Here is a 115,343-nt window from a genome sequence, read left to right on the forward strand (position 1 = left end):
AGTGCAAAAGTATAAACTTTTTTTTAATTGACAAAATGTTTTGGAAGTTTTTTTTAAAAAGTTTTTCTTAATCCCTTACGGCCTTAATAAAACCAAACTCCTAACCTCTATCGCCTTCTACATCTTCCTTCTCGTTTACTTCTGCGCTCCTACGTTCTTTCGATTTCGGATTGCAAAGATAGGGGTTTTTCCTTGTGCTCCAAATTATATTTGAATTAATTGTTAACGGAAGTGCTAACCTTTTGAAATTGAGTGAGAAAAATTTCAACATTTTCGCCTTCTTTTTTGGAGCCTTTCTGTGGTAGGCAACAAATCGAGATTCTAGGGCGTAAAACGAAATATAGCAAAGCCCGCCAATTTCTATTTTCCCCCGCGTCTCAAAAGAGAAAATTAATTTTGTTTCGGGTAAATGGTAGTAAGAAATTCTGCGAATGATCTTTCTACATTTACTATATCTCCCGATTTAAAATTAAGTCCTCCTTCTGAACTTGCATGATTGGCGCGAACACCTGCAGGCAAAATAAGGAAGTATTGAACCGGCTGCCCCTCCTTATAGGAGAGATTAATTTTGGAACCTAAGAGCCTACCTACGGAAATACTTTGCAAATCACCCGGCACTAATTCCGATTCTATATAAGATTTAGGTGCTAGGACCACGACTTTATTATTGATCTTAATTTTGATAGGCTTGTCTGAGGAGGAAATCAAATAGACCTTATTGTCTCGCACCGGCTTTTTTGCCACTTCATATAGATTCAAATAGTAATGAGATCTATTAAGCTTGTAGGGACTTTGATCGATCGTCTCCAAGGATTTCAGTTCGAAGGCATTTGCTCCGATGCTTTTTGCCTTCTTATAGACCATATCAAAGAGATCCGTTTCGCTCATTGCATACTCTTGAATTTCCAACTCGCCTAAATAGACTTTCTCTTTCTCGGAGGAATCTACCTTATATAGGAACTTATCCGTTCGATCACTAATTTTCTCAGCCTTGCTTAAATTGACTTGCTGAGCAAACCCCAATTGAGCGCCTAAGAATAAACTAAGTAAGAGGAACTTGTTTATCATTCTTTCGTAGTTAATAGTTCAACAGTCTCTTCTAAACTTACGTCCCAATATTTCGCTTCAATGCCATACACTTTCTCAATCTTATCTAGTGCCATGGTGCTCCGTTTTGGTCTGGGAGCTGGAGTGGGATAATTTGAGGTGTCAATTCGATTAAGCTGTATCTCACTTTTCGAGAGCTGCGCAATCTTCGAGGCAAATTCAAACCATGTAGTTTCTGGATAATTCGAAAAATGGAAAATCCCATAGACTTTTTCTCTATGAGAAATAATATCCATGATCGCCTGGGCTAAATCATTAGCATTTGTGGGTTGTCCAAATTGATCGTGTACAATACCTAGTTCTTTCTTTTGTTCAAAAAGATTTAACATGGTGGTTACAAAATTCTTACTAAATTCCGAGTAGAGCCAGGAAGTACGCAGGATTACAGTTCGGGGATTGGCTTCAAGCGCCAGGATTTCTCCCTCGCGTTTGGATGCTCCATAGACTCCGAGTGGACTCGTGAAATTATCTTCTTCGTAGGAGAGGTTAGTATCCCCATCAAAAACATAATCCGTTGAGATGTGAATAAGCTTTACTCCATACTCTTTGCAAGCAAGGGCAAGATTTTCGACTCCTTTAGCATTGATTAAAAAAGCCCTCTCCTCTTCGCTTTCCGCTAAATCTACGGCCGTGTACGCAGCCGCATTAATACAGTAATGAGGTTTAAAATCCTCAAATACTTCCTCGATACTAGAACTGTTTGTAATATCAAGATCACTGGAACTGCAGAACTTGAACTTGTACTCTAGTTCATACTGCGCAGAAAGCTTTTCTAAACATTGACCCAGCTGTCCACGTCCTCCAGCAACCAGTATTTTTTTTCTTTTATTGTGCATGCTTATTTTGTTTTCGTAAGAATTCGGTTCTTGACTGAAAATCCTTTTGGGGTAAATCTACCAAATACTTGTGAAAAAGCTCACTCGTCTCCGGTGGATGAACCTGCGATTTTCGTGTTTTAAGATTAAAGTAAATCACTGTAATCCATAAAACGCTATGAATGGTTTGTCCATCCTCACTCTTCATGAGGATCTCCACTTTTGAGATTCGATCTCGTACCTCTATCGTTTTACTCGAAATCACAACTTTTGAATTGTATTTTACCTCTTTCAAGTAGGCAATCTCATTTTGTATTGCAATCCAGGTACAACCTGTTTGCTTCATATATTGTTCGTAGGTAAAGCCGTAGAATTCTTCCACGTGATCCTCTCGCGCATTAAGCATGTATTCTAAATATTTGACATTATTTAAATGCCCGATGGGGTCACAGTCGGAGAAGCGAACCTTTACACTACTGGAAATCTCGTTTATCATTTGACAAAAATAAAAAAACCACCCTTATAAAGGATGGTTTTGCGTTTTAATAATTAGAAATTATAGTCCTAGCTCTTTTCTAACGAGCGCAGTTGCATCCGCTCCTGCTTTGTAGATTAGACCTGAGTTATTTGCATCAAAGACGAAATCCCATCCGTTGGCTTTGGCTACTTTCGTTACGGCATCGTTGAACTTTTTCTCAATTGGAGCGTATGCGACGTTGGTTTTATCCATTAAATCTTTCTGAGCTGCTTGTTGCAATTGCTCTAGGTTTCCTCTTAATTTGGCGAGCTCCTGGTTACGTTGCTCGTTAATCTGCTGAGTCTGCGTCGGCGCTTCTTTGCTGTATTTCTCAAAAAGATCGTCTGCTGCTTTCGCTTGCTTTTCTAGCTCAGCTCCTTTAGAGTTACGAAGTGCTAGTAATTGATCATCTGCTTTCTTCTTCTCTGGCATTAAATTTAAAACTGCTGCTACATCTAATGAAGCTATCTTCTGAGCTTTTGCTACCCCTACAGACATTACCATCATTACGGCCGCAAATAATACACTTAGTTTTTTCATAATAGGTCGTTAAATTATTTTAATTGTTGTTATTTACTTCTACTGATTTTAGATTGTGCGATTGCCTAAAAGTTAAATTCCCGGCAAATAAGATCGCAAATCTAATAATTTTTACTAATTAATTTTCATTTTTATTAGGATACTTTTTAAGAGTCCTATGCTCTATAAACAAGAACTATGCCTTGCCCCTCCTTTAAATCGTAACGTATTATTACAGAGACTGATTCATTAGGAAGTGAGTCTGCCATCCTGAAGGTTCGCTTGTACCAATAGGAGAATCAAATCCATAGGCGAAGTCAAATCCGATCAAACCAAAGGCACCCATATAAACCCGGATTCCTACCCCAGCAGAGCGCTTAAGCTGGAACGGATTAAAAGTACCCCATGAATTCCATGCGTTCCCTCCTTCCACAAATCCAAGTGCATAGATCTTTGCAGTTTGGTTTAGTGAAATTGGATAACGGAGTTCCGCGGACAATCGGCTGTAAATAGTCGCCCCTCCGTAAGGAGTAATGTCATATGGAGAGGAAGGCGTATATCCGGTCGTCGAAGCGTTTTCATATCCACGAAGTGGAATTAACTCACGTCCATCAAATCTTCCTCCAAAAAGTCCAGTCCCTCCTACGTAAAAACGTTCAAATGGAGGTGGCCCTAATTCTTTATTGTATCCATTCATAAAGCCCATTTCCGCTGTACTACGTAAAACCAGTTTCCCGATGACCGTATTGTAGGTATCTGCTTTCAATTTCACTTTATAAAACTCCATCCACTGGTATTTTTCAACCGGAGACATGCTTGAGTAATCTTTATCGCTTAACAAAGAGTACGGCGGTGTAAACTTCACAGTCGCCTCTATATTGGATCCCGTGGTCGGGAAGATAGGGTCAAAACCAGCAGAATTTCTAGAAAGTCCAATATTGAACGTGAAGTTCTTCGCGTTTCCATAGTATTCGGTCGTTTCCCCGAACTGGAATGGATAATTTTCAAAATTATAAGACTGGAACTGTATTCCTGTGTATAAAGAGAACCAATCGTCTGGCCAGCTAAGTCTTCTATTTAGTCCCGCATTTGCAGAGAAAATACCTAATTTCTGATCCATACCGAAGGAATCAGTATAATTTACTTTCGAGTAATTAACTCCTACAGACAATGCCGTAGGTTTACTTCCAAATAACCAAGGCTCTGTAAAGCTAATTCCATAATTCTGGAAATACTGTCCCGCTTGTGCTTGCACCGAGAAAGTTTGTCCATCCCCTTGCGGTACAGGTTTAAATTCTTTAAATCGGAGGAAGTTTCTAAGGGAGAAGTTATTGAAAGTTAACCCAAGAGTTCCAATAAAGGAGTTCCCTCCATATCCTGCCTGCAACTGAACTTGGGATGAACCTTTCTCAACCACCGTCCAATGCATGTCCACAGAATTATCCTGTGGGTTGGGAGATATGTTTTGACCGAGTTGTTGTGGGTCAAAATACGGAAGACCAGCAAGTGTGAAATAGGTTCTTTTAATCATCGATTTAGAGAACAAATCGCCTGGCTTGGTTTCGAGTGATCTTAAAATTACATGGTCATGGGTGGTCGTGTTACCCGACCATGTTACTCGGTTCCAAGAAGCTTTCTCACCTTCGTTAATACGGATTTCCAAATTAATGGAATCTCCGACAACCGATTTCTCCACCGGTACAACCTGGGAGAATAAATAACCATTATTTAAATAAAGGGACTTGATGTCGGTGTCGTCTTCCGCACCGCCGTCTTCGCCCACTTTCTTATTAAATCCGACCGCATCATAGATGTCGCCGCTTTTGTATCCAAGGAGTTTTTCTAATACCTCTGTGGAATACGTTGTATTGCCTAAGAAAGAAATGTCCCCAATGTAATATTTTTTTCCTTCGTTTAGTTTTACATTGACTTCAATGTCATTTTTCGGGTTTCTCCAAACAGAGTCGGACACGATTTGCGCATCTCTAAACCCTAAGGATTGGTAGTAGTTGATTAGATTTACTTTGTCTTCCTCGTATTTTTCCTTGATGAATTTAGAAGACTTCAGAATACCGCCGATTCCAAATCGTTTTTGCTTGGTTTCTTTAAACCCCTTCTTTCTTAATTTCGCATCGGAAACATTATCGTTACCCTCAAATTCAATGTGGGCAATTTTGATACGACGACCTCTGTCCACCTCGATGGTCCAGTCTACAAGTTCGGGATCGCTTGCATTGACTTTGTCTTGAATCGTCAATTTCGCATCGGCATACCCCTTGCCTACATATTCCAATGGGATTTTTGATTTGATGGAGGAAACCAAATCACTAGTGATTTTGGTGCCGGGTTTCAAATTGTAGTCCTTTACAAATTTTTCTTGCTTAGACTTTGTCACCCCTTTTCCTTCAAACTTAACTTCTCCAAGTTCTTTTAGATCTTCAAGCTTAAATCGAAGAACCACTTGTTCTCCCTCAATATTCTCCACATAGACTTCTACGACAGAGAAAATATTCTGCTCCCAGAGTCTTTTGATTGCGGAACTGATTCGCTGTCCTGGAATTTCTACCTTCTCATTCTTATTGAGTCCTGTAAAACGCAGAATCTGAGCCGGGGAGTATTTTTTTACACCGTCAATCACGATATCCTTCAGGAAATAAACTCCCTGTTGATCTTGCTCGGCTACCGCAGTATTTTGCTCCTGCGAACCGCTGGTGGGCGGTGTTTCTTGGCCATAAAAATAGGCCGAAGCCGCAAACATGATGATGGGTATGAATTTTAATCTCATCTTTATAATCTAAGTCTAATCTATATCTCTTTTATTTCTCGCTTTCTAGCTGTTCGCTGATCTTTCCGTATCTTCTTTCTTTGCATTGGTAATCCAAAATGCATTTAAAGAAGGCTTCTCGATCAAAGTCGGGCCAAAAAATATCTAAAAACTGAAGTTCTGCATAGGCAATTTGCCATAACAGAAAATTACTAATGCGAACCTCGCCACTGGTTCTTATTAAAAGGTCTACTGCAGGAAACGAGCGTGTGTACAAATGGTCTTCAAAAACGGCCTCTGTAATCTCACTAGAATCCAATTCCCCTTGCTTAACCTTTTCACTTATCGCTTGAACGGCGTTTAAAATTTCTTTCTGTGACCCGTAGCTTAAGGCAAGAATAAGATTGCCATTTTTGCTCTCTTTGGTCAATTCCATCATGGTTTCCAATTGGTCTCTCACGAGATCCGGCAATTTCTCAATTTCTCCAATCACATGAAGCCTAAGTCCTTTTGTGTATATGTTTTCCGCTTCTAATAGAAGGGTTTCTGACAAAAGATTCATCAAGCTGTTCACTTCAGACTTCGGACGATTCCAATTTTCAGAAGAAAAGGTGTAGAGAGTGAGGTAGGGAATCCCAATTTCATTGCATGCGTTTATTGCATCACGAACTGCTCGAACCGCACTTTGATGTCCAAAGGTACGCTGCTCACCGCGCTGTTTTGCCCACCTTCCATTGCCATCCATGATAATGGCTACGTGTTTTGGTAGTTTATTCAGATTTAGTTCGTCTTTATAACTCTTCATATTACTTCTACAGGCCTGCAATCTATTGCTTAAATCTTTACCTATCTTGGAAATCCTAATTCTATAAAGGATTTTACTTTCTGGACCAATCTACAAATTACTAGTTTTGCTTTGAAAGGGTCGTTAGAGTCCAATTCCAAATTTGTGCAAATATAAAACAATTTTACATTAACGAAATTCTTAATAGATAGTTAAATTAGACTAAATTCTTATAAAATTGACCTCATTTTGAGGCTTTAAAATCACAAGGGAATTATTTACTTCGAGATAAGGGAGATTTTACACTCCCCATCTTAGGATAGCTTATTCAAAAACCGTACGAGTCGAGGGCTTAGCTCTCCTCGTTTCGCCAGGTCATAATCTTTCTGTGAGCAAGCTAAATTGCTATGCATTTCCGACGCATTTCCAAAATACCAAAGTGAGGAAAACGTATCGCGATGGAACGCATACTCACCTTGCGGTGTAAGCACCCAAAACGTCTCGTAACTGCGATTTTTAGGATGAGAGGACTGGATGTTGATCCCTTCAATTAAATACCAAATCATTTGCGCAGCCAATTGAAGATTTAACTCGCTTTGTGAATCTAGTTCCAAATTGAACAGCCCTACGCTTTTGAGATTCTGAGATAGTCCTACTTCCTTCATCAAGGCGCACACTTCGCGGCGGTTCAGTCCATTCACCTGTGGGTGAATAGAGAACGGCGTACTAAAACTCTCTACCGCATCACAGTTTAAGGTCACTAGATCTGAACTACGCAAATACGGTTCGATCGATTCCATCCCGTTCATCATCTCGGCTAGTCTAACTTCTTGAAAATCCACTTCTTTTAAAAGGCTGACGCTGTCTAGTTGACTTAAATGCCTTTGGTAGCCTAAATGATGATAGTTTTTGATTTCGAAGTGCTTTGATGCGAAAATCCGACTTAGAAAGTTCCTTTCGTTAATGGTATCCTCTTCGTTCTCAAGGGAGATATAGTTTGAAATTTGCGAGTAAGAAATCTGCTTTTGATGAAAATCAAGGGCACTGTAGAGCGAAAAGCTCAAATCAGTACTCCCCCCGATCACAATGGGAATGGTTTTATTATAATGGCATGCGGATAAAACTTCTTGCAAAACATAACTAGTATCCTCGCTTGATTTCCCTGAAATTAAATCCCCAAAATCGTACATGGGCACTTGAAAATCATGCGACGAGAGCTGAAATAACTCTTTTCTTAAAAAATGAAAATCACGGGCATGCGCTTTTCTTCCTGCCCCCCTGTAATCCGAGACGAAGAGCAATGCGATCCCTCCTTGAACGAGTTCATTTTGAAAAAGGCTTCCTAATTGCCACTTTTTGGTTCTAATTTCCCCAGGTGCGACAATAAAATCTTGGTAATTCATAGCATGCAATGATCGAAGTCGAAATTTTAATAAAAACCCTCAGAGCTATGGCTCCGAAGGCTAGGTGTAGTTTTTCTTCTTATTTTGTTTTTGTACCTCCTTTCGCTGCGGAAGGTTTCTTTGCCGCCGTTTTTTTAGGAGCTGCCTTTTTGGCGGCGGGTTTCTTTGCAGCCGGCTTCTTCGCAGCCGCTTTCTTAGCTTTGAATGCACTTGGATCTTGTTCGGTGATCCATTTTTTCACTTGCTCGAGATCGACTTCTTTCAATTCTTCTTGAGAATATTTTTCGCCCTCATCGTTCTTTGGAATCTTGAAGTTTGCTTTTCCGAACTTAATAAATGCGCCCCATCTTCCGTTTTCAATTGCAATCTTCTCTTCTTCCCACTGCTGCACATAACGATTGGCTTCCTTTTCTAGTTTTGCTGCAATTAATTCCTCGATATCGTCTTTTAATAGATTCTCAAAATCATACTTTTTGGGTACATTCACATACAGATCCTTGTACTTTAAGAAGGGTCCAAAACGCCCTTTGCCTTTGGTGACGGGTTCACCTTTGTAAGTGGAAACGGGCGCATCTGCAACTTTTTTCTCCTCTATGAGCTCTGTAGCTCTTTTCTGATCGATACTCAAAGGATCTTCTCCTTTGGGTATACTTATAAAGGTATCTCCCCATTTCACATAAGGGCCGAATCGGCCTACCGCTACACTAACTTCTTTCCCCTCAACCGGTTGAAGTGAGAACGGAAGCTTGAATAGCTCTAAGGCTTCTTCAAGAGTAATGGTGGCTATGTTTTGATTTGCCATCAAACTTGCAAACGTCGGTTTTTCTTCGTCGTCTGATTCACCAATTTGAATCATAGCTCCGTAACGCCCCATTCGCGCGTAAATCGGCTTGCCTGTTTTCGGATCGTCTCCTAATTTTCGTTCGCCTGTGGCGCGTTCTGCGGTTTCCTCTACATTCTCAATTCTGGGATGGAAAAACTGATAGAATTCCCCCATCATCGTTTGCCAAGGTTTTTGTCCGCCGGCAATTTCGTCAAACTCTCTTTCCACTCTCGCGGTAAATCCATAATCCAAAATTTCCGCGAAGTTTTGAGTCAAAAATTCATTGACCACTTCCCCGATATCGGTCGGAATAAATTTATTGCGATCTCCACCGTATTTCTCGACTAGGACTTCCCTAACAATTTCTTTTTCAAGAGTGAGCCTTACGGCTTCTCTTTCCATCGGTTCTATTTCTCTTTTGTCGACGTATTCACGGTTTTGAATCGTCTGAATCGTCGGCGCATAGGTAGAAGGTCGACCAATGCCAAGTTCTTCTAATTTCCGAACCAAAGCCGCTTCCGTATACCGCGCAGAAGGTTTTGTATATTTTTGAGTGGCCGCTATTTGCGTGTAGGAAAGAAGCTCTCCAATGCTTACTCGCGGAAGAATTTTGTCATTCGTGTCTTCGTCCTCATCCTCATTTTTGTTAATTCCATACGCTTTTAGAAAGCCTTCGAATACGATTACTTCGCCTTGTGCTTCAAAATGGGGTGTCACGTCCACAGCCCCAATTTCAATAACTGTTTTCTCAATTTTCGCATTTGACATTTGCGAGGCAAGTGTTCTGCGATAAATTAATTGGTATAATTTATTGAGTTGTGCATCTCCTATGCTTTTAAGAGAAAAGTCCGTAGGGCGAATCGCCTCGTGAGCTTCTTGAGCCGAGGCTGATTTGGTTGTGTAGTTTCTAGGATTAGAATACTCCTCTCCAAATTCGGATATAATTTGAGCTTTCGCTCCATTTATTGCTTCTTTCGATAGATTCACACTGTCCGTTCTCATGTAGGTGATAAATCCTTCTTCGTATAGCCTTTGAGCAAGACGCATCGTCGAGGTCACATTGTACCCTAATCGAGAAGAAGCTTCCTGCTGAAGGGTTGAAGTGGTGAAGGGAGCAGAGGCCGAGCGAGTCCCCGGTTTCTTTTCTACATTAAGTACTTTGAATTCACTTCCTTTTGCTTTCTCTAGAAATTCAGAGGCAAGTTCTTCGTTTTTAAAATCCCCTTTTAGCTTTGCGGGCAATTCAGCTTTTTCTTTGGTTAAGAAATTTGCACTCACCTTATAAGAAGAGGCGGAATTAAATTCCCGCATTTCTTTTTCTCTCTCGACGACTAATCGTACGGCAACGGACTGAACACGTCCTGCAGAGAGTCCAGTTTTGACTTTCTTCCAAAGAACAGGGGACATTTCAAATCCTACAATTCTATCTAACACGCGTCGTGCTTGCTGTGCGTTTACAAGATTTTGATCAATGGATCTTGGGTTTTCTACCGCTTTTAGAATCGCATTTTTTGTAATTTCATGAAAGACAATTCGTCTTGTATTTTCACTTTTTAATTTTAGTTCTTGCGCAAGATGCCACGCAATCGCTTCTCCTTCGCGGTCCTCATCCGAAGCGAGCCAAACAATCTGTGCTTTTTTTACTGCAGCTTTTAATTCGCTTACTATTTTTTTCTTATCTGGGGAAACTTCGTAATCGGGAGTAAAGGTTTCAAGGTCAATACCCATTCCTTTCTTAGGCAGATCTCTAATGTGTCCAAAACTGGATTTCACCTCAAAATCACTACCAAGATACTTTTGAATGGTTTTTGCTTTCGCTGGGGATTCGACAATCACTAAATTCTTTGACATCCTCAATTATTTTTTGCAAAAGTAGAGTTTTTTTTACATTTGTCCGTTTTTCACTAGACAATTGCCCTTCAAGTTCACACTTGAGCCCTCTTATTTCCATAAGAAAGGATGTATTTCCCACTTTATTTTGGAGTAAAATGTCCTAAAACCCCTAAATTCGCAGTACCAATACTGCGAAAATTGAGAAATTTCATCAGAAATACAATTCAAAGCCAGAAAGTCTTCTATCGTTATTTTAGAAAGAAAGGCTTACGGCGCTTTTTCAAGGAAAACATTCTTCAAAGCGAAGGCAGTGCGAAAAACAAAGCGCAATCCATCGCTTTGGGAGTATTCATTGGTTTTTCTCCTTTTTGGGGACTGCATACGGTACTAGCCCTTAGCCTTAGTACACTTTTTAAAAGAAATAAAACCCTTGCTTTCATTTCTTCCCAAATCACAATCCCTCCTGCTATTCCCTTAATCTTGTATTTGTCTATGCTGATCGGGGGTCCTTTCGTGGGGTCCACCAAAAACTTTGATTTGTTTGAACTTAGCATCGAATTAGCCAAGCAACACCTACTTCAATACGTAGTGGGAAGTTTGATTCTCGCCACGCTTATGTCTCTTATCCTTGGGCTGCTTTCCTATTTTCTCATTCTAAAATTTAATCCAAAAACAAACCCTAAAGCTGCCTTCAAAAAACCAAGCCCGTAGCCCTTAAAAATTCACTAAAATTCCTTATATTCGCACACTTAAATTCAATGCAGATAATATTGACAATGAAGAAGTTTAACGAATATAAAAATCTTGATTTAACTTCCATCGCAAGTGGAATTTTAGAATCATGGGACCAGGAGCAAACGTTCAAAAAATCGGTTGAAATTCGTGACGGACAACCCGAATTTGTATTTTACGAAGGTCCTCCCTCCGCCAATGGGTTGCCCGGCATTCACCATGTCATGGCTAGAACCATCAAAGATATTTTCTGCCGCTTTCAAACGCAAAATGGCAAAAAAGTCTTTCGAAAGGCGGGATGGGACACCCATGGACTTCCGATTGAACTTGGTGTAGAAAAAGAACTTGGAATTACCAAAGAAGATATTGGAGTCAAAATCTCAGTAGAAGACTACAACGAGGCTTGTCGAAAAGCGGTGATGCGCTATACGGATGTATGGAATGACTTGACTCAAAAAATCGGCTATTGGGTCGATTTGGAGGATCCTTATATCACGTACACCTCTAAATACATGGAAACCGTTTGGTGGTTACTTAAAAACATATATTCCAAGGACCTACTTTACAAAGGGTACACCATTCAACCCTATTCGCCTAAGGCAGGAACGGGGCTTTCTTCCCATGAGTTAAATCAACCGGGAACCTATAGGGATGTCTCGGACACCACGATTGTGGCTCAGTTCCGAGTCAAACAGTTGAGTGAAAGTCTCTCCCATTTACAAAAAGAGACTCCCATAGACATCCTGGCCTGGACGACCACTCCTTGGACACTCCCTTCGAACACGGCTTTAGCCGTAGGAAAGGAGATCGATTATTTACTGGTAAGAACCTTTAATCAATATACTTTCGAACCCCTGACGGTTATTGTGGCAAAATCTCTACTTGCCAAAAACTTAGGAAAAAAATTCAAGGAATCTTCCTTAGAAGAACTTGAAGCCTACAAGAGCGAGGACAAAATCATCCCGTTCCATATTTCGGCAGAGTTCAAAGGGAAAGACCTACTTGGAACAAGCTATCACCAGCTCATCCCCTGGTTCCGTCCCGAAAATGACCCTGAGGATGCCTTTCGAGTTATTGAAGGTGATTTCGTAACCACGGAAGACGGTACCGGAATCGTGCATATCGCGCCTACCTTTGGTGCGGACGATAGCCGTGTCGCAAAACAAAATGGCATCCCACCGATGCTTATTCGAGATACAAACGACAATTTAGTTCCGCTCGTGGACTTGCAAGGCCGTTTTGTAAAGGGAGTTAAAGTTCCTGAAGTATTTGCAGGCAAATACATTAAGAATGAGTATTACGATGAAAACCAGGCGCCCGAAAAATCTTGGGACGTGGAACTTGCCATTTTACTTAAGACAGAAAACAAAGCGTTCAAAGTAGAAAAATACACCCACAGTTACCCACACTGTTGGAGAACGGATAAACCGGTACTCTACTATCCACTCGATTCTTGGTTTGTAAAAATGACAGCTGTGAAAGAGCGTTTAGTCGAATTAAATACACAAATCAATTGGAAACCCAAGAGTACAGGAGAAGGACGTTTCGCAAACTGGTTAGAAAACGTGAACGATTGGAACCTTTCTCGTTCTCGCTATTGGGGCATTCCGCTTCCTATCTGGAGAACGGAGGATTCCAAAGAAGAAAAAATCATCGGTTCCATTGAGGAACTAAAACAGGAAATCGACAAATCCGTTGCTGCAGGATTCATGAATGAGAATCCGCTGGGTCAATTTGTTTCTGGGGATATGAGTGAAGAAAATTACCTGAAAGTAGATCTTCATAAAAATTACGTGGATCAAATTACGCTTGTTTCAGAAAGTGGAAGCCCTATGAAAAGGGAAAGCGATCTGATTGATGTTTGGTTTGACTCAGGTTCTATGCCGTATGCGCAATTGCACTACCCTTTTGAAAACCGGGAGCTTATCGACGAAAGAAAAGCATTCCCTGCTGATTTTATTGCAGAAGGCGTAGACCAAACGCGAGGTTGGTTCTATACACTTCACGCTATTTCCACCGCAGTCTTTGATAGTGTAGCCTATAAAAACGTTGTATCAAACGGACTCGTACTCGACAAAAACGGTCAAAAAATGTCAAAACGTTTAGGCAATGGAGTAGATCCTTTCAAAACGTTAGAAGATTTTGGTCCCGATGCGACGCGTTGGTACATGATCTCCAATGCAAATCCTTGGGAAAATCTGAAATTCGACCCTCAAGGTATTGAAGAAGTAAGACGTAAGTTCTTTGGAACTCTTTACAATACATACTCCTTCTTTGCTCTCTACGCCAATGTAGACAAATTTCAGTATAGCGAACAAGAAATCACAGACCGTCCAGAGATTGATCGATGGATCTTATCTGAACTTCACCTTCTGATCAAAGACGTGAAGTCCTACTACGAAGATTACGAACCGACCAAAGTGGCGCGTGCAATCAACACGTTTGTCAACGATAACTTAAGCAACTGGTATGTAAGACTTTGCCGTCGTCGTTTCTGGAAAGGTGAGTATTCAAACGATAAAATTTCAGCCTACCAAACCCTTTATACTTGTCTTGAAACAGTAGCTAAATTATCAGCACCCATCTCTCCTTTCTTTATGGACAGACTTTACCGTGACCTCAACAAGGTCACAGGGAAAAATCAGGCGCAGTCTATTCACCTTACGGATTTCCCGGTATACGATTCGAGTTTAGTGGAACAGGATCTAGTGGAAAAGACACATTTGGCCCAAAACATTACCTCAATGGTATTCTCCCTTCGTAAGAAGGAAAACATAAAGGTGCGTCAACCGCTAACCAAGGTGATGATTCCAGTTTTGGATTCGAAAACAAAATCTCAAATCTTAGCAGTTAGCGACCTAATCAAACAGGAAGTAAACGTCAAGGAGCTTGAACTTATAGATCCGAAGGAGGCGGGCGAACTCATTGTCAAACAGATTAAACCTAATTTCAAAACCTTAGGCCCTAAATTAGGAAAGGATATGAAAAAGGTAGGACAAGAAATTCAAGACTTCACCTCTGAGCAGATTCAGACCCTTGAGACCGAAGGAAAAACTTTAGTTTCAGGATACGAAATCAACCTTGAGGATGTGGAAATTTCCACCAAAGACATTCCGGGCTGGACCGTTACTAGTGATGCGAAATTGACAGTCGCTCTAGACTTAACCCTAACAGAGCAGTTGAAGGCCGAAGGTATTGCTAGGGAGTTCATTAACCGCATTCAGAACATCAGGAAGGATAAAAACTTTGATCTTACGGATAGAATTTCTGTAAAATTAAAAGCCGACGGCCCTTTCACGAGCGAGCTTCAGGCGAACTCAGAATATATTTCCGCCGAAGTATTGTCGGATAAAATAGAATTTGTAAATTCACTCTCAATTTTTGAGCAAATTGAAATCGACGAAATTCAATTTCAAGTTGAAGTGGAAAAATTAAAAGGATAATTGCGGGATGTCTTTTGGAAAGAACATCCTATTAACAAAAAAATCAAGCAACCATGGCAGAAGAAAGACAACGCTACAGCGATGCAGATTTGAAAGAATTCAAAGAACTCATTGTCGCAAAAATAAATAAAGCAGAAAAAGACTTAGGACTTATCAACGAGAGCTTTATCAACGATCAGAACAACGGGACGGATGACACCTCTCCTACTTTCAAAGCATTTGAAGAGGGAGCGGAAACCTTAAGCAAGGAGCAGAATGCAATTCTGGCCGGACGTCAAGAAAAATTCATCCGTGATTTAAAGCACGCGCTGATTCGTATTGAAAACAAAACCTACGGGGTATGCCGCGTGACTGGAAAATTAATTCCAAAAGATCGCTTAAGAGCGGTACCGCATGCTACATTGAGTATTGAAGCGAAAAACATGCAGCGCTAAAATTTCATTCTGTAAAAACCTGGACTATTTCCAGGTTTTACAGAAATACGCATTCAAACTCATTATGAAAAAAATCGCACTGATCACTTTGATTATTTTGGTCATTGACCAAGTTTCAAAGTTTTATATCAAAACTAATTTCCAACTTGGAGAAAGCAGTCCTGTTCTAGGGCTCGAATGGTTTCGAATTACCTTTGTAGAAAATCCGGGTATGGCCTATGGTTTTCACTTTGGAGGACTCCTTGGGAAATACTTTCTTGTCATTGTACGTCTCTTTTTAATCGGAGGTATGGTCTATCTCTTTAGTAAGTGGATCAAACAGGGAATGAATTCCAATTACCTACTCATCCCGATGGCAATGATTTTTGCGGGTGCAATCGGAAACTTAATCGACGGAATGTTTTACGGAATGATCTTCGACAGTGGCACGGTATACGACACTAGTATTGAGAGATGGATTGATTACGGTGGCGTCTCTGAAACCGTACCTTTTGGACAGGGATATTCTTCCTTCATGAAAGGGTGTGTCGTGGATATGTTTCACTTTCCCCTTGTCGATTGGCACGTTCCCGAAAGCTGGCCGCTGATTGGAGGAAAACAGATTGAATTTTTTAAATACATTTTCAATGTGGCCGATTCCGCTATTACGCTTGGTGCACTTCTTTTGTTAACCTTCCGTAAAAAAGCATTTCCAAACGGAATGGATTTCTAGGAAATCACTCCCTAAATAACTATTTTTACGATTTAGTCCCTTTGAATAAATAATAAAATGTCAAGAATACTCACTGGAATTCAAGCGACAGGAACCCCCCATTTAGGCAATCTTTTGGGCGCAATTTTTCCTGCCATTGAACTCTCGAAAAACCCACAAAACGACTCTTTCCTTTTCATTGCGAATTTGCACTCCCTAACGTTTATTAAAGACGCGGAAGTTCTTCGCCAAAACACCTACGAAATTGCAGCCGCATGGCTTGCCTGTGGACTTGATCCCAACCGGACTCATTTCTACCGCCAAAGTGATGTACCTCAAGCGACGGAACTCGCTTGGCACCTATCCTGCTTTTTTCCTTACCAAAGACTCACTCTAGCGCATTCGTTCAAAGACAAAGCGGATCGAGTTCAAGATGTCAACGTCGGACTCTTTACCTATCCTGTATTAATGGCGGCTGATATTTTACTCTACGATGCAGAAATTGTTCCGGTAGGAAAAGACCAATTACAGCATTTAGAAATGGCTCGTGATATGGGCGCAAGATTCAACAATCAAATGGGAGAGGTCTTTGTTCTTCCCAAAGCAGAGCTACAAGAAAACACAAAATATGTTCCGGGAACAGACGGACATAAAATGTCAAAATCAAGAGGAAACATCATCAACATCTTCTTACCAGAAAAAGAGCTGAAAAAGCAAATCATGTCCATTGAGACGGACTCCACGCCGCTTGAAGATCCAAAGGATCCAGACACGGATAAAGTCTTTGCGATATACGAATTGATTGCGACAAATGAGCAGAGCGACGATCTCCGTGCAAAATACCTTGCTGGGAATTACGGCTATGGTCACGCGAAGAAAGAACTGTTAAATCTTATCCTTACTTCTTACGAGCAAGAACGAGAAAAGTTTCATTATTACATGAATCACTTAGAAGAATTAGACGAAATTCTTTTGAAAGGAGCTGAAAAAACCAAAGCAGTGGCAAACGAAACCCTGCAAAGAGTTCGAGAAAGTTTAGGCGTATAGCCAAAACTCTAGTATTTAAATCCGTCTTTTTACCCGCAAAAAGGCGGATTTTATTTTTAAAAATTTTAGTGAAATTTTGCCTCTCTACAAAAGGTCCTTGATTTCATGCAAAGAGCGAACAACCTCCACTCCAGGCGCTGTGTACCGGTCTTCAAAAACATCTAAGAAAATGGCACGCATACCAAAATTAAGCGCTCCCTCCACGTCTGCAATCCAATCGTCTCCAATGTAAATAGAATTCTCTACTCTAGCGTCCGTCTTCTCGAAAGCCCATTGGAAAAGTTTTGGGTCTGGCTTTCTAATATCAATTTCATCCGCGCTCGTAATGGTCTTAAAATAAGATTTAATTCCTGAGAGTTCGCATTTGCGAGCCGTCACTTCCTCAAACCCATTCGATAGAATATGCATCGTATACTTCTTTTCGCTTAGGTATTCGAGTAGTTCAAAGGTTCCAGGAACCAGTTCGTTGTACTGCAAAATCTCATCAAGAAAACGACTCTCGAAAAGGGCGGCTAGAGGTGCATTGTCAATTTCAAAAGCACGAAAGGTATCCAAAAACCGATGGCTTCTTAAATAAGCTTTGTCAATGCTTCCATTACGGATCTTAGCCCATAAATCTTCATTTACCGTATAATACTCTTTATAGAATTCGTCAAATTGAAGTCCGTATTTCTGCTGAATATTCTCCTGTTTAAATAGACCCACCAAAGTCAATTCGGCATTCTTTCGATGGTCCCAAAGGGTGTTGTCTAGATCAAAAAAAAGATGGTTAATCATAGGTCCAAATTTACTAAAAATCAATTCGTAACGAAAAGATTGAGGATTCAATCTCTACGATTTACCGTGAATGAATTTATAAAAATAAGCAGATGTACGTTCCCTTGTTTGAAAGTAGAAGAAGCAGGGTACCACTCGAAGTTAGGAAATGAGTTGAAAAGTAGAATTCGTGCTTAATTAAGGAGCTCTCCTATCATTACAAAAGGTAAGTTCAGCGCCACGTTAATATTTAGCCCTTCCAACTTTTTGCCGTCCAGTCCCTTGTCATCAATTGAAAATCCATACCCCGCAGAAAGATCTAGAATCCCAAAAAGCGAAAATCCCACTTTAGGAGCAATGTACTTTGTGGTAAACTCTGCTCCGGCTAGAAAATAGTACGAATGGTAAAAGTCAACTCCCTTTTGAAAATTAAGCAAAACGTCTGTTTGCAACTTAGGCAGAACCTTCACCTCTCCCTCATGAGCTCCGATTAGAGCAGATCCACCCACTCGGTAAAGTACATCGTCGTTACTTAACATAAGGGCTCGTAGTCCTACTTCTCCAAAACTCTGGTTTTGGTATACGTAACCCACATGGGCCATTTTATGAACCGTAAGTTGCGCTGCAATTGGGCTTAGAAGCAACACGAAAAACAATAGGGAAAGCACTCGTTTCATTCGGAAATATATTTAAGCAAATTTAGAAAAAGTTATCTGAAGTCTCTTATGAAATAACAGCCTTCGAAAAGACTCTCGAAGGCTGCAATTAGTATTTTGATAAAAAGACTAGACTAAAGTCCAAATTTTGCTTTGATATCGTCTTGGCGGTCTAATTTTTCCCAAGTAAAGAATTCCAGACCTTCCAGGGTAAGCTCGTTGCTTTTTCCTTTGTTGAAAGTTTTGTTTCCAATATAATGCTCTCTTCCCATGTGGCCATAGGCCGCCGTTTCTTGGTAGATAGGATTTCTTAGTTTTAAGTTTTGCTCAATCGCATAAGGGCGTAAATCAAAAAGTTCAAGAACTTTCGCCGCAATTTCGCTGTCACTTAGTCCCACCTTGCTCGTTCCATTCGTTGTAATGTTTAGACCACATGGCTCTGCAATTCCAATGGCATAAGACACCTGTACTAAAACCTCGTCCGCGACTCCTGCAGCCACTAAATTCTTTGCGATGTGTCGCGTGGCATAGGCCGCGCTTCGGTCCACTTTAGAAGGGTCCTTTCCTGAGAAAGCTCCTCCACCGTGAGCCCCTTTTCCTCCGTAGGTATCTACAATGATTTTTCGACCCGTAAGTCCTGTATCTCCATGAGGTCCTCCAATGACGAATTTTCCGGTAGGATTGATGTGGTATTTAATCTGGTCATTGAATAAATCTTGAACCGCTAGTTTCTGATTTGCTTTCACGCGCGGTATCAAAATATCGATCATGTCTTTTCGAATCTTAGCTAGCATTTCTTGGTCTGCTCCAAATTCATCGTGCTGCGTTGAGACGACGATCGAATCAATTCGAATCGGTTTGTGATCGTCGGAGTATTCAATGGTCACCTGAGATTTTGAATCTGGACGCAAATAAGGGATCACTCCCTCCTTACGAAGGATCGCCAACTCTCTTAAAATGGTGTGTGCCAAATCGAGTGCGAGTGGCATATAATGCGCTGTTTCGTTGGTGGCATACCCAAACATCATTCCCTGGTCTCCTGCACCTTGCGCATTGGCTCTAAGTTCAAAGTCTTCACCCTCAATTACACGATCCACTCCCTGATTAATATCGGGCGATTGATCGTGAATCGCGGAGATTACACCGCAAGAATCACCTGCAAACATATATTCTCCTTTCGTGTATCCAATTTGGTTAATTACGTCTCTTGCGATAGACTGTACATCAAGATAAGTGCTTGATTTTACTTCGCCGGCAAGTACCACTTGACCGGTGGTCACTAAGGTCTCACAGGCCACTTTCGAACTCGGATCGTAGGCTAGAAAATGATCGATCAAGGCGTCTGATATTTGGTCCGCAATTTTATCTGGATGCCCCTCAGAGACAGACTCAGATGTAAATAAATAAGGCATATTAAGTTTCTTATATTAAAGATTATACGTAAGAAAAAGTGCAGAATTGCAAAAGAAACTAAAATAGAAAAATATCTGTTTTAGCATTTTTTTACGAGGTTGCAATCAGTACAAATTTTTCCTCTGCTTTCACTGGGCAAATTTACAGACTATATTCCAACTCTGCAAAAAAACTAACGGGCTTTTCTTTTACTGAGGTCGAATGCCTACGAATTCTTCTGGCGCATTGTTGTAGTTTAATTTTGGCTCCACTGAAGACTTGATCGCTTGGACTAACTCATCTACAATTTTTTGCTTGTACGTGGGCTTGTAATAAATTAAACTAACTTCCCTATACGGAAAAGGCTTTCTGAATCGATGCAACTTCTGCTTTTGTTCACTGGACAATTGTCCTTGAGCTAGCTCGGGTATCACCGTGACACCTCCCACTCGATCCACCATCTGCACTAGAGTATTGATGCTAGAGGCTAAGAAGTCTAAATTCTTTGGCTTAAGTGAGTTCTCCTTCAACTTACATATGTTCTCGAATTGAGTTCGAAGACAGTTTCCTTCTTCTAAAAGCCAAACTTTCTCTACATCAAGTTCCTCTGGAATCACAAAGGAATCTTCCTTTGAATCCAAATCACTTGAATAAACCATTAATTCCTCGTTAAAGAGAAACTCATGATAGAATTCGTTTGCAGCTTCGTAGGGCGTAGAAATAATTCCCGCATCTAACTCACCAGACTTTAATCCTTTAATGATTCCATCCGTGGTCATTTCTTTCACTTTCATTTCAATCTTTTCATGGGTAGAAAGAAAGTCAAAAATTTCTGTAGGCAGAATGTAGGTAGAAACCGTGGGGATAATTCCAAGCGTAATTTTCCCTCCTAACACATTGTTTAATAAATCGGCTTTGCTTCGTAGCTCATTGACTGCATCAATTACTTTCTTGGCTTGCACAATGATTTCAACGCCCACATCGGTCGTACGTATAGGATGGGTGGTTCGGTCAAAAACCTTCACGTCTAACTCGTCTTCGAACTTTTGAATCATCGCGCTTAAGGTAGGTTGCGTTATAAAACACGCCTGTGCGGCTTTTCCGAAATGTCGAAACTTATCTACGGCGATTAGGTACTCTAACTGTTGAATATTCATTGTGGATGTTTTAGCACTTGCAAATATAGTTGTTTTCTATGGAATCACGCCCAATTTAAGCTCGAAAAGAAGCGCTTCGAGCCTCGCCCTCGAGGCTCTTTATTTTCGACATTTATTACGCTATCGCCCTCAATTCATGATGGAATGGAAAGACTCATTTCGCTCATTTACAAGGCAAATTCACACCTCATATGAGAAAAAAATACTAATTTGCATGTTCAAACGAAAATCAGAATTTCCATGAGTACGTACGATACAATAAAACTATCAAAAAACGAGCATTACACACTTTTAACGGTCTCTCGCCCACAAAGTCTAAACGCGCTAAATTCCCAAACTATTGAAGAACTTTCGGCTGCACTGGATGAGCTCGATAAAGATTTGAATTGTCGCGTCGTTATTCTCACAGGCGAAGGCGAGAAAGCTTTTGTCGCCGGAGCGGACATCAAGGAGTTTAGTGATTTCACTACGAAGCAAGCACAAGAACTTGCGCAAAAAGGACAAGACCGTCTATTCAATAAAATTGAAAATCTTTCCAAACCCGTCCTTGCGGCTGTCAATGGTTTTGCGCTTGGCGGAGGATTAGAGCTTGCCATGGCCTGTCATATTCGATACGCATCCACCAATGCAAAACTAGGTCTCCCGGAAGTAACCCTTGGGCTTATTCCTGGATACGGTGGAACGCAAAGACTTCCAAAATTAGTAGGAAAAGGACATGCAAATGAACTTATTTTTTCAGCCAAAATGGTGAGCGCAGAAAAAGCAAAAGAAATTGGACTCGTGAATGAGGTTTTTTCGCAGGAGGAATTGCTTGCGCAGACGATCTTACTTGCACAGACGATCGCGAAAAACTCGCCTCAAGGAATCTCTAGAGCCATTAAAGCGGTAAATTTATCGGACAGCTCAGAGGGATTTGATTATGAAATTGAACAGTTTGGAGTACTCTTTGAACTGAGCGATAAAAAAGAAGGCGTGAGTGCCTTTTTAGAGAAAAGAAAACCTAAATTTTAAACATTCTCAAACCGGAAGCTTTGGATAGAAATGAAACTATGGTAAGTTATAACAAATTTGATCTTGCATACCTTAAAATGGCACAAGAATGGGCGAAACTTTCCTATTGCCAACGTAAAAAAGTGGGTGCATTGGTGGTGAAGGACCGTATGATCATTTCGGACGGTTATAACGGCACACCCTCGGGGTCTGAAAATCAATGCGAAGATTGCGAGGGAAATACACACTGGTATGTGCTGCATGCCGAGGCGAATGCCATCCTTAAACTCGCAAGTTCTACCCAGTCTGCGAAAGGCGCTACGCTTTACATTACCTTATCTCCTTGCAAAGAATGCAGTAAACTAGTCTTGCAGTCGGGCATTTCCCGAGTGGTCTACATGGACGCCTACTCCGACAATCAAGGCATTTCCTTTTTGAAAAGCCACGGGGTCGAAGTTTTACAAATTGAACGAAGCGAAATTATTAAATCTGAGTAAATGAAGTGGGAAGAGAGACTTAACGATTTTGAACATTTTTTAAGATTCGAAAGGCAGTTTTCGGACAATTCAGTCGATGCCTACCTTCGGGATTTAATGAAGCTAAGTGATTTTGCCACGACCGAGCTCCAAGTTACTCCGGATTCGATCACGTATGCTCACCTTCAAGAGTTTTTGTACCATTTATCAAAAGAAAAATTAAGTGAGAGAACCCAGGCTCGCTGGGTGTCCTCCACGAAAGCATTTTTTAAATATTTGTTAGAAGAAGAAATTCGATCAGACAACCCGGCCACCCTCCTCGAGGGACCCAAACTAGGCCTCTATCTCCCCGACACACTTAGCTTTGAAGACGTAGAAAAAATTATGCAGGCCGTGGAACAACAAACTCCACTTGGACAGCGTAATTATTGCATTATTGAAGTTTTGTACGGATGTGGCCTTCGCGTTTCCGAATTAATTGATCTCAAAATTTCAGCCATTAACTTTAAAGAAGGCTATCTAAAAGTGGTGGGAAAAGGAAACAAAGTGCGTTTCGTTCCCTTGGCAGCGTACACCGCTAAACTCATTAAAAATTACATTCATGAGGTGCGCTCTTCGTACAAAATTCATAAAAAATTTGAAGACCATCTCTTCCTTAACAGCAGAGGCTCTTCCATGTCTAGAGTGATTGTATTTATCATCATTAAAGAACTTGCCGAAAAGGCTGGGATTCATAAAAAAATATCCCCTCACACCTTTCGACATTCTTTTGCCACTCACCTGCTTCAAAACGGTGCCGACCTTCGTTTTATTCAAGAAATGCTTGGTCATTCCAGCATTACGACCACAGGAATTTACACCCATCTAAAAACAGACGAATTGCGGCAAGTGATTTTAAATTTCCATCCTAGAAATGCGAAATCATGAAAGGAGGGACTGAGTTTAAATATTGCCCGAATTGTGGAAATAGCAGTCTTACTTGGGACGGAGAGAAACGTTGGAGTTGTACGCAATGTCAATTTACGCTCTATCATAATTGTGCGGCCGCCGTGGCGGTCGTTATTCGCTGCGAAGATGAAATTTTAGTAACCAAAAGAAATTTGGACCCCGGAAAAGGTTTGCTCGATTTACCCGGAGGGTTTGTCGATCCTAACGAAAGTGCTGAACAGGCCTGCTCCCGTGAAGTGCGTGAAGAACTTAAAATCGAACTGGAACTAAATTCTCTAAAAATTCTTAAGTCTAGACCCAACGAGTATCCGTACAAAGGGATACTCTACCACACACTTGATCTTTTCGTAGAGTATCGGGTCAATGAAAAGCCTCCAATTACAATCGATCGGGGCGAAATTCATTCCGTCGAATGGATGAATCTAAATCAATTAGACCTCACTAAGTGGGCCTTTGAATCGCAAAAAAAATTTCTCAGCACGTACAAATAAATCAATTACGGCGTTTGTTCAAGTATCCCTTGGAAATAATCTACAAGTAATTTTCTTTGTCTTGCATCAAGTCTGGCCTTAGGATGCTGAGCCACATACCCTGCAATAGGCATTTTACTCGCTTTTACCACTTCAATTGAGTTTTCGAGTCTGTCCGTTTTGAGATCGTGATTAGCCGTCTCCCAGGTGGAGAAATTAAGGTGAGTCCTCGCTTTGTTCACATTATGCTTGATAGACCAAGAAAGAGGAGCCACGTACGCGACATTCGGATAGCGGGTTTCGTTCGAATGACAATCATAACAAGAAGTACGAAGAACGCTACGAACTTCCTTAGGGGTATTCATAACGTGTACAAAATCTTCCGAAGCCTTTACGGGAGGGTTCGTTCGGTCGACCGGAATAAACTGAATTAGTGCAAAGACAATAAGACCGTAATAAAGAATGTTTAGTAGAGTTTTTTTCATAAGGGTTGTACGCTCTGCTCTAAGGAATCGATAGGGACTTTAAGAGAGTCTGTAGTGGACTTCTCCACTGAGAGGTCCATGAGAGGATCCGCCTGAATGTTCGGGGTCTCAGTCGATCCGGTCGTTAAATCCCAACTTTCTCGGTTCTCCCAAAGTCCTCGAATCTCAATTCGTTTCGGAAATACAAAAACCGGTTCGGCATATTCAAAGTTTGCGAAATCAGCCGCATCCCAAACTCCATTTCCATTTTGATCCACTAAAATTCGCAATTGATACGTGGCGGGTGGTATTTCGGTAAACCGGTGCTCGGAGCCTTCTGCCAAACGTTGAAACTTGACCACTTCGTTTTGATCTAGAAACTGAATCCAGAATTTAGACTGCGGTGCGCCCTGCAATTGAAGGACTAAGGTACCGTAATTTTCTTCCTTGTCTACTTCAAAATTAAATTGGTAGGCCTTCTCATTGGAAATATAATAAGAACTTACACTTTCTTTTGGAAGGGTTAAACTGTATTTTTTTCCGCTCTCAAAGTGGGCATCGATCTTTAATTTTTTCGGATCGATCTCATCGATTAGTGTTTTAAACTCTAGGGTCGTCACGCTGTCCACTTTCAAGGACCAATTCTGCGAATTCACAGTATCAATCGGATAATTTGAGATAATTTCAAAAGGAGAATTCGGTGGAATGACATTTCCTTTCGCATTGGAAAGTGTCATTTCATTTTGTGGATTCAATCGATAGAATAAGGAGGCTTCCCCGGTTTTATCGTCTGCCTGATAGGAAAGCTTAATGTTTTCACTTTGCGTAATTCCAATGTCTTCCTTACGAGCATCGAACCAAACATGGAGCGAATCCGAATAAGGCTTATAGGTGACTTTGTAATCCTTTATCCGATCGTCCAATTGAACAGAAACGGACCTTGGCTCCCCTTCAAAGAAAAGAGTAAATCCACCAATGGATTCTTTTGTCTCTTTGTATCGGATGGGTTTCTTGCTTGGATAAAGGGTAATGGGAAGACCTGAAATGCTTTGCTTCAAGTCAATCGTATCTTTTAGAAAAGCGACCTTTTCTTCTCCTGCGTCAAAGACTGAATTTTGATTCTCATCTTCAAAAGCTAGCAATCGATAGATCCCGGGAGTCAGGTAGTTTAGCTCATAGTATCCGTCTGGATCCGCTTTGGTAATGTAGTATGGCTTAACTCGGTAGTCCATAGAGTCTTTTTCTTGATAAAGACCCACCACGTAATCTGATTTTCGGGTCGGCTGAAGTTCGTCTTCCTCGCGCGTTCTAAGCATCCCATCTTTCACCTCTCCACTGATATAGGTTTCATCCAAATAATCTCCCGTAGAAAATGCATAATTAAAATAGGAAAGTACATTCCCTTCGTTTAGGTCCGCTATAGCGTTTCCAAAATTCAGATTGTAAGTTGTATTTTCTAGCAAAGGTTCTTCCCACTCGATTAGGACGTATTTATTTCCTAACATCGAGGGTAAAATCCTCTTGATCTTAATGGGCGGAGAAATTGTAAGGTTACGTTGCACGTCCTTTAACGTCACGTATTCATCAAAATCAAGCTGAAGTGATTTAAGGGAAGTCGGAACGTTGATTCGGGTGGTGTCAATATTAGACCCCATAAATCGAGGGGCAAGCGAATCCTTCGCTCCTCCTTCGGGGGAGCCTACCCTAGCGCAAGAGGTTAGAATAAGGCTTAAACCTAAAAAGAAAACCAGCTTTTTCATGCAAATACTTTAGGCAAATTTAATCATTTATTGCTCACTTTCAACCGCCTTGTGCGGAGTCCTCATTCGCAGGGGAAATAGGCGCAATATCTTTCTTCAACTTTTCAGCCTCATAAGGGAAATTTTCAAAGAGAGCAGAAAGGGCAAGTGCGGAGTATACGCGCTGTGAAAACTTATTCCCAATAGCTATAATTGTGACCTTGGACTGAAGCAAGTGCCCAAACACAGAATTCGTTCCGTGCCACCAACCGTTGTGGTAAGTAAGCTTGCTGTTTTCATCAAAAATCTTCATTCGAAAGCCAAACCCGTAATTATTCACACCCGGTCTTTCATTACTGTATGGAGAGAATACCGCATCCATTAACTCTTTGCTTAAAAAATTCTCCGCATAAAGTGCTTTGGAAAAATTAAGTAGATCTCGAGGCGTGGTATAAAGATTCTTATCCCCGTAAATTAGATCGAGACGATCGTATGGATGCACACTAGGTCCTCTGGCATAAAAAGACTTGGCCGCCGTTAAGGTATCCTTCTGCTGAAAAATATAAGAATCCTTCATTTCAAGCGGATCGAAAATCATTTCCTTCATGGCCTCAGGAAACTTCGTCTTGGTCACCTTTTCTACGACAAGGGCTAAGAGTGCATAATTGGTATTGCAATACATAAACCCAGTGTCCGGCTTTCTCGCCAAATCCGGTTTGTACTGAATCAATAAATTTAGGATGTCTTGATTGTCCAAATACTCTTTGGCCAATTCTTTGGGCTCCGGCTTAATGCGCTCGATTACGTACTCGTATTTTGGCAGCCCGCTTCGTTGATTCAAAAGCATTTTCACTGTAATTCCCGTGTAAGGAAATTTAGGGAAAATCGTTTTCAAATCTTGGTCCAGGGTTAATTTTTGCGCTTCGATGAGTCTGAGGACGGCCATCGCCGTCACGGACTTACTTACAGAAGCGACATGCAGTGCGGTATGCTTGTCAATCGGTTCCTCGTTATTCGCCTGTGCGTAACCTCGGTAATTCTCATAAAGGATATTATCCCCTTTTGCTACAATAAAACCTCCCCACAGGTTGCCTCTTTCCCAAACTCTTTGATAATACTGATCAAGGGTTTGTTCAATTTCTCCTTGCTGGGGAACCTTGTTGTCTTTGGCATGAAATACGTCGTCTAAATTTACATGGCTAAAGCTCGGTAGTGAATGCGTTGAACTTGATTCTTTGCTTTTTTGATTTTCTTTACAGCTTAGTAGTAATGCAGGCAAAAGAACCCACCACATCATCCTCCTAAAAACTCTCATCTATTCCTCTTTTTCGTCTTTAATCGAGCGCAAGATAAGAGAAATTAAGAAATTATAATAAGACTCAAATCATAAAGAAATGTTAACTAAACTGAGCCAGGATTTTATCCACGATAAATTGCGCTAATTTTTCTTTGCTCTGAACGGTCCATCCTGCAATGTGCGGGGTTAGCAGAACACGCGGAGAACTAGCAAGATACCCTATCGAAGAATCACTTGAATCCAAATTCTCAAACGAGGCTTTTTCCTGCTCCAAAACATCTAGGGCGGCGCAAATTACTTTCCCGGATTCTAGTCCATTAACTAAATCTTTCGTTTTAACCGCTTTCCCTCTCGCCGTGTTGATTAAATAGAAAGGTTTTTGCATGGCTGCGATAAAACCCTCATCAATCATGTGGTGGGTAAGCTCTGTGAAAGGAACATGAAGACTCACGATGTCTGCTCTTTGTTGAAGTTCATTCAAAGAAACCTGCTTTGCGTACTCATCTTCAATTCCAGACTTAAGGTCGTGAAAAATCACCTGCATTCCAAAGCCCGAAAGTCGCCGAGCTGTGGCTTTGCCCATGTTCCCATACCCAATAAGTCCAAAGGTTTTTCCGAGCAGTTCATCGCCTCGGTTTTCTTCACGAAGCCAAATTCCTTTTTCGACCTCAAGGGAGGCTATTTTAAGTCGATGGGCTAATAGAAGCAAGGAGCCAATCACATGTTCCGCGACTGCATCGCGATTCCCTTCTGGAGAATTAATAAGCGTTATGTTTAGTTCCTTTGCTTTCTCCACATCAATATTCTCCATCCCAGCCCCCACTCTTGCAATGAATTTCAGATGAGAGGCGGATGTTAAAAAATGGGCATCCAAAGGAATTCTACTTCGAATAATGAGTCCTTCGTACGCTCCAATTTTGGAAAGGATTTGTTCATAACTAGAACTTGTGTCCTCCTCTATGTCAAACCCTTTTGCGCTTAACTGGCTTTTAATTAAGGGATGGTTGGTGTCAATCTGTAAGACTCGCATACCCTTTAGGATTGACTAAATAATTTTTTAAGCTCTACGGAGTCTTGAGCTTTCATTCGACCCGATAGAATTAAGGAAAGTTCTTTTCTACGAAGAGCCGCATCAAATCGGGAAACCTCTAATTCGGTTTCTGGTTCCATTTGAGGAATCGGCACAGGTTTGTTGAATTCATCCACGGCGACAAACGTGTAAATCCCTTCATTGGTGTGAATTTTCTTTTGAGAAATGGGATCGTCAAGCCAAACATCGACGTATATCTCCATGGAAGTCGAAAACGCTCTTGATACTTTGGATTCAAGCACTACGATTCCTCCTTCTGGAATTGGATGATTGAACGACACGTGATTCACAGAGGCTGTTACCACTCTACGCTCACAATGTCTGCTTGCAGAAATCGAAGCGCATCGATCCATGCGTGATAGCAATTCGCCACCAAATAAGTTTCGAAGGGAATTCGTTTCGTTTGGCAGTACAATGTTAGTCATTACCGTGAACGATGCACTTGCTTTTTTACTTTTAACCATGTAATAATATTAGGGATTAATGCCGGACTTGTTTGTGGATAGAGTACTCTCTAGCGTGGGTCTATTGGCCTTAGGAGTTTCGGTTTGGATTGTATCTTTTTTAGGACTTGGTTTGGAAATTTGAGGAGGGGTTTCAAGGACCGAGTTTTTTCCAAACAAAAATTCTCTATTCGTTAGAGCGAGCACCACCAACCCTGCAGCAGGAATTAGAAGTAACAACAACCATCCATAGGATTTTTGAGTTTTATACGCTGTAGGACTATCTCGATCGGAACTTTTCTTTTCCTTGAGTTTTTTTAAGTCAATTTCTTCTAGACCAAAATTGTCAGGACTGCTAATTTCTAGACGCTGTCCTTTAAAAAGCACCTCGCCACCGTCAGAATAAAAAGTTCCAAGTCCCTCTAGTTTCAATTCTTTAGCCTCGCTCAATTGATTTTTCCAATACAGGGTATGGGTCGAGACTTCTTTTTGCACCTCGGGAAGGGATTGCATGTTCTTCTCGGCTAATTCCTGCGCAAATCCCTTATCCGCCTGCTGATAATCAAATTCCAAGGCAATTTCTTTTGCCGGCGGAAGGATACGCGTCGTTTTTTCCAGAATTTTGGCTTCGGAATTTTTTAAATAAAAGGTTCCGAATCCTTCAAGCGCTACGGAATGATCCGCTTTCAGTTTCTCTAAAATTTGGGTTTCAAGCTTCATATTGCCAGCAAATTTACTATTTTTAACGGACTTCTACCAAGCGTGAGTGAAGAGTCAAACGAAAGAATATCTCCTAGCGAAACTCGTAGCTAAATCCAAATAGGAAATTCGTGCCCGCTTGGGAAAAATAGAAGGGCTCAGAATCATATACATACCCATTGTTTACGTATTTCTGATTGAAAACATTATTCAGTAGCAGTTTAAATTCTACTGCATTTCGAGCTAGCTCCAGTCGGTACCGAGCACTTAAATCGCTTAGAAAATAGGAGCCCGTTCGAAGTGACTCTGTATGCGTATTGTCAAGGTATTGACTTCCGACAAATTGATTTTGGAATTCAAAGGAAAGCGCATCATTGGGTTTGTAGCGAATCGAGAGATTTGCTAGAAACTCAGGTGAAAAGGAAATCGGTGTATTGCCCAGATTGACAACCTCGTTTTCGTCCTCGAGCTTAAAATCAACATTTCGATTGCGGCTAAGGGTTAAATTGGAATTGATTTCCCATTTTTTCGAAAGCTTAGCAAGAGCAGAAACTTCGAGGCCACTGCGAAATGATTTTCCTGAATTTGTCCGAATGAATTCCCCTATGGAGTTGATCTGTCCGCTCAGCACCAGTTGATTCACATAGTGCATATAATAAAGATTTGCAGAAACCAAAAGGGAAGAGCCTAGAGCGTATTCCCATCCTAATTCAAAATCATGCAAGGTTTCTTCTTTGATCTCTGGGTTTGCAAACAAATCGTCCCTGCTGGGTTCGCGGCTTGCTTTCGCATAGGATAGATAGAGTTTCCCACTTGGGATAGGGTAATTAAGTCCCACTTTGGGATTAAAGAAATTCCAGTTTTTCCTCAAATCGGCCCCTTCCTCATCCCCGGGCTGGATTATCTTTGTGTCGTAGACGATGGAGCGCATCTGCAAGTCTCCGAAAACTTCCCATCTACCTACTTTCGCAATGGCCTTTCCAAACCCTGAGACCTCATTTTTCACCGAACGATTTCTATAGTATTCGTTGGAAACGGAATTCGCAACCAAATAATCCTTTGCTTCTCCGAAATGGCGTCCAAAATATTGATTAGCGACAAGCCCGAAGTGCAAATCGATTCCGGATAAATCCCCGTACAAGTTCGAAGCCACCCCATAAAAATCATTATCAAGCCACTTTTTGCGTATAAAATCGGAATAGGCATTGCCGTTCACAGGACTTAGACCATAGGTTTCATAGCTTACGCCTTGTTTGTAATTCTCGTAGTACCCTTTTCCCTTTGTGTAATGCAGGGTGGTTTGCAAGCTCCACGAATCGTTAAACTTCTGGTCCCATAAAAACTGATAGTGATTTTGACGATAATTGTCAGTTTCGTTGTCATAAAACCCTACAATTTCGCTCCAATCGTCGTTGTATATGGCTCCCGATGAATTAAACTTCGGACGGGTTTCCCATGACTCTTTGTCAATTCCATTCCAAGCTTGATAGGTTTGTTCTGCTCCCCCGAAGGCTAGCAATCGCAAGGAAGTTGAACCTCTCTGAAAACGAGCCGAAAGATTGTAAGAGTCTAAATCCGAAAACGCTCGATCAATATACCCGTCCGAATGGATCTTCGTATATCGACCCATAACGGAGAGTTGATCATTCCAAAAAAGACCAGACCCTATTTCTGCTGAATATTTGTAGGTGTTGAAGGACCCATAACTATTGTCCGACCTCACATAAAACTCCTCTGCAGGATCTTTGGAAATCACATTCACGCTAGCTCCAAAAGCGGAAACTCCATTGGTGGAAGTTCCCACCCCTCTCTGAATTACAATAGCCGAGGCGGAACTTGTCAAATCTGGCACGTTCACGAAAAAAGTACCTTGCGATTCGGAATCGTTATAAGGCACCCCATTCATCATGACATTAATAGAGGTTCCACTCACGCCTCGAATCCGAAGCCCTGTGTATCCCACTCCATTCCCTGCATCGGAACTTGAAACCACCGAAATTTGGTTCTTGAGTAGAATCGGCAAATCTTGACCTAAATTCTTTTGGCTTAAGTCTTTCTCTACATTGAGAATTTCTTTCGAGACGGGAAGTCTCCTTGTAAAATGAACATTTTGAATAAGAGATTCTGAAATTGAATCCTCCTTGACATGTTGCCCAAAGGCGAGCGGGCTCATCATTAGCCCTAAAAAAAATAATCCTTTCATTCTTTTAAATTGTTTAAAATTTATAGGAATAAAAGGGGTCGAAAAGTTATACGTGAATACTGCAAAATTGCATTTTAGCAGCTCCCTAAACAGCATTATCTGTTCCAGGTTCATCGGGTATAATCTCAGCCACTCTTTGGTAGCACCCCTTTACTTCTGGCGCAAATATAGCCATTTTAATTTGAGTCAGCCAACAAAAAAGACTCTTCCTAAGTTCATGACTTATGCTAAGCCCCTCTTTCCCCTTGCTAACTTCTTAATTTACAAAGGAAAAAGCATCTCGGTACCGATCGACTCGAAATTGCTTTACTGGAGATTTCATATCCTTGTAGAGCTCCTGAACTTCTCTATATTCTTTACTCTGAACAATCGAGCGCATTGCACTTCCAGAAGGAGAAAACAAAAGAGTGTAACGAACTGGACGACCAAAAGTGTCCATATCCAAAAACTCACGTTTGGCTCTCATCTCGCGGCTAATCTTCTGCTTTAATATCCCCTCATAAAACAATCGAAACGCACTATTCTTCCCGAAACTACTAGTGAAAAAAATTTGATTAATATCGGAGTTTGTAATTTGCTCCAAGAGATCTACGTTAAGTTCGATTTCGCTCATTGCACTGTCCAGGGCAGAATTGTTTAATCTAATACAACTTAAAACTGTGTCACTCATGGAAATTTCTCCTTTCTCCAGAAACGATACTATTTCATTTAAAGAAATCTCTTCTTGGCTTTTGGCCACAAATTGCTTTGGAAAAGCCTCGCGTAGAATACCCCAAATACTGTTCCGATTGCCATAAAAAAAAGGAGTAAGAAAACGATCAAGTCTCAAGGGATGAAAAGTACCTAATATAAGGCGTTTATGCTTTGGATTTATTGGATATTTCTCGAGAAAAAGATGTTGACTTCGACTTTCCATCTCTAATACCTGTTGTTGTAGCGATCTACAAAATAATACTCCTTTCCGTCTTTACTTACCTCAAATAAACGGGCAAGCTTCCAACTGAAATTTCGTTTTATGTCGGCATAACGAAACGGAATAATTATATTTCCTTCAATGTCAATAACTCCAAATCTATTGTCGTACGTGGCAATAATCATCGGGTTTTTCAAATCATCGCCTTCCATAATGTGAAGATACTGAAATTGTGGATAGATTATATACTGCCGATAGTCCATCTCATTTTCAAATTTGCTACGATCAATAACCCCGTAAAACCCACTACGAACATAAGAGTGATATAATTGAGCCTTATATTCATAAGGACATTTCCCAAGGTCCTGCTCTTTAAAACGGTAGACCTTTTTTCCCGATTTGTCAATTCTGTAATCCACGTTCTCCACTGTTCGAACAGAAGCATAAGCATCCGATCCATATTCTCGTACCTTTTCGTTGGGAGAATTTAAAAGCTTACAATCGGTCGTGAAAAAACCAACATTCTTGTATTGAGCCGGTATCACCATTTCGCCACTTTGATTGACATATCCGAATTTTCCCTCTGTCTTGCGAGGAATCAAACCCGGAATCGAATCGTTAATTTTCTCATATTGTGATTTTTGAGACTCGTTCGACGATTTGGGGCTTGTATTTTGTCCACTTATTCCTAGGGATATAAAAACCAAAATAAGGATAAGGTTTCTTACTAATAACTTCATAAAATTAACTACACTAAACGCTTGCCAAAGGTAACACTTCTGTTAGAAAATAGAAAAATAGATTTTTGATATCCAATTTATAACGAATATAAATTGCAATCTAAAGCAAACCCTTAAATTTTTCGTAAATTTGGGCTTTAACTATTATTTTTAAAATCAAAAACATTTTGCAATATGACTTTTGACATTGAAATGATCAAAAAGGTGTACGCGCGTTACCCGCAACGTATTGAAGCTGCGAGAAAAACAGTTGGAAAACCGCTTACCCTATCCGAAAAAATCCTATACTCCCACCTATGGGAAGGCGATACCAGCACGGCATACGAAAGAGGTAATTCTTATGTAGACTTTGCTCCAGATCGCGTGGCAATGCAAGATGCGACCGCGCAAATGGCATTACTCCAATTTATGCAAGCTGGAAAAAGCAAAGTTGCAGTACCTTCTACGGCGCATGCCGATCACCTTATTCAGGCGAAAGTAGGAGCGGAAAAAGACTTACAAGAATCCATCAATAAAAACTCAGAAGTATTTAACTTCTTAAGTTCTGTATGTGATAAATACGGAATTGGATTCTGGAAACCAGGCGCAGGTATTATTCACCAGGTAGTTTTGGAAAATTATGCATTCCCTGGGGGAATGATGATTGGAACCGACTCCCATACTGTGAATGCCGGTGGTCTTGGAATGGTGGCTATTGGTGTAGGAGGCGCAGACGCCGTCGACGTAATGGCAGGAATGCCATGGGAATTAAAAATGCCTAAATTAATTGGGGTTAAATTAACCGGGAAATTAAGTGGTTGGACCGCAGCAAAAGACGTGATTCTTAAAGTGGCTGGTATCCTTACTGTGAAAGGAGGAACAGGATGCATCGTCGAGTATTTCGGTGAAGGAGCTCAGAGCATGTCCGCTACTGGAAAAGGAACGATTTGTAACATGGGTGCTGAAATTGGAGCGACTACTTCTACATTTGGATACGACGATTCTATGCGTCGTTACCTAAGTGCAACAGGAAGGCAGGACGTTGTGGACGCTGCTGACCAAATCCAGGAGCATTTAACCGCTGACCCAGAAGTATATGCGAACCCAGAACAATATTTCGATCAAGTGATCGAAATCAATCTTTCCGAATTAACACCTCATCTAAACGGTCCGTTCACACCGGACTTGGCAACACCAGTCTCTGAATTCAAGGAGAAAGCAGAAGCAAACGGATGGCCATTAGATGTAGAATGGGCTCTTATCGGATCTTGTACGAACTCTTCGTATGAGGATTTATCACGCGCCGCTTCTATTGTAGAAGATGCGGTAGCAAAAGGAGTAAAACCGAAAGCAATCCTAGGAGTGAACCCAGGTTCTGAACAAGTGAAATTCACAGCAGAACGGGATGGATTCCTAGACAGCTTCCGCAAATTTGAAAATGCTAGAATCTTCACGAATGCCTGTGGTCCATGTATTGGGCAGTGGGACCGTGAAGGCGCTGAAAAAGGAGAAAAGAACTCAATTATTCACTCTTTCAACCGTAACTTTGCTAAAAGAGCAGACGGTAACCCAAATACTCATGCCTTTGTAGCCTCTCCAGAAATGGTGGCTGCCATTGCCATATCAGGACGTCTCGATTTCAACCCTCTAAGCGACACCTTAACGAACGAACAAGGTGAGCAAGTGAAGTTAGACGAACCGAAAGGAATTGAACTTCCTTCAAAAGGGTTCGATGTTGGAGATAACGGATACCAAGCTCCGTCTCATGATGGGTCTTCCGTTCAAGTGAATGTAGACCCAGAGTCTGACAGACTGCAACTTTTGGTTCCATTCACTCCATGGGATGGTAAAAACATTGAAGGAGCTAAAGTTCTTATCAAAGCGTACGGTAAATGTACCACAGACCACATTTCCATGGCAGGACCTTGGCTTAAGTATAGAGGTCACCTTGATAACATTTCGAACAACATGTTAATTGGAGCTGTAAATGCTTACAACATGGAAACGAACAAAGTGAAAAACCAACTTGACGGTTCTTATGATGAAGTACCTAATGTGGCAAGAGCTTACAAAGCCGCTGGAATTCCTACCTTAGTGGTTGGAGACGAAAACTACGGTGAAGGATCTTCCCGTGAGCACGCAGCCATGGAACCTCGTCACCTAGGAGTTAGAGCCGTGCTTGTAAAATCATTTGCTCGTATTCACGAAACGAATCTTAAAAAGCAAGGAATGCTCGGAATCACTTTCAACAACAAGGAAGATTACGATAAAATTCAAGAAAACGACACCGTGAACTTTGTAGATTTACAAGAATTTGCGGCAGGCAAACCCCTTACCCTTGAATTCCTTCATGAGGACGGAAGCAAGGATATCGTGGTTGCAAACCATACGTATAATGAACAACAAATCGGTTGGTTCAAAGCAGGTTCTGCTTTAAACTTGATCGCAGAAGAAGCAAGCAAAGGATAACATTCAAAGCTTAAGCGTATAGAAAAATGCCACGAGGAAATTCCTCGTGGCATTTTCTTTATTAACTCTTTAATATTCTCAGCTTATCGTTCGATGCAGGCTTGCCAAATGGGATCACCTTTTGGAACTTCCGCTGTGATCGTAACCTGTTCTTTTGTGACAGGATGGACAAATTCCAATTGACGTGCATGCAAATGAATTCCACCGTCAGGGTTCGATCTTGGAGACCCGTACTTTAAGTCCCCTTTTATAGGCACTCCAATTTTTGACAATTGCGCACGAATTTGGTGGTGGCGTCCCGTTTTCAAGTCTACTTCCAATAGCATATAATTGGCAAGTAGAGTATGGACACGATACGAGAGAATAGCTTCTTTTGCCCCAGGGGCTTCTCTAGGAAAAACAATAGCCTTGTTGTTCTTTTCGTTCTTTTTGAGATAGTGAATAAGCTCGCCTGAATCTTCAATCCCTGCCTTAGGCACCACAGCCCAATAGGTTTTGCGAATCTCTCGGTTCTTCACCATCTGAGTTAGCCTTGAGAGAGCTTTGGAAGTCTTGGCGTAAATCACTAATCCTGAGGTAGGACGATCGATACGATGCACCAAGCCTAAAAACACATTTCCAGGCTTATGATCGCGAACTTTGATAAAATTTTTGATAAGTTCAATAAGGGAATCGTCCTGAGTCTTGTCTCCTTGAACCAACTGACCTACATGCTTATTGATCACAAGCAAATGATTGTCCTCATACGCAATTTGGTCGGGACTAATTTGCGCTGCACTATTTTGCACCTTAACGTTTTGGGACTCTTGGTCGATTAAATAAGGAAATTAAAACTCCTGCAAACAATCCGATGGTTTTAAGAGCTGCCAAACGACTTTCGATTGGGAAAAAAATGCCAATCACACACAATGCCGCTGCAATATACATCGGAATCACAAATTTTGGATTGGTTAAAATCGGAGCCATGAGAACAAAACTAATTCCGATCAGCACATAAAAGAGCTTTTGGTATAAAAACTCATTGACTTCAGGACTGAAAAAATTGAACCATCCTGTCAGCAGACATAAAAGTGCACCTACCGATACGATAGCTTGCAGTTTGTTTAATTGACTTACATTATTCATTAATAACTTTCTTTTTCGTTAGGGAAATCAGCTGTTTTCACATCGCTGACAAATTGGGAAACAGCTCCCGATATTTGAGTGTACAGATCTAGGTAACGTCGCAAGAATTTAGGAGAAAACCCTTGGTTCATACCCACCATATCCTGGTAAACAAGCACTTGACCGTCGCAATCTGGACCGGCTCCAATCCCTATCGTGGGAATGGAAATACTCTCACTGACCTTTTTTGCAAGGTCAGCGGGAATTTTTTCTAAAACAAGAGCAAAACAACCTAGTTCTTCTACTAGTTTTGCATCCCTTAGTAGCTTTTCCGCTTCTTCATCTTCTTTTGCACGAACTTTATAGGTTCCAAATTGGTAAATAGACTGAGGGGTCAATCCTAAATGGGCCATCACAGGAATTCCTGCATTCACAATCTTACGAATAGATTTTTCGATTTCTACACCTCCTTCAATTTTAACTGCGTGAGCTCCACCCTCTTTCATCATTCGAACGGCTGACTCTAGGGCCTTCTCTGGGTTACTTTGGTAGCTTCCAAAAGGCAAATCTGCCACAATAAGTGCTCTATCCACACCTCGCACCACGCATTGCGTATGGTAAATCATTTGATCGAGTGTAATGGGCAATGTGGTTTCATGACCTGCCATCACGTTGGCTGCCGAGTCTCCCACCAAGATAGAATCCACACCTCCTGCATCCACCATTTTGGCAGTCGTAAAATCGTATGCGGTAAGCATCGTTATTTTTTCCTTGTCGAACTTCATTTTTCGCAAGGACTCTGTGGTTACTTTTTTAATTTCAGAATGAACCGACATAGACTTCTTTGGTTTTTGTATTTAGAAAAACAGAACCGATAAGCTTATGAATTATGCTTATCCTAATTTAGGGCCTGTTATTTACTCATCCTATAGGTTCACATGCCCTAGTTTAATGAGCTTATCATGATTTAGTATTTTAATATTTCTCCCCTCTGTTTCAATCAATTGATCGCTTTTAAATTCAGAAATGAGACGTATTGCACTTTCTGTGGCTGTGCCAATTAAATTCGCAACTTCCTCGCGGGTGAGAGCAATTTTGATAAATCCTTCAGGATCAGTTCCAAGTTTCTGTTCCAGCAGTAGAAGCACTTCCGCCAGACGTTCCCTAACTGTCTTTTGGGCAAGATACGTTACTGTATTAGAAGACTCGCCTAGTTCGTATGCAAACTTTTGAAGCATTGCAAAAGACAGCTTTGAATCTACTTTTAGCATATGAAGAAATACATCGCCTGGTACAAATACAGCAGTTACTTCTGACATAGCCTCTGCTTTCGCTTGAAAATTCTCTTCAATTAATAGAGATCTATATCCGATCAAATCTCCCTCTTTAATAAAGCGAAGGATCTGATCCTTCCCATACACCCCAGACTTAGAGAGCTTCACAGTACCTACTTTGATAAAATAAACACCGTGAGCGTTTTGATCTTCTTCAAATAGCAATTGTCCCTTATGGATGTGGATTTCTTTCTTTGCCTCCATATACTTTTTGAAGTCTTCATCAGAGAGTACTTCGCGAAAGGACTCTTCCTTAAAAACGTTCAAAAAATTCCGATCTATAAGCTCTAGTTTCTCAATCGACATACCAATGACATTTATCAGCAAAAATAGGTAAATTTACCACCAAGGGCAATTATTTTTATCATAATTTTGCAGGTCTAGGCAAAATGAAAGTGGAATATTGTTATCATTGTGGCGACGGAATTAAAAAGGAGCGGATAGCTTTCGATGAGAAGGTGTTTTGCTGTCATGGATGCCAGTCCGTTTATGAAATTTTAAGTTTCAATCAATTAGGAAATTTCTATGAGCTGAACAAAAGTTCTGGAATCCGTCCTGAAGACAATCTAGACCAATATAACTACTTAGACACACCTGAAATCTTTGATCGTGTGGTGGATTTCTCAGACGATAAGACCACGATAGTCACTTTCAAAATTCCTGTCATTCACTGTTCTTCTTGCATTTGGCTCCTGGAGAGCTTATCGAGTTTGAATCCTGGGATCTCGTACTCACAAGTGCATTTCACCAGAAAGACTTTGCAAATCTATTTCGATCCTGAAAAATTACCCCTAAGTGAACTTGCTAAATTTTTAGCCAATTTAGGCTACAAGCCTGTCATCAACTTAGAAACAGCAGATCGCATTGTTGAAAAATCCGACAAATCCCTTCTAATCAAATTAGCCATTGCGGGCTTTGCATTTGGCAACGGGATGCTTTTTAGTTTCCCAGAGTACGTAGAAATCGTTCTCGGTACCACAGACTATTGGATGCAGCAGTACAAGAATCTCTTTCGATTCATCATGTTCCTTCTTGCTACTCCGGTCGTGTTTTACTCGGCTTCTGATTATTTTAAATCTGCTTATTACGGACTGAAAAACAAGATCATCAACATTGATGTACCGATTGTACTCGGAATCCTAGTTCTTTATGGTCGAAGCATTTACGAGACCCTTACTGACTATGGCCCCGGATACTTCGACACCTTGTGTGGACTTTTATTTTTCATGTTACTCGGGAAAATATTTCAAAAGCGTACATACAGTTCCCTTTCTTACGATCGGGACTATAAATCCTTTTACCCCATTGCCGTGACCCGATTAGATTCGCAGGGCCAGCAAGAAAGCATTTTACTGTCGGAACTCTCCATTGGGGACCGAATCATGGTTCGAAACCAAGAAATCATCCCTGTAGATGCCATTCTAATTCGTGGGGAGGGACACATTGACAATAGTTTCATTACCGGAGAAAGCAACGCAGTCCCAAAGGAGGCAGGCGACCGCATCTATGCCGGAGGAAAGCAAGTGGGCGCCGTGCTGGAACTGGAAGTGATCAAGAATGTGGACCAAAGTTATCTAACTCAACTTTGGAACAAAGAAGCCTTTAAGAAAAAAGAAACTGGACTCGACAACCTTACCAACACCATAAGCAAGTACTTCACCATCGTAATCTTAGGGATCACCGTACTTGCCGGTATCTACTGGTCTCAGGTCGATATGGAAAAGATGTTCCAAGTGGTTTCTGCCATCTTGATTGTAGCATGTCCATGTGCTCTGGCTCTGTCTGCACCTTTTACCCTTGGGCATATCATGCGGATTTTGGGGAGAAACAAGTTCTATGTCAAAGACACACTGACGATTGAAAAACTAGCCAAAATTCAAACGCTGGTATTTGACAAAACAGGAACCATCACCCACAACGACGAATCTCAAATCCTTTACGAAGGCAGTCCAATCACCTCCTGGGATGTACAGAATCTCAAGTCTCTACTGAAAAACTCAAACCATCCTTTGTCTAAAACTCTTTACACTTTTCTAGAAGAGCCTGATTTGTATTTTCCGATCGAGAACTTTATCGACCAACCCGGAAAAGGCTATAGTGCAGTGGTAAGAGGCCACCACTATAAAATTGGTTCCGCATCATACAACTCTCAGAAGTCGACGAACCTAGAAACGGCGGTACACATCAGCAAAGACAATGAGTATTTAGGGAAATTTATATTTAAGAACGAGTATCGATCAGGACTAACTCTACTTTTCCAACATTTAGAGTCCTTCAACTTGCATGTGCTTAGTGGAGATAACGAATCTGAGAAAAACAAACTGAAGCAAACCATTCCCACTGCGATGGGAATGGCTTTTAATCAAGATCCAGAAAGCAAGTTAAATTACATCAAAGATTTGCAAGAGGAAGGTCAAAATGTCGCTATGATTGGGGATGGACTGAATGATGCCGGTGCTTTAAAACAAAGTGACATTGGAATTGCAGTGGCAGACGACACGAACTCTTTCACTCCTTCGTCCGATGTAATTATGGCGGGAGAAAAGATTCCAACCCTTCATCATTTTTTAAGTCTTTCCAAAGATGCAATGAGGATTGTGAAGTTCACCTTTGCGATCAGCTTACTTTACAATGTGATAGGGGTCACGATTGCAATTTTAGGATACATGTCTCCTTTGGTTGCCGCTATTTTAATGCCAATAAGCTCCATAACCGTCGTGGCATTCACCTCCCTAGCCACTTGGATGCGTAGCTTAAAATATTTTAAGATATAGGATTGTAGGAAAGGCTGCTATTTAGAAGGGTTTTAAATTAACAAAATTTAACACGAAATGACTTTTATCATTATTTTTCCATAAATTTGACGATCCTAAAAAATTAAATTTGCCTAAGAAATGGATATACTATATTTGATGATCATTTGCAGTGTATCTTTGGCAGTGGTTTTTTTGATAATCTTCATTATTAATGCCCGTCGAGGCCAGTTTGAAGACGACGAATCACCTGCAGTAAGGATACTCTTTGAAGATGAAATAAAGCCGGAGAAAAAAATAAAAACTCCAGAGGAAAATACAGAAACAACCGACGAAAAAAGTAATTAATTATATGGAAACACAAAAGTTTAGTTATGACAACAGCATTGTCCGCGCATTCCTATACGCCACCATCGGATTTGGTGTCTTAGGGTTCTTGTTTGGTCTTACTGCTGCCTTAATGCTATTCTATCCCGAGCTCCCTGAATTTTTCTTAGGGACCGACGACCCAACCATAAAAAGTCTCGCCGCGGGAAACATTGAAGGCTTAATCAATTCTAACGGTGCATTCGGGTTCGGAAGAATCAGAATGATTCACACCTCCTTAGTGATCTTTGCATTTGTATGTAACGGTGTGTTTGCAGGAGCGTACTACTCAATTCAAAGACTACTTAAGGCAAGAATGTACAGCGATTTTATTTCGTGGGCTCATTTTTGGACTTGGCAACTGATGATCGTGGCTGCAATAATCACTTTCTTTATGGGGATTAATACTTCGAAAGAATACGCAGAGCACGAATGGCCAATCGATATCTTAATCACCATCTCTTGGGTTTTGTTTGGACTCAACATGTTTGGAACGATTGCAAGAAGAAGAGTACGTCACTTATACGTAGCAATTTGGTTCTATTTAGGAACTTGGGTTGCTGTGGCTATGCTTCATATCTTCAACAATCTTGAAGTACCACTTACCATGTGGAAATCGTATTCTGCTTACGCAGGAGTAAAAGATGCCCTAGTACAATGGTGGTATGGACATAATGCGGTGGCCTTTATCTTAACAACCCCGGTTTTAGGACTTATGTACTACTTCCTTCCGAAGGCAGCGAACCGTCCCGTGTTTTCTTACAAACTGTCGATCATTCACTTTTGGTCACTCATTTTCGTTTACATTTGGGCAGGACCTCACCACCTTCAATACACTGCACTTCCAGCATGGGCGCAAGCACTTGCGACCGGATTCTCTATTATGCTTATCGCACCGTCTTGGGGAGGGATGCTTAATGGTCTCTTAACGTTAAGAGGTGCATGGGACAAAGTAAGGGAAGAACCTATCTTGAAATTCTTTGTTGTGGCCGTAACTTGTTACGGGATGGCTACTTTTGAAGGCCCAATTCTAGCCACAAAAACTTTAAATAAAATCGGTCACTTTACAGACTGGGTTATCGGACACGTTCACTTAGGAGCACTAGGCTGGAACGGGTTTATGACCTTCGGTATGATCTATTACGTAATTCCAATCCTTTGGAGAACGAAACTTTGGTCTACCAAACTTGCCAACTGGCACTTTTGGCTTGGAACCTTAGGGATTATTTTCTATGCTGTTCCTCTTTACATTGCAGGATTCACCCAAGGACTAATGTGGAAACAATTTAATCCAGACGGTACTCTACTTTGGAAAAACTGGTTGGATACGGTAACAGCAATCATCCCTTACTATATCATGCGATTTGTGGGAGGATCTCTCTACATTTCAGGGGCCATCCTAATGGTAGTGAACGTAATTGCTACTGTAAGAAAAGGTTCATTCCAAAAGAACGTACCTGCAGAAGCTCCGGCACTTGCTCGCATTGGAAAAGAAAGAAAACAAGGAGAAGGTGCTCACCTTTGGTTAGAAAGAATGCCGGTTTACCTTACAATCTTATCCTTTGTTGCAGTCGCTATTGGAGGAGCCGTACAGATCATCCCTACGTTAACTGTGAAAGAAAACGTACCTACAATTTCGGCTGTAAAACCATACACCCCACTTGAACTCGAAGGTCGAGATCTCTATATCCGTGAAGGATGTAACGCTTGTCACTCACAAATGATTAGACCGTTCCGAGACGAAGTCGTACGATTCAACGGAAAGAATGGTCAATACTCAAAAGCAGGAGAATTTGTCTACGACAGACCTTTCCTTTGGGGATCAAAACGTACAGGACCGGATTTACACCGTCAAGGAGGAAAGAACCCAAGTTCTTGGCACTACAAACACATGTACAACCCAAGATCTACTTCGGCAGGATCCATTATGCCTCGTTATCCATGGTTAATCGCGAACGATTTAGATCGCTCTCAAACCATCAACAAGTTAAACCTAATGAAAGACGTGTTTGATGTTCCGTACACAAGCGCTCAAATCGACACTGCTGATGCTTGGGTAGATAATCAAGCGAAGCACATCGTCTCTCAGATCTTAAGCGAAGCTCCGGATTTGAAACAGGCATATGCGTCTAGACCTGAAGGAGAACTTGAGAAAAAAGAAATCGTGGCTCTGATTGCTTACCTACAACGTTTGGGTACAGACATTAAAACCACGCAAGTACAAACAGCAAGTAATAACTAATTTAATCTAAGTATTAAAAAGTCATGATCCCACAAAACTTAAAAGACATCGTCTCTAGTGAACAGTATACAGGGTTTTACCAAACTCTTGCGCTACTGCTATTTTTGATGTTTTTTGTTGGATTGATTATGTATGTCTTCAGTCGTTCAAAGAAATACTACGATGAACAGGCACATGCGCCACTAGAAGACGATGACCAACCCTTTGATTTAAAAAATTAACCGTCATGAAACAAAGAACTCCCGCTATTATTAATATAGTCGTAATCCTTGCGATCACCTTTGTACTCTATTACATGTTTGTACAGAGTACTGCATTCCTCTCTTCACCCTACTATTGGGGGACGCTAGTGATCAGTATCATCTTGGCACTCATCCACTCTGCTCTAGGAGACTTAATTGAGAACAACACGTTTAAAGAATTATCTCCTGAAGCAAAAGCTCAATATCTTGAAACTAAGAAAACTCCTTACTTCAAGAGTCTTTGGAAAGCGGCCTTTGCAAAGCAATCTGCGAAGGAAGAAAAAGACATTCTTATCGACCACGGATTCGATGGAATTATGGAGCTAGACAACCAGCTACCAAGATGGTGGTTAGGCTTATTCTATTTTGGAGTGGTTTATTGTGTGGTGTACATGCTTGCTTTCTTCTTCACTGATTTTGCAGATCCAATTAAAGAATACGACGACGAATACAAGGCTCAAATTGCCTCGGTTGAAGAATACCTTAAAACAGCCCCTCAGGCTACAATCGAAAGTGCTGTATACAATGCAGATTATGTAGCAGAAGGAGAAGAGATCTTCAAAACAAGTTGCGTATCTTGCCATATGGATGGAGGCCGTGGTGGAATTGGACCCAACTTAACGGACAACCACTGGATCAACCAACCGGAGCAAACATTATTTAAAAACGTATTCCACGTAGTATGGAACGGTTCTCCAAACAACCCAACCATGGTTCCTTTTGGAGCAAACGGACAGTTATCAGGGAATGACATTGAAAAAGTAGCATCTTACATTTATCACATTAACCAAGAACAAAAGCCAATAACCGTCGCCGAAGGTGGTGCAGCTCCACAAGGAGACGAGGCGAACTGGCAAAAATAATTCAATTTGAATTCTTACAAAGAACATAGTTTACTACACCACCTTGTAGTAAGCTATGTTCTTTTTTAAATATATAGATTATGGCAATCCCAGAAGAAGATTATAGCTATCGTGGTGGACAGGGTCAAGTACTGGATCCAGAAACATTCCGTGACTCAGTCAACACGATGGACCAAACCGGAAAAAGAAAATGGGTTTTCCCACGTAAGCCTAAAGGAAGATACACTAATTATCGACTTTTAGTAAGTATCCTTTTGCTTGCGATCTTCTTTATCCTCCCTTTTTTAACGATCAATGGAAACCCAGTCCTTTTACTAAACATTTTAGATCGTGAGTTCTATATTTTAGGACAACCTTTTTATCCCCAGGACTTCTTTATTCTAGCGATAGGAGCCATTGCCTCTATTGTGTTTATCATTTTATTTACGGTTGTATTTGGTCGAATCTTTTGCGGATGGATTTGTCCACAGACCATCTTTATGGAAATGATATTTCGCAAAATTGAATACGCAATCGAAGGAGACCGAAACAAACAGATAAGACTAGAAAATCAACCTTGGAACGCAGAGAAAATTTGGAAGAAAGGACTAAAATGGACCATATTCCTTATTATCTCACTTATTGTCACCCATATAATGTATATGTACATCGTGGGTTACCAGAGGGTTTATGATATCATGCTAGAAGGACCGATGGTTTACCCGACGAACTTCATCGTCATGATTCTATTCGCCCTTGCTTTCTTCTTTGTGTTTGCATGGCTTAGAGAACAAGTTTGTACGCTCGTGTGTCCATACGGTCGTTTGCAAGGAGTCCTTATTGACAAGCAAACTATCAACGTTTACTACGACTTTAAAAGAGGAGAAAATCGTTCCAAATGGCGTAATGGCGAAGATCGAAAAGCAGAAGGCAAAGGAGACTGTATAGATTGTAACCAATGTGTGGTCGTTTGTCCTACCGGGATAGACATCCGTAACGGACAGCAATTAGAATGTGTGAACTGTACAGCTTGTATCGATGCCTGTGATGAGGTCATGGTAAAAGTAGGTCTTCCGAAAGGACTTATCCGTTATGCAACAGAAGATGAAATTGAACAGGAAAGACCGTTTGTATTCACTGGGAAGATGAAAGCTTACTCCCTTGTCCTGGTTCTTCTCTTTGGATTCCTAGGATTCTTATTAAACAACCGTGGAACCATGGAGGCCAAATTTATCAAACCGGCCGGATCTACATTCTTCCTTCGCGATGGGAAAATAACAAATATCTACAACTACACCTTCCTAAATAAATCCAATAAGGACCAAGTGGTTACTATTAAAGTGGTGGAACCAAAAGAAGGAACCATTACCTTTAGTAACACAGGCAAAATTAAATTAAAGAAAAATGAAATTTCGAAAGGAACTGTGAATGTAAGTTTCCCAGAAAAGAACATTAACCTGTCGAAACAAAATGTAACCATCGGGGTTTACAACGAACAGGGGGAACTTTTAGATTCGTTTGAAACCTATTTTGAAGGACCGTTTAAATTACAATTTTAAAAGACAACTATGCTAAAGAATTTTACATGGGGACATGGCGTTGTGGTCGCATTAGGAGCCTTTATGATCTTCATCTTATCGCTCGTCTTTATATATGGGCGTGGATGGCAAAATGCAGAAATGGTATCACGCGATTATTACGAGGATGAACTCCGCTACCAGGAAGTTATTGACGCGAAAAACAAAGCAGATTTGCTAACTGAGAAACCGATTTACAACCAAAATAGTCAAGGCATTACTCTCGAATTCCCAGCAAGTATATCCGTGGATCAAAATAGTGTCAATTTTCACTTATTTCGAACCGACGATGCGAACCTAGATGTAGAAAAAGATCTTCAATTTCAAAGTGGAAGAAAAATTCACATTCCGAAACAAATTCTTTTTCCAGGCTCTTACACCTTAAAAATTGCGTGGAAATCGAAAACGGTTCCGTATCAAGTGGATTACGATGTTCTATGGAAATAGCTCTAATTTTGACAGCCTTAGGCCTTGGCTTTGCTTCGGGATTTCACTGCATAGGTATGTGCGGTCCGATTGCTTTGTCCATGGGGCTCACCAAAAATGAAGCGATTCGATTTCAATTGCAGAACTTCACGTATAATTTTGGACGGGTAGTTACCTATAGTATTTTAGGAGCCTTCTTAGGTCTGATTGGACAAGGATTTCAAGTGGCAGGATTCCAAAAGTATTTAACCATCGCAGTGGGGGTACTTCTTATTTGCATGGCTCTATTTTCCTTTGGAGGAAACGATTTCGTTAGTAAGATTTCTTTCCTAAATAAGCCCCTATTAAAAGTGAAAATGGCCCTAGGCAAACTTTTACAACGTTCGGATTACAAATCTAGATTTACGACGGGATTACTAAATGGACTGCTTCCATGTGGAATGGTTTATATGGCACTTACCGCTTCTTTGGCCGCAGGAGGTGTATGGCAAGGGGCAACCTTTATGTTTCTCTTTGGCCTTGGAACCTTTCCCTTTATGTTTGCGGTGGTCTTTGCAGGAGGAATCATGACTCAGGCTTTTCGCCTTAGAGTTTTAAAATTAGTTCCTATCCTCATGCTTGTCATGGGCTCTCTATTTATCATCAGAGCATTAGAATTAGGCATACCCTATCTTTCGCCTCCATCTAGCGCGCTCCAAGTAGAGCATAATGGCTCCTTACAACACCAGCATGGAGATCATTCGACTTGTCATTAAATAGTGTACATAAAAGTCAAAAGCCAGATTCTTTCGAATCTGGCTTTGCTTTTTTAATCGATAGGCCTTTTGCCAAGTCCACTTACTTTATGAATTCAAAGCGAGTATATTTTGCAATCTTCTCTGGAATTCGAATTCCCTCGGCCGTTTGGTTGTTTTCAAGCAAGGCCGCCATAATTCTAGGTAAGGCCATCGCAGAACCATTTAACGTATGCACGAGTTGCGCTTTAGAATCCCCTGATTTGTAACGGCATTTAAGACGATTGGCTTGGAAGGTTTCAAAATTCGAAACCGAACTCACCTCTAACCATTTCTCCTGAGCAGCACTCCAAACCTCAAAATCGTAAGTCATTGCCGCTGTAAAGCCCATATCTCCCCCACAAAGACGAAGAATACGGTATGGTAGCTCTAAATCTTCTAAAATCGATTTTACATGCTCTACCATTCCTTCTAACGCCTCATAAGACTTTTCAGGATGCTCAATTCTAACTAATTCTACTTTTTCGAACTGATGAAGGCGATTCAGTCCCCGTACATGAGATCCGTAACTACCCGCTTCTCTACGATAGCATTGAGAGAACGCCGTATTTAGGATAGGCAATTGCTTTTCCTCTACGATCACATCGCGATATAGGTTGGTAACAGAAACTTCCGCTGTAGGAATCAGGTATAAATCATCAGCTCCGATATAATACATTTGTCCTTCCTTATCGGGAAGTTGTCCAGTTCCATATCCGGAGGCCTCATTCACAACATGAGGTGGGTTCACTTCTAAGTATCCTGCATCTACATTCTTATCTAAAAAATATTGAACCAGAGCGCGTTGAAGCCTTGCTCCTTGCCCAAAATAGACCGGAAACCCAGCGCCTGCCACCTTAACTCCTAATTCAAAATCAATAAGGTTGTACTTCTTTGCTAATTCCCAATGAGGAAGTGCTTCTTTAGGCATCGACTGCTCCTCTGCACTTTGAAAGATTACTTCATTCTCTTCTGGAGTTAGACCTGCCTTTACTTTCTCGTAGGGAATGTTTGGAATCAAATACAATCCTTCTAGAAGGTCTTTCTCAACAGACTCTAAATCTTTTTTAAGCTCTTGACTTTTTTCTTTAAAAGCTGTAGTTTTTTGTTTAGCTTCTTGGATTCCCTCCTTATTCCCTTCTTTTACAAACTGCGCGATCTCATTTGAAATTCGTCTGCTTTGCGCGAGATTCTCATCTAGCTCAAATTGAACAGCTCTACGTTTATCGTCCAAGTTCACCACCGTTTCCACAAGATCCAACTGCTTAAATCCTCTTTTTTTAAGTCCCTCTAGTACGAGCGCTTTATTCTCTTTGATAAAACTAATCTGTAGCATCCTTTTATTGTGATAATATTATTAAATCCATTCTAGTTTGTGATTGTGAGCTCTCTTTTAATCACAAGTTCATTCTGTTTATTCACGTCTCTTGTAAAGACAAGATCCTGATTGAGCCAAACCTGCTCTAAAGAAAAGAGTCTGGGTGTCAATCTATAATCGAAACGAAGCGTATCTTGGTCTATTTCAGAATCGAGCTCATTTTGAAAGCGAATCCCCAACGTTGAATAATAAGACTGAGCCTCGGCATCTTCCGACTCTAGTGTGCGTACGGCCCCTGAAATGTATTCATAATAATACCCTTTCAGACTGTCCTTCTTCTTCATTACGCTAACGGGTACATTCGCCGTACTGGCATCCAAGTCCACTAAATTTACACTGAATAAAGAAGTTTCTTCTTCCTTGTCAAGCAAATCATTTCCCGCCTCGTCTTGTACATAAATTCGAAGCACTTGGTCTATCGCTTGTACATCGTCTTCTCCTTGACGGCAAGAAGCCACTAGAAGTATGAAAACGAGAAGAAAAAGGTGTTTTTTGACGTTCATTAAGCAAAAATAGCATTATTTTAAGTGCTATGAAAATATCTAGTGGATTAACTTGATTCGCAAATGTGCACTTTTCCATCCATCAGGACCAAAAAAAGTCCTCATAATAAATAAGGACTAATTTTTAGAATCAAGACGTTCGCCTTTAACCCTATTATTCTCGTAAGTACTCTCTATTCGACGTAGATTCCTGCCCAGCTTCTTCTAAGGGGAAGCAAAAAATCCGATAAAAAACTAATGTAACTAGATTTTGAAAAGTCAAACACTTCAATTTCGTGCGAAATACTTCCATCCTTCAGGCCGGATCTAAATTCGCCTAATTTCAGGGTCTTAATTTCTCCGTTGTCGACATAAGAGGCTTTCATTCGATCAAAAAAACCAAGGGAAAACTCCTGATCCAATTCCCGAATTGCCTCTCCTAAAGTATCAATCGAACATCCCGAGGCCATTTCTTTCTCCTCATCTACAGCAATGACAAGAAACTGATTTTTTTCGATTTTAAATGACGCCGATAGTGGTTTTCCGTGGGCAGCCCAAGTTCCTAAAAAATCATATAACTTTTCCGTAATCCGTTTGCTTTCTTTTGGTAAGAAAGGTCTAGAAGCAGGATATATAAGTACTCGATAATCATTTGTTTCAATGACTTCAGATTCCTCTATTCTCATTTCTTTAATCTCTTTAATTTATGCAAAGTTAGTGAAAAACAAACTATTGCCTTCTTTACAAGTCTTCCGCCTCCGCTAAAAGCTCAGCAATATCTTTGACCTCTACAGTACTATTAAGATGCTTCACACCGTCGCTCATCATGGTCATGCAGAACGGACATCCTGTGGCAATCACATCCGGCTTTTCTTCCAATGCTTCCTCTGTTCTCTCTACATTGATGTCTTTCTTCCCGGCTTCAGGCTCTTTAAACATCTGTCCTCCTCCAGCGCCACAGCAAAGGCCGCTCTGCTTGCATCGCTTCATTTCCACTAGTTCTGCATCGAGTTTAGAGAGGAGATCTCGTGGAGCTTCATATTCTCCATTGGCTCTCCCTAAATAGCAAGGATCGTGAAAGGTAATTTTCTTTCCTTCGAATCGCCCCCCTTCAATTTTAAGCCTTCCCTCATTCATTAAATTCTTTAAAAATTGAGTGTGGTGCATCACTTCGTAATGTCCTCCCAAGCTTGGATACTCATTCTTAATCGTATTAAAACAGTGGGGGCAAGCGGTCACAATCTTTTTGACTTCGTAGGCATTCAAAACCTCGATGTTGGTCATGGCCATCATCTGGAATACGAATTCATTACCTGCTCTTTTCGCAGGATCTCCTGTACAACTTTCCTCTTGCCCTAAAACGGCAAATTCTACATTGATCTTATTTAGTATTTTGCAAAACGCACGCGTTATCTTCTTAGCTCGGTCATCAAAACTTCCTGCACAACCTACCCAGAAGAGCACCTCTGGCGCTTTTCCCTCGGCCGCGTATTCGGCCATGGTCTTTATTTTAAAATCCATACTCAGTTTTTGTTTTTGTTACATAAAGCTCACGCTTTACAAAGGCAGCACTCGGTTTATTGCGCCCAGTTTAAGCGGTCTGCTTGATTGTACTGCCAAGGCGCACCGTTGTTCTCGATATTGGCCATCATCAAATTCCATTCCTGTGGAGCGGAAGATTCCTCCATGATCATAAATCGTCTTAAATCAATAATAATGGACAAAGGATCGATGAGAACAGGACAGGCTTGTACACAAGCATTGCACGTAGTACATGCTCGCAATTCTTCTCGAGTGATATAATCGTCTAATAGTTTTTTACCGTCCGCTACAAATGTGCCATTCTTCTCCACATTTTTACCGACCTCTTCCAGCCTATCTCTTGTATCCATCATGATCTTTCTCGGAGAAAGTTTCTTGCCCGTTAAATTGGCAGGACACACGTCTGTGCATCGTCCACATTCTGTACATGTATACGCATTGAGCAGCTGCACCTGATTGAGTTCTAACACATCGCTAGCGCCAAACTTTTCTTCCGCTGCCTCTGCACTAGGCTCTTGAGCTGCATAGGGATCTGCATTGGGATCCATCATTAATTTAATCTCGCGTGTCACGGCAGGCAAATTGTTGAGTTCTCCCACCGGCTCGAGCTTAGCAAACCAAGTGTTTGGAAAGGCAAACAAAATATGCAAATGCTTAGAGTAATAAAGATAGTTCATAAAGAATAGCACTCCTACGAAATGGAACCACCACGCTCCACGTTCTGCAAAATGAAGAGCTTCACTGGAGAGTCCTAAAGAACTAAACAGGGGGCTTAGCGTCATTTCACTAATAGGGAAATACCCTAGAATTTGTTCTCCGCTCAGTTCTCGGATACGAAGATCTGCACCGTTCATGGTAAAAAAGGCCAGCATGAGCGCAAACTCAATGACAAGAATCCAATTTGCATCGCTTTTGGGCCATCCAAACAATTCTTTCATGGTGAGGCGGCGAACGCCATAGAAATTTCTACGAATAAAAAAGACGACTACGGCAATCAAAACAAGCAAGGCAAGGACCTCTAAAACTGCAGTAAATACTCCGTAGAGAGAAAGGCCAAGTACAGTGGCTAAAAATCGGTGCGTGCCAAAAAGACCGTCTACAATAATTTCAATAAGCTCTAGATTGATAATCACGAATCCCACATAAACAAGGATATGAAGGATTCCAGCCACAGGACGCGCACCCATCTTGCTTTGCCCTAAAGCGACCCTGGCCATTAATGCCCATCTCTCTTTTGGGCGATCCGAGCGATCCACCTTTTTGCCGAGTTTAATATTTCTCACTAGTTTTTGAAGACTTCGAACAAAAAGTCCAATCCCTAAAACAAGTAAGATTCCAAATAGAATATTATCAAGATACGACATCATAGGCGTGGGGTTTAGTTGCTGTTTTTACCAAATACGGAAAAATTCACATATCGTTTCGGATTTGCTTTCATGTCTTCCACCAAAGCATTCAGGTTTTCCGCTGTTTTATTCAAATTTTGATAAAGTTCCTCATCTTTTGTCAATTTACCAAGAGAACCTTCACCATTTTGTATTCCAGTAATAACATTATTTAACTGCGAGGTCGTTTTGTTAAGCGCATCGACGGTACTGTTGAGCTTATCCGTGTCGATTTGCTCTGCAATATTCCCATAATGATCGATCGCATCGCGAGCACTCAAGGTCGCTAGATTTGCATTGTCTAAAATCTTTTGGATTCTTGGATCGTTGTTGGTAAGCAATTGATTCGCTTGCGCAGAAGTCCTTTCAAAAGCCGCTACCGTACGATTCAAATTAATAAGAAGAGCTTTAATTTCTGCCTGGTTTTCCGCGCCAGTCATTAAATTGGCATTTATCATTAGAGAATCCACTCTTTTTAAGACGGTTTGCAATTGATCTTTCACGGGCCCTACTTGAGAGGAAATACTGTTCATCATAGAGTCTTTATATCCTCCACTTAAAGTATCGCCTGTCTTCGCCTCTTCTCCTCCGTACTCCAGATTCACTCGAACTTGCTTTCCAGACATTAGTCCAGGTTCAAAGATCTCGAGTGTGGAGTTTTTTGAAAATTTAAATTGATCGTCCACAATTACTTTCAAGACAAAATGAAGTTTTCCATCTTTTCCAGTCACTGGAACAATTTCATCCACCTGTCCAACTTTAAGTCCATTAATAGAGACATGCGAGGAAGGTTCAAGCCCTTCCACGTTATCGTATTTCGCATAGAAAACGTTATCAGACACGAAAAGACTTTTGCCTTTCATAAACTGAAATAATACTACAAATCCTATGATTGCTAAAGCAGCAATTAAGCCTGCTTTTAATTCTTTAGAAAATTTCACAAGTTCAAATTTTGAGTGACAAATATAGGATATTTTAAATTAAAAAAACTCGATTTATTGCGGATTGAAAAGCCAAAAAAGCGGCATTACTTGCCGCTTTTTCTATGATCTACAAAAGGATTTGTTATTTGCCTGTTTTATCCCAAACCTCAATTCTATAATCGTCAATGTCTGCATTGTCTACTAAACTCTTCATGAAGAGTTGACCGAACATCTGCGCATTTTGACCTGCAATAGCCTCGGCGATTTGTTTCTCGTCTCCTGGTTGTTTGTTAATGGTTTCCGATTTTTTCACCACTAGGTAGACACCGCTGATTCCTTCTACTGGTTGTGACAATTTGCCTTTTTGAACGCCGAATGCAGCTCCTGCAACTCTAGGCTCCATTGCCATTCCCACGACAGGGTTCAAAAGGTTCACGCTAGCAGAAGCTTTGGTTGCTCCAAATAATTTGGCCGCTTGATCAAGACCTGTGACGTTACCAGATTTGATTTTGTCCATAATTTGCTTCGCAGCCAATTGGTTTTTCACGATCGGTTCAATCTGATCTCTTACCGTTTCAGGATCTGCTAGACCTTGGTCTTGTTTCCCGTTATAATAAGCCACAATACGATCTCCCGTTCCCTCCACAACAAAATACTCAGTTTCTCCTTTCTCTCTTTTCTTGTTAAATGCCCAAGAGATCACTTCCTCATCTTTGTCCGTACCTAATCCTTGAACATGTCCGTCAAAACGTTTCACCATTTTAGGATTCGTAAATTCAAACTTAGATTTCTTTGCTAGGTTAGCAAAATCGTTGAAAGATTTCCCTTGAACTTGTTGAATAAAGCGTCTTGCGTCTCTATCCACTGCGTTTTCCGTTTCTTCAGAAGGCTTAATTGTTTTCACAAGGTTAGCAACCTTGTAGCCCATCGCCCCTGTTTTCTTATCTTGAATATTTATAATATGATAGCCAAATTGCGTTTCGACAACGCCTGTTGCACCTTTTGCATGACTGCCTAAATACGCTTGGAATTCAGGAACAAATGGAGTGTTCGGTGTAGTCCATCCTAAACTTCCCCCTTGCGCAGCAGAACCTGGGTCGTCGGATAAATTCACAAACTCAGCAAATTTGCCTGGGTTTGCTTGTACAATCGCACCAATCGAATCCGCTAGTTTCTTTGCCTCTTCTTTGGTTCTTTTGACTCCTTGCGCCGCTGGACTCGCACTGTGTGCGATTAGAATGTGACGAGACAAGGTAGAATCTGAAGTTTTCTTATCTAGTAATTTTGAAACCACATAAAGGTTTTGCTCTTTGTACGGTCCAAAGGTTTGACCAATGGCTGCACTTGCAACTTTATCCGAAATACTTGGTGGTAATTGCTCTTTAGAGAAATAGGTAGGATTGAACGGCAAGTCTGAATTCAGCATAACGAACATAGAGTCCTGCGTTGTATTAATGAAGTTTTCAGTTCCGCCCGAAGCGTCCGTTCCTTTGTTAAGTAACTTTTCAATTTCATCTTTCACTTTCGTGTCGTCCTGAAGTGTAGGTTTCGCTGGGAAATACACGACTCCAATGTTGCGACTTGCTTCAGATTTGTAAGTATTAGGTCTCTCTTTGATGTAGTTTGCTAAATCTTGGGTGCTAACTTTAATTGGATTTTTTTGAAGATACGTTGCGTAATCGATCTGAACATAGTCAATGTCTGCCACTTTATCTCTTTGAGAAATCATCTCACCGACTTCTTTTTTGCTCGCTGTGATTCCGGAAGATACATTCGCAAACAACTGTCTAGCCATCATACGGTATTCAACTCCGCGTCTGATTTTTAGCCACTGGTTGTGTTCTTGAATTTGTCCTGCCGCTTCGAGTCCTTCATAATACTGCTTAACTTCTTGTAATTTGAAGTTCCCCTTTTCGTCAAAGTAGTCAGGGACTTGTGCGAACATAGGGTCGTATTTCAGTTGGCTCCAGAAGTAATCGTCATTCAACTCCAGCCCCAGCTTGTCAAATTGCTGCTTGATCAATTTGGATTGAACCAACATTTGCCACGCTTGCTCTTCGAGTCCTGTGCTAGGCTGCCCTTGTTGTTGCGCCTGCTGCTGAAGTAGTAAAAGTTGGTCATTGTATTCGTCTCTAGTGATTTTGTCGCCATTGACTTGTCCTAATATATTAGGATTCTTGCCGAACACTTGATCGATACTATCTGGAGTCACTAAGAACGCAAAAAGCGCAAGTGCAATTACCCCAATCATTAACCAAGATCTTTTTCTAATTTCTCCTAAAACTGCCATTCTATATAAACTTTTTAATCAGTGTGCGAAAATACACATTTTTAACCTATTAGAAAAAAAATATTTCCACTTTGTTTTTGCGCGAAATACCGAGAATTTAGAAAAATTGGAAAATATGTCTACAATCCGCCTAGACATACTAATGGCATAAGAATTGAGCAGTCCTTCTTTAAAACCTATGCACGAGCGGTTTTCTGACAAACCTTGGTTTCCCCGCTACGGCACAATGCAATAACAATGACAATTTGTCATTTACAATAATATTATGATCGAATTTGAAGACATGAATTTAGAAGGACTATTGGAGGATGATTTTACTGTTTTCGCACAGGACTTAAGTATGATCGATTTCGAGGATAAAACTCAACTAGACACCCAGAAACTATACCCTATTCTTCCTGTCAGAAACCTCGTGATGTTTCCCCAGGTGATCATCCCGATTACAGCAGGACGAGAACAAAGCAAGAAACTCCTAGAAGACGCTCAAAAAAACGGGACCATTATTGGGATTATTAGTCAAAAAAATAGCAATTTAGAGAATCCTGAAACTTCTGATTTGTATCAAATTGGAACCCTTGCTAAAATCGTCAAGATTATCACTTTGCCCGAAGGAAATATTACGGCGATCACCAAAGGGATGCTTCGCTTTAAAATAAAAAATTACGTTCAACAGACGCCCTACATGACAGCGAACATTGAACAGCTGAATGAGTCGTCCAGTAGAGATAGTCATAAGTACGAAGCACTTCTAGACAACATTAAAGCCCTTGCACTCAAAATCATTCAGCTCGATCCGAACATTCCGAATGCAGCCAACTTTGCAATTAACAATTTAACGAAACATGAAGAGCTATTGAATTTCATTTGTACAAATGGTAACTTCAGTGTGCAAAACAAACAGGGCCTTCTCGAGGAAAAAAGTTTGATGAAACGAGCAAAGCGTTGCTATTCATATATGCATGAAGAATTTCGAAAATTGGAACTTCGAAATCAAATCCATCAAAAAACCTCCAAAGACCTCGACAAGCAACAAAGAGAATACTATTTAAACCAGCAGATACGCACCATTCAAGAAGAACTGGGTGGCGGCGCAGAAAGCGATGCAGAGGAATTACGTGAAAAAGCAAGCAAACTATCTTGGGACTCAAAAGTGGAGGAACATTTTGAAAAAGAACTTAATCGCTTGTCCCGTCAACATCCCAATTCGCCAGACTACAATGTACAGCGCAACTATTTAGACTTTTTCACCGATCTACCATGGAATACGTTTTCAAAAGATTCGGTTGAAATAAAAAAAGCGCAACGAATTTTAGACCGGGATCATTTTGGTCTTGAAGACATCAAAAAAAGAATCCTTGAGCACATGGCAGTTCTCAAATTAAAGGACAATATGAAGTCGCCAATCCTTTGTCTTACAGGTCCTCCAGGAGTGGGAAAAACCTCTTTAGGAAGATCCATCGCGAATGCGCTCGGAAGAAACTATGTACGTGTCTCACTTGGGGGTTTACATGACGAAAGTGAAATTCGGGGACACCGTAAGACCTACATTGGTGCAATGGCGGGGAGAATCTTACAATCAATCAAAAAATCAGGTACCTCTAATCCTGTGGTCGTCCTTGACGAAATTGATAAGATAGGACAAGGCGTGCAAGGCGATCCAAGTTCTGCCTTGTTAGAGGTTTTAGATCCAGAGCAAAACCATAGTTTCTATGACAATTACTTAGAATATGGATACGACCTTTCAAAAGTGATGTTTATCGCCACTTCCAATACGCTTTCCACTATACAATCTCCTTTGTTAGACCGGATGGAAATCATTGAAATCACGGGATATACAACCGAAGAAAAGATAGAAATCGCCAAAAGACACCTTATCCAAAAGCAACAAGAAAATTCAGGACTGGATTCCAAGGCCTTTAGACTAGGGAACAGGGAGCTTAAGCATATAATTGACAGTCACACCTCTGAATCGGGAGTAAGAACATTAGAGAAAAGAATTGCTTCCATTGCACGCTGGGTTGCCTTGCAAATTGCCATGGAAAATGAATATGAGCCTAAATTAACCTTGAAGCAAATTGATCAAATCCTGGGTGTACCTAGGGAGAAAACGGCTTCTGAAATCTCTGGAGTTCCTGGAGTTGTCACGGGGCTAGCTTGGACCAGTGTCGGGGGAGATATTCTCTTTATTGAAAGTCTTTTAAGTGCCGGGAAAGGAAATTTGACCATGACGGGAAATTTAGGAAATGTAATGAAAGAATCGGCGACCATAGCTTTGGAATACATTAAAGCAAAGCATTTGGAATTAGGCCTAAAAGACGAAGATGTCAGTTCGTTTAACATACACGTGCACGTTCCTGAAGGAGCTACTCCAAAAGACGGACCCTCCGCTGGGATCGCGATGTTAACCTCAATGGTCTCGAGTTTCAAAAACAAGAAAGTGAAACCTCACATGGCCATGACCGGAGAGATCACACTGAGAGGAAAAGTACTCCCTGTGGGTGGAATCAAGGAGAAACTTCTTGCCGCGAACCGCGCTGGAATTCGGGAAGTCATACTTTGCGAGGCCAACCGAAAAGACGTGGATGAAATCAAAAAAGACTACCTCAAAAATCTTAAAATCCATTACGTGACGAAAATGAGCGAGGTGATCGATATTGCCATTATCTAGAGGAAAAAGTCTTATAATTTTGCCAGTACGAGAAGCCCTTGGAGAAACTTTGTTTTGCTGTGAGGACCTCACGCACTGGCAATTTAGTTTAGGGCGCAGAACCTTGGGCTTTGCCTCCCTTAGAATGATGACAAAAGAAAGGGGGTGATTTTACAATATCACCTTCGTAAAATCTAGGCAAAAGGTGATAATTTGCGTAATTTTACCACCTCAAATACAATTCAACTAACAAAGTACCATATGCTTTCAAAAATAAACCCTTCTCAAACCCAAGCATGGAAGGACCTACAAGCCCATTTTTCAGATCAAAACTTTGATTTACGCACCTTGTTTGCCTTAGACAGTACTCGTTTCGAGACATTCTCTGTTGCAAGCGATCATTTCCTCTTTGATTACTCGAAGAATTTAATTGACCAAAAAACCAAAGATTTACTTCTACAATTAGCGAATGAATGCGACTTAGAAAAGTCCATTCAAGCAATGTTTTCAGGAGAAAAAATCAACGAGACTGAGAACCGAGCCGTTCTTCATACCGCCCTTCGAGATTTTTCTTCGGATCCTATTTTGGTGGACGAGCAGAACATAAAACCGCAAATCCAAAAGGTTCTAGACCAAATGAAATCGTTTTCTGAAAATGTAATTTCAGGGAACCATAAAGGGTATACCCATCAACCCATTACGGACGTTGTAAATATCGGCATCGGAGGATCCGATTTAGGGCCTGTCATGGTGGTATCGGCACTAAAACACTACAAAACGAGATTAAATATCCATTTTGTTTCGAACGTGGATGGCAATCACATTGCGGAAGTACTAAAACCTTTAGACCCAGAAACGACCTTGTTTATTGTCGCTTCAAAAACCTTTACGACGCAAGAAACCATGACCAATGCAGAGTCTGCAAAACAATGGCTACTAGAAAGTGGTGCGACCACAAGTGATGTTGCGAAGCATTTTGTCGCTTTATCGACCAATACAAAAGCGGTTCAAGAATTTGGAATCTCTGCAGATTCAATCTTTGAATTCTGGGATTGGGTTGGAGGTCGTTATTCTCTTTGGAGCGCCATTGGACTGAGCATTGTACTTGCTGTAGGGTATGAAAATTTTGAATCTCTTTTAAAAGGGGCCAACAAAACTGACACTCACTTCAAAACGGCACCTTTAGATCAGAATGTCCCTGTTCTGATGGGGCTACTAGGAATTTGGTATCGCAATTTTTACGACGCATCATCGTATGCGATTCTTCCTTATTCCCAATATTTAGATCGCTTTGCAGCCTACTTACAACAAGGCGACATGGAAAGCAATGGAAAAAGTGTGGATCGAAATGGCAATTTTGTCGACTATGAAACGGGGCCCATTATTTGGGGCGAACCCGGCACCAATGGACAACACGCCTTTTATCAATTAATCCATCAAGGCACGGAACTTATCCCTTCAGATTTCATTGGCTATGTGGAGTCTTTAAACTCAGTTTCCGATCATCAACCTAAATTGATGGCAAATTACTTTGCACAGACCCAAGCTTTGGCTTTTGGTAAGACAAAAGAGGAAGTGGAAACCGAACTTCGACAAAGCGGCCAAGAGGAAAAACAAATTGAAAGCCTCGCAAATTTCAAAGTATTTAAAGGAAACATTCCCACCAACTCACTTTTGTTCAAGGAACTAACCCCTTTCACTCTAGGCGAACTAATTGCATTGTATGAACATAAAATCTTCGTACAAGGGGTGATTTGGAATGTGTTTAGCTTTGACCAGTTTGGCGTTGAACTTGGGAAAGTTCTTGCCAAAGGAATTCTTCCTGAACTACAGAGCAAGGAGAAGACCACTAGACTTGACAGTTCCACGAACGGATTACTTAATTACTACAAAGCAAACAATCAATAAAACATCTTTTTGCAAAAATCAGAATTATGGCTCAAATACTAGACGGACTCAAAGTTTCGAAAGACATCAAAAGCGAAATCAAAGTAGAGGTAGATAAAATTTTAGCTCAGGAGCTCCGTGCTCCGCATTTAGCAGCAATCCTTGTGGGCGAGAATGGCGCAAGCAAAGCATATGTAAATAGCAAAGTGAAAGACTGTAAAGAGGTAGGGTTCGAGTCCACTTTAATTCGCCTCTCGGACACAGTGACTGAGTCCGAACTACTTGCAGAAATTGAAAAGCTAAACCAAGATCCTGCGATCGATGGGTTTATCGTACAACTTCCTTTGCCAAAAGGAATTGATCAAGAACTTATCATTAATGCGATTGATCCCACAAAAGATGTAGACGGCTTTCATCCGGAAAACTTTGGTAGAATGGCCCTAGAAATGGAGGCATTCTTACCCGCAACCCCCTACGGGATCATGACTTTACTAGAGCGTTACAATGTAAGTACAAAAGGAAAAAATTGTGTGGTCATTGGAAGAAGTCGAATTGTTGGTCGTCCCATGAGCATTCTATTAAGCAGCAAAGGGGATCCTGGCGATGCAACCGTGACGGTTGTACATAGCCATACCCAAAACATAGAAGAATACACTCGCAAAGCAGACCTTATTGTGGTTGCCCTTGGCGCTCCGAAATACTTGAAAAAAGATATGGTGAAGGAAGGGGTTGTGATTATTGATGTCGGAATCACGCGCGTGGAAGATACAGGAGAACGTGGATTTCATTTAGAAGGAGACGTAGATTACGAAGGATGCAAAGAAAAGGCGAGCTGGATTACACCGGTTCCAGGAGGCGTTGGGCCCATGACTCGAGCTATGCTGATGAAAAACACTTTGCTAGCCTACAAACGTAGAGGCTAAGAACTAGATAAATAATATAGTGGAAATGGGTTTCCATATTTCAATACAAAATGATAGACGATCAGGAACAATTACTAAAAGAGGGTAAAATGCTCCCTGTCATGGAGCATTTTTACACCATCCAAGGAGAGGGTGCCCATACAGGAAAGGCGGCTTACTTTATCCGTCTTGGAGGATGTGACGTAGGGTGCCATTGGTGCGACGTGAAAGAAAGCTGGGACCCGAAAATCCATCCCTTGCTCGACGTAGAACAGGTGGCAGAAACGGCGGCAAACCACTGCAAAACAATCGTTTTAACAGGTGGAGAGCCCCTTATGTGGAATCTTGATCTTTTAACGGCAAAATTAAAAGAGCGAGGATGTACCGTTCATATTGAAACCTCTGGGGCCTATCCCCTAAGTGGGACGATCGATTGGATTACGCTTTCACCGAAAAAAACAGGTCTTCCCTTAGAGGAAATTTATCAAAAGGCAAGCGAACTAAAGATGATCGTTTTTAATCAAAATGATTTCAAGTTTGCCCAAAGCCAGGCTGAAAAAGTATCCGATATTTGCCGACTTTATTTGCAAAGCGAATGGGGAAAACGCGAGGAAATGTATCCAAAAATAACGGACTTTATTTTGGAAAACCCACAGTGGCAAGCCTCGGTCCAGACCCATAAATATTTAAATATTCCCTAGATAAGACATGCACAAGGTTCTACTCTGTTGTAGAGCATAATTAAAATATTAATATTACTTTCGCAGTATGACTAAAAAGTTTTTAACCGCATTTGGCGAGTATTTCATGCTTATGGGAAAAAGCATTCGCCGCCCCCAAAAAGCTGCCGTCTTTTGGAGGCTTTTGATGCGAGAAATACATGACCTAGGTGTGAACTCCTTTGGTCTTGTGGTATTTACCTCCATATTTGTCGGCGCGGTCGTTGCGATACAAATGTTTAATAACTTCAACGCCTCGTCCTTTCCAATTCCCGCAAGCTTTGTGGGGTATGCTACAAAAGCGGTTCTCGTATTGGAATTCTCCCCAACGATTATTGCCCTAGTACTTGCCGGAAAGGTCGGATCCTACATTGCCTCGAGTATTGGAACCATGAGAGTCTCAGAACAAATTGATGCCCTTGATATTATGGGGGTTAATTCCGCGAACTTTCTCATTCTTCCTAAAATAATTGCTTGCGTTTTGTTTAACCCATTGCTTATTGCATTAAGTATCACCGTGGGTATCTTTGGAGGATATCTAGCAGGTGAATTCACAAACAACTGGACTTCAGCAGAATATATCTCAGGAATCCAAATGTATATGCCCACTCTCTTTTATTATTATGCCTTCACCAAAACTATAGTGTTTGCATTTATTATAGCCACAGTGCCTGCCTATTTTGGATACAATGTAAAAGGAGGTTCCTTGGAAGTGGGTCGTGCAAGTACGCAGGCGGTAGTTTGGACTATGGTCTTTATTATCATCTCGGAGCTTATATTAACCCAAATGATCTTAAGCTAATGATAGAGGTTAAAAACTTAAAGAAACGCTTTGACGGTACGGAGGTACTTAAAGGTATCACGACTACTTTTGATACAGGAAAGGTCAATTTAATCATAGGGCAAAGTGGTTCAGGTAAAACCGTCTTTTTAAAGTCGCTACTCAATGTTCATGAACCTACGAGCGGAACGATCTTATTCGATGGGAGAGACATTATGAAAATGGGGCGAGACGAAAAACAAACCCTACGCTCTGAAATTGGAACTCTGTTTCAGGGAAGCGCTCTGTTTGACTCCTTAACGGTGGAGCAAAACATTACCTTTCCACTCGATATGTTTACAAACTTAACCTTCCGCGAGAAAAAAAGAAGAGCTTTTCAGGTCATGGGACTCGTGCGTCTAGACAACGCACAGCGAAAATATCCTGCAGAAATTTCCGGAGGGATGCAAAAAAGGGTGGCCATTGCACGGGCTATTGTCAACAATCCAAAGTACTTATTTTGCGACGAGCCCAATTCAGGGCTAGACCCTTATACTTCGAATGTTATCGATGATTTGATTCTTGAAATCACGAAGGAATACAATACGACAACCATCATAAATACGCACGATATGAATTCCGTAATGACTATTGGCGAGAAAATTGTATACCTAAGGGAAGGAATTTTGGAATGGGAGGGTGATAAAAACAATGTGATCACTGCAGGGAATAAAAACCTAATTGATTTTGTTTACTCCTCTGAACTCTTTAAGGAATTAAGAGAATACTTTTTGAGTACCAACAAAACCTCAATCGAAAATCAAATAACGAAACCTGAACAACAATGAAGAAATTAGTCAGTGCCGCTTTAATCGGTCTATCCGTGACGCTTTCTGCTCAAGTCTCTCTTGCAGCTAAAGCCAATTTATTATTTCCAACGGGCAAGCCAACGTGGGAAAACATTTCAAACTCTGCCACCGACGCATACAATTCGAGTGGTAAGAATAACACAGGATTCAATGTAGGACTGTCTGCAAAAATTGATTTGCCTACGGCTCTGTTTATTATGCCTGAGCTTTATTACACCACGTTCAAAAATGAATTCACCGATCCAACTACCAATACCACCATTGAAGCTAAAAGCAATCGTGTGGATTTGCCGGTTCTTGTAGGGTTAAATGTACTAGGAGATCAACTAGGTGTATTCGCAGGTCCTGTAGCAAGTTACAACCTTAGCACAGACAACCAATACAATGATTTTAAAGAAAATGCAGAATCAAACTTTACCGTAGGGTATCAATTTGGAGCGCAAGTGAAAGTGAGTAAACTACTGATTAATGCAAAATACGAAGGTGCATTCAACGAAGATCAGCGTGAGTTCATTAACAACAACGTTGCGGGTGAAAGCTACACAGTCCGTTATGACAACCGTCCAAGCTTATTTATGGTAGGACTTGGTTACGCATTCTAAGAAGCAAAGAACCTCTATTTAAATCCCCTGAATTAATAGTAATTCGGGGGATTTATATTTTCATTCGGAGTTTCTTTTTGCTCCACTACTTTTTGCTGCAATTCTTTTTCTTTTGCAAGCTCTTGTGCTTTGCGTTCGAGTTCTAATTTCTCTTTCTGCAGTTGTTTAAATTCGCGGCGTTTCTGTTCTTGTTTTAGCGCCGTTCCTTTGCTCACATAGCCCACCATTCCACCGAAAATCAGTCCGAGCCCAATCCCAGCCATAATTCCCATAATATGGGAAAGTTTGATTTGTTCCACCGCAAAATCAGTGGTTAGATAAAATAAAAATGTGGCGATTACTAAAAGTATGACACCGACGAGACTTAGACTTTTCATAGTATATAAATTAAAACCTCTTCAAATTTAGTAAAATTTTGAAGAGGTTTAGGTTTCTAATTAGATGGATTTAAATTTTACCACCTGCATTCTTATAATATTCGAGGGCTTTTGGTAAATGTGCCGCGATTTGCGATTTTCTATTCTCCGGACTCGGGTGAGTAGAGAGGAATTCTGGAGGTCTGTTGCCACTTGTGGTCATCGACTCCATACGGTTCCAGAAAGGTGTAGCTCCTCTTGGGTCGTATCCTGCCATTGACATAAGGTAAAGTCCCATTTCATCCGCTTCCAATTCTTGTTTTCTCCCGTACTTAAGTAAGGCTACTTGACCTCCTACGGAGTAAATAGAGCCCAAAACTTGCCCAAGTTGTCCGTTAGAAATGGTACCACCAAGAATCTGTCCGCCATACTGCGCTATCATGGCTTGAGATATTCTCTCATTGCCGTGACCCGCCAAAGCGTGGGATATTTCATGGCCTAATACCACCGCTAAACCGGTTTCATTCTGCGTAATGGGTAAAATCCCACTGTAAACGGCCACTTTTCCTCCGGGCATACACCATGCGTTTGCAGATGCATCTTGAATCAAATTATACTCCCAATTAAAAGACGTTAAATCTTGCGAACGCCCAATGGAATTATAATAGTTCTTGGCTGCATTTTGGAGCCGAAGACCTACATTCTTCACTTGGTTAGCCGCTGTAGTTCCTTTGACTACCTTGGATTTTGACAAAACTTCCTGGTATTGTTGAACCGCCATACTGGCAATTTCTGCGTCACTCACTAATTGTACGGACTGACGTCCCGTGAGGGGGTTCGTAGTACAGGCAATCATCAAAAGAGATGCAGCGCCCACTGTAAATACTTGTATTAATTTCATAGTTTTAAGTGTTATTAAATATCGTGGTTACAATATTTGTTCCAATTGTGAAAAATAATGTACCTTTAGTAGCCTTTGAGCATGAATTTTGTAAGAAACCTATAAAATATTGAAAAATGAAAAAATACATACTCCTATCGGTTGTCTTCGCATTGGCAATCCTCCAATCTTGTAGCTCTCAAGATTACCTTGATAAAACAACACTTGATAATTTGCTAAACTCTAAAGAATTCACCTTTATGGCAAAAAGAGCGGTGCCTTCTACTAATGACATTTCAAGGGTAATGAGTGGATCCGTGCAGGGGAGCTCTCGATTATTAGACCTTGATTATGGGTATACAGTGGAAGTGACTAAAGAAAAGATTACCTCGACTCTTCCTTATTTTGGACGCATGTACACGCCTACAACCGATCCTGACAAACAAAGCTATCGATTTACTTCCGAGAAATTCAACTACCAAGAATCTGTTGGAAAACGCAATGTGAATGTAATTACTCTTCGCCCACAGGATGTGACTCATGTTCAAAGAATGGTCTTGCAAGTGTATCCAAACGGCCGTGCCTACCTAACCATTGAAGCAAACGATCGTCAACTTATTTCGTACGATGGGTACTTAATGAAAAACGAAACTAAGAATTAGATTTAAAGAGTAAGTTCACAAAACTTTTTGCTTCGGAACTGGGTGTAGACTTAAGTTCGGATGCGTTTTGTTTGTGCCGCGCGTAATTTTCAGATAAATAGGCATCCGCTTCTGTACGTTCTAGAAGGTAGTGTTTCACCCAATAGAAAAACCTTTTTTCTGCCTGCTCTTGCCTGCATTGAACAAAGCGATCCGATTGTTTCTTTTGATCAATGAACTTTTCAATTGAACTAAACACTTTATCAAGTCCTTGTTTTTCAAGCGCTGACCCTAAAAGAACTGGGACCTTCCAATTGGGCTCTTTTTCCGGCATAAAATAAAGTGCACGCAAGAGTTCCTGTTTGGTCTGTTTGGCGAGGGCTAAATTTTCGTTTTCCACTTTGTTGATAAAAATGAGATCGACCATTTCCATAATGCCTCGTTTGATCCCCTGCAGTTCATCTCCACCTCCGGTAATTTTCAAAAACAAAAAGACATCGCTAAGTTCAGAAACCATCACCTCGCTTTGTCCCACGCCCACAGTTTCAATCAATATATAGTCGTATCCAGCTGCTTCACATAAAAGCATTGTTTCAAAAGTAGTGTTTGCTACGCCGCCCAAAAATCCAGAGCTAGGAGAAGGACGGATAAAGGCCATGGCGGATTTGCTTAACTCCTCCATCCTGGTTTTATCTCCTAATATAGATCCTTTGTTAAGTGTGGAACTTGGGTCGATCGCAAGGACTGCCACTTTCTTGCCTTTTTCTATCGCCAGAAGCCCAAAACTTTCGATGAAGGTGGATTTCCCAACGCCTGGAACCCCCGTAACGCCTACTCGAATGGCATTCCCAGTGTACGGCATGATTTCCCTTAACAGGTCTTCGGCCTTCGCTCGATGCTCTGGCTTCTTGCTCTCCACCAAAGTGATAGCCTTGGCCAAAATTCTTTTGTCTCCCTCTCGAATACCCTTTAAATACTCCTGTACCGATATCTCGTTCATCTTTTCTTCCTTATTAAGTTTTCATTTGAATGCCTAGTCCTGGCGATCTCTCTAATTGCAATTCACCTTGATAAACCTTACTCCCAACCGCATCATCATTTGCGATTAATTCGGCCCCATCAAGATCCGCATAATCACAAAGGGGCGCCAAGGCAATCCCTGCGGAAATTCCTACTGAGGACTCTGTCATGCACCCAATCATCACCCGAAACCCGTACTCTTTTGCTTTTTTGACCACCTCAAGCGCCGGGGTTAGACCACCGCATTTCATAAGCTTAAGATTTAAGGATGGATAATGGGGCTGCAAATCCGCCAATTGATCCATCGATTGAAAATCTTCATCGCCCATCCAGTTCACTTTTGAATTGCGTGATAAAACCTTATAATCGCCCACTTTTAAGGGCTGCTCTACATATACTAGTTTTTCAACGTTCAAACTTGCCTCTAGCCGCTTGCAATCCTCAGGTCCAAAACTAGTGTTTGCATCAATGGCAATCTTTTTTCCTGCCTCTAACAGAGCTACCAATTGTAAGGGATTCCATTCCACAAACTTTACTTTAAAGAAACTCCACTCTGAGCTCTTAATCTTTTGCACCTGCTCCCACGAACTTCCTCCACTAAGGGTTAAAGAGGAAATGGGGAGGGGACCTACAATCGAATTTAGTTCACCAAAAGATTTGCCCTCTAATTTTCCATACAAATCCCAATAGGCACAATCCAGAGCGCTACGTAAAAAGGAATTTTGAGCCCACTTCTTTAAAAGCAAATAAAACTCCTGCGGAGTCACCATAGAGACTTGTTTTACTAAACGTCTGATTCGACTCAATTCTTTTTCAAAATCAGAGAGGACGATGCCGTAATAAGTAATTTCGACACATTCCCCAAATCCCACGACGTCCTGCTCCGAAAGTTCCACAAGAAGTGCATTCCGATAGTCAAATTGCCCATACGCAATATGAAAAGGCTCTTTTAAAATTAATTTTCTAACTTTCCATCGTAATTCCATCTGATCTTTGGTTACTCATGTAAATTATTTAAATTTAACCAAAAATAACAACTAACAAAATTCTTTATGAAAAAAATGATCTTCGGTACCCTCACTTTAGGGCTAGTTCTCGCCTCTTGTACCCAGAGCGGCATGGCTGGAAGCAAACTTAAAAAAGAGCAGCAAATTGCAGAAGGCAAAACGATCTTTGAAAACTCTTGTCACAAATGCCACGCACTGCCAGAACCAAAATCTTTTACGGATGAACAGTGGGTAGGGCTCGTGAATGCGATGGCACCGAAAGCCAAACTAAGCGACGAGCAGGGGAAACTTGTATATGAGTATGTTTCTAACACGAACTAGAAAAAAATAAAAAAGCGGACTTTCCTTAGAAGCAAAGTCCGCTTTTTTTGTTTTTGATCCCCTATCCTTTTAAATACCCTTCCAGAATCTGACAAGCCGACTGTGGAAGACTTGTACCGGGTCCAAAAATATAATCGGCCCCGTTTTCATACAAATAATCATAATCTTGTTTGGGGATTACCCCCCCAACTACGATTTTTATATCGGTGGCTCCCAGTTTTTTAAGTTCTTCTACGACTTTAGGCACGAGGGTTTTATGCCCTGCCGCAAGTGAGGAGATACCCAATACATGGACATCATTCTCGACGGCTTGAAGAGCTACTTCCATTGGGGTCTGAAACAAAGGCGCGACATCAACATCAAAGCCCATGTCGGCAAATGCAGTCGCTACTACTTTTGCGCCCCGATCGTGACCGTCTTGTCCCATTTTCGCAACCATAATACGGGGACGACGTCCAAAGTTATTCTCAAAGGTTTCGCATAAAGCGAGGGCTTTCGCGAAATATTCATTCTTAGTTGCACTCATCGCATACACTCCTTGAATCGTTCTAATGTTCGCTTTGTAACGACCGAAACTTTTTTCCATCGCATCACTCATTTCACCTAAGGTCACTCGCCTTCTGGCGGCTTCAATACAAAGTTCTAATAAATTTCCATTTCCGTTACTAGCAGTCTGTTCAATTTCTTGAAGGATCTCACTTACCTTTTGTGCATCGCGACTTCTTTTAAGACTCTCTAGTCTTTCAATTTGCTCTTTACGGACCTGTGAATTGTCGATATCAAGAATATCGAATCGGGGTTGTTCAAGTTCAGATTTGAAGGAATTGACTCCAATAATAAACTCCTCTCCGGAATCAATTTTGGCCTGTTTGCGGGCAGCGGCTTCCTCGATTCTCATCTTTGGAATTCCTTGTTCAATTGCTTTAGTCATCCCACCTTGCGATTCTACTTCTTCAATATACTTCATCCCTTCTGTAATCATCTGCTTGGTCAAAGCCTCGACTAGGTCACTACCCGCACAGGGATCCACCACGTCACAAATACCGCTCTCCTGTTGGAGAATAATTTGTGTATTTCTTGCAATTTTTGCAGAATAATCTGTGGGCAGTGCAATGGCTTCATCCAAAGCATTGGTATGCAAGGATTGCGTACCTCCTAAAGCTGCCGACAGGGCTTCAATAGCAGTTCTTGTTACATTATTAAAGGGTTCTTGCTCCGTAAGGCTCCAACCGGAAGTTTGAGAATGGGTACGAAGTGCAAGACTTTTAGGGTTTTTAGGTTCAAAGGGCTTGAGAAGCTCCGCCCATAAATAGCGGGCCGCTCGCATCTTAGCAATTTCCATAAAATGATTCATTCCTACGGCCCAGAAAAAGGAGAGACGAGGCGCGAAGGAATCGATTGACATCCCTGCTTTAATCCCTGTACGTACATACTCAAGTCCATCTGCAAGTGTGTAAGCCATTTCTAAAACAGGCGTAGCACCTGCTTCCTGCATATGGTAGCCTGAAATGGAAATCGAATTAAACTTGGGAATGTTTTGAGCGGTATACTCAAAAATATCCGCAATGATTTTCATGGACGGCTTGGGTGGATAGATATAGGTGTTCCTCACCATGAATTCCTTCAATATATCGTTCTGAATGGTCCCTGAGAGCTTCTCTTGACTCACGCCCTGCTCCTCGGCAGCCACGATATAGAAGGCCAAGATTGGCAGCACTGCTCCATTCATTGTCATAGAAACAGAAATCTCATCCAGTGGAATCTTATCAAAAAGAACTTTCATATCTTCCACCGAATCAATGGCTACCCCGGCTTTACCGACATCTCCTTCGACCCTAGGATGGTCTGAATCGTATCCTCGGTGGGTGGCTAAATCAAAGGCGACCGAAAGCCCCTTTTGCCCAGCTGCGAGGTTCTTTAAATAAAATGCATTGGACTCCTTCGCTGTGGAAAAACCGGCATATTGACGAATGGTCCACGGCTTTTGTACATACATAGTGGGATAGGGCCCTCGAAGGTAAGGAGCCACTCCTGCACTTACACTAGAGGTAAGAGAGGCATCCGTGTCCGCCTCTGTGTAATGAGATTTTAATTCCAATCCGTCCTTTTCAAAAAGAAAGGGAGTCTTTGGAAATGTAAGTATCTTAAATTCAGGATTTTGATTTTGAATTTTCCGGCGCATAACGGTAATTGAATTGAAAAAGTAAAGTTACAAATTTTTACGAGGTTTTTCGAGTGGCTCCAAAAGGTCTAGGAAAGGGAGATTTCAAGAGTGTATGAACAAAAAAACATGCCTTGGATAAGACATGCTTTTTTCTAATTTCTAAATTTATCACTTGTCGGAAACCGACTCTTTGACGTCCTTTGCTCCTTTTTCCACTGCAGAGGCTGCATCTGCGGTTACTTTCTTCGCTTCTCTTCTGAGATCTTTAGATCCTTCTTTAAGGGCATCTCCTACTTCGTTCAATTTCAGTTTAGCTTTCTCAGCTGCCTCTTGGGATTTCACTTTCAAGTTTTCTGCACTTGAATCTACTTTGAGCTTATCGATTCCGACGTGTTCAATTGTGGTGGTATCCCCGTCTTGTTGAATCACCGTTGTTTTTTCTTTTACGCAGGCGCCTAAAGTGAATAGACTTCCCATTAGACCTAGTAGAACCAATTTTTTCATCGTTTATGTGTTTTTTAATTAGGTAACAAATAACAAACCAAACTTCTAATACTCGTCCTCAGCTCCTTTCATCTTCTCGGCATTTTCCGCCATGATGACCGCATCAATCATTTCTTGAATATCCCCATTCATATAAGCGTCCAGGTTGTAAATGGATTTGTTAACTCGGTGGTCGGTGACTCTACCTTGAGGATAATTATAGGTTTTAATCTTTGCAGATCTATCTCCGGTCGAAACCATGGATTTACGCTGAGCAGCAACATCGCCTTGTACCTTTTGAAGTTCAATATCGTAAAGTTTTGCTCTTAGCATTTCCATTGCGAGTTCCCGGTTGGCTAACTGAGAACGAGCTTGTTGGCAAACGACCACAAGACCCGAGGGTTTATGGGTTAACTGCACCTTGGTTTCCACCTTGTTCACATTTTGCCCTCCTGCCCCTCCGGAACGTGAAGTTTGCATCTCGATATCGGCAGGATTAATCTCTACGTCTACTTCTTCTGCTTCTGGCAAAACGGCCACCGTAATTGCTGAGGTATGCACTCTCCCTTGAGATTCCGTCTCAGGGACACGCTGTACACGGTGAACACCGGATTCAAATTTCATAATACCGTAAATACCATCTCCCTCCACTTTCATGATGAGTTCCTTGTACCCTTTCGCAGCTTCATTAGAGTCGGTAATTTCATGCTTCCACCCTTTGGTTTTGAAGTACATTGCGTACATTCTATAAATATCTTCGACAAAAATAGCGGCTTCGTCTCCTCCCGTTCCTGCACGAAGTTCCACAATGACATTTTTATCGTCCGTAGGATCTTTAGGAATCAGAAGGACCTTTAATGCCTCTTCGAATTCTGGCAACTTATCTTGGGCTTCTAATTTCTCCATTTTGGCCAAATCCACAAATTCCTTGTCGCTGCCGTCCGCAATGATTTCATCTGATTCCTTGATGGTATCAAGCGCGGATTTATATTCATCGTATACCTTCACGATCTTACCAAGATCGCTATACTCCTTATTTAGCTGAGAATAGCGTTTTTGATCCATGATCACATCGGGTTGGATGATAAGGTCGGCGACCTCATTGTAGCGTTGCTTGATTGCTTCAAGCTTAGGAATTAGGGATTTTGACATGGATAACTTTTTGTGCCTGCAAAGATAAAGAAAACTTGCAAAACCATAGAGGGAGCTTTAAGAAACTCTTTCTAAAACTATCAATCCACTCGAATGAGTGGATTGATAGGAATTTATTCTAAGATTTAATTTCCGGTTCGCTAGGTTCAACAATTCTCTTCTCATAGAGATTGATAAACATTTTCGAAATACGCATTAATACCGCCTGTATGTCCCTACTCTGTAAAAACACGTTCGTTTGAAGCACTCCTTCTTTTGTGGAAGGCTTGGTTCTGTTAATGTTGGCGATCTGATAATCCAATTTTTCATTGATATAAGCTCTCACCTTATCTCTCTCCGCTCGGATGTCATGAATATTCTCATCGGCCGTTTGCTCTAGAGAAACTAAAATGATATTGAAGAATTCACCCATTCTAGAGTCAAGTTTCTTTAAGTCTTTCAAAAACTCTAAATCACTAACCACATGCAGATTCTTCACAAAATAGAGGGCCTCATTGCTTAAGGACCTAGTAGATTGAGCAAGGTCTTGAATGAAATCACTGCTTAGAACAATGGCTTGCGCCGTTTGCTTGTCATTAATACTTAACGACTTAATGTATTTTATACTTTTGACTCTTACTTGATGTCCGTGCTTCTCTAAATCGACTAGGGATTTGTTCGCACTTTCTAATTTCGCAATATTCCCTTCGATAAGCCCATCTAAGATAAGGTTGTAGTTGATTGCAATTTCAGAAACTGTCGAACTTACAATAGATTGGTACTTCTGAACTGTATTTAAGTCACTATCTCCTAAAACCTTAAGTCGATCCTCGTTTCTCTTCTTCTCCTTCACTTTCCTACTGAAACGAATATTGGATACCACAATAAAGGCAAAAACAACCCCCATAAGCGCATAGGTTCCCTCTCTACCCCCTTTGTACATAATTAAGGCAAATACAGCAGAAACGCTAAAAGCAATTAAGGCCGTAATAAACCAACCTCCAATCACGGAAAGTACACCTGCTACTCTATATACTGCGCTGTCTCTTCCCCATGCATTGTCTGCAAGGGAGCTTCCCATTGCGACCATAAAGGTAACATAGGTAGTGGACAAAGGGAGTTTCTCCGAAGTAGCCCAAGCAATGATACTAGAGGCAATTACCAAATTCACAGCCGCCCGAACTAAGTCGAACGAAGGAGCATCTTGCGATTCAGCTGCTTCAATTAATTTCTTTTCTTGTATCGTGTTTCGATAGCGTCTAGTAATCGACTGGGGAATAATAACGCCAAAGATCTTCCCAAACGTCAGCGATGAGTTCACAATGCTACGTGAGATTAAATTCGCTTTAAATCGCTCGTCTCCTTCGTCTTGTCGACCGAGATTTACTTCCGTTTCCGTCACGTTCTTTGCCTTTGCACTGAACCAAATAGTAAGACCCATGATGACCCCTGCTATTAACAACATATAATTAGGTACAATCACATCGTTGCCTGCCAAATAATCCATGAAATACTCATTTGCAGGAACTCCCGAACTAGCCCAATCTTGAAACGCTAAAAGTCCTGAAATCGGAACTCCAATAAAGTTGACTAAGTCGTTTCCAGCAAAAGCCATCGCAAGAGCGAAGGTTCCTAAAAGGACCACAACTTTTAGCGGGTTCACTTTATAGAATCGCTGCAAGAGGTAAAGTACAACCAAAGCTAACACAAACATACTCACCAAAATAGCACTGGTATTCGCTTGAATTAAAAGGGTGGTCTCCTGGTTTAATAGAGTAGTTCCTTTTAATCCTTTAATAAGGAGGAAATAGACGATCGAAGTGATTCCAATTGAGGAAAATAACACTCCGTAGGTGGCTAATTTTTTGTCAAAATTAAAGGTGAACAAAATTCTAACCAGGTACTGAATCAGAGCCCCGGCTGTAAACGCAATCAAAACCGAGAGAAATATACCGGAGATGATGTTATTTGTACTTTCAAAATTAATGTATTTCCATATCTCACTTATGGTCTCATTCTTCGACATTGAAAGTAAAAACCCAGCCATAAGCGAGGCACCTAAGAGTTCGAAAATAATAGAGACGGTGGTAGAGGTCGGCAAACCAAGACTGTTAAAGACATCTAATAGAATAATATCCGTGAGCATCACGGCTAAAAATACGATTAGAAGGACGTCAAAAGTAAAGTACTGCGGATAGAAAATTCCCTTTCGAGCAATTTCCATAATTCCACTTGAAAAAACGGAGCCAATAACTACACCCGCAATTGCGATTAAGATAATGGTCCGAAAAGAGGCTACTTTAGACCCGATGGCGGAATTTAAAAAATTCACCGCATCGTTACTTACGCCCACTACTAAATCAATAACGGCAAGTACCAGTAGAGCTCCTACCACAAAAATGAAATAATCCATGAAAATAGTTTGGTGCAAATTTACGATTATACTCAAGGGTACTCATCATATGTTAACGAAACTTAACATTGAAGTTTAGACCCAAAAAAAACCGACCCATTGGATCGGTTTGTATATATAGTTTTGCTTTGAAAATGCAATTCACTCAGCTATAGAGCAAATTACACCATCATCCACTAGTGATGACCTTCGTGCAAAAAGGGACCTCGCCCTTTTGGATTGCTATAGATAACTTCTGCTCCTTGTTCTGGCAAAGTTTTACGTCTTATTTCTTCTGGATCAAAAGGCTTCGTTTTACCAAAGTACTCCATTAGCCCTTCCGTTAACCACAACGGAATCACCAGTCCGAAGAACATTAGGATACACCAGAATCCAATTAGCATCATGATTATAAAAAACACGAACCAAATAAATTGGTAAAATGGCCACAATTCTAATACTGTTAACATTTCTTTAGATTTTGAGCAAAAATAGTATTTTTAATTCTATTACTAAAATTCTAACCCCTCTTTTTAATTGTTTATTCTGATTCTAAACTTCTCAGCGGGTTAAAGACTGAAAAAAATCGTTCCCTTTGTCATCCGTAATGATAAAGGCTGGGAAATCTTTAACTTCGATTTTCCGTACCGCTTCCATACCGAGTTCAGGAAAATCAAGAACTTCAACCGATTTTATGTTTTCTTTGGCTAGAATGGCCGCGGGTCCTCCAATTGACCCCAAATAAAATCCTCCGTACTTACCGCAAGCATTTGTAACACTGTCACTGCGATTTCCTTTTGCAAGCATCACCATACTTCCTCCATGAGACTGGAATTCATCTACGTAAACATCCATTCTACCTGCCGTTGTGGGTCCAAAACTACCGGAAGGAAGTCCTTCTGGAGTTTTTGCCGGACCTGCGTAGTAAACCGGATGGTTCTTAAAATACTCCGGCATCGCTTCTCCGCGATCGAGCATTTCTTTAATTTTTGCATGTGCGATGTCACGGGCCACAATAAGTGTTCCACTTAATTTAAGGCGGGTCTTGACTGGATACTTTGACAATTCAGCTCGGATCTCTTCCATTGGCTGATTCAAATCAATCTCCACGGCTTTTTCAAGATGGGGAGCGGTTTGCGGAAGGAAGCGTTTTGGATCCGCCTCTAGTTGTTCTAAAAAAAGTCCATCCTTCGTTATTTTCGCTTTGATGTTTCGGTCTGCAGAGCAGGAAACCCCCATTCCCACTGGACAAGAGGCTGCATGTCTAGGAAGTCGAATTACTCTGACGTCATGGGTTAAGTATTTCCCTCCAAACTGAGCACCAATTGCGGATTTTTGACAAATCTCTTGAATCTTCTTTTCCCATTCAATATCTCGAAACGCCTGACCTCCCTCATTTCCCTCTGTAGGCAAATGATCAAAATACCCAGCACTTGCTTTTTTCACGGCTGCCAAATTTGCTTCTGCGGAAGTTCCTCCAATCACAAAAGCCAAATGATAAGGGGGACACGCTGCTGTCCCTAAATCCATAATCGCTTTGGAAACGAACTCCTCTAATGATTTTTCGTTCAGAAGTGATTTTGTCTTTTGGTATAAAAAAGTTTTGTTTGCAGACCCTCCTCCTTTTGCCAGAAACAAAAATTCATACTTCGCACCTTGGGTTGCATAAATATCAATTTGAGCGGGGAGATTCGATCCTGAATTCTTCTCGTCAAACATGTTAATAGGCACAATTTGGGAATAACGAAGGTTACGACTTTGGTACGTGTTGAAAATTCCTTTGGAAATCCACTCGGCATCCACACTGCCCGTGTACACATCCTCTCCTTTTTTAGCCATGCAAATCGCGGTTCCGGTATCTTGGCATGAAGGAAGTGCTCCTTCTATGGCCACAGCCGCATTCTGAAGTAAGTTGTAGGCAACAAACCGATCGTTATCCGTTGCTTCTGGGTCTTCAATAATATTCCTCAACTTTTGCAGGTGAGAACTACGAAGCATAAAGGAAACATCGGCAAGTGCGTTTTCCGCCAAAATTTCGAGCCCCTTTGGGTCCACGACCAAAATCTCGCGATCCCCCACTTTTTGAGTGGAAACATAGTTAGAGGTTAGTTTTTTGTAAGGAGTATCGTCTTTTAGAATCGGATACGGTTCTTGGTATTGAAAATCCATTGGTTTTAATTTTGAGCCGTAAAAATAAGCAAATTAATAGAGTCTAGAAAATTAGAATCCGCCTTCGTAAGCTTTACTAGGAGATGTATTTTTCGATCAAAGAACTTTCCCTTTTGAGCCTAATCCACAGAAAATTCGTAACTTTAAAATTATCAAATCATACTTTAATTAATACAATATACAATGAACTACCGTACGGAACATGATACGATGGGCACGGTTCAAGTGCCTGCAGACCGGTATTGGGGCGCTCAAACGGAGCGCTCAAGAACCAATTTTAAAATTGGGCCTAGCGCTTCCATGCCCAAAGAAATTATCGAGGCCTTTGCCATATTGAAAAAAGCAGCAGCCTTTACCAATGCAGATTTGGGAGTCTTATCGGCTGAAAAAAGAGACCTAATCAGCAACGTTTGTGAGGAAATCCTGGAGCAAAAATTGTGGGATGAATTTCCACTAGTCATTTGGCAGACAGGATCTGGGACACAGAGCAACATGAATGTGAACGAAGTCATTTCCAATCGAGCACACGTTCTCAATGGAGGGACACTTGGAGAAACCTCTATAGTACACCCAAACGACGATGTAAACAAGTCACAAAGTTCAAACGACACCTTTCCCACCGCGATGCACATTGCAGCCTATAAAATAGTAGTGGAATCGACCCTGCCCGCCGTGGAAAAACTTAAAAGCACACTCGAATCAAAAGCCAAAGAATTTAATTCAATTGTCAAAATTGGCCGAACCCACCTAATGGATGCTACGCCCCTTACTTTGGGGCAGGAGTTTTCAGGGTACGCTGCACAACTCGGCTATGCGATCAAAGCCATCAAGCACACCCTTGCGCACCTTAAAGAAATTGCCTTAGGAGGAACCGCAGTGGGAACCGGACTCAACACACCCAAAGGATACAGCGAAAAAGTAGCGCAGTATATTGCAGAGTTCACGGGACAGCCCTTTGTTAGTGCACCTAACAAATTTGAAGCCCTTGCCGCCCACGATGCGATCGTAGAAAGCCATGGAGCTCTAAAACAACTTGCAGTGTCTCTTTTCAAAATCGGCCAAGACATTCGGATGCTTGCCTCTGGCCCCCGTTCCGGGATCGGCGAGCTTTTCATTCCGGAGAATGAACCCGGATCTTCCATTATGCCTGGGAAGGTCAACCCGACACAAAACGAAGCACTCACGATGGTTTGCGCTCAAGTATTAGGCAATGACACGACTATCTCATTTTCAGGAACTCAAGGAAATTATGAGCTCAACGTATTTAAACCGGTTATGGCTTATAATTTCTTGCAATCCGCAAGACTTCTGGCGGATGCGTGCCTTTCGTTTAACGAACATTGCGCCGTAGGCATTGAGGCAAACAAGGAAAGAATTGATCAACTTTTACACAATTCCCTTATGCTCGTGACGGCTCTAAACACGCACATCGGATATGAAAATGCAGCGAAAATCGCCAAAACCGCCCATAAAAATGGAACTACACTAAAACAAGAAGCGATCAATTTAGGCTTAGTAAGTGCAGAAGATTTTGATAAGTGGGTTCGCCCACAAGATATGGTGTAAGAAGCCACACTTGCTTAAGATCCATTAAAAAATCCCTCAGAAGAGGGATTTTTTAGTATTAGGTTATAGGCTTTGGGCCTGCGTCTCCATTTCGCCGACCGTAAAAAAGCTTTCAAGCTCTTTTAAAGTCTCCGGGCTGGTTTTGATGTCCCGCACTAGTTCTCCTTTGTTGAGTAAGACAATCCGATTGCTCACTTCGGTCGTATGGGCCAAATCGTGACTTGAAATAAGAAAAGTCACATTCGAATTCGTAGACCAATTCCGAATTAAATTTTTAAGTTTAATCTGAGTGGAAGGATCCAAATTCGCAAAAGGTTCGTCAAGCACTATTACCTCAGGATTTCCGATCAATGCACCAATGACTCCGACCTTCTTTTGGTTCCCTTTCGAGAGATCCCTGACGTATTTCTTTGCATTTAGAATTTCACCATTAAAGAAATCTGTAAACTGAACAAGAAACTCATCGACTTGAGCCTTCGACTGCCCTCTCAATTCTCCTAAAAAGTAAAAATATTCCTCAGGTGTCAAATACCCAATTAGAAACGTATCGTCGATAAAGGCAGAAACTTTCGTTTTCCAACTCTCCGTCTCGTTGACCTTCGATCCGTCCACTGAAATAGATCCAGTGGTGGGTTCAATTAAATCAAGCAAAAGACTGAATAGAGTGGTTTTTCCTGCACCGTTATTCCCCACGAGTCCAAAACTCTCTCCTTTCGGAATTTCAAGACTCTCAATATTAAGGACTTTTCTATCTCCGTAAACTTTCGAAATATTCTGTATTGAAATCATAGTATTTTTTCTTTTTATTAGCCAAATAGTTTTTGGAATTACCCTACTTTTTTAAAGGCTTCTAGTGTGGTGTATTTTTCTTTTTTATAAACCTTTACAATCATATCAAAAATCCAGTCTCGAAGTAAAAACCCAATGAGACCGAGTCCTGCTAAAGCCGCGACGGCCAAATATTGGTTGAAAAAGTGATTCATTAGCGCGTAAACCGCCATCGGTAAAATCATCTGAGGCACGATCAAAAGGAAGGTCTTCAAATTGAAAGTATTTCCCCCTCCAAACGACTTGCCGCTTGAATTAAGATCGAGTGGTTTTTTATTGTACGCTCCAGCAAGTAGCGTCACGTGACAATTGACTCCTAAATTATAGAGTCCCGCTCCAAAAATAATGAGCCACAAATCAAATCCGAAAAACAAATAGAAGAAGGAGAGCACTAAAGAAACAAGAGTTCCCGTCACTAAGAGCGCCCACTTGCCTTTTAAATACTGCTTGTAAGGAACATTTAGCGTCATCATTAAAGGATAGTAGGAACTATCCCAAGAAGGAACCCGCTGTCCAAACATAAACATAAAGCCTCCGGTCACAAAAATGGCCGCAAAGAGTTTCATGAAATCCGTTTCGTAGGCCGAGTTAAAAAACAAAAGGCCATAAAACAAAAAGGCCACTCCCATTAACGCTGCGGAACGCGCAGCTTTGCTCCTTTTCAAAAGCTTTACATCGTTATTAATAAAGGTTCCTGTGACGCCAAAACGATTGAGGAACTGAATGTTTTCCGATTTTCCTTCGGACACTTTGAGCTCTAAACCTTGGTCTAAATAAAACGTCTTTTTAATGGTTTGATAGGCCAAATAGGCCGCGCCTAGTGCAAGCATTACCGGAATCACACAAAGCCAGGGTTGCAAATACAAACTATGAAAAACAGTTTGAGAAATCGCGAGTACAGAAAAGACTTGAAAGTACTCTAATGCCCCTAAAATGGCTGCAATGACTACTGTGATTATTAAGATACTCGTTTTACCATTGAGTAATATATTCAAAAAATTACTTAAGTAGAACATGAAAAGAATGCCGAGGGTAAAGCCGAGGGTTCCTATAACCGAATACCCTCCTTCAAAAATGAGTAGTCCTGCGAAGGGAAGTAAAAAAAGTAAGTACCCCCAATTGAAAAAATGAGTAAAGGTTTTAAAGATCGTATAACGAACCAAAAACGTTTTGCTTAAATTTTGAGTGAGAAAGGGCTTCATGTTCTGTGTGGGCATCTGCTGCATAAAGTAGCGTATCGCTAGATCGAGCACCCAGTAAAAGAAGAAAAACTGGCAAAATAAAACCAGTGGATCCACCTGCATTTCTTGAGTAGCATAATAATACAGAATAAAAGGCGTACTCAAATAAACCAGACCAAAATATACCATCCCAAAGCCCATTAGAATCTTCATAGCCAGATTCGTTGCGAACTGCGGATTTCTTAAAAAATTAAGAATTTCTAATCGAAGGAGTCGTATATACATAAAAGACGAGCATTTATTTCATAAGTAGAAAAATCGCCCCTTTTGTTACATCTCACTTCATAAGTTCTTTCGCCTGCGCAAGGGCCGCATCGGTAATTTTAGAACCCGATAGGAGCTGGGCAACTTCGGATAATTTTTGAGAGTCATCTAATTTTAAGATCGTAGAGGTCGTTTTGCCCTCAATCTCGCTTTTGACAACTTTATAGTGGTCTTGACCCTTGGCGGCTACTTGTGCTAAATGGGTGATGAGAATAAGTTGCAAATCACTTGACATCTCTTTCATTAAGATCCCCATGTCTTCCGCTACTTTTCCAGAAACACCTGTATCAATTTCGTCGAGGATTAAGGTAGGAAGCTCTCTCGATTGGGCCATAATTTTCTTTATGGCCAGCATGACTCGTGAGCGTTCTCCCCCAGAGATGGCCAGATGGATAGGCTTTAAATCAAATCCCGAATTTGCTTGAAAAAGAAGTTGAATGTGATCCTTCCCAAAGGAGCCAAAAGATTCTGCTTCCGAAATATTGAATTCCATCCTCGCTTTTTCAAGCCCAAGCTTGCTTAAGGTCTGGGAGATTTGCTTCGAAAATGCATCCGTATATTTCAATCGTTGAACACTGAGCTTTTTTGCAAGAGTCGATAACTCCTGCTGAGACTTTGAAAGCTCTGTTTTGGTGGTTTCAATAAAAGATTCGAGTTCATGAAATCCCGTTTGCTCTCCGGACAATTTATCCCGCACCTCTCGCAATCCCTCTAAGGAATCCACCCCGTGTTTCACAAAAAGTGCGTTAATCTTATCCACCTGTATTTGCAAAGCAGCGAGAAGTTCAGGGCTTGACTCTAGATCTTCTGCCTTATTTTGAAGTTCAAAAAGAATATCTTTCAATTCTACGAAATTACTTTCGAGACGCTCTCTAAGAGCTGTAAACTCATGAGATAGGTCCGCTACTTTGGAGAGCTTCGCTCTCGCATCGAGCATGGAATCAAGGACCCCTAACTCTTCGGCATCAAACCTTGAAAAGAACGATTGTAAGTTCTCAACGATGATTCCCACATTTTGTTGGGTTTGCAATTTGGTTTGCACCTCAGCCCAATCCAGTTCATCTAGTGGTAAATCTTCCAATTCTGTGAGCAAATAAGTGCGATAATCCGCACTTTGAGTAAGCTCCTTATATTGACTCTCTAGTCTATTAAGCTCTTTCTCAAGCGTTTTCGCTCCCTCGTATTTGCTTTGGTAACTTTCTAGCGTCCCACTGTTTCCGGCAAGACCATCAATGAGATTAAATTGAAATTCTTGTGTGAATAAAGAAGCGGTCTCAAACTGAGAATGAATATCAATGAGTTGACTTGAAAGCATTTTCAAAACATCGAGCGTCACAGCGCGATCGTTTACGAAAGCTCGTGATTTGCTTGCACTAAGAAGTTCCCTTCTAACGATCGTATGTGAATCAAAATCCAAATCGTTGGCTTCAAAAAAGGGTTTTAGCTGAGAGGAAATTTCGAATTCTGCTTCTACAATGCTTTTCTTATCAGCATTCATCGAAGATTTAAGATCCGCACGCTCACCCAAAATAAGACGCAAAGCACCGAGCAAAATGGACTTCCCAGCCCCTGTTTCTCCAGTGATCACTTGCAATCCATTTCCCAAGGTGAGTTCTAGGGAATCAATCAGCGCGAAATTTTGAATTGAAATTCTCTTTAGCATAGGACAAAAATAAGAATATTGTAAGACTTTACCGCCAGCTCCTTTCAAATTAATCCCCTAAAAGCGAAATTCTACTCCGCTTCTAGAATAGTTACTAATTCGTAAAAATATGAATCTAGAAAACTAGGACGAAAGCTGGCTTTGGATAAAGTCCAATATATCTTTCGACACGTGCTCTTTGGACTTGAGATCGAACTCTCGTTCGAGGTCCTTCGTTAGAATGCGAATCTTGTTCGTATCGCTTTTAAACCCTGCACCTTCATCTCGCAAAGAATTTAAAACGATCATATCCAGATTCTTACGTTCAAGTTTCCCTTTTGCGTTTTGCCTCTCATTTTGAGTTTCAAGGGCAAACCCTACCAGAAACTGTGATTTCTTTTTTTGCCCCATTTCGAAAAGAATGTCCGGATTCTTAACCAGTTCAATACTCATCGAATCTTCGGACTTTTTAATTTTCTCTAAGGCTACTTCCTTGGGAGCATAGTCTGCAACAGCGGCACTAGCTATGGCTATGTCAACAGAATCATAAACTTGGAACACAGCATCTCGCATTTCACGAGCAGACGTAACTCGAACTACTTTTATATGGGGATGCTCCAGCACAAGTGCACTAGGTCCTGAAATTAAAAAAACCTCTGCGCCTCGCCGCGCAGCCTCCTTTGCAAGGGAGAAGCCCATTTTTCCACTGGAGTGGTTGCCAATAAAGCGAACGGGATCAATCGCCTCATAGGTGGGTCCTGCTGTAATAAGTATCTTTTTTCCGAAAAGCTCCTTCTTCGATTGGAAGGAGGATAGATACGTTTCAATTTGCACTAGGATTTCCTCAGGCTCCTCTAGACGACCTTGTCCCACCAACCCACTTGCAAGTTCCCCAAACTTCGCCGGAATGACGATATGTCCATAGTCCTGTGCTAAGTCTAAATTTTGAGCGGTTGAAGGATGCACATACATATCCAAATCCATTGCAGGTGCGATAAAAACGGGACACTTGGCAGACATATAGATGGCCAAAGCCAGGTTGTCACAAGCACCATGAACCATTTTCGAAAGTGTATTTGCGGTGCAGGGTGCAACTAAGAGCAGGTCAGCCCAAAGGGCGAGTTCCACGTGATTATTCCAAACTCCTTGCGCAGTATAAAACTCACTAAGCACCTCATTCTTCGACAAGGTCGATAAGGTAAGTTCAGAAACGAAGTTTTTGGCAGCAGGGGTCAAAACGACCTTTACCTCGCACCCATTTTTCACGAAGCTACGTACAAGTTCATTCATTTTGTAGGCGGCAATTCCGCCCGAAATGATCAAAAGTATTTTTTTATCTGCTAAAGGCATATAAGTCCAGTTAGAAAAACGAAGTTAGTGATTTTGCAGCAATAGAACTTCTCAAAAGAGCATCAACTTAAAACAATTAGAGTCACACCCATTTATAGGATGTGACTCTAATTAATTTTTACTGCCGTACGAGTAAGACCTTAGTCCGTTTTTCTCGAATAAATTTCATCGTCTAACCATTCCGCAATCGCGATGGAAGTAGGCTTTGGTAATTTTTCGTAATGTTTTGAGATTTCAATTTGCTCTCTGTTTTCAAATACTTCTTCTAGAGTCGTATTATGAACCGCAAACTCATCGAGTTTACCGTGCAATTCAGAACGGATTTCAGCATTGACCTGCTCCGCTCTTTTTCCCATAATGACAATCGCTTCGTAAATGGAATGGGTTCCTTTTTCGATTTTGTCTCTATCGTAGGTTACAGTTGTTAATTCTGCGTTGGTATCTTTTACACTCATTTTCAGTGAATTAATTTAGTTGAAGTCTGCAAAGATAGTTAATTACTTTGGATTTTAAAAGTCGCATCCGGCTCCGGTGTCGGATTTTCAAGAGTTTGCTTTTCTTTCGCATCTTTTCTGCGCAAAACTTTCGCATCGTCCTTCAAGTCCTCTTTCTTTTCTTTTTCTGCGTCACGTCGCTCTATCTCAAGTTCCATCTCGCGTTGTTTCTCTAGCAATCTTGCCTGATCTGCTTCAACCAAAACTTTCGTTTTTTGGAATCGTACACTTTCTTCTTGAAGCTTTTCACGTAGATTTAAAGCCACTTTCAGCTGTGACGAATCAGGTAGTTCCTTCTCTACGAATCTCGTATAGGCTAGGGCACTTTCTAAACGCTCTTCTTTTTTATCAAACACTGAATTCATAGCAAGTTCATATTTCGAACGAAGAATGTACTCATAGATAGTACTGCGAAGTTTGGTACTAGGGAAATCGGCAAGAACATTTTCGAACGAAACGTCCGCCGCTTTGTATTCCGCTATTTTGAAATAATGCCTTGCATTTTCATAAGCCTTATATTCTAATTTATAAGTCAACTCATCTATCAGTTCATTGATGTTCTTACTTCTTTCTGAATCTGGATAACGATTTAAAAAATTCTGCAGTTCATTTATCGCTGAGTCCGTATTCGCTTGGTCTAGATTATAGTCTAAAGAACCATTGTAATAACAGAGTGCAGACATATAGGCTGCTTCTTCCGCTTTTGCATCTTCAGGGAAGGTAACCGAGTAATTTTTGAAGTGATGGGCTGCAATTCTGTACTGCTTGTCGTAGTAATTTGCGTAGGCCGTATTAAAAATCACGGTTTTGGCATCGTCTGTACCGGCCACTAGATTGGGTAACCTTTCGTACAATGCAATTGCTTGCGTCCACTTTTTATTGGCGAAATAATCGTTCGCTGTTTTTAAAATCAGAGCTTTGTCCGCACTTTTTAGTGCAACATCGTACTGCTTGTTGCAAGCAGTCATTAAAAACACCAATAGTAGGAGGGTGAATGTTTTTTTCATAAATTAATTAAAATCGTGTTTTGACGACACCTTTTACAATCTGCAAAAATAGGATTTTTTTGCCAAAAGATTTCATTTTAAGAGACTTTAACTATCGTTGGGATTCGCCCTGGTAACCTAAAAGAGAAAATATCATTTGATAATTACTCATTTTCACTTTTTCTTCTGCATTCGACAGAAAATCTTCACTTTTTCCACTGAGATAGGATTGAAAAAATGAGCGATTTCGGATTGCAAAAACGGCGGAGCCTATAATATGCGTTAGAATGTCTTCTGGCTTCGGAGCAAAATGGAAAACACCTGAAGCAATGCCTTTTTGAATCACGAAATCGATTTTTTGTGTGGCCGTATTGTAGAATTCAATTAGCTCGTCCTTGACGAGCTCTGTATGCCTAATCTCTTGTTTTACAAAAGCATGGAAATAATTATACTTAAACATCTGGCTTATAATGAACCTGATGATCTCTTTCATTTGCATCTCAGGCTTTCCATCCTTAATGGTCTGTGCAAATTCTGCAAAATTTTCTCGAGTACGAAGCACACGGTACTGATACAAATAGGCGAGCATTTTCTCCTTCGATCCAAAATAGTAGGAAATCATCGCTACGTTAATTTTCGCTTTGGAAGATATGTCCCGAACGGAAGTACCATCGAACCCTTTTTTCGCTATGAGTTCTTCCGCCACTTCTAAAATGTTGATCTGTTTTGCCGTGAACTTTTTCTTCATAAGAATGCTTTAAGTAAAATTAACATTTTTTTAAGTTCTACCAAAAGAATAGGGCATGAATACCCACATAATCCTCGCATTGAAAACCAAATAGGAAATTTTCATGCAACTTGTCCCTTAAAAAAGAAAACTTCTAAATCTATTATATTTAAATTTGCAAGTGTAAGAACCGCAAGTCAAGGAAGTAATAAAAAGTGTCACTATTTCCATATTAATATTTAGTTGCAACCATGGAATTTTTTGATTTCCACCACCACAAAGAACAAGAAGTTGGTATTCTAAACTTGATCGCTTTTCAAAAGCCGGTCCAAAGACCATTTTCCGTGGGAATGCATCCCAAAACTTTACAATCGGATTATACCGAGGAATTTCAATGGATAGAGAAAATGGGGGTTGACCCCAACTGCTGGGCAATTGGGGAAGCCGGTTTAGACGGCTTATGCTCGACGCCCGAAGACCTTCAGCACAAGGCATTTGAAGCTCAAATTCAACTCAGTAACACTCTAAAAAAACCTATGATCATCCACTGTGTACGTCGATTTTCGATGCTGTTGCATTTTCATAAAAGAGCAACCACACCGTGGATCATCCATGGTTTTAATAAAAAGGAAACTCTTGCTAAAGAACTGTTAGATAAAGGGTTTTATCTTTCATTTGGAAATGCACTGCTGCACAATGTATCTTTGCAAACTCTCTTTTCTAAAATCCCCCGAGATCGTTTCTTTTTGGAATCCGATAATAGTCTTTCCGACATAGAGGAAATATACCAAAGAGCGTCCTCTTTACGGAATGTAGAGGTAGAAGAGTTGAAAAAAGAGATAGAGGATAATTTAAAATCAATTAGAGCGCATGGATAAATCGTGGCTAGAACGCACCGAATTACTAATTAAAGAGGAAGGGATTCTAAAACTTAGAAATGCAAAATTGCTGGTTGTAGGACTGGGTGGAGTCGGTTCGTTTGCTGCGGAATTTCTAGCCCGCGCAGGTGTAGGCCACCTAACTCTAGTGGACGGCGATACGGTGGATATAACCAATATTAATCGACAACTTCCTGCACTTCACTCCAGCATTGGACAAAGCAAAGCGAAACTTGTAGCCGATCGTATGATCGACATCAATCCTTCGATTCAATTAGAGGTGATCCCCCAATTTTTAAATCCCGAAGATATGGCTCGAGTCTTAGATTCGACTCCCTTTGATTATGTACTAGATTGCATTGATAGTGTTTCTCCGAAGGTCGAATTGATAAAGCAAGCTCGCAGGCGCAAGATTAAAATCATCTCGTGTATGGGCGCTGGCGGCAAAATGGATGCTAGTCAAATCCAAGTCAAGGACATCAGCAAAACCTACAATTGTTACCTCGCAAAGCAGATTCGAAAGCGAATTAAAAAAGAAGCAAATCTTGACAAGGGATTTAAATGTGTTTTCTCTTCTGAGCTTCAAGACGAAGAAAGTCTTAAATTGACAGACGGAACCCATTTTAAGCGATCCTTTTATGGAACCATAAGCTTCATTCCGGCAGCATTCGGACTTCGTGCTGCAGCCGAAGTGATAAATTACGTAGTCAACAAATCTTAAGACCACCTCATGAAAAGTTTTTCGTACGGTTCGAATTTAAAATTAAAGCAAAAGAAAGATTTGGCACTGGTCTTTGAAAAAGGCAAGTGGAAATCTTCTGGGAATCTTCGAGTGGCTTTTGTGAATGACCCTTTGAGCCAAGAACCTAAAATTGGTGTATCCGTTTCCAAGCGCTATTTTAAAAAGGCGGTCCATCGCAACCGAATCAAAAGGCTACTTCGAGAAGCGTATCGTCATCACAAAGAAGAATTCCATTTGCGGTTCGGTGCCAATTGCTTCGTCATGATTTTTTGGACCTCTACAAGTTTACCTACTCATTATAAAGAAGTCAAGGCTGAACTTGAAAAACTTTGCGCTGCCAAATAAAATCAATTTTTGATTCAGATTATTTTTGTAATTTCACTTCTATAACCCACTAAATTTCAAGTGATGTTAGAGAATATTCCGTACGCGCCCTATCTAATCGGCAGCTTCATAGGTATTGGATTGGCCGCAGCCACTGGATTTCGGGTCTTTTTGCCCTTATTTTTGGTGAGCTTAGGTTCTTATCTAGGGTGGATCCCTGTCAATGACTCCTTTGAATGGCTTTCTGGACTACCAACACTCATTGCGACAGGCATTGCCATGGCAGTCGAAATTTTCGCCTATTACATTCCGTTTGTGGATCATTTGCTCGACACCCTCTCAATTCCCCTTGCCACGCTTGCAGGTTCGGTTCTTTTTGCAAGTCAATTTGCAGATTTAGGCACCTTCCCCTTATGGGCACTTGCATTAATTGCGGGTGGAGGCACTGCGGCTACCATAAGTTCCGGCTTTGCAGGAACTCGGGCCGCATCTACAGCCACGACTGCAGGACTGGGAAATTCCGTTGTCGCCACGACAGAGACTGCTGGAGCAGGGGTAATGACCTTTTTAGCGCTTGCTGCGCCCATAATTGCAGCCCTCTTAGCCATTGCTCTAGTGGTTGTGGTTTTAGTGGTCGGAAAAAAAATATGGTCAAAATTAAAAAGGAAAACATCGGGCAAGCCCCTTACGACGGTAGAAGTGGAATCCGTTGATACCAAGCATTTGGATTAAGGCCAAAATGGATATTGAACGAGAATTATTTTTGGAAAAACATTTTGACGGCTACCACGAACATAAGCACTGCGAATAACTTCCGCAGGGTATCTTGCGATAAGGATACCGCCATCTTACTTCCGAAAAAGCTACCTAAAACAAAGCCCGCGCACAGCAGCAACGCCGTTTTAACATCCACATTCCCAGCTTTGTAATAATTCATGACTCCGAAAAAACCAACAGGAATCATTAATAGAGCGAGGGTAGTCCCCTGCGCTTTATGCTGTGTAAATCCAAAAAGAATTACCAGGACAGGCACCATCACTATTCCTCCACCAATACCAACCAGTCCGCTCAAGTAGCCCGCAATGAGACCTAGGATAATTAATCCAATTACAACGCTCACATCCATTTTCATCTTATTTCCCTGTTCTTGATTTTATCTCTTCAATCTTTTCCCCATATTCGCTATGCTTTTCTGGGTGCTTTTCTTGCAATACCTCGTACCCTCTAATTGCCTTACTGTAGAGTCGCTGCTCTACGTATAACCCAACCAAGGTTTCTGTCATTAAGTGAGAAATATCGTCTGGTTTTTCTTTTATAACGAAGCTGGATTCCTCTTTTAATTTTGAAATTTTTGGTTGATTCTCAATAAAGGTATCGATCGCCTTGTTTCGTACTTGGTCAATTGTGAGCAAAGTAGATTTTTCAGCCGGCTCCTGCGAGCGGTCAATTTTAAGCCAGCTTTGCCACGTATTTATAAACTCTGGAATATTGCTATTTTGCAAAGACTCCTGTGTAGGTTTTTCCTTGGGTGTAGAGACGTCCATTTTTGGCTCCACCACCGCTTCAATTTCTACTGTAGGTTCTTCAACGATAACGTCGTGTTTTTGATTCGCAGTCTCCTTCTCTATATTACTTGGTTTCTCTGCCGACTTTAACGGACCTACGCTTGTTGGCAAAAACATAGGCTTCCACCCTTGAGAATGGGAAACCACAGGTGAATCCGAAGCTTTGACTTGAGACCCTTGCGTAGGAGATGAATCTTTTGCTTGTTCTTTTTCCGATTCTTTTTCGTTTGAAAATTCAAACTGCGAAACTTGAGAGAAGTTGATTTCAATTGATTCACTTGGCGACTCCTCTTGGGGCTCAGACTCTTTCGCCTCTTTTTTCTTCGCTTTGATTTTTGCTTCTACTTCTGCAATTAATCTTTGCATCTCATCTTGATGACGATCGCTAGATTGTTTGGGCGCAAATGTACTTGGACTCTCTTTTGCGACTATGGAAACCTCTGGCAGGAAAGAGTCCACTCCTTGAAACGACAGATTTGCTACGTTATTCTCCCCTTCACTAGGAGCCTCTCCAATTTCTTTCTCAACCTCTTTTTCAATCTCCAAAGCGGAAACGTCCTGTTCATTTTGGCTCTTCTCAATTTCTATCTCTGTGGAATCGGAAGTGGGAAGCTCTACAGCCACTACAGGGCTAAGTTTTCCCGATTCCTGGGTTTGCTCCCAATCAATTTTAGGGGCCTTTTCCGAAAGGAAATTCTCTTCTCCTTCAAAGAGAATTCGGTTTCTCTCGCCATTGATGTGGACCACAGGCAATGTACGTTTTTCTTTAGGTAAAACGGTTTCAAAAGTGGAAGTGGCGAGCTGCTGATTTTCGACCACCGGCTCTTGTTCCTGCATTTCTTTTTTTGCCTCGGAAGGAGCGGCTTGGTTATTTATAAAATGGTAAAGAATCTTTTTATCTGTGGTATAAGCCGCGGTTGTATGCAGCACGGAGGGATATTGCTCCGCTTTGTACATATGCGTCCCCAAAAGATAAAGCGCTCTTAAACTTTGCACATAAGGATACTTTGCTATCTCTTTTGATACTAGTTTTAAATCCTGCTCCTTAATCTGCGGTGGACTTTTTAAAAGTTCAATTACCCTTGCGTTTATCATTACCAGTCTGCTATAATATCGTTGAAAATTTTATTAATGATCCGTTCGTTAACCACCTTCACTTGAGAGGCTTCTATTGCATTAATGTCAAGATCACTGCTAAACACCGATTCATCGGAATAGGTTCGGTCAAATCCTTTCTCAGGTTCGATGCTATTCTCGTAATGAATCCGAACGGTGATGGTCAGTTTATTCTGTGCTGCTTGAATCTGTCCTCCTGCTTGCGTACCGATCGGCGTGGAAATCGTGGTTGGCGAAATAGAGTAGTCGATAATTTCCCCTTCAATTAACAGGTGTGGATTTTGAGTCGTCCCTTTCAGAGTGGTTCTTTGTAGGAATCGATTGTTGATATCGATAGTGAACTGCTGAGCTAGAGTTGGATTCATAAGTGCGGCGCTGTTTATAAAATCCTTGATTTGAATCGTCTTCACATCTTCATGCAAAGTGTTTCCTTTAAAATTATACACGGTGCAGCTATACAAAATCATAGTCAATACGATCCCAAACAGAGCGAAACGATTTGCTTTCGGCCGCGCGAAGCGCAGTCCCAAATTTAAGAAGGAGGTGCGATGCCCTATATTCATTGTATTAGTCTTCTAAGTTGTATTGTTTAATTTTTCGGTAGAGCGTCCTCTGGGAGATTCCTAGCTCTTCTGCCGCTTTGTTTCGTCTTCCTTTGTGCTTTTCTAACGCCTTGACAATAAGATCTTTCTCGTTGTTTTGTAAAGACAAAGATACAGGTTTCGATTCTTCAATTTCGACATCTTCCACATCTTCATATTCCGGCTCGACAGGTCCTGCCATTAGGTTAGAAGACGAGGGCGTGTTTCTATTTTCGAAATACAATAGGGAATTTGAATTTCCCGTTTCGGGCGTATATATTCGGTTAATGAGATCTTGCTCTTGGTTGCTGAAATTTGTGTTTTCTTTGCTTTTAATTAGTTCAGAAGTAAGGGCTTTTAAATCATTTAAATCGCTTCGCATGTCAAAAAGAATTTTGTACATAATCTCACGTTCGTTATGAAAATCCGATCCCGAATTTGTACTCAGTTCACTCTTTTGAACAACCGCCGGTAGGTGATTGGACTGAGGCAAATATTCTGCAAGACGAACCGAATCGATCTCTCTTTTTTGCTCTACCACCGTCATTTGCTCTACTAAGTTCCGAAGTTGCCTTACGTTTCCAGGGAAAGTATTGCTCTCTAAAAATGAAATCGCATCTGCCGTAAGCTCGATCTCGGGCATTCTGTATTTTTCCGCAAAATCCACTGCAAATTTCCGGAATAACAAATGCACGTCTCCCTTCCGATCGCGAAGCGGCGGAATGTCAATCTGCACGGTGTTAAGTCTGTAATACAAATCTTCCCGAAATCGTCCGTCTGTGATTGCTTTCATCATATTGACGTTTGTGGCTGCCACAATTCGAACGTTGGTTTGTTGCACTTGAGACGAACCCACCTTCATAAATTCTCCACTTTCTAGAACGCGAAGAAGTCTTACCTGCGTTTGAAGCGGAAGCTCCCCCACTTCATCCAAAAAGATTGTTCCTCCGTCTGCAACCTCAAAATAGCCCTTTCGGGTGGTTGTCGCTCCTGTAAATGCACCCTTCTCATGACCAAAAAGCTCAGAGTCAATCGTGCCTTCTGGAATCGCTCCACAGTTTACAACAATGTAGGGCTGGTGTTTTCTTCGGCTTTCAGAATGAATAATCTTAGGGATAAATTCTTTCCCCACTCCACTTTCCCCTATGACAAGCACGGTAATGTCGGTGGGTGCGACCTGAATCGCCTTTTCCAAAGCCCGGTTTAGAGTCGGGAAGTTCCCTATGATTCCGTATCTATTTTTGATAGCTTGTAAATCGCTCATAGATTGCTACTGCTTTTAATTCGCAAGCTGCGCTTGCTCTTGTTTTCCTAACAACGTGCCTTGTGTATTTCCATACACATAAACCATAACTAAATCTCCTACCTTTTGACCGAGTTGTTTATCAAAGACACAAACGGCATTTTGCGTGTTGCGACCTCGCCACTGGTTTTCGTCTTTTTTCGAGGTGCCTTCAATTAGAATCTCATGGAAACGTCCTACGTATCCTTCCATTCTTTTCCTAGACAGCTCCCCTTGAAGTTTAATGATTTCGGCAAGTCTTTGCTGCTTCACATCGGCTGGAATATCGTCCTCAAGTTTTTTGTGGGCGGGAGTTCCTGGCCGTTCTGAATAGGCGAACATATACCCGTGATCGTATTCCACCTCTCTCATTAAAGAAAGAGTTTGCTCGTGATCTTCCTGCGTTTCTCCACAAAAACCAGTCATCATATCTTGCGAAAATGCAATCTCCGGAACCAGTTCCTTTGCTTTGCGAATGAGTTCCAAATACTCCTCTCGAGTGTGTTGGCGATTCATAGCTTTTAATATGGCATTGCTACCGCTTTGAACGGGTAGATGCACATATTTGCAAATATTATCGTATTTCGCAATCATCTTGAAAACTTCAATATCCATATCTTGAGGATTTGAGGTGGCAAAACGAATTCGCATTCCAGGTACTCTCTGCGCCACAAGTTCTAACAAGTGAGCAAAATCAACCGCAGTCGCTTTTTGCATGTCTGTGGCTTTCTTGAAATCTTTCTTAGGACCTCCTCCGTACCACAAGTAGCTATCCACGTTCTGACCTAACAGGGTTACTTCTTTGTATCCGTTTGCGTAAAGATCTTCACATTCTTTTAAAATGGAATGAGGATCTCTACTGCGTTCTCTCCCTCTTGTGAAAGGAACCACACAGAAGGTGCACATGTTATCACAGCCTCGAGTAATGGTTACAAAAGCGGTAACTCCGTTTCCACCCAATCGAACAGGAGAGATATCTGCATACGTTTCTTCCTTCGAAAGAATTACATTAATGGCATCGCTACCTCCTTCCGTTTCCCTCAGCAGGTTGGGTAAATCTCGGTATGCGTCTGGACCGACTACGAGATCGACCAAATTCTCTTCTTCGAGAAATTTTGTTTTAAGACGTTCCGCCATACAACCTAACACCCCCACGGTTAAACTAGGGTTCAATTTTTTCTGACGCTTAAATTGGGAGAGTCGCATTCTCACGGTTTGCTCTGCTTTTTCTCGTATAGAGCAGGTATTTAATAAAATTAAATCGGCCTCCTCTGAGTTGAGCGTGGTATTGTAGCCTTCATCTCTTAGAATAGAGGCGACAATTTCACTGTCGGAGAAGTTCATCTGACAACCATAACTCTCCAGAAAAAGCTTTTTGGTATTGCCCGATTTTTCCGCTATGGCGTAGGCTTCGCCTTGTTTTGTTTCGTCTATGTATTTTTCCTGCACAGGTTCTATAATTTAGATCTTAGCTTTATCCTCTTTCCAAGAAAGACTTGAATAAAACTAAAAGTTTGCAGGCAAAGATAGTAATTTTCTGCCAAAATGGCAGGTATAGCGAAGTGGATTTAGACCCCCAATAAAACCCTCATTAAAACGAAATGTAATCGTCTCACGACTAAACGAAATGGCTAATTTCCATTTTTAGCCTGAAATTATATTCAACTAATGAATTGGTGTAGGTAAAACATCATTCTAATTTCGTTATTTAATAACATCAATATCGCATTGGTAGCACGATTCGCGATGTTGATGATTATTCATATACGTACTTGCTATAGTATATATTTATCAATTTTAAGACACTTGCTCTGCATATCTAATATATATTCCGTAGATTTACCTTGCGTATTATCAATTTATCGGTACGCATTTAAAAACGAACCGTGAACTCCTAAGTATAAACTCAACTTAGACCCCTTAATACATGAGAACAATTTTGCTTTTTAGTGCCCTTATGGTCTCTATTTTATCCATCGCGCAGTCCAGTCCAGAGACCAGACCTGAGAGAAAGACTCTAGCGTTTGGTGTTGTTTCGTAGGTAAGGTTTATTTCTTCTATAAGATGGGTTGCGGAGTATTTTTTTATTGAGCTGATTAGGTCTACGTCATTGGACTTCGGCGTATAGGAGAACACAAGAGAGTTTTGATGGGTATCTGAGATTTTTTTAATCTGCTTGCCACCATAAACGGTTTGTTCCAACTGAGAAATGAGTCCTATAGCGGGCAAAACCAAATACGGTGTTGGTGAGCAAGTCTCGAGGCAAAATGTTCCTGTGGAACTTTGTGGGGTTCCCCATTTTGTTTGGGGTACTCCTCCGGGGGTGTAGGCTAGGCTTTGAGATTGAGAAAGTGTAGAAAGGTAGGTTTTGTCTTCATATTCAATTACGACTTCATTCAAGTTTGAGTCTATAATCCTTGTCAAATACCACGCCGTGGTATTAATTCTTACTTCCCCATGCATACCCGCATTGGTAATCCTATTTTTGGTGTTCTCCTTGGCAAAGAATTCATAAACAACACCTGTGGGAGAGGTGATTTTAAAACCCTCTTCAATTTTGTAGGCGGACTTATCCAATATCAAGCAGTACAAATATCATTTTAAAAACTAATGCCATGAGTTTAAAACGTACTTTCTTTTTGCTGTGGTTTTCATGTGGGGCTCTTTCTGCGCAGTCCTTAACACCTACGGAGAATTACATTTACGAGCGTCAGTATCTAGAACCTGTCACGGTGGAGACGCCCAATGCTAGGCAGCTGCAGAGCGTCACGTACTTCGATGGACTCGGCAGAGAAAAGCAGATAATTTCTATAAAAGCTTCCCCCCTGGGGAGGGATATCGTGACCCCTGTGGTGTACGATCCCTTTGGAAGGCAGGTTCGGGATTATTTAGGGCTCCCCCAATCGTCTACCACTAGTGGCGCGTATTATCCAACCGTACCTGAGTCTGTGGCCGCTGCGCTCTATGGCGATGAGCCTTTATACGCTGAGAAGAGACTCGAGAACTCTCCTCTAAACCGAGTACTAGAACAGGCAGCGCCCGGTGCCTCTTGGTCCCTTGCCTCAGGAAACACCCTTGAGTACGACTATGAGGCCGCACTTTTGAGCGATCAAGTAAAACGCTTTAGTACCGTGACCACCTGGAATGCAGGAGCGACCAGCACAGTACTTAAAATAGTAAGTACTAGTAGTGAGCAGCCCACTACGTTTTATAAAGACGCAGCGCTTTATAAAGACAAACAAGTGGATGAGGATGGAAACCTACGCTATGTATTCAGAGATGGCTTGGGGCAAACCCCTTTGGAGAGAAAAGTAATCGGAACAAATAACGAAGATACCTACTATGTGTATAACGAATATGATCAATTAGCCTTTGTTCTTCCTCCCCTTGCCTCTGAATCGATAAAAGGTCTTGCCGCCTCTAGCGTAGTTTATCAGTCTCTTTTGGATGAGCTTGCTTTTCAATACCGCTACGATGGCAAAGGCCGATTGGTGGAGAAGAAACTTCCTGGTAAGGGCTGGGAGTATCAGGTGTATGACCAGGCAGACCGACTTACCCTCTACCAGGATGCCAATTTGAGACTTACCGGCCACTGGCAGTTTACCAAATACGATATTTTCTCGCGCGTAGTCTACGCGGGAATAGTCTTAGGGGCGAGTCGCTCCCTGGAGCAGACTGAGCTATCCACAAGAGCTTCCAACCATGAATCCAGAGCCGCAGCGGCCTTTACCCAAAACAGTATGGACGTCTATTACACGAACGCGGCCTATCCCCTTTTGGTATCAGGCTCAAAGCTTCAGCTTGTGCAGTATTACGATACCTATCCTACGGGGAGTCCCTCTCAGCCTAGCACCATTATAAACAGTACCCAGCCTACCTTACCCCAGGTGCCTACTTCCTATACGGTAAATGGATACACTTCGATTCGAAGTACCCAGAGCCTTTTAACAGCCACCTATTTAAATACCGCCACGGAGATAAATGACTCTAGTTCCGAATGGAGTAAGGATTACTTTTACTACGATCGTTTGGCTCGGCCCATAGCCACCCACCACTATACTCCCTTAGGTGGTTACACCAAGACCGAGCATCTTTTGAGTTTCTCAGGACTTCCCCTAGAGATCCTCACGCGTCACAAACGAACAGCAAGCGATGCAGAGACCTCCCTCAAGGAGCGCAAGCTCTACGACTCCTCCAATCGCCTCACCCACCATTACCATAAGGTAGACTCGCGAGCAGAGGAGCTTCTAAGTCACTTCACTTACGATGAGGCGCAGAGGCTCTCGAGTAAAAAGGTGGGAGGCACTCTAAGTGCTCCCTTGCAGGAGGTAAACTACAGCTACAACATTCGGGGTTGGCTCACTGAGGTAAACAACCCCCAGAATCTAGGATCCGACTTGTTTGGTTTTACACTTCGGTATCAAAACCCCGTAGCGGGCACAGGGTCTTTGGCGAAGTACAACGGCAATATATCCCAGATGGATTGGAACTCTAAGAGTGCTAGTCCCCTTCTGAGGCGCTACAGCTACCGCTACGATACTGGCGATAGGCTTTTGGGGAGTTATTACTCCAAACCCGGCTCCTCAGATCTAGCCTCAGGGGCTTACGATGAGCATCTCACCTACGATTTAAATGGGAATATTAAATCTCTTACCCGCTATGGAGAGAGGGATCAGTCGCCTGCCCAGAAGATCGATCAGCTGAGTTATACCTACTCGGGAAATGCCCTCGTTAAGGTGGTCGATCAAAGTGGAAGTCCTCTAGGCTATCCTTTGGGAGGGGCTACGATCTCTTACGATGCCAATGGCAATATGACAAGTCATATCGACAAAGGCATCACTCAAATTAAATACAACCCTTTAAACCTTCCCACGAAAATCGTGGGGGACACCCTCACGACTTACACCTACTTAGCCGATGGCACCAAACTAAGAAAGACCTATGGAACTAAGACCACTGAGTACCAGGGCGCGTTTCAATATGAGGGTTCTGCCACCGCTCCCCTCTCGCAGTTTAGTAAGACCGCAGAGGGGTATTACGATTTTGTAAAAAACGCGTATATTTACCAGTACGTGGATCACTTAGGAAACATTCGGGTGAGCTACTATAAAAACAGCGCAGGCGTTCTTACCCTTCTAGAAGAAAACAATTACTATCCCTTTGGGCTAAAGCACAAAGGATACAACTCGACCTCAAGTGCTACGCCCAGCTATCACTACAAGTACAATGGCAAAGAACTGCAAGAAACAGGAATGTATGATTATGGAGCGAGATTCTATATGCCGGATATTGGACGTTGGGGTGTGGTGGATCCACTGGCGGAGAAGATGACAAGACATAGTCCTTATAATTATGCTTTTAATAATCCAATTCGTTTTATTGATCCTGATGGACGACAAGGAACAGACTGGGTTCACAATAGGCAGACCAATCAGGTTTATTGGAACAGCAGTGCAGTAAGCCAGGCAACAGCCGGAGCAAACGAAACCTATTTAGGGAAAAGCGGAACTTATTCAGGAGCAGACGGTTCTTATGTGAAGCTGGCTCCGAATGCCACATTTACCAACACATCTTTTAACCCGTCAAATATTGGATTGGGAATAAACCTCGACCCGTTAATTCAAGGTGGAGATAATGCTGCGCAAATGAGCGCTTTAGCTTTCGGAAACTCCAACGACCCAAATGCAGCAACGATAGGACCGATTCCCGATTCTCGTGGGAAAACTGATATTCAAATGCTGGTTGCAGAACACCCAATGGTTCAGGAAGCAGCATTGCTGGCTTTTACCGGAGGAACCGGAAACGCAATAAGAAGCGCATTTACAAGAGGTGCAGCAATGACAGCCGCAGAAGCTGAAGGAACCTATTCTGTATATCAAGGTTTTGATGCAGCGGGTAATTTGAGATATGCGGGAATTACAAGCCGTGACCCAGCTTTACGATTTGCGGAACACGCAGCAGCAGGCGGAGAAAAAGGTTCTTTATTTTTTAGAACAGTAAATGGCGCAACAGGAATGTATAAATCAGGAGCTCGTGTAATGGAGCAAAATCTCATTAATCAATGGGGATTACAGAGAAACGGAGGACAATTACTAAATAAAATAAATTCTATCTCTCCGGCAAAATGGGGAAATTATAGTGGAATCATTCCAAAATCAGCATATTAAATAATGGCAAAAAGAGTAATAACAAAAATAGGAGATATTTTTTCTGTAGAATTAGATAACGGAAACAAAAAATATTTTCAATATATCGCAAACGATTTAACGCAACTCAATAGCGATGTAATAAGAGCTTTTAAAAAAGAATATCCTATAAACGAACCTTCTAATTATGAAGAAATACTATCTGGAGAAATAGATTTTCACGCCCATACTATGATTAACGTGGGAGTAAAACAGAATCTTTATGTACAAGAAGGAAAAAGTATTGTCTATCCAAGTATTGATGATGTTGTTTTTAGAGATACAAACGATGCAGGACACGGACCAGAAAAACCACAGGTTTTTATTTCTGAAAATTGGTTTATTTGGAAAATAAATGATAAAGCTTTTAAAACTGTAGGAAAACTAAATGGAGAAAATCGCAATGCGGAAATTGGAATTGTAATACCACCTTTTGCAATAGTAGAGCGGATAAAGACGGGGAAATATAATTTTGTTTATCCTGATTTTGAATAGAAATAAGAACCGCCACTCAATTGAGTGGCGGTTTTGTTATATCAAACTAATTTTAGAAGCTTTAATAAAGTGGTCAACGGTTGTGAGCAAACATTCTTTTTCCTTTTCGGGAAGAACTGAGTTGTTCTCCACTCCGCTGAAGCTACGTTCCGCACAAACCAACCGCATTTTTGCCTATAATTTGAGATTATGTAAAATGCTTTCCTTTGTTCCGTTTTTTTAAAAAACTCCACAGCAACCGCTGTTAGCCAACGCTTCCCCGAATCTTTCCAGCTCCGAAAAATACCTTTTTTGCCAACGCTTCACCACCCGAATCAAGGAAAAATGCGCCAACGCTTTTTACGTCTCCGAAACAAAGTTTTGTCTGTAAAACAACGAAAATATTGAAATATGGATAAAGCCAAAGCTGAAATCCCACCGCTATTTTACCCACATTTTAACATTTTACAACAACAGCGACAGCGAGAAAACGGAAGTTTATTTTTTTCAATTGAAAATAAAAAATGTGGCGGAAAAAATCTACAGAAATTTATTTTTTCAACTGAAAAAGAAACATTACTTTTGAAAAAGCGAGCAAGCGTAGAAGTTAGCAGTGTAAAGCCTCGCACGAGAAAAACCTTGAGTAGGCAAATCTCAAAAAGTTGAGCGGGATTGTACAACTACAAGTACAATGGCAAGGAACTTCAAGAAACAGGGATGTATGACTACGGAGCGAGATACTATATGCCGGATATTGGGAGATGGGGAGTGGTGGATCCGTTGGCGGAAGATGCACCAGCTTGGTCTCCATACAATGCAATGTGGAATAATCCTATAAGATTTGTTGACCCAGACGGAAGATGGGCTGTTGAACATATAGACGTTGAGAAAAACAAAGACGGAACTTATACGGTTGTGGGTGGTCAAGCCAACGCAGACAAGAATATTTATGTAGTAGATAAGCAAGGAAACCAAACAGGAGAAGTTGTAGGGCAAATGCTTACAGAATATTCTTTCCATTATGATGACGGTAGCGCTGTTACAGGTGCAAATATCAATCTAAATGACCAGTCAGGACAGAATTTCTTTAATAACGAAATCAAAAACGTTGGATTGTTTGATTATATGGGTAACGCTCAAGGTGGCGAACCTCTTGACTTTAAAACTAATAATATACCCAAAGGACTAACATTAGAACAAGAAAGTCAATATCATTATCGAGGAATGTCGTTTGAAGGTAAAATAGCATCGGCAAGGGATATTGGTAATTATTCAGCAGGTTATGTGGCTGGAAAGCACGGTCAAGGTTGGATAGCTTCTAGAATAGCTTTTGATGCACTTGAAACTAAACAAAATTATAAAACTTGGAATGTATTTAAGTGGAGAAGTTGGAAAACAGAAGGACAACCAACTCAACAAGCGGAGCGAGCTGGTCATAATGCAGGCTATCCGATTTATAAACAACGACAGTTTGAAAAACAATGGCAAAAAGCAACTAATCCGTGGCCAATAGGACCGAAATACTAAGAGTTATGAAAAAGATATTTGTAATATTAGGATTTGTGTTTCTCTTTCTCTTAGTAATGAATAGTTGTAAATCTGATGGCGTGAGATCTTTTTATTGTCTTTCTGGAGACAAGTGTGTTACTGTTTTGAAATCTGACAATGAAAATATATACATCATATATGGTATGTATAAAAATAGAGAAAAGCCATCTGATAACTATATTAAGATGTCAAACAACAGATACAGTAATATACATATGATATTGTCAAAAGATGGTAAGCTTCTTATTGATATTGACAAAAATGCGACAATTGTTAAACAATCTTCTAATGACTTAATAGAACTTTATAAAGAAAATAAAGTTTTGAATGATAGTTTGTATACTTATTTTGATGGCAAATATAATAGGTATAAAAAAGAAGTTGACTTTATAAGTATCAATATTCAAGAAAACTATGCTACAGATAAGAATGGTAAAAAGCTAAAATAAAACACGACAGTTCAAAGTATAAAAAAAACGCCAGGCTTCCAGCTTGGCGTTTTTGTTTTATGAAGTATCAGATAAGTGGTAAAAGTACCTTATAAGTTGTATGGTTAAATTTTTATTAAATAAAATTTACAATGCAGCTACATTTTGTTGAAGAAGTCTTTAAATTTCTTTTTAGTAAGCATTGTTTCAATCAATCCGAAAATAATAGATTTATCTTTTTCGTCAAGTTCGGCAATTAGTCGCACCTGTTCGTTTGCGGTTTTATCTTCGAGGGTTATCTCGGTAGGTACTTCATTATCCATATGTACAATTTGGTCAATGGTAATGCCGTAAAATTTAGCCAGCTTATCCAACAACTCAACGGAAGCTTCACGCTGTCCGTTTTCTATCTTGCTGTAATGCCAAATCCCTAAACCTACTTCGGTGGCTACTTCTTTTTGAAGTAGCCACTCAATGAGTGGCTTTGGTGTTTTTTTAAGCTTTACGGATAAAATCAAGAATTTTTTCTTTGTCTTCCTTGTGAAGTGAATCCAATTTAATAGAATTTTGATATTTGTAATTATAAGGATTAAAATCCTTATCGCCTTTTTTGAGTTCCTTGTAAATAAACTTTCCGGAACCATCACCTTTGGCCATTACAACATGGCATTCACTAACTTTGACAAGTCTAGTTTCTTTTTAAAACACTTCAATTTGATTGGTCAGCAAATCTTCGAATACTTCTCTCTTGCGAATCAAAACAGGCTTTCCTTCATACACCATAACCTCAGCCGGTTTCAGTCTGGAATTAAAATTGGAACTCATTTCAAAGCCGTAAGCGCCTGCATTTCTAAAAACAACAATGTCCGTTTCTCGTACTTCATTGATTTTGCGGTCCCAAGCAAATGTATCCGTTTCGCAAATATTCCCCACCACTGTATAAATCCTTTCAGGTCCTGAAGGATTCGACAAATTCTCTATTTCATGATAGGAATCGTAAAACATAGGTCTTATGAGATGATTGAATCCGGAATTTACACCCACAAAAACCGTTGCTGTCGTTTGCTTGATTACGCTAGCGCTCACGAGAAAATGTCCGGATCCACTCACTAAGTACTTTCCGGGTTCAAACCAAAGTTCGAAGGATTTCCCTCTTGTTTTATGGAAAGAAGCCATCGCTTCTTCTACGCTTTTCCCTAGAGCCTTTACATCGGTTTCCATATCTGATTCCTGGTAGGGCACTTTAAAACCACTCCCCATATCGAAGTACTTTAAATTCGGAAATCGATCGGCAAGTTCAAACATAATGTCGAGTTGTTGCAAAAACACAGCAGGGTCTTTGATTTCGCTTCCCGTGTGCATATGCAATCCTTCAACTAAAATTTTAGTAGATTCGACAATTCTTTCTATATGACGTATTTGGTGGATAGAAATCCCAAATTTGGAATCAATATGCCCCGTGGAAATCTTATAATTACCGCCCGCAAAAATATGCGGATTGATACGGACAAATATCGGGTAACTCCCTCCGTACTTGTTCCCAAATTGCTCTAGGATAGATATGTTATCAATATTAATATGGACGTTTAGAGCCATCGCCTCTTCAATTTCTTTCAGATCGACACAATTGGGCGTAAAAAGAATGCGGTCAGAGGAAAAACCTGCCTTTACTCCAAGTTTCACTTCATTAATAGAAACACAGTCTAAATTCGCTCCTAAACTCTCAATGTATTTAAGAATATTTATATTGCTTAACGCCTTCGCAGCATAAAAGAATTTAGTCTTGCTTGAAAAAGAAGTCCGAAGTTTTTCGAACTGGATTTTAATCTGCTCTAGATCGTATACATAAAGTGGAGTCGAGAATTCTTCTGCGATCGCCAAAAGCGCTTGGTTTGTCATAACTAATAAGATTAAGAAGGCAGGTTCGCTAGAGCCTGCCTTAAGTCAAAAAGACGAATAATGGGGTCAAAATTAGGCGATAGGGTCGAGAAATACAACAAATTGCCTCTATATTATCACTTAGGAAGAGGCTCTAGTCGAATTTCTCGTTTGAGCAGTGACAATTTCATTTCGTTTTGAAGATCTGCGGAACATTCTTTGACAGGAATCCTGCGTTTTTCTAACTTCTCATGAGACTTAAGTACAGTATGAAACTCGTAAAATCCATAAAATTTAATTTTGCCCTGCTCAACGATATAGAATGTGTATTCTTGAGAATTGCGACCGGCTGAAGTCCATATCCCGTCCTTCTCTTTTAAATCGAGGACGTTCTTAAGTTCTTCTTTCGACTTAAACTCGGGATTGCTTCGAATGTAACTTAAGGCTTTAAGGCCTTGGGTAAAGGACTTGAACTTCAATAGGGGGACGCCGGAAGAACTTGTTGCAATTCTTTCCACTTCTAGCGATCCAGACTTTTCATAGAGTCCGTAGGTAAGCGATTCCTTTTTCTTAATCCCTCTGCTTTGCATCATTAGTTTGGCTAAAAGTGCACTTGCGGTAAGTTCATAATGAATATGAGTGGTCTCCTGCTGCAGAGACTGGTAGCGTTTCGCTTTTGAATTGAACACGATTTTGGCGAACTTATTGAGATCTTCCACATAGTCCGAGAATAAAATTGCTCCCGACTCGTTCTGAAAATAAATAAGCCCCTTTTCACTCGGAACATCTTGAGTTAATTGCTTGATCTTGTTTACATACGTTTTTGCATTCGCCTCCTCGAACTGCTGCTGAATAATTTGAAGCTCTGTGTCTTTAGAAATCAAAAGCTTAAACAAATCAAGCGTGGCCCTTGCATCTCCTGCTGCGCGGTGCGCATCCGTCAGGGGAATCCCTAAGGACTTCACTAGTTTGCCTAAGGAATAACTCTCAGCCTCGGGAATTAGCTTTTTGGCAAGTGGAATTGTATCTAATGTATTGATCTTGTAATCATACCCTAGACGTTTAAATTCTTGACGTAGCATTCGATAATCGAAATCAATATTATGCCCCACGAGGGTCGTACCTTCCGTGATTTCCACAACACGACGTGCAAGTTCATGGAATTTGGGGGCTGTTTTCACCATTTTTGATGTGATGCCTGTTAAGCGCTGTACAAAAGGAGTGATCTCCTTAGGTGAATTCACGAGCGAACTGAATTGATCTACAATTCGATGTCCATCGTATTTGTATATGGCGATATCGATGATGCATTCTTTCCTAAATTCTCCGCCGTTACCTTCTATGTCTATAATTGAATACATTGCACTCTACTTATGCCCTAAGGCAATACCTTGATTGTTTTTAATTATCTTTTCCTTCCTCCTAGCCCAAGCATGCCCAAAACAAACTTAGCTCCTTCCCGAGCTAAGGTAGTGGTAAAGGTTCGCCCCGCTCTACTTTTCATTACACTCTCCAAAACACCAGGTTCTGGTTTTGGACTTCGCGTGGTTTTTCTTACCTCTGGCTCCGCCGCTTCCACCGCTTTTTCCATTCGCTTGGTGAGAAGTTCGGAAGCCGATTCTTTGTTTAAGGTTTGCTCGTATTTTCTTACGAGCGAAGAATTTGAAGTGAGCTCGGTCACTTCACTTTCATTTAGTACATCCATTCGGGATTCCGGTGAGATCAAATAAGTATGCACAAGAGGAGTTGGGATTCCCTTTTCATCCAGTGCCGTCACAAATGCCTCTCCAATTCCAAGATTTTGTATCAGTTGTCCCGCATCGTAAAATTCCGTGATGGGATAATTTTCAACCGCTTTGTTAATCTCCTTCCTGTCTTTTGCCGTAAAGCCCCGAAGTGCGTGCTGAATTTTCATCCCTAATTGAGACAAAACTTCTTGAGGCACATCGCCCGGAATTTGAGTAATAAAATAAATTCCGACTCCTTTTGAGCGAATTAGCTTTACCATGGATTCAATCTGCGAAAGTAAGGCTTTTGACGCTTCTTTGAAAATAAGGTGCGCTTCATCTATAAATAAAACCAGTTTCGGTTTTCCAGAATCTCCCTCTTCAGGGAATGTCATGTAGATTTCAGCAAACAGAGAAAGCATAAAGGTGGAAAACAGCATGGGTCTGCTTTGAATGTCCGCCACTCGTAAAATATTTACAACCCCCTTCCCGTCTCGGGTTTGGAGAAGATCCTGAACATCAAAACTCGGCTCGCCAAACAATTCGCCTGCTCCTTGCTGCTCTAGAGCCACAATGCTTCTTAAAATGGCCCCTAGCGAGGCAGAGGATATCGAACCGTAATCGGCAGATACTTCCACTTTGCCCTCAGGTGTGCTTGTCACGTATTGCAATACTTTCTTTAAATCGTCTAAATCGATAAGGGGCAGACCCTTGTCGTCACAATACTTAAAAACGATAGACATAATGGAAGTCTGTGTATCGTTTAGATCTAATATTTTGGAAAGAAGTAAGGGCCCAAATTCGGTCACGGTCGCTCTAAGTTTCACTCCTTTCTCACCCGATATACTTAAAAGCTCCACAGGAAAGGACTGGGCATTCCACTCTAAGAGTGTTTTTCCGTACCGGTCGTTAATAATATCGTTCCTCTCTCCACTTTGCGCAATTCCGGAAAAATCTCCTTTAATATCCAATACTAAACTCGGAACTCCTAAATGCGATAATTGCTCTGCGAACACTTGGACCGTTTTGGTCTTCCCTGTCCCTGTTGCTCCTGCGATTAAACCGTGTCGGTTGATAGTCTTTAAGGGTAAGCTAACGCTTACCTCGGGAACCACTTGGGTATCCAGCATTCCTTTTCCCAAAATAATATGCTCGTTCTTGGGGCTATACCGCTTTTGAAGCTCCTCTATGAATTTAGTTCGATCTGCCATAATTCACTGATGTTTCTTTGTTTTGGTTAAATTTAGGATATTTTGCGAAAAGAATAGAACGCTGAGCCAAAAAAATAATGGAATGAGACTTCTATTTCCTCTTCTACGTGACAAATATCACTTCATTTGCCCTATAATCTCCGCGGTTCCACCGATTCAAAGATTTACCTTTGTAGAACAAAATGAAATGGGTATCCTTACACATATTGTCCCTACTAATCTTTGCAGCAAGCTTTCAAAACTCCCTGCTGCTCGTCGATTATCAGGTCAACCGAAGCTTTTACGAGCTTCACTGTATGAATCAGGACCGTCCGGAACTGGAGTGCCATGGGAAATGTGAACTCACAAAAGCAAGTGAGAATTCAAACTCCCTTTTTAGGCTCGTTCAAATCGGATTTGAATTTCACATACTTCCCTCCGAAAGCACAATTGATTTAAGCCCTCCTAGTAAATTTCGACAAACCCTCCAAAAGATTGGGTATTCTCCTTCTCTATTTAGCAATCCACTCCTTAGCGTACGCACAGCGCCTCCACAATTTTGATTTTTTAACCGATTTTTTTCATGCTACTTCCCATTTTGGGACTTAGCCCGTTTTCTCATTTAAAAATTCAAAATCATGAAGTCAATACCTCATTCAAATCGCTTCTTCGTAGCGTTTTGCATCTATTTCATTACGAGCAACACTCTTCTATTAGCTCAAAATACAATAGACCTAGACACCACCAAAATCCATTCTATTGAACGCGTTACCCTCCGCAAAACTCAAAATAGAGACTCCAAAATAAAAGATCTTACACTTCGAGACACGGATCGACTCACCCATGACGCCGGTCGATTTTTAACTCAATTGCCCGAAATTAGCGGCATTCGCAAAGCGGGTCAGTACGGGATGGATCCCGTTTTGCGTGGATTCAAATACGAACAGCTCAACATTGTAATCGATGGTGGGCTAAGCGCTTTAAACGCTTGCCCAAGCCGAATGGACCCTCCAAGCAGCCAAATAAACATGAACATGGTTCAAGAAGCGCAAATCTACAAAGGCCCTTATCATTTTCGGTACGGCCCTGCTCTTGGGGGTAGCATCAATTTTGTGACCCTAGCCCCTTCCTTTAAGGATTCTATTGTCCTAAGAGGGCGACTTTCATCGGGATATGAATCGAATGGAAGCTTATTTAAGAGTGAGGCCACTGTGTCCTTGCAATCAAAAAAACTGGTCTCAAATCTCTTTGCGGGTTATCAAACAGCTGATTCTTACCAAGATGGCAACGGGACAGAAGTTCCCTCTAGTTTCACTAGATACAATGTGGGATCCAAATCCACCCTTCGTTGGAATGAGCATCAGCAAACCACCCTTCAACTGACCACAAACCAAGCGAGAAATGTAGAATTCGCAGCCCTTAGCATGGATTTGCTCTACGACAAAACATGGATGGCACAACTTGAACACAAAATTCATTTTGACCAGAAATTACTAAAAGTTCTTGATTTCTCAGGGTACGGAAGCTGGGTAGACCATTCCATGGGAACCTATGATTACTCTATGGTATCCAAAGTCTTCTCAAAAACCTACGGAGCTCGAACGGAAGCTACTTTTCAAACTGAGAGCAGCAAGTTCTTCACGGGTCTGGATTTCAAATCCCAGAGTGCTGAAAACAAAGAAATGACAATGCCCATGATGGGTCACTCCATGCAGAGGGAGGGTACAAGTTGGCAAGATTCCACTTTAGATCAATTGGGCTGGTTTAATGAGTTTCAGACCCGGTGGGAGAATTCAAAACTGACCCTTTCCTATCGAATGGATTATGACCACGGACAGGCAAAAGAGCTCTCAGAACTTTTCATCGCTCTTTATGGGAATGGAAAATCAGACAATTTAAACCATAGTTTTAGTGTGGGCTATACAAGAGCACTAAGTACAGCCCTCTCCCTTGCCCTATGGAGCGGGAGAGCTGAGCGTAGCGCAAGTCTATCCGAACGCTACATTAATCGTTTCCCTCAAGGCCTAGACAATTATGAAATGCTCGGGAACCCAAAATTAAAACCTGAAAGTAATTTTCAAACGGATCTCATTCTTTCCTATCAAAATAAGGCATTTTCAATTCAAGCCTCAGGGTTTTACGCTTATCTAACAGACTTCATATCAGGTAAGATCAATGTAGACGTTCCTAAATCCTCCATGGGAAGTCCCGGTGTGAGACAGTATGTGAATTTAGACCGAGCGTTTAAAGCCGGTTTCGAATTGGCGGCCAAATACCATATTAACAGCCATTTCCATAGCTCCTTTGGTCTTGCCTATACCTATGCTGAGAATCTTGTCACAAAAATTCCCCTTGCCGAAATTTCACCTCTCGATTTACGTCTCAACCTGACGGCAAATTTCCATCCTTTGGAACTAGGAGCTAATCTTAGACATACGGGAGCGCAAAATCGAATTGACCCCTCTTTCTCTGAACTAAAAACACCGAGTTTCACCTTGCTCGACTTGGATCTTAAATATTCACTTTTCAAATCCACTTCGATCTTTGCAAGTGTGAGCAATGTGTTTAATGTAGCTTATGCAGAGCATTTAAGCAGAACACTTTCTTCCGATTCAAACCAAAGAATTCTAGCTCCCGGCCGTTCCCTAGGTGTTGGATTTACCACAAATTTTTAATAACCAGATAGACTCGTGCTGAAAAGGGGTTGACCCTCAAAACCAACCCTTTTTTAAGATAAATTCCCTAGATTTGTTATTACATCAATTTAATCGCTATGACACGGACTGAACTAATAGAAGCTTTAATTGAAAAGCAAAAAACCATTATAGATAATTTAGAAAGTTCGGTAGAACGATACCAAACCGCTTCTGATATTGACGAACAAGAAACAAGAGAGCCCGAAGACTTCTCACGACAAACCGAAGCGAAGGATATGCAACTTCGGTTTGAAAAGCTGCTTCGTGAAGCAAAATTAACAGTGGATTTTTTGCTGGAGCAAAAGAATCAGTCACATGAACGATTAGAGAAAGGTGCGCTTGTAAAGACAAGTGGAGATTGGTATTTTCTTGGCGTATCCATTCCTAGCACAGAAATTAACAAAACCGTGATTGTATCGGTCTCGGACCAAGCCCCTGTCTACCGAGAATTTACTTCCAAAAAAATCGGAGATCGCCTAGAGGTTGGTCAGCAGTCCCTTGAAATTCTTGAAATTCTTTAAAAAATATACATAGTTCATTTCCTTAAAGACAAATGGGAAAAAAAATAAATTGTATTACCTTTGAAATCGATCAAAAAAACCAAGTACTAGATGCATATTTTAGGATATTTTTTTGCAATCGTCATCGGTCTCGTCATGGGATTAATTGGGGGCGGTGGCAGTATTTTAAGCGTTCCCGTCTTCGCATACCTCTTTGAAATAGACGCAATTACAGCGACAACGCTTTCCTTATTTGTGGTAGGGGTTACAAGTTCAGTTGGCTCTGTTAGTTTTGTTCGACAAGGACACGTGCAGTTTTCGACTGCATTGCAATTTGGGCTCCCCTCCGTCCTTGGAATCCTCTTTTCAAGAAGAGTGGTTCTTCCCCATCTGCCCCCGTACATTATCAACCGTTGGGGAATCACCATTACCAATGAGATGTTTATTTTGCTCTTATTTGCGATACTAATGCTTATCTCAGCGATTAAAATGATTCAAAAAAAGGAAAGGCCTAGAGGTAGGAAGTTCCAAGAGTCGAACTATACACTTCTTGCTTCGCAAGGACTGCTCGTGGGAATCATCACGGGTTTTATTGGCGCGGGAGGAGGATTTCTAATTGTTCCGGCTCTGGTTATGCTCGTTGGGGTTTCAATGAAACAGGCAGTAGGTACTTCGTTATTTATTATTTCTGTGAACTCACTTATTGGATTCGTGTCCTCATTAGACAAGGTGCATATCGATTGGCCTTTTCTTTTAATCTTCACAGGACTCTCTATCGTAGGGATCTTGGTCGGGGTTGCCTTTGCAAAAAACATAGAATCCAAAAAACTAAAACCGCTTTTTGGATGGGTTGTTCTTTCCATGGGGATCTTCATTATAGTAAAAGAACTTATCCTAAAATAAAACAAGCATGGAAACCACTTTCCACTAAAGAACTCACGTGGAAAAGAAGTGAAAGATCCTTGAAGGCTGAAATTCTTATAGACATAGGAACGAGAAACAAAAGACAAAGTACAGTGATTGATTTCATCAATTGCAACAATGAACCACTTCGTGGGAGGATTTAAAATAATTAGTCGAAATTTGCAATGTATAGCAAAACGACACACAATTTACAGAAGATGAAAATTGAACAAATTTACACAGGATGCCTAGCTCAAGGTGCTTATTATATTGTCTCTGAAGGAGAAGCTGTCATTATTGATCCACTTAGGGAGACCCACCCCTATCTTGAACGCTTGTCCCAAGATGGAGTTGAGTTAAAGTACATTCTCGAAACGCATTTCCATGCAGATTTCGTCTCCGGTCACGTAGATTTAAGTGAAAAAACAGGAGCTCCGATTGTGTACGGTCCCACGGCAGATCCTACTTTTGATGCTACGATTGCAAAGGATGGTGAGATCTTAGAAATTGGGAAAGTGAAAATCAAGGTGCTTCATACACCCGGACACACCATGGAGAGTACCACTTATCTTTTGTTTGACGAAGACCAAAATCCCCATGCTATATTCTCAGGAGACACTCTTTTTCTAGGAGATGTTGGAAGGCCTGATTTGGCTCAAAAAGCAGCAAACCTATCCCAGGAAGAGCTTGCAGGATTGCTTTACGACAGCCTTCAAAACAAAATCATTCCACTTCCCGATGAACTGCTTGTTTATCCGGCACATGGTGCAGGTTCTGCGTGTGGCAAAAACATGCAAAAAGAAACCGTGGATACCCTTGGGAACCAAAAAAGAACCAATTACGCGCTAAACCAGCCAAACAAAGAAGCTTTTGTAGAGGCGGTCCTTGATGGACTCTCAGCACCTCCTCAATATTTTGGGATGAATGTCGCACTCAACAAAGGGGGCTATGCCAGCTTTGATCAGGTGTTAAACAATAGTCTTAGAGCTTTAGAACCGAGTGAATTTGAAAGTGCAGCGGAGCAAAGCGGTGCTCTTATATTAGACACCAGACCGGCCGCAGAGTTTCATAAAGGATTCATCCCGAACTCCATCAATATTGGACTTAAAGGAGATTTTGCACCCTGGGTTGGTGCAATGATAGTGGATGTAAAACAACCCCTACTGCTTGTAACTGAAGATGGGATGGAGCAAGAGGCCATTACAAGACTAGCAAGAGTCGGCTTTGACAATGTAATTGGATATTTAAATAACGGATTCCCTACCTGGAAAGCGAGTGGGAAAGAATCAGATTCCATTGAACGAGTCACTGCACAAAGTTTTGCAAACGAATCAAAACAGGAAGTTAAAATTATTGACGTCCGAAAACCAGAAGAGTTTGAGGCCCAGCATATTGAAGGAGCTATTAATGCGCCATTAGATCAGATTTCTAAATGGGCTAGCAAAATGGATTTAAACCAACCCTTCTTCATTCATTGCGCTGGCGGATACCGTAGCATGATTGCAGGTAGCATCCTCAATTCGAGAGGAATCCGAAATTATAAAGAAATCGAAGGAGGATTTAATTCCATTAAACAACTAGAGGGAATCTCGCTTAAATAACTGCGAAGTACGAGGTTGCCAATTTTACATATTGTAAAAACACAATTAGAAACCCTTTTGTTATGTCACAAAAATTCAAAGAACTTATCGATTCGGAACGTCCCGTGCTCATCGACTTTTTTGCGACCTGGTGCGGTCCTTGCAAAGTACAGTCTTCCGTCTTAACAGAAGTAAAGGATAGAATTGGAGAGCTAGCTAGAATTGTAAAAATCGACGTAGATCAATTTCCAAGCATTGCCGCCGAATACGGAGTTCGGGGTGTTCCCACTTTAGCGATTTTCAAAAATGCAGAACTGCTTTACAAACAAAGTGGAGTTCACGATGTAAATACCCTTGAATCTTTACTTAAAAAACATTCCACGCAGTCCTAGTCCTCAATGGAAAAGTGGTCCCGATCCCCTAGAAATTTGTAATGCTCCCGGTATTTCTGCAAACGTTGTAAATCAATATTGCCCGTAATACCTTCCTTCGTTTCTTCTGCGATCGACTTACCGTCAGCAAAATAAAGATAAGAACTGGGTACATAGTTCAAATCATTTCCATCCATTCCCGTTCGATTCACTCCCAAAACATAGCACTGATTTTCGATTGCGCGAGCTTTGAGTAAACTTTGCCAATGATCGACTCTCTTTTCTGGCCAATTGGCTACGTATAAGATCGCATCATAATCTTCCTTATAACGGGAAAATACAGGAAAACGAAGATCGTAACACACCTGCAATAAAAAGCGAATTCCTTTATAAACTACAATTGTACGCTCCTTCCCAGGGGTATAGATTTTGTCTTCTCCCGAAAAGGAAAAAAGATGGCGTTTGTCATAGTACGCATAGTTCCCCTCAGGATTTACGAAATACATTCGATTCAAATAACTATTCGATTCCTCAATAGCCACACTGCCGCAAACTGCTGCATTCTTTACGCGGGCGAGTTTTCTCATCCATTCTAAGCTCGAGCGGTCTCTATCCGCGATTTGCTTAGGTGACATAGAAAAACCAGTGGAAAACATTTCAGGAAGCACAATTAAATCCACCTCGACGTTCTCTACCAGAGATTCTATGTTTTTAAAATTATATGCCGGATCATGCCACTTTATATCTAAGCTAAGACCAAATAAATGCATTGATTTCATATAGAACTTTTTTTAAATTTATAATAATTTACATATCCGAACCAAATAATTTATTTTTGGCTCCATATTTGAATTCGCTTACTTGAACAATTAAAATTAAAAAAATTATGAAAAAGCTTATTTTAGTATGCTCAATGCTGTTTATAGGTAGCACAGTCTCTGCTCAAGCATGGAATGGAAAAGGAGATCAGAAAGTGCAAGTCGGTCTAAACGGATGGGGCTACGGAACCGGAATCACAGGTAGTTATGACTACGGTTTAGGAGGTATTGTTTCTCTTGGTGCAGGTGCAAACGTGTATTTCGATGGGTACAAAGACAATAACGAAGACAATAACCTATTTGTATTCGGTCGTGTAGGATTCCACTTACAAGAGCCATTAAACTTACCAGAACAATGGGACGTTTATCCAGGCGTTAACATTGGGGTTCTAGGGAAAGACTTTGGTCTAGGCGCACACTTAGGTGTTCGTTACTTCTTCAACCAAAACGTAGGTATCTACGGAGAATTTGGTAACAACGGTAGTTTAGGGGTTTCTTTCAACTTCTAATCCATTCAAAAATAAAGATACAAGGTTCTCTTCTAAAGGGAACCTTTTTGTTTTGGCAGACCTTTGATAATTACTACCTTTGCCCCACTTATTATTTAAATACATTTAATGACTATAGCTCAATTATTTCAGTTTTTCCTAAGTATTTCAATACTTGTGGTTCTCCACGAATTAGGACATTTCCTGCCGGCTAAATATTTTAAAACTCGCGTCGAGAAATTTTACCTCTTTTTTGACCCTTGGTTTTCCCTAGTAAAAAAGAAAATTGGCGGTACCGAATACGGGATCGGATGGTTGCCTTTAGGAGGATACGTGAAAATTGCAGGAATGGTGGACGAGAGTATGGACACCGAACAACTTAAAAAACCGGCAGAGCCATGGGAATTCAGAAGTAAACCGGCATGGCAACGCCTTATCATTATGCTTGGAGGGGTTACCGTTAACTTTTTTCTTGCTTGGCTAATTTACTCTTCCCTTTCTTACTTCAAAGGAGAAAGTTTCCACGACAATACGAAATTTGAAAATGGAATTTCAGTGACCACCGAAGGAAAGAAAATGGGTCTGATGACTGGCGATAAAATCCTGGCTATTGATGGGAAACCTGCAGAGCGATTTGAAACGACCATGGTCAACATGCTTTTCGCAGATGAGGTTACTGTCCTTCGCGAGGGCCAAGAAGTCACTTTTCCAGTAAACGAACATGGCGTAGCGGATGTTTTGAAAGCAAACGAGGCCAAAGCTTATTTTTCTCAACGGTTCCCAACCGTTATAGACAGCATCACACCGAATGGGGGTGCTCAGAAATCAGAATTAAGAAAAGGGGATAAAATTGTAGCCATTGACGGGATGCCGACTCCCTTCTTTGATCAAGTCACAGAAGTATTATCCACAAAACAAAATCAAGACATTACATTAAGTGTTGTTCGAAACAATGAAACCCTTAATACGACTGCAAGAGTGGACAAAGAAGGGAAATTAGGATTCTCAACCGACCTAGCCCCTTTCATAGCTGCTTTGGATCGAACAAACGTAAAGAAAACGTACGGCTTTTTTGAAGCGATCCCAAGAGGTCTGGAACGTACTATCGACGTGCTTGTGATGCAAATCAAACAATTCAAAATTGTCTTCAACAGCACCACACAAGGATATAAAAAAGTTTCTGGACCTATCGGAATTATTAAGCAGATGCCAGAATCCATTAATTGGGAGTTCTTTTGGAGCTTTACCGCGATGTTTTCGGTGTGGTTAGCGTTTTTAAACTTAATCCCAATCCCAGGACTTGACGGAGGTCACGTCGTATTTACTTTATGGGAAATCATTACAGGAAAACCCGTGCCACAGAAAGTTTTAGAGAACGCACAAATGATCGGGGTGATCTTCCTCCTTGGCCTGATGGTGCTTATCTTCGGGAACGATATATTTAAATGGATAACTGGAAAATTTTAATTTTTTTTCCAAAAATAGTTGTGCAAAATTAAAAAACCTATTATATTTGCAGACGCTTAGAAACAGTAAAGCATTCCTCCTTAGCTCAGTTGGTTAGAGCATCTGACTGTTAATCAGAGGGTCCTTGGTTCGAGCCCAAGAGGAGGAGCAAAAACACCTACAACACGTAGGTGTTTTTTTGTGTATTCTTGTCACCTAGCATACGTTTTGGACTTCAAAAAGGTTTCCTCAAAATGTTAAGCAGTCACAAAATCGACTAGAACTTGACTCTTTTTTTATAAATTTGAGAGTTGACATTTACCAATGAACAAATCGCCAGCAAAGTTTAAACCTTTAATTCAATATTCGCTCATTGCCTGTTTGGTACTCATTCAAGGAATCATTTTGATGTTCTTCTATAATGAATACTTCAATTCAAGGAAACTAGAGACGATACGAAAGCAATTGGTAGAAACCCGAGGTCTCACCCAGCTCATGCAGAGCTCACGATCCGAACTGATCGTGACGCAATACAATTTGCAAAAATACATTAGTGGAAACGAGAAGAAGTACTTAGATTCTTACTTCACTTCCCTTCGTAAACTCACCCAGAACATCGATAGCATTAACACACACCCCGACCTCAAGTCTACACTTAGAGGACGACTCAAAACTCAAAATAAACAAACTGCAGAGCTTTCCGACCTGGAACGATTAATTGAAACGGTCTACCAAGATTCAAAGTCGCCCGAGAAGAAAAGTGAACCCATCACGATTGAAAACTATAACATTGAGGAACCTAAACAAACTTTTAACGTCGAATTTCATCGTTCGACTCCCGACACAAGTGCGACCAAAAAGAAGCTTCTTCCTCGCTTAAAAGATGCAATCACCGGCAACGTAGAGGTTAAGCGAGATACTGTATACATCGAAACGTTCTCAGAAAGCACACTTGATACCACCAAAATTAAGAAAGATTTTGACAGTGCCGTCACGGCGGTAAACAATCATTATCTTAGAGAGATCAAGAAATACGAGAGCCGAATTGAAACCACTAGTTCAAAATCAAGCCAGTTGTATGAAAACTACGACCATCTCATTATTCTAAGCAATGACTTGATGG

General features: G+C 41.1%; 107 protein-coding genes and 1 tRNA gene (1 of these 108 running past the window's edge). 47 read left to right on the forward strand and 61 right to left on the reverse strand.

The features are described from left to right. Positions 1-390: 390 nt before the first annotated feature. From ACX3PU_RS00005 to topA, 8 genes are all read right to left on the reverse strand, one after another. The gene (locus ACX3PU_RS00005) at positions 391-1,068 is read right to left on the reverse strand and encodes a hypothetical protein (protein ID WP_459082525.1); all 678 of its coding nucleotides are present in this window, start codon (positions 1,066-1,068) and stop codon (positions 391-393) included. Next, positions 1,065-1,943 carry a dTDP-4-dehydrorhamnose reductase gene (gene rfbD, locus ACX3PU_RS00010; RefSeq protein ID WP_459082527.1) on the reverse strand — a complete coding sequence of 293 codons (879 nt, stop codon included), beginning with the start codon at positions 1,941-1,943 and terminating at the stop codon, positions 1,065-1,067. Before rfbD ends, ACX3PU_RS00005 begins: the two co-directional genes overlap by 4 nt. After that, positions 1,933-2,418, reverse strand: coding sequence for an acyl-CoA thioesterase (locus ACX3PU_RS00015; protein ID WP_459082529.1), 486 nt, complete (start codon positions 2,416-2,418; stop codon positions 1,933-1,935). Before ACX3PU_RS00015 ends, rfbD begins: the two co-directional genes overlap by 11 nt. A gap of 60 nt (positions 2,419-2,478) precedes the next feature. Beyond that, positions 2,479-2,979, reverse strand: a complete 501-nt coding sequence (locus tag ACX3PU_RS00020; protein ID WP_459082531.1) for an OmpH/Skp family outer membrane protein — start codon at positions 2,977-2,979, stop codon at positions 2,479-2,481. A gap of 211 nt (positions 2,980-3,190) precedes the next feature. Further along, positions 3,191-5,743 (reverse strand): BamA/OMP85 family outer membrane protein, encoded by a 2,553-nt coding sequence (locus ACX3PU_RS00025; protein ID WP_459082533.1) that lies wholly within the window; start codon positions 5,741-5,743, stop codon positions 3,191-3,193. A gap of 31 nt (positions 5,744-5,774) precedes the next feature. Further along, on the reverse strand, positions 5,775-6,527 hold the full coding sequence (gene uppS / locus ACX3PU_RS00030; RefSeq protein ID WP_459082536.1) for a polyprenyl diphosphate synthase: 753 nt from the start codon (positions 6,525-6,527) through the stop codon (positions 5,775-5,777). A 293-nt stretch (positions 6,528-6,820) separates the two neighbouring features. Continuing rightward, positions 6,821-7,909: an arginase family protein gene (locus ACX3PU_RS00035; RefSeq protein WP_459082539.1), complete on the reverse strand. Its 1,089-nt coding sequence runs from the start codon at positions 7,907-7,909 to the stop codon at positions 6,821-6,823. Between the two features lie 79 nt (positions 7,910-7,988). Continuing rightward, entirely contained in the window at positions 7,989-10,583 is a 2,595-nt protein-coding gene (gene topA, locus ACX3PU_RS00040; RefSeq protein WP_459082541.1) for a type I DNA topoisomerase, read from the reverse strand. 180 nt (positions 10,584-10,763) lie between these two features. On the opposite strand from topA, the gene ACX3PU_RS00045 reads away from it, so the two are divergent. The 5 genes from ACX3PU_RS00045 to trpS all read left to right on the forward strand — a co-directional run bounded on the left by ACX3PU_RS00045 (position 10,764) and on the right by trpS (position 16,912). Then, positions 10,764-11,276 carry a DUF2062 domain-containing protein gene (locus ACX3PU_RS00045; RefSeq protein WP_459082543.1) on the forward strand — a complete coding sequence of 171 codons (513 nt, stop codon included), beginning with the start codon at positions 10,764-10,766 and terminating at the stop codon, positions 11,274-11,276. 65 nt (positions 11,277-11,341) lie between these two features. Continuing rightward, positions 11,342-14,740 carry an isoleucine--tRNA ligase gene (gene ileS / locus ACX3PU_RS00050; RefSeq protein ID WP_459082545.1) on the forward strand — a complete coding sequence of 1,133 codons (3,399 nt, stop codon included), beginning with the start codon at positions 11,342-11,344 and terminating at the stop codon, positions 14,738-14,740. A 53-nt stretch (positions 14,741-14,793) separates the two neighbouring features. Continuing rightward, positions 14,794-15,174: a TraR/DksA family transcriptional regulator gene (locus tag ACX3PU_RS00055; protein WP_459082547.1), complete on the forward strand. Its 381-nt coding sequence runs from the start codon at positions 14,794-14,796 to the stop codon at positions 15,172-15,174. Positions 15,175-15,238: 64 nt separating this feature from the next. Further along, positions 15,239-15,886, forward strand: a complete 648-nt coding sequence (locus ACX3PU_RS00060; RefSeq protein WP_459082549.1) for a lipoprotein signal peptidase — start codon at positions 15,239-15,241, stop codon at positions 15,884-15,886. Positions 15,887-15,943: 57 nt separating this feature from the next. After that, positions 15,944-16,912, forward strand: coding sequence for a tryptophan--tRNA ligase (trpS, locus tag ACX3PU_RS00065; RefSeq protein WP_459082551.1), 969 nt, complete (start codon positions 15,944-15,946; stop codon positions 16,910-16,912). Between the two features lie 84 nt (positions 16,913-16,996). Here trpS and ACX3PU_RS00070 read toward each other — a convergent pair whose 3' ends face one another. From ACX3PU_RS00070 to ACX3PU_RS00085, 4 genes are all read right to left on the reverse strand, one after another. Next, positions 16,997-17,689, reverse strand: coding sequence for a YjjG family noncanonical pyrimidine nucleotidase (locus ACX3PU_RS00070; protein ID WP_459082553.1), 693 nt, complete (start codon positions 17,687-17,689; stop codon positions 16,997-16,999). Positions 17,690-17,862: 173 nt separating this feature from the next. After that, positions 17,863-18,345 carry a hypothetical protein gene (locus ACX3PU_RS00075; RefSeq protein WP_459082555.1) on the reverse strand — a complete coding sequence of 161 codons (483 nt, stop codon included), beginning with the start codon at positions 18,343-18,345 and terminating at the stop codon, positions 17,863-17,865. A gap of 113 nt (positions 18,346-18,458) precedes the next feature. Continuing rightward, on the reverse strand, positions 18,459-19,736 hold the full coding sequence (gene metK / locus ACX3PU_RS00080; RefSeq protein ID WP_459082557.1) for a methionine adenosyltransferase: 1,278 nt from the start codon (positions 19,734-19,736) through the stop codon (positions 18,459-18,461). Positions 19,737-19,925: 189 nt separating this feature from the next. Next, complete coding sequence (locus ACX3PU_RS00085) at positions 19,926-20,873, reverse strand: hydrogen peroxide-inducible genes activator (protein WP_459082559.1); 948 nt, start codon at positions 20,871-20,873, stop codon at positions 19,926-19,928. Positions 20,874-21,113: 240 nt separating this feature from the next. Between ACX3PU_RS00085 and ACX3PU_RS00090 the strand changes: the two genes are divergently transcribed. The 4 genes from ACX3PU_RS00090 to ACX3PU_RS00105 are packed head-to-tail and all read left to right on the forward strand — an operon-like array spanning position 21,114 to position 23,778. After that, positions 21,114-21,884, forward strand: coding sequence for an enoyl-CoA hydratase-related protein (locus tag ACX3PU_RS00090; protein ID WP_459082561.1), 771 nt, complete (start codon positions 21,114-21,116; stop codon positions 21,882-21,884). 38 nt (positions 21,885-21,922) lie between these two features. Then, positions 21,923-22,360, forward strand: a complete 438-nt coding sequence (locus tag ACX3PU_RS00095) for a deoxycytidylate deaminase (protein ID WP_459082563.1) — start codon at positions 21,923-21,925, stop codon at positions 22,358-22,360. After that, on the forward strand, positions 22,361-23,266 hold the full coding sequence (xerD, locus tag ACX3PU_RS00100; protein WP_459082565.1) for a site-specific tyrosine recombinase XerD: 906 nt from the start codon (positions 22,361-22,363) through the stop codon (positions 23,264-23,266). After that, positions 23,263-23,778, forward strand: a complete 516-nt coding sequence (locus ACX3PU_RS00105; RefSeq protein WP_459082567.1) for an NUDIX hydrolase — start codon at positions 23,263-23,265, stop codon at positions 23,776-23,778. Before xerD ends, ACX3PU_RS00105 begins: the two co-directional genes overlap by 4 nt. Positions 23,779-23,783: 5 nt before the next feature. Here ACX3PU_RS00105 and ACX3PU_RS00110 read toward each other — a convergent pair whose 3' ends face one another. The 9 genes from ACX3PU_RS00110 to ACX3PU_RS00150 all read right to left on the reverse strand — a co-directional run bounded on the left by ACX3PU_RS00110 (position 23,784) and on the right by ACX3PU_RS00150 (position 33,345). After that, positions 23,784-24,242, reverse strand: a complete 459-nt coding sequence (locus ACX3PU_RS00110) for a heme-binding domain-containing protein (RefSeq protein ID WP_459082569.1) — start codon at positions 24,240-24,242, stop codon at positions 23,784-23,786. Continuing rightward, complete coding sequence (locus tag ACX3PU_RS00115; RefSeq protein ID WP_459082571.1) at positions 24,239-25,981, reverse strand: Ig-like domain-containing domain; 1,743 nt, start codon at positions 25,979-25,981, stop codon at positions 24,239-24,241. The genes ACX3PU_RS00110 and ACX3PU_RS00115 overlap by 4 nt, the downstream gene beginning before the upstream one ends. A 40-nt stretch (positions 25,982-26,021) precedes the next feature. Further along, positions 26,022-27,275 carry a serine hydrolase domain-containing protein gene (locus ACX3PU_RS00120; RefSeq protein WP_459082573.1) on the reverse strand — a complete coding sequence of 418 codons (1,254 nt, stop codon included), beginning with the start codon at positions 27,273-27,275 and terminating at the stop codon, positions 26,022-26,024. An 82-nt stretch (positions 27,276-27,357) separates the two neighbouring features. Then, positions 27,358-28,287 (reverse strand): NAD(P)-dependent oxidoreductase, encoded by a 930-nt coding sequence (locus tag ACX3PU_RS00125; protein WP_459082575.1) that lies wholly within the window; start codon positions 28,285-28,287, stop codon positions 27,358-27,360. Positions 28,288-28,292: 5 nt separating this feature from the next. Next, complete coding sequence (locus ACX3PU_RS00130; protein WP_459082577.1) at positions 28,293-28,811, reverse strand: acyl-CoA thioesterase; 519 nt, start codon at positions 28,809-28,811, stop codon at positions 28,293-28,295. Positions 28,812-28,820: 9 nt separating this feature from the next. Beyond that, the gene (locus ACX3PU_RS00135) at positions 28,821-29,510 is read right to left on the reverse strand and encodes a hypothetical protein (protein ID WP_459082579.1); all 690 of its coding nucleotides are present in this window, start codon (positions 29,508-29,510) and stop codon (positions 28,821-28,823) included. Positions 29,511-29,583: 73 nt separating this feature from the next. Then, positions 29,584-31,692 (reverse strand): TonB-dependent receptor, encoded by a 2,109-nt coding sequence (locus tag ACX3PU_RS00140; RefSeq protein WP_459082581.1) that lies wholly within the window; start codon positions 31,690-31,692, stop codon positions 29,584-29,586. Positions 31,693-31,948: 256 nt separating this feature from the next. Then, the gene (locus ACX3PU_RS00145) at positions 31,949-32,608 is read right to left on the reverse strand and encodes a uracil-DNA glycosylase family protein (protein WP_459082583.1); all 660 of its coding nucleotides are present in this window, start codon (positions 32,606-32,608) and stop codon (positions 31,949-31,951) included. A gap of 2 nt (positions 32,609-32,610) precedes the next feature. Next, positions 32,611-33,345 carry a WG repeat-containing protein gene (locus ACX3PU_RS00150; RefSeq protein ID WP_459082585.1) on the reverse strand — a complete coding sequence of 245 codons (735 nt, stop codon included), beginning with the start codon at positions 33,343-33,345 and terminating at the stop codon, positions 32,611-32,613. 174 nt (positions 33,346-33,519) lie between these two features. On the opposite strand from ACX3PU_RS00150, the gene ACX3PU_RS00155 reads away from it, so the two are divergent. Beyond that, positions 33,520-35,793 (forward strand): aconitate hydratase, encoded by a 2,274-nt coding sequence (locus ACX3PU_RS00155; RefSeq protein ID WP_459082587.1) that lies wholly within the window; start codon positions 33,520-33,522, stop codon positions 35,791-35,793. Positions 35,794-35,876: 83 nt separating this feature from the next. Here ACX3PU_RS00155 and ACX3PU_RS00160 read toward each other — a convergent pair whose 3' ends face one another. The 4 genes from ACX3PU_RS00160 to ACX3PU_RS00175 all read right to left on the reverse strand — a co-directional run bounded on the left by ACX3PU_RS00160 (position 35,877) and on the right by ACX3PU_RS00175 (position 38,537). Beyond that, positions 35,877-36,560, reverse strand: a complete 684-nt coding sequence (locus ACX3PU_RS00160; RefSeq protein WP_459083480.1) for an RluA family pseudouridine synthase — start codon at positions 36,558-36,560, stop codon at positions 35,877-35,879. Between the two features lie 22 nt (positions 36,561-36,582). Continuing rightward, the gene (locus ACX3PU_RS00165) at positions 36,583-36,918 is read right to left on the reverse strand and encodes a hypothetical protein (RefSeq protein ID WP_459082589.1); all 336 of its coding nucleotides are present in this window, start codon (positions 36,916-36,918) and stop codon (positions 36,583-36,585) included. Beyond that, a complete protein-coding gene (gene panB / locus ACX3PU_RS00170; protein WP_459082591.1) occupies positions 36,918-37,733 on the reverse strand; it encodes a 3-methyl-2-oxobutanoate hydroxymethyltransferase in 816 nt (271 codons plus the stop codon). The genes ACX3PU_RS00165 and panB overlap by 1 nt, the downstream gene beginning before the upstream one ends. Before the next feature lie 90 nt (positions 37,734-37,823). Further along, entirely contained in the window at positions 37,824-38,537 is a 714-nt protein-coding gene (locus tag ACX3PU_RS00175) for a Crp/Fnr family transcriptional regulator (RefSeq protein WP_459082593.1), read from the reverse strand. Positions 38,538-38,620: 83 nt separating this feature from the next. Here ACX3PU_RS00175 and ACX3PU_RS00180 point away from each other — a divergent pair, with 83 nt between their 5' ends. From ACX3PU_RS00180 to ACX3PU_RS00215, 8 genes are all read left to right on the forward strand, one after another. Then, positions 38,621-41,005, forward strand: coding sequence for a heavy metal translocating P-type ATPase (locus tag ACX3PU_RS00180; protein ID WP_459082595.1), 2,385 nt, complete (start codon positions 38,621-38,623; stop codon positions 41,003-41,005). A gap of 120 nt (positions 41,006-41,125) precedes the next feature. Next, on the forward strand, positions 41,126-41,332 hold the full coding sequence (ccoS, locus tag ACX3PU_RS00185) for a cbb3-type cytochrome oxidase assembly protein CcoS (protein ID WP_459082597.1): 207 nt from the start codon (positions 41,126-41,128) through the stop codon (positions 41,330-41,332). 4 nt (positions 41,333-41,336) lie between these two features. Further along, a complete protein-coding gene (gene ccoN / locus ACX3PU_RS00190) occupies positions 41,337-43,592 on the forward strand; it encodes a cytochrome-c oxidase, cbb3-type subunit I (protein ID WP_459082599.1) in 2,256 nt (751 codons plus the stop codon). A 23-nt stretch (positions 43,593-43,615) separates the two neighbouring features. Continuing rightward, entirely contained in the window at positions 43,616-43,813 is a 198-nt protein-coding gene (locus tag ACX3PU_RS00195; RefSeq protein ID WP_459082601.1) for a CcoQ/FixQ family Cbb3-type cytochrome c oxidase assembly chaperone, read from the forward strand. A 5-nt stretch (positions 43,814-43,818) separates the two neighbouring features. Continuing rightward, positions 43,819-44,697 (forward strand): c-type cytochrome, encoded by an 879-nt coding sequence (locus tag ACX3PU_RS00200; protein ID WP_459082603.1) that lies wholly within the window; start codon positions 43,819-43,821, stop codon positions 44,695-44,697. A gap of 80 nt (positions 44,698-44,777) precedes the next feature. After that, positions 44,778-46,235 carry a cytochrome c oxidase accessory protein CcoG gene (ccoG, locus tag ACX3PU_RS00205; protein ID WP_459082605.1) on the forward strand — a complete coding sequence of 486 codons (1,458 nt, stop codon included), beginning with the start codon at positions 44,778-44,780 and terminating at the stop codon, positions 46,233-46,235. A gap of 9 nt (positions 46,236-46,244) precedes the next feature. Next, positions 46,245-46,700 (forward strand): FixH family protein, encoded by a 456-nt coding sequence (locus tag ACX3PU_RS00210; protein ID WP_459082607.1) that lies wholly within the window; start codon positions 46,245-46,247, stop codon positions 46,698-46,700. Further along, positions 46,691-47,434, forward strand: coding sequence for a sulfite exporter TauE/SafE family protein (locus ACX3PU_RS00215; RefSeq protein ID WP_459082609.1), 744 nt, complete (start codon positions 46,691-46,693; stop codon positions 47,432-47,434). The genes ACX3PU_RS00210 and ACX3PU_RS00215 overlap by 10 nt, the downstream gene beginning before the upstream one ends. An 82-nt stretch (positions 47,435-47,516) precedes the next feature. Here the strand turns inward: ACX3PU_RS00215 and serS are convergent, their stop codons facing one another. From serS to ACX3PU_RS00250, 7 genes are all read right to left on the reverse strand, one after another. Then, positions 47,517-48,788, reverse strand: coding sequence for a serine--tRNA ligase (gene serS, locus ACX3PU_RS00220; protein WP_459082611.1), 1,272 nt, complete (start codon positions 48,786-48,788; stop codon positions 47,517-47,519). A gap of 32 nt (positions 48,789-48,820) precedes the next feature. After that, a complete protein-coding gene (locus ACX3PU_RS00225) occupies positions 48,821-49,333 on the reverse strand; it encodes a hypothetical protein (RefSeq protein WP_459082613.1) in 513 nt (170 codons plus the stop codon). Between the two features lie 173 nt (positions 49,334-49,506). After that, complete coding sequence (locus ACX3PU_RS00230) at positions 49,507-49,998, reverse strand: hypothetical protein (protein WP_459082615.1); 492 nt, start codon at positions 49,996-49,998, stop codon at positions 49,507-49,509. Positions 49,999-50,053: 55 nt separating this feature from the next. Next, positions 50,054-50,833 carry a (Fe-S)-binding protein gene (locus tag ACX3PU_RS00235; protein WP_459082617.1) on the reverse strand — a complete coding sequence of 260 codons (780 nt, stop codon included), beginning with the start codon at positions 50,831-50,833 and terminating at the stop codon, positions 50,054-50,056. A 56-nt stretch (positions 50,834-50,889) separates the two neighbouring features. Further along, positions 50,890-52,218, reverse strand: a complete 1,329-nt coding sequence (locus tag ACX3PU_RS00240; protein ID WP_459083481.1) for a 4Fe-4S dicluster domain-containing protein — start codon at positions 52,216-52,218, stop codon at positions 50,890-50,892. 14 nt (positions 52,219-52,232) lie between these two features. After that, entirely contained in the window at positions 52,233-53,180 is a 948-nt protein-coding gene (locus ACX3PU_RS00245) for an MlaD family protein (protein WP_459082619.1), read from the reverse strand. A 124-nt stretch (positions 53,181-53,304) separates the two neighbouring features. Then, the gene (locus ACX3PU_RS00250) at positions 53,305-55,452 is read right to left on the reverse strand and encodes a peptidylprolyl isomerase (protein WP_459082621.1); all 2,148 of its coding nucleotides are present in this window, start codon (positions 55,450-55,452) and stop codon (positions 53,305-53,307) included. Positions 55,453-55,717: 265 nt separating this feature from the next. Here ACX3PU_RS00250 and lon point away from each other — a divergent pair, with 265 nt between their 5' ends. From lon to ACX3PU_RS00285, 7 genes are all read left to right on the forward strand, one after another. Further along, complete coding sequence (gene lon / locus ACX3PU_RS00255) at positions 55,718-58,120, forward strand: endopeptidase La (RefSeq protein ID WP_459082623.1); 2,403 nt, start codon at positions 55,718-55,720, stop codon at positions 58,118-58,120. A 240-nt stretch (positions 58,121-58,360) separates the two neighbouring features. Beyond that, on the forward strand, positions 58,361-60,007 hold the full coding sequence (gene pgi / locus ACX3PU_RS00260; protein WP_459082625.1) for a glucose-6-phosphate isomerase: 1,647 nt from the start codon (positions 58,361-58,363) through the stop codon (positions 60,005-60,007). Between the two features lie 26 nt (positions 60,008-60,033). After that, positions 60,034-60,909 carry a bifunctional 5,10-methylenetetrahydrofolate dehydrogenase/5,10-methenyltetrahydrofolate cyclohydrolase gene (locus tag ACX3PU_RS00265; RefSeq protein WP_459082627.1) on the forward strand — a complete coding sequence of 292 codons (876 nt, stop codon included), beginning with the start codon at positions 60,034-60,036 and terminating at the stop codon, positions 60,907-60,909. A gap of 50 nt (positions 60,910-60,959) precedes the next feature. Further along, a complete protein-coding gene (locus ACX3PU_RS00270; protein ID WP_459082629.1) occupies positions 60,960-61,589 on the forward strand; it encodes a 7-carboxy-7-deazaguanine synthase QueE in 630 nt (209 codons plus the stop codon). A 67-nt stretch (positions 61,590-61,656) separates the two neighbouring features. Beyond that, positions 61,657-62,409 carry an MlaE family ABC transporter permease gene (locus tag ACX3PU_RS00275; protein ID WP_459082631.1) on the forward strand — a complete coding sequence of 251 codons (753 nt, stop codon included), beginning with the start codon at positions 61,657-61,659 and terminating at the stop codon, positions 62,407-62,409. Beyond that, positions 62,409-63,215, forward strand: coding sequence for an ABC transporter ATP-binding protein (locus tag ACX3PU_RS00280; RefSeq protein WP_459082633.1), 807 nt, complete (start codon positions 62,409-62,411; stop codon positions 63,213-63,215). Before ACX3PU_RS00275 ends, ACX3PU_RS00280 begins: the two co-directional genes overlap by 1 nt. After that, a complete protein-coding gene (locus ACX3PU_RS00285) occupies positions 63,212-63,838 on the forward strand; it encodes an outer membrane beta-barrel protein (RefSeq protein ID WP_459082635.1) in 627 nt (208 codons plus the stop codon). Before ACX3PU_RS00280 ends, ACX3PU_RS00285 begins: the two co-directional genes overlap by 4 nt. A gap of 32 nt (positions 63,839-63,870) precedes the next feature. Here the strand turns inward: ACX3PU_RS00285 and ACX3PU_RS00290 are convergent, their stop codons facing one another. Then, complete coding sequence (locus ACX3PU_RS00290) at positions 63,871-64,215, reverse strand: hypothetical protein (RefSeq protein WP_459082637.1); 345 nt, start codon at positions 64,213-64,215, stop codon at positions 63,871-63,873. A gap of 70 nt (positions 64,216-64,285) precedes the next feature. Next, positions 64,286-65,095 (reverse strand): M48 family metallopeptidase, encoded by an 810-nt coding sequence (locus tag ACX3PU_RS00295; RefSeq protein WP_459082639.1) that lies wholly within the window; start codon positions 65,093-65,095, stop codon positions 64,286-64,288. A 116-nt stretch (positions 65,096-65,211) separates the two neighbouring features. On the opposite strand from ACX3PU_RS00295, the gene ACX3PU_RS00300 reads away from it, so the two are divergent. After that, the gene (locus ACX3PU_RS00300; protein ID WP_459082641.1) at positions 65,212-65,736 is read left to right on the forward strand and encodes a DUF4251 domain-containing protein; all 525 of its coding nucleotides are present in this window, start codon (positions 65,212-65,214) and stop codon (positions 65,734-65,736) included. Here the strand turns inward: ACX3PU_RS00300 and meaB are convergent. Then, a complete protein-coding gene (gene meaB / locus ACX3PU_RS00305; RefSeq protein ID WP_459082643.1) occupies positions 65,726-66,715 on the reverse strand; it encodes a methylmalonyl Co-A mutase-associated GTPase MeaB in 990 nt (329 codons plus the stop codon). The genes ACX3PU_RS00300 and meaB overlap by 11 nt on opposite strands. 13 nt (positions 66,716-66,728) lie before the next feature. Beyond that, positions 66,729-67,721, reverse strand: a complete 993-nt coding sequence (locus ACX3PU_RS00310; RefSeq protein ID WP_459082645.1) for an enolase C-terminal domain-like protein — start codon at positions 67,719-67,721, stop codon at positions 66,729-66,731. A gap of 66 nt (positions 67,722-67,787) precedes the next feature. Between ACX3PU_RS00310 and ACX3PU_RS00315 the strand changes: the two genes are divergently transcribed. Further along, complete coding sequence (locus ACX3PU_RS00315) at positions 67,788-68,063, forward strand: c-type cytochrome (protein ID WP_459082647.1); 276 nt, start codon at positions 67,788-67,790, stop codon at positions 68,061-68,063. 61 nt (positions 68,064-68,124) lie between these two features. On the opposite strand, the gene scpA is transcribed toward ACX3PU_RS00315, so the two are convergent. From scpA to ACX3PU_RS00345, 6 genes are all read right to left on the reverse strand, one after another. Next, positions 68,125-70,245: a methylmalonyl-CoA mutase gene (gene scpA / locus ACX3PU_RS00320; RefSeq protein WP_459082649.1), complete on the reverse strand. Its 2,121-nt coding sequence runs from the start codon at positions 70,243-70,245 to the stop codon at positions 68,125-68,127. Positions 70,246-70,395: 150 nt separating this feature from the next. Next, positions 70,396-70,731, reverse strand: a complete 336-nt coding sequence (locus ACX3PU_RS00325) for a hypothetical protein (RefSeq protein WP_459082651.1) — start codon at positions 70,729-70,731, stop codon at positions 70,396-70,398. 45 nt (positions 70,732-70,776) lie between these two features. Beyond that, positions 70,777-71,862, reverse strand: a complete 1,086-nt coding sequence (prfA, locus tag ACX3PU_RS00330; RefSeq protein ID WP_459082653.1) for a peptide chain release factor 1 — start codon at positions 71,860-71,862, stop codon at positions 70,777-70,779. A gap of 118 nt (positions 71,863-71,980) precedes the next feature. Then, the gene (locus tag ACX3PU_RS00335) at positions 71,981-74,254 is read right to left on the reverse strand and encodes an inorganic phosphate transporter (protein WP_459082655.1); all 2,274 of its coding nucleotides are present in this window, start codon (positions 74,252-74,254) and stop codon (positions 71,981-71,983) included. A 176-nt stretch (positions 74,255-74,430) separates the two neighbouring features. Continuing rightward, complete coding sequence (locus tag ACX3PU_RS00340) at positions 74,431-74,703, reverse strand: hypothetical protein (RefSeq protein WP_459082657.1); 273 nt, start codon at positions 74,701-74,703, stop codon at positions 74,431-74,433. A 91-nt stretch (positions 74,704-74,794) separates the two neighbouring features. Then, positions 74,795-76,402: a fumarate hydratase gene (locus ACX3PU_RS00345; protein WP_459082659.1), complete on the reverse strand. Its 1,608-nt coding sequence runs from the start codon at positions 76,400-76,402 to the stop codon at positions 74,795-74,797. Between the two features lie 183 nt (positions 76,403-76,585). Between ACX3PU_RS00345 and fumC the strand changes: the two genes are divergently transcribed. Beyond that, positions 76,586-77,968 carry a class II fumarate hydratase gene (gene fumC, locus ACX3PU_RS00350; protein ID WP_459082660.1) on the forward strand — a complete coding sequence of 461 codons (1,383 nt, stop codon included), beginning with the start codon at positions 76,586-76,588 and terminating at the stop codon, positions 77,966-77,968. A gap of 63 nt (positions 77,969-78,031) precedes the next feature. On the opposite strand, the gene ACX3PU_RS00355 is transcribed toward fumC, so the two are convergent. The 7 genes from ACX3PU_RS00355 to ACX3PU_RS00385 form a co-directional block, all read right to left on the reverse strand. Next, positions 78,032-78,757, reverse strand: a complete 726-nt coding sequence (locus ACX3PU_RS00355; protein ID WP_459082661.1) for an ABC transporter ATP-binding protein — start codon at positions 78,755-78,757, stop codon at positions 78,032-78,034. A 38-nt stretch (positions 78,758-78,795) separates the two neighbouring features. Beyond that, complete coding sequence (locus ACX3PU_RS00360) at positions 78,796-80,262, reverse strand: DUF5687 family protein (protein WP_459082663.1); 1,467 nt, start codon at positions 80,260-80,262, stop codon at positions 78,796-78,798. 52 nt (positions 80,263-80,314) lie between these two features. Beyond that, positions 80,315-81,964, reverse strand: coding sequence for a DNA repair protein RecN (locus ACX3PU_RS00365; protein WP_459082665.1), 1,650 nt, complete (start codon positions 81,962-81,964; stop codon positions 80,315-80,317). Between the two features lie 123 nt (positions 81,965-82,087). Further along, positions 82,088-83,293: a bifunctional phosphopantothenoylcysteine decarboxylase/phosphopantothenate--cysteine ligase CoaBC gene (gene coaBC / locus ACX3PU_RS00370; RefSeq protein WP_459082667.1), complete on the reverse strand. Its 1,206-nt coding sequence runs from the start codon at positions 83,291-83,293 to the stop codon at positions 82,088-82,090. A gap of 140 nt (positions 83,294-83,433) precedes the next feature. Continuing rightward, entirely contained in the window at positions 83,434-83,748 is a 315-nt protein-coding gene (locus ACX3PU_RS00375) for a DNA-directed RNA polymerase subunit omega (protein WP_459082669.1), read from the reverse strand. A 38-nt stretch (positions 83,749-83,786) separates the two neighbouring features. Further along, the gene (locus tag ACX3PU_RS00380; protein WP_459082671.1) at positions 83,787-84,794 is read right to left on the reverse strand and encodes an outer membrane protein assembly factor BamD; all 1,008 of its coding nucleotides are present in this window, start codon (positions 84,792-84,794) and stop codon (positions 83,787-83,789) included. A 91-nt stretch (positions 84,795-84,885) separates the two neighbouring features. Then, positions 84,886-85,521: a TetR/AcrR family transcriptional regulator gene (locus ACX3PU_RS00385; RefSeq protein WP_459082673.1), complete on the reverse strand. Its 636-nt coding sequence runs from the start codon at positions 85,519-85,521 to the stop codon at positions 84,886-84,888. A gap of 230 nt (positions 85,522-85,751) precedes the next feature. On the opposite strand from ACX3PU_RS00385, the gene ACX3PU_RS00390 reads away from it, so the two are divergent. The 4 genes from ACX3PU_RS00390 (at position 85,752) to ACX3PU_RS00405 (ending at position 88,176) form a co-directional block, all read left to right on the forward strand. Further along, positions 85,752-86,378, forward strand: coding sequence for a TatD family hydrolase (locus ACX3PU_RS00390; protein WP_459082675.1), 627 nt, complete (start codon positions 85,752-85,754; stop codon positions 86,376-86,378). Next, entirely contained in the window at positions 86,371-87,099 is a 729-nt protein-coding gene (locus ACX3PU_RS00395; RefSeq protein ID WP_459082677.1) for a tRNA threonylcarbamoyladenosine dehydratase, read from the forward strand. Before ACX3PU_RS00390 ends, ACX3PU_RS00395 begins: the two co-directional genes overlap by 8 nt. A gap of 9 nt (positions 87,100-87,108) precedes the next feature. Further along, entirely contained in the window at positions 87,109-87,465 is a 357-nt protein-coding gene (gene rnpA, locus ACX3PU_RS00400; protein ID WP_459082679.1) for a ribonuclease P protein component, read from the forward strand. Positions 87,466-87,528: 63 nt separating this feature from the next. Further along, a complete protein-coding gene (locus ACX3PU_RS00405; RefSeq protein ID WP_459082681.1) occupies positions 87,529-88,176 on the forward strand; it encodes a DUF4126 domain-containing protein in 648 nt (215 codons plus the stop codon). Between the two features lie 25 nt (positions 88,177-88,201). Here the strand turns inward: ACX3PU_RS00405 and ACX3PU_RS00410 are convergent, their stop codons facing one another. The 6 genes from ACX3PU_RS00410 to ACX3PU_RS00435 form a co-directional block, all read right to left on the reverse strand. Beyond that, on the reverse strand, positions 88,202-88,570 hold the full coding sequence (locus ACX3PU_RS00410; protein WP_459082683.1) for a TSUP family transporter: 369 nt from the start codon (positions 88,568-88,570) through the stop codon (positions 88,202-88,204). A gap of 7 nt (positions 88,571-88,577) precedes the next feature. Further along, positions 88,578-90,104: a hypothetical protein gene (locus ACX3PU_RS00415; RefSeq protein ID WP_459082685.1), complete on the reverse strand. Its 1,527-nt coding sequence runs from the start codon at positions 90,102-90,104 to the stop codon at positions 88,578-88,580. After that, positions 90,104-90,592, reverse strand: a complete 489-nt coding sequence (gene lptE / locus ACX3PU_RS00420) for an LPS assembly lipoprotein LptE (RefSeq protein ID WP_459083482.1) — start codon at positions 90,590-90,592, stop codon at positions 90,104-90,106. The genes ACX3PU_RS00415 and lptE overlap by 1 nt, the downstream gene beginning before the upstream one ends. 100 nt (positions 90,593-90,692) lie before the next feature. After that, positions 90,693-91,970, reverse strand: coding sequence for a sigma-54 interaction domain-containing protein (locus ACX3PU_RS00425; protein ID WP_459082687.1), 1,278 nt, complete (start codon positions 91,968-91,970; stop codon positions 90,693-90,695). 15 nt (positions 91,971-91,985) lie between these two features. Continuing rightward, complete coding sequence (gene miaB / locus ACX3PU_RS00430) at positions 91,986-93,437, reverse strand: tRNA (N6-isopentenyl adenosine(37)-C2)-methylthiotransferase MiaB (protein WP_459082689.1); 1,452 nt, start codon at positions 93,435-93,437, stop codon at positions 91,986-91,988. Between the two features lie 471 nt (positions 93,438-93,908). Then, positions 93,909-94,565, reverse strand: a complete 657-nt coding sequence (locus tag ACX3PU_RS00435; protein ID WP_459082691.1) for a hypothetical protein — start codon at positions 94,563-94,565, stop codon at positions 93,909-93,911. A gap of 38 nt (positions 94,566-94,603) precedes the next feature. On the opposite strand from ACX3PU_RS00435, the gene ACX3PU_RS00440 reads away from it, so the two are divergent. The 5 genes from ACX3PU_RS00440 to ACX3PU_RS00460 all read left to right on the forward strand — a co-directional run bounded on the left by ACX3PU_RS00440 (position 94,604) and on the right by ACX3PU_RS00460 (position 100,644). Further along, positions 94,604-98,155: a DUF6443 domain-containing protein gene (locus tag ACX3PU_RS00440; protein WP_459082693.1), complete on the forward strand. Its 3,552-nt coding sequence runs from the start codon at positions 94,604-94,606 to the stop codon at positions 98,153-98,155. Positions 98,156-98,158: 3 nt separating this feature from the next. Further along, positions 98,159-98,668 (forward strand): hypothetical protein, encoded by a 510-nt coding sequence (locus tag ACX3PU_RS00445; protein ID WP_459082695.1) that lies wholly within the window; start codon positions 98,159-98,161, stop codon positions 98,666-98,668. A gap of 390 nt (positions 98,669-99,058) precedes the next feature. Beyond that, positions 99,059-99,313: a hypothetical protein gene (locus tag ACX3PU_RS00450; RefSeq protein WP_459082697.1), complete on the forward strand. Its 255-nt coding sequence runs from the start codon at positions 99,059-99,061 to the stop codon at positions 99,311-99,313. Between the two features lie 6 nt (positions 99,314-99,319). Further along, positions 99,320-100,174 carry an RHS repeat-associated core domain-containing protein gene (locus ACX3PU_RS00455; protein WP_459082699.1) on the forward strand — a complete coding sequence of 285 codons (855 nt, stop codon included), beginning with the start codon at positions 99,320-99,322 and terminating at the stop codon, positions 100,172-100,174. Positions 100,175-100,179: 5 nt separating this feature from the next. Next, entirely contained in the window at positions 100,180-100,644 is a 465-nt protein-coding gene (locus ACX3PU_RS00460; protein ID WP_459082701.1) for a hypothetical protein, read from the forward strand. Positions 100,645-100,781: 137 nt separating this feature from the next. Here ACX3PU_RS00460 and ACX3PU_RS00465 read toward each other — a convergent pair whose 3' ends face one another. The 5 genes from ACX3PU_RS00465 to ACX3PU_RS00485 form a co-directional block, all read right to left on the reverse strand. Further along, positions 100,782-101,141, reverse strand: coding sequence for a helix-turn-helix domain-containing protein (locus ACX3PU_RS00465; RefSeq protein WP_459082703.1), 360 nt, complete (start codon positions 101,139-101,141; stop codon positions 100,782-100,784). Then, positions 101,119-101,280, reverse strand: coding sequence for a hypothetical protein (locus tag ACX3PU_RS00470; protein WP_459082705.1), 162 nt, complete (start codon positions 101,278-101,280; stop codon positions 101,119-101,121). Before ACX3PU_RS00470 ends, ACX3PU_RS00465 begins: the two co-directional genes overlap by 23 nt. Positions 101,281-101,322: 42 nt before the next feature. After that, a complete protein-coding gene (gene lysA / locus ACX3PU_RS00475; protein ID WP_459082707.1) occupies positions 101,323-102,522 on the reverse strand; it encodes a diaminopimelate decarboxylase in 1,200 nt (399 codons plus the stop codon). A 116-nt stretch (positions 102,523-102,638) separates the two neighbouring features. Then, positions 102,639-103,862, reverse strand: a complete 1,224-nt coding sequence (locus ACX3PU_RS00480) for a 3'-5' exonuclease (RefSeq protein ID WP_459082709.1) — start codon at positions 103,860-103,862, stop codon at positions 102,639-102,641. 44 nt (positions 103,863-103,906) lie between these two features. Then, complete coding sequence (locus ACX3PU_RS00485) at positions 103,907-105,439, reverse strand: helicase HerA-like domain-containing protein (protein ID WP_459082711.1); 1,533 nt, start codon at positions 105,437-105,439, stop codon at positions 103,907-103,909. Positions 105,440-105,621: 182 nt separating this feature from the next. Between ACX3PU_RS00485 and ACX3PU_RS00490 the strand changes: the two genes are divergently transcribed. From ACX3PU_RS00490 to ACX3PU_RS00515, 6 genes are all read left to right on the forward strand, one after another. Further along, complete coding sequence (locus ACX3PU_RS00490) at positions 105,622-105,981, forward strand: hypothetical protein (protein ID WP_459082713.1); 360 nt, start codon at positions 105,622-105,624, stop codon at positions 105,979-105,981. A gap of 75 nt (positions 105,982-106,056) precedes the next feature. Then, positions 106,057-108,093 (forward strand): TonB-dependent receptor domain-containing protein, encoded by a 2,037-nt coding sequence (locus ACX3PU_RS00495; RefSeq protein WP_459082715.1) that lies wholly within the window; start codon positions 106,057-106,059, stop codon positions 108,091-108,093. A gap of 98 nt (positions 108,094-108,191) precedes the next feature. Further along, positions 108,192-108,635, forward strand: a complete 444-nt coding sequence (locus tag ACX3PU_RS00500) for a hypothetical protein (protein ID WP_459082717.1) — start codon at positions 108,192-108,194, stop codon at positions 108,633-108,635. A gap of 90 nt (positions 108,636-108,725) precedes the next feature. After that, positions 108,726-109,517, forward strand: a complete 792-nt coding sequence (locus ACX3PU_RS00505) for a sulfite exporter TauE/SafE family protein (RefSeq protein WP_459082719.1) — start codon at positions 108,726-108,728, stop codon at positions 109,515-109,517. A gap of 218 nt (positions 109,518-109,735) precedes the next feature. Beyond that, a complete protein-coding gene (locus tag ACX3PU_RS00510) occupies positions 109,736-111,118 on the forward strand; it encodes an MBL fold metallo-hydrolase (RefSeq protein WP_459082721.1) in 1,383 nt (460 codons plus the stop codon). A gap of 62 nt (positions 111,119-111,180) precedes the next feature. After that, on the forward strand, positions 111,181-111,489 hold the full coding sequence (locus tag ACX3PU_RS00515) for a thioredoxin family protein (RefSeq protein ID WP_459082723.1): 309 nt from the start codon (positions 111,181-111,183) through the stop codon (positions 111,487-111,489). Here ACX3PU_RS00515 and ACX3PU_RS00520 read toward each other — a convergent pair. Next, positions 111,486-112,247 carry an amidohydrolase gene (locus ACX3PU_RS00520; RefSeq protein WP_459082725.1) on the reverse strand — a complete coding sequence of 254 codons (762 nt, stop codon included), beginning with the start codon at positions 112,245-112,247 and terminating at the stop codon, positions 111,486-111,488. The genes ACX3PU_RS00515 and ACX3PU_RS00520 overlap by 4 nt on opposite strands. A 107-nt stretch (positions 112,248-112,354) precedes the next feature. Between ACX3PU_RS00520 and ACX3PU_RS00525 the strand changes: the two genes are divergently transcribed. The 4 genes from ACX3PU_RS00525 to ACX3PU_RS00540 all read left to right on the forward strand — a co-directional run. Further along, positions 112,355-112,795, forward strand: coding sequence for a DUF6646 family protein (locus ACX3PU_RS00525; RefSeq protein WP_459082727.1), 441 nt, complete (start codon positions 112,355-112,357; stop codon positions 112,793-112,795). 108 nt (positions 112,796-112,903) lie between these two features. Then, entirely contained in the window at positions 112,904-114,241 is a 1,338-nt protein-coding gene (rseP, locus tag ACX3PU_RS00530) for an RIP metalloprotease RseP (RefSeq protein WP_459082729.1), read from the forward strand. A 74-nt stretch (positions 114,242-114,315) separates the two neighbouring features. Beyond that, a tRNA-Asn gene (locus ACX3PU_RS00535) sits at positions 114,316-114,389 on the forward strand. Positions 114,390-114,544: 155 nt separating this feature from the next. Further along, a protein-coding gene (locus ACX3PU_RS00540; protein WP_459082731.1) for a sensor histidine kinase crosses the window boundary here: on the forward strand, positions 114,545-115,343 show its start. Its footprint extends 914 nt past the window's final position; 799 of the gene's 1,713 nt are visible here — the first part of the coding sequence; it begins with the start codon at positions 114,545-114,547; its stop codon lies off the right edge, out of view.

This window comes from Chryseobacterium sp. A301 (assembly GCF_054489425.1).

Excerpts from the sequence above, each read along its gene's own strand:
- ACX3PU_RS00005 (WP_459082525.1), bottom strand. The coding sequence starts at position 1,068 with ATGATAAACAAGTTCCTCTTACTTAGTTTATTCTTAGGCGCTCAATTG.
- rfbD (WP_459082527.1), bottom strand. The coding sequence starts at position 1,943 with ATGCACAATAAAAGAAAAAAAATACTGGTTGCTGGAGGACGTGGACAG.
- ACX3PU_RS00015 (WP_459082529.1), bottom strand. The coding sequence starts at position 2,418 with ATGATAAACGAGATTTCCAGTAGTGTAAAGGTTCGCTTCTCCGACTGT.
- ACX3PU_RS00020 (WP_459082531.1), bottom strand. The coding sequence starts at position 2,979 with ATGAAAAAACTAAGTGTATTATTTGCGGCCGTAATGATGGTAATGTCT.
- ACX3PU_RS00025 (WP_459082533.1), bottom strand. The coding sequence starts at position 5,743 with ATGAGATTAAAATTCATACCCATCATCATGTTTGCGGCTTCGGCCTAT.
- uppS (WP_459082536.1), bottom strand. The coding sequence starts at position 6,527 with ATGAAGAGTTATAAAGACGAACTAAATCTGAATAAACTACCAAAACAC.
- ACX3PU_RS00035 (WP_459082539.1), bottom strand. The coding sequence starts at position 7,909 with ATGAATTACCAAGATTTTATTGTCGCACCTGGGGAAATTAGAACCAAA.
- topA (WP_459082541.1), bottom strand. The coding sequence starts at position 10,583 with ATGTCAAAGAATTTAGTGATTGTCGAATCCCCAGCGAAAGCAAAAACC.
- ileS (WP_459082545.1), top strand. The coding sequence starts at position 11,342 with ATGAAGAAGTTTAACGAATATAAAAATCTTGATTTAACTTCCATCGCA.
- ACX3PU_RS00055 (WP_459082547.1), top strand. The coding sequence starts at position 14,794 with ATGGCAGAAGAAAGACAACGCTACAGCGATGCAGATTTGAAAGAATTC.
- ACX3PU_RS00060 (WP_459082549.1), top strand. The coding sequence starts at position 15,239 with ATGAAAAAAATCGCACTGATCACTTTGATTATTTTGGTCATTGACCAA.
- trpS (WP_459082551.1), top strand. The coding sequence starts at position 15,944 with ATGTCAAGAATACTCACTGGAATTCAAGCGACAGGAACCCCCCATTTA.
- ACX3PU_RS00070 (WP_459082553.1), bottom strand. The coding sequence starts at position 17,689 with ATGATTAACCATCTTTTTTTTGATCTAGACAACACCCTTTGGGACCAT.
- ACX3PU_RS00075 (WP_459082555.1), bottom strand. The coding sequence starts at position 18,345 with ATGAAACGAGTGCTTTCCCTATTGTTTTTCGTGTTGCTTCTAAGCCCA.
- metK (WP_459082557.1), bottom strand. The coding sequence starts at position 19,736 with ATGCCTTATTTATTTACATCTGAGTCTGTCTCTGAGGGGCATCCAGAT.
- ACX3PU_RS00085 (WP_459082559.1), bottom strand. The coding sequence starts at position 20,873 with ATGAATATTCAACAGTTAGAGTACCTAATCGCCGTAGATAAGTTTCGA.
- ACX3PU_RS00090 (WP_459082561.1), top strand. The coding sequence starts at position 21,114 with ATGAGTACGTACGATACAATAAAACTATCAAAAAACGAGCATTACACA.
- ACX3PU_RS00095 (WP_459082563.1), top strand. The coding sequence starts at position 21,923 with ATGGTAAGTTATAACAAATTTGATCTTGCATACCTTAAAATGGCACAA.
- xerD (WP_459082565.1), top strand. The coding sequence starts at position 22,361 with ATGAAGTGGGAAGAGAGACTTAACGATTTTGAACATTTTTTAAGATTC.
- ACX3PU_RS00105 (WP_459082567.1), top strand. The coding sequence starts at position 23,263 with ATGAAAGGAGGGACTGAGTTTAAATATTGCCCGAATTGTGGAAATAGC.
- ACX3PU_RS00110 (WP_459082569.1), bottom strand. The coding sequence starts at position 24,242 with ATGAAAAAAACTCTACTAAACATTCTTTATTACGGTCTTATTGTCTTT.
- ACX3PU_RS00115 (WP_459082571.1), bottom strand. The coding sequence starts at position 25,981 with ATGAAAAAGCTGGTTTTCTTTTTAGGTTTAAGCCTTATTCTAACCTCT.
- ACX3PU_RS00120 (WP_459082573.1), bottom strand. The coding sequence starts at position 27,275 with ATGAGAGTTTTTAGGAGGATGATGTGGTGGGTTCTTTTGCCTGCATTA.
- ACX3PU_RS00125 (WP_459082575.1), bottom strand. The coding sequence starts at position 28,287 with ATGCGAGTCTTACAGATTGACACCAACCATCCCTTAATTAAAAGCCAG.
- ACX3PU_RS00130 (WP_459082577.1), bottom strand. The coding sequence starts at position 28,811 with ATGGTTAAAAGTAAAAAAGCAAGTGCATCGTTCACGGTAATGACTAAC.
- ACX3PU_RS00135 (WP_459082579.1), bottom strand. The coding sequence starts at position 29,510 with ATGAAGCTTGAAACCCAAATTTTAGAGAAACTGAAAGCGGATCATTCC.
- ACX3PU_RS00140 (WP_459082581.1), bottom strand. The coding sequence starts at position 31,692 with ATGAAAGGATTATTTTTTTTAGGGCTAATGATGAGCCCGCTCGCCTTT.
- ACX3PU_RS00145 (WP_459082583.1), bottom strand. The coding sequence starts at position 32,608 with ATGGAAAGTCGAAGTCAACATCTTTTTCTCGAGAAATATCCAATAAAT.
- ACX3PU_RS00150 (WP_459082585.1), bottom strand. The coding sequence starts at position 33,345 with ATGAAGTTATTAGTAAGAAACCTTATCCTTATTTTGGTTTTTATATCC.
- ACX3PU_RS00155 (WP_459082587.1), top strand. The coding sequence starts at position 33,520 with ATGACTTTTGACATTGAAATGATCAAAAAGGTGTACGCGCGTTACCCG.
- ACX3PU_RS00165 (WP_459082589.1), bottom strand. The coding sequence starts at position 36,918 with ATGAATAATGTAAGTCAATTAAACAAACTGCAAGCTATCGTATCGGTA.
- panB (WP_459082591.1), bottom strand. The coding sequence starts at position 37,733 with ATGTCGGTTCATTCTGAAATTAAAAAAGTAACCACAGAGTCCTTGCGA.
- ACX3PU_RS00175 (WP_459082593.1), bottom strand. The coding sequence starts at position 38,537 with ATGTCGATTGAGAAACTAGAGCTTATAGATCGGAATTTTTTGAACGTT.
- ACX3PU_RS00180 (WP_459082595.1), top strand. The coding sequence starts at position 38,621 with ATGAAAGTGGAATATTGTTATCATTGTGGCGACGGAATTAAAAAGGAG.
- ccoS (WP_459082597.1), top strand. The coding sequence starts at position 41,126 with ATGGATATACTATATTTGATGATCATTTGCAGTGTATCTTTGGCAGTG.
- ccoN (WP_459082599.1), top strand. The coding sequence starts at position 41,337 with ATGGAAACACAAAAGTTTAGTTATGACAACAGCATTGTCCGCGCATTC.
- ACX3PU_RS00195 (WP_459082601.1), top strand. The coding sequence starts at position 43,616 with ATGATCCCACAAAACTTAAAAGACATCGTCTCTAGTGAACAGTATACA.
- ACX3PU_RS00200 (WP_459082603.1), top strand. The coding sequence starts at position 43,819 with ATGAAACAAAGAACTCCCGCTATTATTAATATAGTCGTAATCCTTGCG.
- ccoG (WP_459082605.1), top strand. The coding sequence starts at position 44,778 with ATGGCAATCCCAGAAGAAGATTATAGCTATCGTGGTGGACAGGGTCAA.
- ACX3PU_RS00210 (WP_459082607.1), top strand. The coding sequence starts at position 46,245 with ATGCTAAAGAATTTTACATGGGGACATGGCGTTGTGGTCGCATTAGGA.
- ACX3PU_RS00215 (WP_459082609.1), top strand. The coding sequence starts at position 46,691 with ATGGAAATAGCTCTAATTTTGACAGCCTTAGGCCTTGGCTTTGCTTCG.
- serS (WP_459082611.1), bottom strand. The coding sequence starts at position 48,788 with ATGCTACAGATTAGTTTTATCAAAGAGAATAAAGCGCTCGTACTAGAG.
- ACX3PU_RS00225 (WP_459082613.1), bottom strand. The coding sequence starts at position 49,333 with ATGAACGTCAAAAAACACCTTTTTCTTCTCGTTTTCATACTTCTAGTG.
- ACX3PU_RS00230 (WP_459082615.1), bottom strand. The coding sequence starts at position 49,998 with ATGAGAATAGAGGAATCTGAAGTCATTGAAACAAATGATTATCGAGTA.
- ACX3PU_RS00235 (WP_459082617.1), bottom strand. The coding sequence starts at position 50,833 with ATGGATTTTAAAATAAAGACCATGGCCGAATACGCGGCCGAGGGAAAA.
- ACX3PU_RS00240 (WP_459083481.1), bottom strand. The coding sequence starts at position 52,218 with ATGTCGTATCTTGATAATATTCTATTTGGAATCTTACTTGTTTTAGGG.
- ACX3PU_RS00250 (WP_459082621.1), bottom strand. The coding sequence starts at position 55,452 with ATGGCAGTTTTAGGAGAAATTAGAAAAAGATCTTGGTTAATGATTGGG.
- lon (WP_459082623.1), top strand. The coding sequence starts at position 55,718 with ATGATCGAATTTGAAGACATGAATTTAGAAGGACTATTGGAGGATGAT.
- pgi (WP_459082625.1), top strand. The coding sequence starts at position 58,361 with ATGCTTTCAAAAATAAACCCTTCTCAAACCCAAGCATGGAAGGACCTA.
- ACX3PU_RS00265 (WP_459082627.1), top strand. The coding sequence starts at position 60,034 with ATGGCTCAAATACTAGACGGACTCAAAGTTTCGAAAGACATCAAAAGC.
- ACX3PU_RS00270 (WP_459082629.1), top strand. The coding sequence starts at position 60,960 with ATGATAGACGATCAGGAACAATTACTAAAAGAGGGTAAAATGCTCCCT.
- ACX3PU_RS00275 (WP_459082631.1), top strand. The coding sequence starts at position 61,657 with ATGACTAAAAAGTTTTTAACCGCATTTGGCGAGTATTTCATGCTTATG.
- ACX3PU_RS00280 (WP_459082633.1), top strand. The coding sequence starts at position 62,409 with ATGATAGAGGTTAAAAACTTAAAGAAACGCTTTGACGGTACGGAGGTA.
- ACX3PU_RS00285 (WP_459082635.1), top strand. The coding sequence starts at position 63,212 with ATGAAGAAATTAGTCAGTGCCGCTTTAATCGGTCTATCCGTGACGCTT.
- ACX3PU_RS00290 (WP_459082637.1), bottom strand. The coding sequence starts at position 64,215 with ATGAAAAGTCTAAGTCTCGTCGGTGTCATACTTTTAGTAATCGCCACA.
- ACX3PU_RS00295 (WP_459082639.1), bottom strand. The coding sequence starts at position 65,095 with ATGAAATTAATACAAGTATTTACAGTGGGCGCTGCATCTCTTTTGATG.
- ACX3PU_RS00300 (WP_459082641.1), top strand. The coding sequence starts at position 65,212 with ATGAAAAAATACATACTCCTATCGGTTGTCTTCGCATTGGCAATCCTC.
- meaB (WP_459082643.1), bottom strand. The coding sequence starts at position 66,715 with ATGAACGAGATATCGGTACAGGAGTATTTAAAGGGTATTCGAGAGGGA.
- ACX3PU_RS00310 (WP_459082645.1), bottom strand. The coding sequence starts at position 67,721 with ATGGAATTACGATGGAAAGTTAGAAAATTAATTTTAAAAGAGCCTTTT.
- ACX3PU_RS00315 (WP_459082647.1), top strand. The coding sequence starts at position 67,788 with ATGAAAAAAATGATCTTCGGTACCCTCACTTTAGGGCTAGTTCTCGCC.
- scpA (WP_459082649.1), bottom strand. The coding sequence starts at position 70,245 with ATGCGCCGGAAAATTCAAAATCAAAATCCTGAATTTAAGATACTTACA.
- ACX3PU_RS00325 (WP_459082651.1), bottom strand. The coding sequence starts at position 70,731 with ATGAAAAAATTGGTTCTACTAGGTCTAATGGGAAGTCTATTCACTTTA.
- prfA (WP_459082653.1), bottom strand. The coding sequence starts at position 71,862 with ATGTCAAAATCCCTAATTCCTAAGCTTGAAGCAATCAAGCAACGCTAC.
- ACX3PU_RS00335 (WP_459082655.1), bottom strand. The coding sequence starts at position 74,254 with ATGGATTATTTCATTTTTGTGGTAGGAGCTCTACTGGTACTTGCCGTT.
- ACX3PU_RS00340 (WP_459082657.1), bottom strand. The coding sequence starts at position 74,703 with ATGTTAACAGTATTAGAATTGTGGCCATTTTACCAATTTATTTGGTTC.
- ACX3PU_RS00345 (WP_459082659.1), bottom strand. The coding sequence starts at position 76,402 with ATGGATTTTCAATACCAAGAACCGTATCCGATTCTAAAAGACGATACT.
- fumC (WP_459082660.1), top strand. The coding sequence starts at position 76,586 with ATGAACTACCGTACGGAACATGATACGATGGGCACGGTTCAAGTGCCT.
- ACX3PU_RS00355 (WP_459082661.1), bottom strand. The coding sequence starts at position 78,757 with ATGATTTCAATACAGAATATTTCGAAAGTTTACGGAGATAGAAAAGTC.
- ACX3PU_RS00360 (WP_459082663.1), bottom strand. The coding sequence starts at position 80,262 with ATGTATATACGACTCCTTCGATTAGAAATTCTTAATTTTTTAAGAAAT.
- ACX3PU_RS00365 (WP_459082665.1), bottom strand. The coding sequence starts at position 81,964 with ATGCTAAAGAGAATTTCAATTCAAAATTTCGCGCTGATTGATTCCCTA.
- coaBC (WP_459082667.1), bottom strand. The coding sequence starts at position 83,293 with ATGCCTTTAGCAGATAAAAAAATACTTTTGATCATTTCGGGCGGAATT.
- ACX3PU_RS00375 (WP_459082669.1), bottom strand. The coding sequence starts at position 83,748 with ATGAGTGTAAAAGATACCAACGCAGAATTAACAACTGTAACCTACGAT.
- ACX3PU_RS00380 (WP_459082671.1), bottom strand. The coding sequence starts at position 84,794 with ATGAAAAAAACATTCACCCTCCTACTATTGGTGTTTTTAATGACTGCT.
- ACX3PU_RS00385 (WP_459082673.1), bottom strand. The coding sequence starts at position 85,521 with ATGAAGAAAAAGTTCACGGCAAAACAGATCAACATTTTAGAAGTGGCG.
- ACX3PU_RS00390 (WP_459082675.1), top strand. The coding sequence starts at position 85,752 with ATGGAATTTTTTGATTTCCACCACCACAAAGAACAAGAAGTTGGTATT.
- ACX3PU_RS00395 (WP_459082677.1), top strand. The coding sequence starts at position 86,371 with ATGGATAAATCGTGGCTAGAACGCACCGAATTACTAATTAAAGAGGAA.
- rnpA (WP_459082679.1), top strand. The coding sequence starts at position 87,109 with ATGAAAAGTTTTTCGTACGGTTCGAATTTAAAATTAAAGCAAAAGAAA.
- ACX3PU_RS00405 (WP_459082681.1), top strand. The coding sequence starts at position 87,529 with ATGTTAGAGAATATTCCGTACGCGCCCTATCTAATCGGCAGCTTCATA.
- ACX3PU_RS00410 (WP_459082683.1), bottom strand. The coding sequence starts at position 88,570 with ATGGATGTGAGCGTTGTAATTGGATTAATTATCCTAGGTCTCATTGCG.
- ACX3PU_RS00415 (WP_459082685.1), bottom strand. The coding sequence starts at position 90,104 with ATGATAAACGCAAGGGTAATTGAACTTTTAAAAAGTCCACCGCAGATT.
- lptE (WP_459083482.1), bottom strand. The coding sequence starts at position 90,592 with ATGATTTTGTATAGCTGCACCGTGTATAATTTTAAAGGAAACACTTTG.
- ACX3PU_RS00425 (WP_459082687.1), bottom strand. The coding sequence starts at position 91,970 with ATGAGCGATTTACAAGCTATCAAAAATAGATACGGAATCATAGGGAAC.
- ACX3PU_RS00440 (WP_459082693.1), top strand. The coding sequence starts at position 94,604 with ATGAGTTTAAAACGTACTTTCTTTTTGCTGTGGTTTTCATGTGGGGCT.
- ACX3PU_RS00445 (WP_459082695.1), top strand. The coding sequence starts at position 98,159 with ATGGCAAAAAGAGTAATAACAAAAATAGGAGATATTTTTTCTGTAGAA.
- ACX3PU_RS00450 (WP_459082697.1), top strand. The coding sequence starts at position 99,059 with ATGGATAAAGCCAAAGCTGAAATCCCACCGCTATTTTACCCACATTTT.
- ACX3PU_RS00460 (WP_459082701.1), top strand. The coding sequence starts at position 100,180 with ATGAAAAAGATATTTGTAATATTAGGATTTGTGTTTCTCTTTCTCTTA.
- ACX3PU_RS00470 (WP_459082705.1), bottom strand. The coding sequence starts at position 101,280 with ATGGCCAAAGGTGATGGTTCCGGAAAGTTTATTTACAAGGAACTCAAA.
- lysA (WP_459082707.1), bottom strand. The coding sequence starts at position 102,522 with ATGACAAACCAAGCGCTTTTGGCGATCGCAGAAGAATTCTCGACTCCA.
- ACX3PU_RS00480 (WP_459082709.1), bottom strand. The coding sequence starts at position 103,862 with ATGTATTCAATTATAGACATAGAAGGTAACGGCGGAGAATTTAGGAAA.
- ACX3PU_RS00485 (WP_459082711.1), bottom strand. The coding sequence starts at position 105,439 with ATGGCAGATCGAACTAAATTCATAGAGGAGCTTCAAAAGCGGTATAGC.
- ACX3PU_RS00490 (WP_459082713.1), top strand. The coding sequence starts at position 105,622 with ATGAAATGGGTATCCTTACACATATTGTCCCTACTAATCTTTGCAGCA.
- ACX3PU_RS00495 (WP_459082715.1), top strand. The coding sequence starts at position 106,057 with ATGAAGTCAATACCTCATTCAAATCGCTTCTTCGTAGCGTTTTGCATC.
- ACX3PU_RS00500 (WP_459082717.1), top strand. The coding sequence starts at position 108,192 with ATGACACGGACTGAACTAATAGAAGCTTTAATTGAAAAGCAAAAAACC.
- ACX3PU_RS00505 (WP_459082719.1), top strand. The coding sequence starts at position 108,726 with ATGCATATTTTAGGATATTTTTTTGCAATCGTCATCGGTCTCGTCATG.
- ACX3PU_RS00510 (WP_459082721.1), top strand. The coding sequence starts at position 109,736 with ATGAAAATTGAACAAATTTACACAGGATGCCTAGCTCAAGGTGCTTAT.
- ACX3PU_RS00515 (WP_459082723.1), top strand. The coding sequence starts at position 111,181 with ATGTCACAAAAATTCAAAGAACTTATCGATTCGGAACGTCCCGTGCTC.
- ACX3PU_RS00520 (WP_459082725.1), bottom strand. The coding sequence starts at position 112,247 with ATGAAATCAATGCATTTATTTGGTCTTAGCTTAGATATAAAGTGGCAT.
- ACX3PU_RS00525 (WP_459082727.1), top strand. The coding sequence starts at position 112,355 with ATGAAAAAGCTTATTTTAGTATGCTCAATGCTGTTTATAGGTAGCACA.
- rseP (WP_459082729.1), top strand. The coding sequence starts at position 112,904 with ATGACTATAGCTCAATTATTTCAGTTTTTCCTAAGTATTTCAATACTT.